Origin of the sequence: Microcoleus sp. N9_A2 (assembly GCF_036701775.1) — a bacterium.
GTDB lineage: Bacteria > Cyanobacteriota > Cyanobacteriia > Cyanobacteriales > Microcoleaceae > Microcoleus.
In genome coordinates this window covers 136,100-218,680 of the sequence record NZ_JAUBRH010000003.1, presented here as the reverse complement: position 1 = coordinate 218,680, position 82,581 = coordinate 136,100, and the positions used below count along the sequence as shown (strand labels likewise).

General features: G+C 45.4%; 45 protein-coding genes (1 of these 45 running past the window's edge). 26 read left to right on the top strand and 19 right to left on the bottom strand.

Annotated elements, in window-relative coordinates; all coding sequences use genetic code 11:
- Positions 1 to 211 precede the first annotated feature (211 nt).
- The 3 genes from QUA44_RS03175 to QUA44_RS03165 all read right to left on the bottom strand — a co-directional run bounded on the left by QUA44_RS03175 (position 212) and on the right by QUA44_RS03165 (position 8,448).
- A complete protein-coding gene (locus QUA44_RS03175) occupies positions 212 to 1,345 on the bottom strand; it encodes a heparan-alpha-glucosaminide N-acetyltransferase domain-containing protein (RefSeq protein WP_333248218.1) in 1,134 nt (377 codons plus the stop codon).
- Positions 1,346 to 1,458: 113 nt separating this feature from the next.
- Positions 1,459 to 2,871: an adenylate/guanylate cyclase domain-containing protein gene (locus QUA44_RS03170; protein ID WP_333248216.1), complete on the bottom strand. Its 1,413-nt coding sequence runs from the start codon at positions 2,869 to 2,871 to the stop codon at positions 1,459 to 1,461.
- 48 nt (positions 2,872 to 2,919) lie between these two features.
- Complete coding sequence (locus tag QUA44_RS03165) at positions 2,920 to 8,448, bottom strand: ATP-binding sensor histidine kinase (RefSeq protein WP_333248214.1); 5,529 nt, start codon at positions 8,446 to 8,448, stop codon at positions 2,920 to 2,922.
- A 357-nt stretch (positions 8,449 to 8,805) separates the two neighbouring features.
- Between QUA44_RS03165 and QUA44_RS03160 the strand changes: the two genes are divergently transcribed.
- Positions 8,806 to 9,687, top strand: a complete 882-nt coding sequence (locus QUA44_RS03160; protein WP_333248212.1) for a Cof-type HAD-IIB family hydrolase — start codon at positions 8,806 to 8,808, stop codon at positions 9,685 to 9,687.
- 606 nt (positions 9,688 to 10,293) lie between these two features.
- Here QUA44_RS03160 and QUA44_RS03155 read toward each other — a convergent pair.
- The 4 genes from QUA44_RS03155 to QUA44_RS03140 all read right to left on the bottom strand — a co-directional run bounded on the left by QUA44_RS03155 (position 10,294) and on the right by QUA44_RS03140 (position 19,504).
- Positions 10,294 to 11,184 (bottom strand): alpha/beta fold hydrolase, encoded by an 891-nt coding sequence (locus QUA44_RS03155; protein ID WP_333248210.1) that lies wholly within the window; start codon positions 11,182 to 11,184, stop codon positions 10,294 to 10,296.
- A gap of 344 nt (positions 11,185 to 11,528) precedes the next feature.
- Entirely contained in the window at positions 11,529 to 13,556 is a 2,028-nt protein-coding gene (locus QUA44_RS03150; protein ID WP_333248208.1) for an adenylate/guanylate cyclase domain-containing protein, read from the bottom strand.
- On the bottom strand, positions 13,522 to 18,237 hold the full coding sequence (locus QUA44_RS03145; protein ID WP_333248206.1) for a PAS domain S-box protein: 4,716 nt from the start codon (positions 18,235 to 18,237) through the stop codon (positions 13,522 to 13,524). Before QUA44_RS03145 ends, QUA44_RS03150 begins: the two co-directional genes overlap by 35 nt.
- Before the next feature lie 757 nt (positions 18,238 to 18,994).
- Positions 18,995 to 19,504, bottom strand: coding sequence for a hypothetical protein (locus tag QUA44_RS03140; RefSeq protein WP_333248205.1), 510 nt, complete (start codon positions 19,502 to 19,504; stop codon positions 18,995 to 18,997).
- A 77-nt stretch (positions 19,505 to 19,581) separates the two neighbouring features.
- Here QUA44_RS03140 and QUA44_RS03135 point away from each other — a divergent pair, with 77 nt between their 5' ends.
- The 9 genes from QUA44_RS03135 (at position 19,582) to epsE (ending at position 28,646) form a co-directional block, all read left to right on the top strand.
- Positions 19,582 to 20,499: a histone deacetylase gene (locus QUA44_RS03135; RefSeq protein ID WP_333248203.1), complete on the top strand. Its 918-nt coding sequence runs from the start codon at positions 19,582 to 19,584 to the stop codon at positions 20,497 to 20,499.
- Positions 20,500 to 20,641: 142 nt separating this feature from the next.
- Entirely contained in the window at positions 20,642 to 21,652 is a 1,011-nt protein-coding gene (locus QUA44_RS03130) for a glycosyltransferase family 2 protein (protein WP_333248201.1), read from the top strand.
- 245 nt (positions 21,653 to 21,897) lie between these two features.
- On the top strand, positions 21,898 to 22,884 hold the full coding sequence (locus QUA44_RS03125; RefSeq protein WP_333248199.1) for a glycosyltransferase family 61 protein: 987 nt from the start codon (positions 21,898 to 21,900) through the stop codon (positions 22,882 to 22,884).
- A gap of 35 nt (positions 22,885 to 22,919) precedes the next feature.
- Positions 22,920 to 23,501, top strand: coding sequence for a serine acetyltransferase (locus QUA44_RS03120; protein ID WP_333248198.1), 582 nt, complete (start codon positions 22,920 to 22,922; stop codon positions 23,499 to 23,501).
- On the top strand, positions 23,494 to 24,141 hold the full coding sequence (locus QUA44_RS03115) for an acyltransferase (RefSeq protein WP_333248196.1): 648 nt from the start codon (positions 23,494 to 23,496) through the stop codon (positions 24,139 to 24,141). Before QUA44_RS03120 ends, QUA44_RS03115 begins: the two co-directional genes overlap by 8 nt.
- A 222-nt stretch (positions 24,142 to 24,363) precedes the next feature.
- The gene (locus QUA44_RS03110) at positions 24,364 to 24,879 is read left to right on the top strand and encodes a serine acetyltransferase (protein ID WP_333248194.1); all 516 of its coding nucleotides are present in this window, start codon (positions 24,364 to 24,366) and stop codon (positions 24,877 to 24,879) included.
- Positions 24,880 to 24,978: 99 nt separating this feature from the next.
- On the top strand, positions 24,979 to 25,992 hold the full coding sequence (locus tag QUA44_RS03105) for a glycosyltransferase (protein WP_333248192.1): 1,014 nt from the start codon (positions 24,979 to 24,981) through the stop codon (positions 25,990 to 25,992).
- Positions 25,993 to 26,038: 46 nt separating this feature from the next.
- The gene (locus tag QUA44_RS03100) at positions 26,039 to 27,334 is read left to right on the top strand and encodes a glycosyltransferase family 4 protein (RefSeq protein WP_333248190.1); all 1,296 of its coding nucleotides are present in this window, start codon (positions 26,039 to 26,041) and stop codon (positions 27,332 to 27,334) included.
- Positions 27,335 to 27,377: 43 nt separating this feature from the next.
- The gene (gene epsE / locus QUA44_RS03095) at positions 27,378 to 28,646 is read left to right on the top strand and encodes an exopolysaccharide biosynthesis GT4 family glycosyltransferase EpsE (RefSeq protein ID WP_333248189.1); all 1,269 of its coding nucleotides are present in this window, start codon (positions 27,378 to 27,380) and stop codon (positions 28,644 to 28,646) included.
- A 228-nt stretch (positions 28,647 to 28,874) separates the two neighbouring features.
- Here the strand turns inward: epsE and QUA44_RS03090 are convergent, their stop codons facing one another.
- The 3 genes from QUA44_RS03090 to QUA44_RS03080 all read right to left on the bottom strand — a co-directional run bounded on the left by QUA44_RS03090 (position 28,875) and on the right by QUA44_RS03080 (position 31,346).
- Positions 28,875 to 29,228: a DUF1257 domain-containing protein gene (locus QUA44_RS03090; protein WP_096832348.1), complete on the bottom strand. Its 354-nt coding sequence runs from the start codon at positions 29,226 to 29,228 to the stop codon at positions 28,875 to 28,877.
- 130 nt (positions 29,229 to 29,358) lie between these two features.
- Complete coding sequence (gene ycf46 / locus QUA44_RS03085; protein ID WP_333248186.1) at positions 29,359 to 30,888, bottom strand: stress-responsive protein Ycf46; 1,530 nt, start codon at positions 30,886 to 30,888, stop codon at positions 29,359 to 29,361.
- Positions 30,889 to 30,995: 107 nt separating this feature from the next.
- Positions 30,996 to 31,346, bottom strand: a complete 351-nt coding sequence (locus QUA44_RS03080) for a hypothetical protein (protein WP_333248184.1) — start codon at positions 31,344 to 31,346, stop codon at positions 30,996 to 30,998.
- A 688-nt stretch (positions 31,347 to 32,034) separates the two neighbouring features.
- On the opposite strand from QUA44_RS03080, the gene QUA44_RS03075 reads away from it, so the two are divergent.
- Positions 32,035 to 32,499, top strand: a complete 465-nt coding sequence (locus QUA44_RS03075) for a hypothetical protein (protein WP_333248183.1) — start codon at positions 32,035 to 32,037, stop codon at positions 32,497 to 32,499.
- A gap of 116 nt (positions 32,500 to 32,615) precedes the next feature.
- On the opposite strand, the gene sds is transcribed toward QUA44_RS03075, so the two are convergent.
- Positions 32,616 to 33,587, bottom strand: a complete 972-nt coding sequence (gene sds, locus QUA44_RS03070; protein ID WP_333056988.1) for a solanesyl diphosphate synthase — start codon at positions 33,585 to 33,587, stop codon at positions 32,616 to 32,618.
- Between the two features lie 1,632 nt (positions 33,588 to 35,219).
- Here sds and QUA44_RS03065 point away from each other — a divergent pair.
- The 9 genes from QUA44_RS03065 (at position 35,220) to QUA44_RS03025 (ending at position 48,590) form a co-directional block, all read left to right on the top strand.
- Positions 35,220 to 35,387: an ATP-binding protein gene (locus QUA44_RS03065; protein ID WP_333248181.1), complete on the top strand. Its 168-nt coding sequence runs from the start codon at positions 35,220 to 35,222 to the stop codon at positions 35,385 to 35,387.
- 159 nt (positions 35,388 to 35,546) lie between these two features.
- Positions 35,547 to 38,111 (top strand): CBS domain-containing protein, encoded by a 2,565-nt coding sequence (locus QUA44_RS03060; protein WP_333248179.1) that lies wholly within the window; start codon positions 35,547 to 35,549, stop codon positions 38,109 to 38,111.
- Between the two features lie 59 nt (positions 38,112 to 38,170).
- Positions 38,171 to 38,569, top strand: coding sequence for a response regulator (locus tag QUA44_RS03055; protein ID WP_333248177.1), 399 nt, complete (start codon positions 38,171 to 38,173; stop codon positions 38,567 to 38,569).
- A complete protein-coding gene (locus QUA44_RS03050) occupies positions 38,566 to 41,724 on the top strand; it encodes a PAS domain S-box protein (RefSeq protein WP_333248176.1) in 3,159 nt (1,052 codons plus the stop codon). Before QUA44_RS03055 ends, QUA44_RS03050 begins: the two co-directional genes overlap by 4 nt.
- A 288-nt stretch (positions 41,725 to 42,012) precedes the next feature.
- A complete protein-coding gene (locus tag QUA44_RS03045) occupies positions 42,013 to 43,953 on the top strand; it encodes a response regulator (RefSeq protein ID WP_333248174.1) in 1,941 nt (646 codons plus the stop codon).
- Positions 43,954 to 45,861: a PAS domain S-box protein gene (locus QUA44_RS03040; RefSeq protein WP_333248172.1), complete on the top strand. Its 1,908-nt coding sequence runs from the start codon at positions 43,954 to 43,956 to the stop codon at positions 45,859 to 45,861.
- Between the two features lie 319 nt (positions 45,862 to 46,180).
- A complete protein-coding gene (locus tag QUA44_RS03035; RefSeq protein WP_333248170.1) occupies positions 46,181 to 46,351 on the top strand; it encodes a hypothetical protein in 171 nt (56 codons plus the stop codon).
- Positions 46,348 to 46,800, top strand: a complete 453-nt coding sequence (locus tag QUA44_RS03030) for a response regulator (protein WP_333248168.1) — start codon at positions 46,348 to 46,350, stop codon at positions 46,798 to 46,800. Before QUA44_RS03035 ends, QUA44_RS03030 begins: the two co-directional genes overlap by 4 nt.
- 38 nt (positions 46,801 to 46,838) lie before the next feature.
- Complete coding sequence (locus QUA44_RS03025) at positions 46,839 to 48,590, top strand: diguanylate cyclase domain-containing protein (RefSeq protein ID WP_333309483.1); 1,752 nt, start codon at positions 46,839 to 46,841, stop codon at positions 48,588 to 48,590.
- A 370-nt stretch (positions 48,591 to 48,960) separates the two neighbouring features.
- Here the strand turns inward: QUA44_RS03025 and QUA44_RS03020 are convergent, their stop codons facing one another.
- From QUA44_RS03020 to QUA44_RS03010, 3 genes are all read right to left on the bottom strand, one after another.
- Entirely contained in the window at positions 48,961 to 53,985 is a 5,025-nt protein-coding gene (locus QUA44_RS03020; RefSeq protein WP_333248164.1) for a PAS domain S-box protein, read from the bottom strand.
- A gap of 684 nt (positions 53,986 to 54,669) precedes the next feature.
- Positions 54,670 to 55,875, bottom strand: coding sequence for a hybrid sensor histidine kinase/response regulator (locus QUA44_RS03015; RefSeq protein ID WP_333248163.1), 1,206 nt, complete (start codon positions 55,873 to 55,875; stop codon positions 54,670 to 54,672).
- Between the two features lie 264 nt (positions 55,876 to 56,139).
- The gene (locus QUA44_RS03010) at positions 56,140 to 62,634 is read right to left on the bottom strand and encodes a PAS domain S-box protein (RefSeq protein WP_333248161.1); all 6,495 of its coding nucleotides are present in this window, start codon (positions 62,632 to 62,634) and stop codon (positions 56,140 to 56,142) included.
- Between the two features lie 642 nt (positions 62,635 to 63,276).
- Here QUA44_RS03010 and ppsA point away from each other — a divergent pair.
- The 3 genes from ppsA to QUA44_RS02995 all read left to right on the top strand — a co-directional run bounded on the left by ppsA (position 63,277) and on the right by QUA44_RS02995 (position 74,848).
- Positions 63,277 to 65,754 (top strand): phosphoenolpyruvate synthase, encoded by a 2,478-nt coding sequence (ppsA, locus tag QUA44_RS03005; RefSeq protein ID WP_333248157.1) that lies wholly within the window; start codon positions 63,277 to 63,279, stop codon positions 65,752 to 65,754.
- Positions 65,755 to 66,338: 584 nt separating this feature from the next.
- Complete coding sequence (locus QUA44_RS03000; protein ID WP_333248155.1) at positions 66,339 to 66,659, top strand: DUF6464 family protein; 321 nt, start codon at positions 66,339 to 66,341, stop codon at positions 66,657 to 66,659.
- A 1,295-nt stretch (positions 66,660 to 67,954) separates the two neighbouring features.
- Positions 67,955 to 74,848, top strand: a complete 6,894-nt coding sequence (locus QUA44_RS02995; RefSeq protein WP_333248153.1) for a DUF4347 domain-containing protein — start codon at positions 67,955 to 67,957, stop codon at positions 74,846 to 74,848.
- A 47-nt stretch (positions 74,849 to 74,895) separates the two neighbouring features.
- Here the strand turns inward: QUA44_RS02995 and QUA44_RS02990 are convergent, their stop codons facing one another.
- Entirely contained in the window at positions 74,896 to 75,453 is a 558-nt protein-coding gene (locus QUA44_RS02990) for an NUDIX hydrolase (protein ID WP_333248151.1), read from the bottom strand.
- A 90-nt stretch (positions 75,454 to 75,543) separates the two neighbouring features.
- On the opposite strand from QUA44_RS02990, the gene QUA44_RS02985 reads away from it, so the two are divergent.
- Positions 75,544 to 76,866 carry an AMIN domain-containing protein gene (locus QUA44_RS02985; RefSeq protein ID WP_333248149.1) on the top strand — a complete coding sequence of 441 codons (1,323 nt, stop codon included), beginning with the start codon at positions 75,544 to 75,546 and terminating at the stop codon, positions 76,864 to 76,866.
- A gap of 217 nt (positions 76,867 to 77,083) precedes the next feature.
- On the opposite strand, the gene QUA44_RS02980 is transcribed toward QUA44_RS02985, so the two are convergent.
- Positions 77,084 to 77,680: a DUF3172 domain-containing protein gene (locus tag QUA44_RS02980; protein WP_190736215.1), complete on the bottom strand. Its 597-nt coding sequence runs from the start codon at positions 77,678 to 77,680 to the stop codon at positions 77,084 to 77,086.
- Positions 77,681 to 77,967: 287 nt separating this feature from the next.
- Between QUA44_RS02980 and clpS the strand changes: the two genes are divergently transcribed.
- Positions 77,968 to 78,249, top strand: a complete 282-nt coding sequence (clpS, locus tag QUA44_RS02975; protein WP_015178019.1) for an ATP-dependent Clp protease adapter ClpS — start codon at positions 77,968 to 77,970, stop codon at positions 78,247 to 78,249.
- A gap of 227 nt (positions 78,250 to 78,476) precedes the next feature.
- Here the strand turns inward: clpS and QUA44_RS02970 are convergent, their stop codons facing one another.
- Together QUA44_RS02970 and QUA44_RS02965 are read right to left on the bottom strand one after the other, a co-directional pair.
- Positions 78,477 to 78,812, bottom strand: a complete 336-nt coding sequence (locus QUA44_RS02970; protein ID WP_333248148.1) for an RNA-binding protein — start codon at positions 78,810 to 78,812, stop codon at positions 78,477 to 78,479.
- Positions 78,813 to 79,094: 282 nt separating this feature from the next.
- Positions 79,095 to 80,375 (bottom strand): hypothetical protein, encoded by a 1,281-nt coding sequence (locus QUA44_RS02965; RefSeq protein ID WP_333248146.1) that lies wholly within the window; start codon positions 80,373 to 80,375, stop codon positions 79,095 to 79,097.
- A gap of 409 nt (positions 80,376 to 80,784) precedes the next feature.
- On the opposite strand from QUA44_RS02965, the gene QUA44_RS02960 reads away from it, so the two are divergent.
- Positions 80,785 to 82,167 (top strand): UDP-N-acetylmuramoyl-tripeptide--D-alanyl-D-alanine ligase, encoded by a 1,383-nt coding sequence (locus QUA44_RS02960; RefSeq protein ID WP_333248144.1) that lies wholly within the window; start codon positions 80,785 to 80,787, stop codon positions 82,165 to 82,167.
- 123 nt (positions 82,168 to 82,290) lie between these two features.
- On the opposite strand, the gene QUA44_RS02955 is transcribed toward QUA44_RS02960, so the two are convergent.
- Positions 82,291 to 82,581, bottom strand: the 3' portion of a protein-coding gene (locus QUA44_RS02955; protein ID WP_333100235.1) for a hypothetical protein. It continues 144 nt past the right edge of the window; only the last 291 of its 435 coding nucleotides appear in the window; its start codon lies off the right edge, out of view; it ends in the stop codon at positions 82,291 to 82,293.

Genomic DNA, 82,581 nt, shown 5'->3' with positions numbered 1-82,581 from the left:
AGTTTTTGAGCAACAGCTTGCCTGAGATTCAAAGGTGGCTACTTCTAGCTGTGCTCATTTTTTAGTCTAAACTACAGTTATATCGTTTCCGGTTGCATCGGAATAATAAAATCGAGTCAACACTCAACACTCAACACTCAACACTCAACACTCAACACTCAACACTCATGTATGAGTGCAACCGGAATTGATATTACTTATTTTTGACTACTCAGATTTTGATCGCCCAACCTCGGCGGTACATTCCATACAAAATCAACCACCAACACAATACCGCTGTCACGGCAAATGCTAAAGAACCGTTCAGCAGCCCAGCCCACGGCACAAACCAGTTTTCGTAAATCCAAGTGTAGGTAGTTGGAGCATTTTCGCCGCTACCAATATGAGTTTTCAACAATATTCTGGCGACAATTCCAGAGGCGACAAATAGGAAAATAGCATTCACTCCCATGATTTCAAAAAGCCGCCCCCATTTCCAATTCCGCACTTCTATTGTTTCGTAGCAAGCTGCTAGCAATAGCAACGCCCAACCTGCGGTAAAAACTACATAGGAACTCGTCCACAGTTGTTTGTTGATCGGAAATAAAAATCCCCACAAATGGCCGATTATCACGCAACTGAGGCCGCAGATTGCTAAGTTGATACTGGTGCGGGTTTTAATTGGCTGCACGCGCAACCATTCCCCTGTAAAGTAGCCGATCAGGACGGTTACAACTGCGGGTAATGTGCTCAACAATCCTTCAGGATCGAAGGGGCCTCCTTTGTACAGGTGTTGGCTGCCGAGAATTAGCCGATCGACATATCCACCTAAATATCCTTCCGGCGTGAGTTCGTAGGCGCTGTACCCCCCTACAGCAAATACGAGTAATGCGCCCCAATAGCCCAAAAGCACGGCAATCGCGAGCAGTTTTTGATTGCGGGGGGAAAGGTTGAGAATCGCGATCGCACTAATTGCATACGCTAAGCCGATGCGCTGCAATACTCCCATAATGCGGATTTTACCGAAGTTTTCAATCGGGGCGCTGTTGAGAAGTACGTCAAGGGCGATCGAAGATGTATTTAGCAGCAATCCTAATATAAATAAAATCGTGGCGCGGCGCGCAATTCGCCAGTAAATATTTGTTTCTATTTTTGTAGTAGTTTGAGTATATTTTGACAGCGAGAAAGACATCGCGCAGCCCACGATGAACAGGAAAAACGGAAATACCAAGTCTGTGGGCGTACAGCCGTGCCATTCTGCGTGATCTAGCGGCGGATACACCTGTTTCCAACTGCCGGGGTTGTTGACTAGAATCATCGAGGCGATCGCAATTCCGCGAAAAACATCAAGGGATTTGAAGCGCATAAATTAAGTTATTTGTTCACTGTTCACTGTTCACTGTTCACTATCTTAGCTGATGCCCAATGCCCAATACCCAATGCCCAATACCCAATGCCCAATGCCCAATGCCCCATTACCTATATCTCTATTCCTTCCAGAGTCATAATGACTGCATTTTTCATCAACATATCGCAGCGTTCTGCATAAAAAGATGCTGCCTTATCATACTTATTGACTTGCAAAACGCGCAAAAACATTTGCCTTGCTTGCGCGAATTGTTGCTGGTAGTGAAAAAAAATTCCCTGTTCAAAATAAGTTTGAGTTTGTGCTTTTAGTTCGATCATTGTCGGCGAGTCGCCATCATAAATTTCAAATACAGCAACAGGTGTTTGTTTTCCTTTTACTTGAACGCGATCGAGAAACCGGCACTTGTAATGTTGAGGATCGTCTATCCGGCAAAGGGTTTGGACGCTAGCTACAATAGAAACTCCATAAAGCTTTGTCAATCCTTCCACGCGGGAAGCTAAATTAACTGCATCAGAAATCACCGTACTTTCCATTCGTTCCGCTTCGCCAATCGTACCTAACATTAAAGTTCCCGTATGCAAGCCAATCCCTATCGAAATAGGTTGATAGCCACTGTTTTGCCTGTGTCTGTTATAAATTTTTACTTGCTGCTGCATCTCAATTGCTGCTTGCACAGCATCTTCAGCCCTGTTAGGAAACAAAGCCATAATCCCGTCACCAATATATTTATCTATAAAACCGTTGTACTCGCGGATAACTGGGCCAACTCGGCTTAAGTAAGAGTTAAGAAATTCAAAGTTTTCTCGGGGAGACATACTTTCTGACAGACTTGTAAATGAGCGAATATCGGCAAACATAATCGTCATTTCTGCTTGTACAGAGTCTCCTAGTCTGGCATCAACGATGCTTTCTCTTTTGAGAAATTTCAAAAATTCACGGGGTACAAAACGGGCTGATGCGGCGGCTATTTTTTCGAGCTCGCTTTTGCTGGACTCGATTTGATTGAGTGATCTAAATGCTCTCAGTGCGGTGACTACTGTAGTAAATAATTTTTTATTAGTAAGTTCTGTTTTGGTTTTGTAATCATTGATATCGTAGCTGACAATTACTACATCTTCTGGTACTTGTCCGGGCTGTCCAGTGCGTAAAATAATTCGCACAATTTGATTATTTAAAATATCGCGGATGTATTTAACTACTTCCAAGCCGGCTTCTTCTGTTTCCATAACTACATCAAGCAAAATTAATGCTATGTCGTAATTATCTTGGATTATTTCTTTAGCTTCTTTTCCTGAATAAGCGCTAATAAATGTTATGCTTTTCCCTTCAAACTTAAAATCATTCAACGCTAGTTTAGTAATATTGTGAATTTCTATTTCATCATCTACAATTAATATTTTCCAACTTTCTTCTAGTGGTTTTTGTTCCGCCTCGTCTTCCTCGGCAAATATTAATTCATCGTCGCCCGTCGCGATTAATTCGTCATCGCCCGCAGCCAACAGGTTTTTACTAGCTTCTGACATATATCGTTCTCCTATATAAAACTTATATCCATGTTGGCGGTCTAATAACTAATTGCTCATTTTAGCGGGAAATTCAATCATAAATCTTGTGCCTTTATTTACTTGACTTGTGCAGCTAATTGTGCCTTTTAGTTTTTGAGTAACAAGGTTATAAATAATGTGCAGTCCCAATCCCGTGCCTCCCTGACCTCTTTTGGTGGTAAAAAACGGTTCAAAAATTTTACTGAGATTTTCTGGGTCAATTCCTTTACCATTATCGGCATATTCAAATATTAGCCGATCGCCCTCTAGTTTGAAATAAAAAGCCAGAACTCCTTCGTCCTCTCCATCGTAGGCGTGAATTAGGGAATTCAACACCAGATTTGTCACAATTTGACACACTACGCCGGGGTAACTGTCCACTACAATATTTTCATCACACTTAATCTCTATTTTGTGCTTAGTTCTTTTTAGTTTGGCTGTTAAGGATGTCAAAATTTCCTCTAGATAGTTTTTAACATTAAACGTGCGTTTTAACTCGCTCGACTGATCCACAGCTACTTCTTTAAAACTGTGAATTAAGTCGGCTGCCCGCGTGAGGTTAGATAAGATCATATTACTGCTTTGCATGGCGGTATCCAGAAACTTTTCTAACTCGGAACGTTTTATTTGACCGTTGGTGTAAAGCTCAAAAAATTTTGTGGCTTTTTCAGCGAGCAGGGAGGCGGCGGTGATGCCGATACCGATGGGAGTATTGATTTCGTGGGCCACACCTGCAACCAACCCTCCGAGGGCAGCCATTTTTTCCGATTCTACCAGTTTATTTTGAGCTGATTTTAAGTCTTCTAAAGTTTGGGAGAGTTCGGAGGTACGCTGCTGTACTAAATTTTCGAGATTCTGATTGAATTGGTGCAAGTTTGCGTAAAGTTGGGCATTTTCGATGGAGATAGAAATTTGAGAAGACAGCAGTTTTAATATTTCTAACCTGTCTTGTGTAAAAGCGCCTGTAGTCAGATTGTTTTCTAAATATAGAATGCCAGTGAGTTGGCCTTGATTAATTAACGGAGTGCAAAGAATTGATTTAGGTTGAACGGTCGTTATATAGGGTGTGCGAGTAAATTGCCCTTCGCGGCTGGCATCGTTTAAAACTATACTTTCCTGGGTGCGGGCGACGTAATTCACAACTGCAACTGCCAGCAAAGTTACTTCTCGATCGTCGCCTACAAAATCTATCGGAATTGATTGCATGACAGCAACGCGATCGACATCTACAGAGCCTGATGCTTCAATCACCCATTGACCCTCTTTTTCTAGTATTAAAAAGCCTGTTTGCGCCCCCGCATTTTCAATAACAATTTTCATCATTTTTGCCAGCAGTTTGTCTAGAACTATTTCGCCGGCTAAGGTTTGCGATGCTTTAACTGCTGTGGTCAAGTCTAGCACGCCTGCACTGTCGTTGGTGGTGGAAGCGCTGCTGGTAGATTTGTGAGTTTCAATATTAGTTGAAATTGAGCCTGAAGTTAGCAAGTGCGAGTATTTTGATTCTAAATGCGCTGCTTTGGCTGTTGCTCCCCAGCGCTGATAGCAATAACGCGCTTCTGTCAAGTAAGTTGTAGCATTTTTTTCTCGTCCTATGGATAGATAAAATGCTCCTGCCAATTCTGCGGCTAGTGCTTGTATTTGTATGTATCCGTTTTTTTCGGCTCCTTCAATTGCGCGATCGTAATATTCCATTGCTCTCACAACATTGCCCAAAACGCGCGCTTTTTCTGCCGTAAGTAAGTCGCATTTGTGCTGAAAATTCATGGGCGCAGAAAGCGCTTTTTGTTGCAGTTTTTTCCGGTTACTGACAGCGTAAAAAATATGATCTTCTTGTTCCTCATTTGTGGCAGATGGATAGGCTGCTAGGCGGGCTAGAGAATCGTAAAACTGGTATTCAGAAACATTAATAAAGCCTGCAACTCCGTCTAAATATTCTTCGGCTTGCGCCGCATTTTCTAGCGCTGTAGCGGTATCTCCAAATAAATACGCTACTATTAATTTTTGCAAATAAAAGTGCTGTAGTCCCACCCGATCGTTAGCTTTCAACAGCAGCGACAACAATTTTTCTTCGCTGTATGCTTCACCTAGCACAAGGTGTGGACTTGCCAATTTTCCCATCAATTGTAAAATAGTGTGCCGATATATTTGATTCCAATTCAAGACAGTTTCTTGCTTGAGTTGAAACAGCAAATGGTTGTAAATTACCATTCTCCGTTCCAGTTGTGGCAATTCTTGACCGATGAAATACAAAGACTGACAAATATTTACCGCTGCATATCCAACACATTCTAAATCCCCATTTTCTAGCGCGCTTTGATAGGCGTCCTCTAATAGCGGCAAAGAGTCTTTAACGTGATGCTTGCCGTTCATCAAAATGAATGCTACTAAATTAAGCGTTTTGCTTTTGAATTCTAACGCATTTAATCTATCGCTCAAATTTAAAGCTAATTGACCAAAGCGATCGCCAGATTCAATATCTCTAACTATTCCTTTTAAAACTGCTCCGTAATTAGCATAGCCGAAGGCAGAAAAAGTAGAGTTTCCGTAATTAATAGATAAATTCACTTGCTCGCACACAATCAGCGGCAGCAGCACAGGTTCAACTATAAATGTAGCTGAAAACATACTGGAAAGCACGCGCATAGTTGCTAGCTTGTGCGGGTTTGTCATAATCGGCAAGTTAATTAAATCTTCTATTTGTTTGTCTGTTAAATAAGCTGCTGTTTTAGCCAGTGCTTGCTGAATGTGGAGGGGAATCGGCGATTCTGGAAAGTTGATTCCTAACATTTTTAGTGCTTCGCGACCAATTTTTACCGATTCTTGGAGTTTGGCTTGCATCGCACAAGCTATGATTCTGATTTCAAACACTTTAATTTTGTCTAGTTCATTTTTTGCGTGTTGCAGGACAATTCTCGCCCATTTTTCCATTGGTTCAAAGTCAGTATTGAGGTAAGCAGCTTCTGCTGCTGACTCGTAGAGTGCAAGAGTCAACTCGTAGTCAGTTTCCCAACTTTCCGGGGGCAGCAGTTCAATACCTGCGGTTAAATATTTGAGGGCAAGTTCGTAAGCTGCACTTGCTTTTGCTTTGCGGCCTGCCATTAAATTTAATTGGCATAATTGAAATTGTTCTAATTGGCTGCTGATGATTTCTTTGGCTGAATTTAGTTGGTTTACAGTATCAAAAATATGCTCTTCTAATTGCTCTGGCGGTGCATTCCGTAGTAAAAACTTGCCTATTTTGAGATGAATTTCTTGTTTTTGATAATCGGAGATTAAAGCATAAGCTGCTTGCTGCACTCGCTCGTGCAAAAATTGGTAAGTAGCGCTAGGAACCTCAGCCACTGGTATGGACAATTCATCGGTAAAGTCTCTAGATATTGTGTCTGTTACTTCTGTGCTTGCTGCTAGTGTAAGCGGAATTTTGTAGACGTTATTCACGAGCAAAATCAGACCGGACTGAAGTGCCTCGCCGAGGTCTGTTGCTGCGGACGCCAGAGGTTTTTCGGCGATTGTCGAGAGAATTTCTAAATCAAATTTGTTCCCGATACAAGCGGCTAATTTAAGCAGTTCTTGAGTATTTTCTGAAAGTTTCTGAATATTATCTATCATTAATTCTACAACATTGTCAGTTATTCCCATTTCTTGTATTTGTTCGATATCCCACTGCCACTCGCCTGTGATATGGCATTTTTTCACCATTGGCTCTGAGATTGGTTGCGCTAAGCCCGACAGGTTAGGTTCAGCTAGCTCGATCACATTATTAGAGGGTGAAAGTTTAAATTGAATCAAAGTTTTCGAGTAAATAAATTTTATTAATTGAGTTAAAAAGAATGGATTTCCAGCGGTTTTTCGCAAAAGCAATTCTGCTAAACTTAGGGATTTTTCGAGGGCGCAGTTCAAAGTATCGGCAACGAATTGGTTGACGCTGCTTATATCTAAAGGCGAAAGGGCGATCGCCCTTACAGTGCCGCCTGCTTTTTTCATTGCTTCGGCGGTCAGCATTAGAGGATGATTTGCATCTACTTCTTGCTCTCTATAAGCTCCAATTATTAATAAATATTGAGTTCCCATGTCCGTTGCTAGCAGTTCTATTAACTTGAGAGATGCTGAATCGACCCACTGCAAGTCGTCCAGGAAAATTACTAAGGGGTGTTCTTTTTGAGCAAAGACGCGAATGAAGTTTTGAAATACTAAATTAAAGCGATTTTGAGATTCATTTGCTCCTAAATCGGGCACGGGGGGCTGCGGCCCAACAATCAGTTCTAATTCGGGAATAGCTTCAATAATTACTTGGCAGTTGCCGCCGATTGCTTGTAAAATTTTTTGTTTCCAAACATGGATTTCGGCGGCATTTTCGGTGAAGATTTGCCGCAACAAATCTTGAAAAGCTTGGAGCAAAAAAGCGTAGGGAATATCGCGCTTAAATTGCTCAAATTTGCTGTCAATAAAATACCCATTTTCCCGCCGAATCGGCTTGTAAACTTCATATACTAACGAAGATTTTCCCACGCCTGCACAACCAGAAATTAGCACGATTTCTGTATTGCCTCGCCTCATCCGCTGGAAGATACTGAGAAGCATATTAACTTCTGCTTCTCGCCCGTAAAATTTTTGGGAAATTTGCAGGTGACTTGACTGATCTTGCTCGCCGAGGGTTATGTGGGAAATTTCGCCTGTAGTTTGCAGTTGATCGAGACAATTTTCCAAGTCGTACAAAAGTCCGAAAGCACTTTGATACCTGTCTTCGGCTGTTTTTGCTAAGAGTTTTATGACGATATCGGAAACGACTTGAGGAATCTCCTTGGTTCCTACTTGATTGATTCTGCCTTCGATGGTTTTGCTTTCTACTTTTTGCTTTCTGTTTTCACAAGGAGAAACTGGCGTTTTGGCAATATGGCAGTGTACTAATTCCATGGGATCGATCGCCTTAAAAGGCAATTCGCCACAAAGCATCTCATAAAAGGTGACGCCTAAAGAATAAAAATCGGTGCGGTAGTCGATCGCCCGATTCATGCGGCCAGTTTGTTCTGGCGACATATAGGCGAGGGTGCCTTCGAGTAAATGGGGATGGCTGGGGGCGGGGTTTTCGCCCGGTAGCAGGGAGGCGATCGCAAAATCAGCAATCTTGACATCTCCTGTCTCGATATTGACAATAATATTGCTGGGTTTAATATCCTTATGGATGATGTGGTGTTCGTGGAGTTGCCCAAGAGTTTCTGCTAGTTTGATGCCAATATGCAGAAATTGTGGTAACTCTAGCTGGTTGTTGCTGAGAAAGTCTTTTAGGGAAATACCACCAAAATCTTCTAAAACTAAAACCGGAAAGTGATTGTATGTTTCTATTTTGTAAAGCTTGACTATTCCGGGGAAATTTAAATTTTTAAGAATTTCGGATTCGTGCAGCAGTTGGGATATTTGCGCTGGGGTAGGGTATGGTGGCGTGAGAGTTTTGAGAATAACGGGTTTTTGTTCCTCAAGCTGCTGGCCTCGATAAATAACTGTGTGAGAGTTTGTATAAAGTTCTCCGTCAATGCGGTATCCCGGAATAGAAATCATGATAGTTGGGGGTAATTTGAAAGAGCCGGTTAGACAATTTTAAAGGTTAGATTGGGAAGGATTGATGACATAAGGCTTTGGCTCTGACCTACAGTTACATTCTTTTTTGCCACAAGTATTATTAAGTAAGTGAAAATACACATCACCTGTCGAGTGCGGTTTTTACGGCAGTAAACTGGCTATTATTATATAGCTTAGCTAAATCCATCCCTAAAGAGTCCTCCTGGATACTTTTTTTGTCGCTTATTTAGTTATCTATATTTTAGTCTTCAAAAAATCAGAAGTGGCACTTTGTTATCCCGCCAGTGCCAAAATAAACGGGTGCGTGCAAATCAACAGCTAAAATCTAAAAAAATCATGCAGAATATAACTGCCTCAAATCCAGCTAATGCGACCGATCGCCCTTTTGACACCGCAGACATTCAATTGCTGGTAGTGGATATAGACGGCACGATCGCAGGTTTGTCAAATACCATCCGAGAACCAGTCAAGCAGGCAATTTTGGCTGCCGAGTCGCGGGGAGTGAAAGTGGCCGTCGCTACGGGCAGGATGTACCGCTCAGCTTTGCGTTTTCATCGTGACATCGGCTCAACATTGCCACTGATTTGCTACCAGGGGGCATGGATTCAAGATCACGCTACTCAAAAACGGCTGCGGCACTTGCCGCTGTCGAAACAAACTGCTCTGCAACTGTTAGACCATTTTGAAGAACCGCATTTGCGATCGCTGCTTTCGATCAATTTCTACATTGACGACCAACTTTACGTGCCGGAAATTACCGCAGCTACCCGAATTTATGCCGAACGATCAGGCATTGAACCAATTGTGATTAAAGATTTGCGGCGAGATCTTCCGGGGGAACCGACGAAAGTTTTGGCTTTGTGCGAGAATCCGGGGGTACTCGACGGCTTGCTCAGCAGTATGCGGCAGCGCTACACGCCTGCGGAGCTTTATTTGACTCGATCCGTTGCTACTTTTTTTGAAGCTACGCATCCTTTGGCGAATAAGGGAGATGCGGTGCAGTATTTAGCGGAGGAACTTTTGGGTTTGCAGGCGGCGAACGTGATGGCGATCGGCGACAATTTTAATGATGTAGAAATGATTGCCTACGCGGGTGTGGGCGTGGCAATGGGCAATGCTCCTGATGGGGTGAAGGCTGGTGCTGATTGGGTGGCGCCGGATGTTGAGGAAGATGGGGTGGCGGCTGCGATCGAACAATTTGTTTTGGGCGATCGTTGATATTTGTAGCACCAATACCGCAGGGGCGGGTTTAGGGACATTTGGAAAAAATGTATATCAACCCGCCCCGACCCAGCGACAATTTATTATATAACTCTCTAGTTTTGAGTTTTCTGCAATCAAATTTTGATGATTAAAAAAAATCCACACTTTCGGATTTTTCGAGATCAAGTGCAGTCAATTACTTTTTTTGCAACATCAGAATATTTATTTAACGAACCGCGAAGACGCTAAGAACGCGTTCGGCGAAGCCGTTCCCGTTCCCCGCAGGGGTTCCCGAAGGGTAGGGTAGGAAGAATTGAAGAAAGCGGGGCGGGCTTACAGATCTTCTGGATGTGAATTTATAGATAATTTCAAACTCTTAAAAATGGGTTTCAACAGAAAAAGCACCGACGACTGGCCGTGTTTCGTCTCGGTGCTTCTTCTGGTTCGCTCCTCACACGTCCATCAATATAGCTGACTCAGTAAATTGTGTCAATACTTTTTACAAAAATTGTTTTTTGAGTCGGCTGTTGCCGGGGTGTCGGTGCGGTGGAGCGAGGCAAAACTTTTGCACTCCATGGGTTTGACTCGATCGCCCAAGGGTTGCCTTGAGCAGAAAAAATTTTACTTCAATTCCAGCATCCAGTCCAAAATCAGAGCGTTGACTTCACTCGGCCGCTCGTCGTGGGGACAGTGGCCTGTGTTGGGAATTGACACAAATTTCACTGGTTTATCATTGGCGGCCAATTGTTGATAAATCTGGCTGCCGGCGATCGGCGTCCAGGGGTCGTCTGCGCCCCAAAGTACCAATAACGGACGATCGACTTTGGGCAGCAATTCTGACGGTTGAGGGCCTGGAGGGGCCGTGAGAATCGAGGCAAACACTTGTTGAGCTCCGGGCTCGCAGGAGGGGGCGTGGAGGAGTTCTACGAGTTCGTCGGTGATGGCTTCGCGGTTCCCGTAGACTTGGCGCAGGGTGTTGCGGATGCGGTGTTTTTGGCGGATGTTGTTGAAGACAAACGGGCCGATCAGGGGCGATCGCACTAATTTAGTAAAAGTCCCCATCACTACTCGCAGCGGGAAATTTAGTTCGTCCGGCCGGTGGTTGAGTCCGCCGGCACAGTTGATTAAGACACCGCCGGCTGATATTTCTGGATGGTTGGCGACTACCATCAAACTCAGCAAAGCGCCGATCGAATTTCCGACAAATACCGCCGGTTCCTGTACCAATTCTGTCCAGAAATCTGTCAGCAATTCTTCCCACAATTCCAGCGTATAATCAAGCGCCGGTTTGGCGGAAGCACCGAATCCCAGCAAGTCCAGCGCAAATACCCGGTAGCCCCCCGCCGCGAGTGCGGGGATATTTTGTCGCCAATGTCCGATCGAAGCCCCAAATCCGTGAATCAAGATCAGAGGGCGGCCGGTTCCTTGGACGGTATATTGGATTTTGTGACCTTTCCAAGTCCAAATTAGCTTTTCAAAACTCGTTGCAGATACTAATTGTTGTGCAGTCACGGCTATTATGTAAAGTTTCGTTAACTACTTTCATCATAGCAGCACAATCCGTTTATGGCCGGGCTAGGAGCAACGCCACACAAGAACCTTGAACAAATAGTGGAACAGGCTAGAAGCCCGTTCTTGATAATAATGCAAGATATCAGATTAAACTGAGATGTTGCACGATTCTCAATTACCTATTTAGGAACGGGCTTCTAGCCCGTTCCACAAAATTCAATTTTATTGTGGAACGGGCTTCTAGCCCGTTCTTGATCATGGTGCAAGATATCAGGTTAAATAAACCTACTTTCTTCTTTATTCCCCCTTCTTCCTTCCCAATTTCCAATTTCAAATTCCCATTTTTACCTTTTTCCTAGCAACCAATAAGTCCTCATGTTCCCCTTACCTTTCACCGGAATTACGCCTCGCATCTCCAACAAATACTTATCTTTTAAAAGCTCATAAGTAACATCAGTAACTTGAATTCTGCCTGCAAAACCCGTACCCTCCATCCTCGACGCCACATTCACCGTATCTCCCCACAAATCATAGGTAAACTTGCTAACACCAATCACTCCCGCCACCACCGGCCCGGAATTGATGCCGATGCGAATTGCCAGTTTTTCTCCGGTCTCGGCCGACAACTTGGCTATTTTTGCCTGCATTCCCAGGGCCATTTGGGCGATCGCCTCGGCGTGATCCTGTCTCGGCGTAGGCAATCCCCCAACTACCATGTAAGCATCGCCAATAGTCTTAATTTTCTCCACACCGTACTTTTCAGCTAACTGGTCGAAGTGCGAAAAAATTACGTTCAAGCGCTTGACCAACTCGGTGGGAGACATTCTAGCAGACAACTCAGTAAAGCCAACAATATCAGCAAATAAAACACTTACTTGGGCAAAACTGTCGGCGATCGTGCTTTGCTCTGCTTTCAAGCGTTCTGCGATTGGTTTGGGTAAAATATTTAACAGCAACTTCTCGCTTTGTTCTTGTTGAACTTTTAGTGCTTCTTGTGCTAATTTGCGCTCGGTAATGTCAGAAACAGTACCCTCATAGTAGAGCAGCTCACCTTTTGAATCTCGAACAGCCCGAACATTTTCTGACACCCAAATCCGGCGCCCGTCTTTGCGACATACCATAGATTCAAATCCCGAAACGGCATTTTCAGCATCCATAGCAGCTACAAATTCGAGGCGGCGTTCCGGGTCAACGTACAGTTGCTGAGCAATATTTTTAATCTCGGACATCAGTTCTTCTTGCGAGTCGTAACCGTACAATTTTGCCAAAGCTGGATTAGCGCTGAGATAGCCTCCGGAAGGCGTGCTTTGAAAAATGCCTTCCATCGCATTTTCTACAATGCTGTGATATTTTTCTTGAGCGATACGCAGCAATTCTTCTGCTTGTTTGCGCTGAATCAAAGAACCTAATTGAGTGCCTACCGCATTAAAAACGTCTATAAATCGTGCATCTTTCCGACCAGACGAAATTTTAAAGAACACTAGGACTGCCAATACTTCATCGCCTACCAAAATCGGCACGCCAAAACCCGCTTTGAATCCCAGTTCTAGTGCTATTTGACTTCGCAAAAAATGCGGGTAGCCCCTGGAAATATCTTCTAGCCATTCCGGTTGCTTGGATGCCCAAACTCGTCCCGGCAGCCCTATATTCATGGGAAATGTCAGTTGTTCGCTTTGGCTGCGAAACGATTCCAGGCTCGCGTTGCTCGCATACCAGCCACGGGCAGATTGCAGGACAGTTCCTTCTGAATCGGGAATCCAAGCTTCTCCGACATCCCATCCGATTGTTTCGCCAACTTGGTGCAGAACTACTTCTAAAGCTGAGTGAAAGTCTATAGCTTCGCCGATCGCCCGCGTAGTTTCCAGCAAAAATCGGATTGATTCTTCAGCCCGCTGCCGTTCTGCGATTTCTTCCTGCAATCTAGAATTGCGATCGTGCAGTTCCCTAGCTTGCAGTTGCAGTTTGGATTGCAGCGAACGAAGGGAAAGTTGGTTTTGGACGCGGGCTAAGACTTCTTCTACTTGAAACGGTTTAGTAATATAATCCACTCCTCCTACTTGAAAAGCTTTAACTTTTTCCAGCACGTCATCTAGGGCACTAATAAAAATTACCGGAATATCTTTAGTTTTTCCGCTTAACTTTAACTGCTCACAAACTTCATACCCGTTCATTTGCGGCATATTAATATCTAGTAAAATTAGATCGGGAGGAGATATTTGTGCCCCTTGCAGAGCCAAGTGTCCGTTAATAGCCTTTCTGACATGATACCCGTAAGATGTCAGCATAGTGGATAAAAGTCGCAAATTATCCGGCATATCGTCAACGATCAGAATGTCTTTAGGAGTCGCTGGTAATGGATTGTCGTTCATCATAATATAATTGAGTTAAATCGATAATGATATCTATCCGAAAATTATCCACTAAATCTGTTAAAGCGTTAGCGAGATTTGCCTCAGTTTCGGGAATTTGCTCGATGAGTTCGAGGATGCGGTTGTCATCAACACAAAGTGCTGCTCGGTGCAACTCGACCACCCAGTCTGTGGGCATTACACTCAAATCCTCGGTGGTCAAACTTTTAAGCAGCGTCGGTGTTGAAAAAGAAGTAGATAAGTTTTCTTTTTCATAAATATAACGCAGGTTGAGGTGATGCGCTATCTTTTCAAAGAGTACCTCTTCCCGAAACGGTTTACATATCAAATCGTTACAACCTGCAGACAAAATTATTTGTCGCTGCTCGTCAAAAGCACTGGCAGTCAAGGCAATAATTATTGTTTCTTTACCTTCTAGAGTTTTCTTGATCAGTCTTGTCGCGTCATACCCATCCATCACGGGCATCAGCATATCCATTAATATCAAGTGCGGCTTCCAAGTTGAATGCAAAGCAATTGCTTCTTGACCGTTAACTGCTTCCCGGACTTCAAATCCCAGGGGTACCAGCAGCTTAAGCAGCAGTTGGCGATTTTCCGTTACATCTTCAACTATTAATATCCGATAAGTGTCTTGTCCGGCTTCTAAAGCAATAACTTGTTTAACCGCAGGTTTTTCTTGCTCGTCACTTTCTGTTACTAAGTTAACCTGGATATTAAAGCTGAAAGTTGTACCTCGATCGAGTTGACTTTCAACAGCAATATCACCTCCCATAATTCGGACGAACTGTTGGCTGATCGGCAAGCCCAGCCCGGTTCCCTGCATGGATTTTCGACCTGTTTCGGTTTGTACGAAGGGCTTGAATAATGTGGAGATTTCCGTGGGAGAAATGCCGGGGCCCGTGTCGGTAATTTCAAAACACAATTGGGATTTTTTTTCTTCTGTGGCGTTCTTTTCAGCTTGGCTGCTGACGCGCAAAGTAACGGTTCCGTGTTGAGTAAATTTAATCGCGTTGCCGAGCAGGTTAATTAAAACTTGCCGCAATTTAGCTTCGTCTGTTTGAATGTACTGCGGCAAATCCTCGGCATTTTCAAAGATTAGGTGCAAACCTTTTGAGTTGGCTTTTAGTTGCAGCATTTCTTTGAGACTGTTGAGAAGGTTGTAGAGATTGAAGCGGCTGGGATTGATAGTAATTTGACCTGCTTCTATTTTGGACATTGACAAAACATCATTAATGAGTTCTAGCAAATGTTCGCCGCTGCGGTTAATAATTTCTATGTATTCTTTTTGTTCTTCCGTGATAGAACTGTTGCGGGCCATGACTTGGGAAAAACCGAGAATGGCGTTGAGAGGTGTGCGGAGTTCGTGGCTCATGGAAGCTAGAAATTGGCTTTTGGCACGGTTGGCAACTTCGGCGTTTTCTTTCGATTTAATCAGTTCCATTGACTGCCTTTGAGTGCGGGCGAGCAATTCTGCTTGCTGTAATGCTACTCCTAGCTGAGTACCTACATCAACTGCAACGTTGATTTCAGCTTCACTCCACTGGCGGGGAGCTGAATTTTGATAGGATGCTAGTAATCCCCAGAGCTTTTTGCCCGAAAATATTGGTACAATAATGTAGGATTTAGCTTGAAATTTTTCTAGCAAGTGGATGTAACAATTATCGAAACCTTGCTTGTAAATATCTGGGACACAAAGGTAAGTTTTACCTCGGCTGTAGGCTCCGCCTTTGGTTTGTTGCAAATAGGTATCGTGGACTTCTGGTGAGATACTATCTAATTTTTGTACAAGGCAAAGTTCGCTGTCTAAAGCCCCTTCAGTAAGGTTAGAATCGAGTTCCTGTGCTTGGATGAAAGAAACCCACTTGCGGTCAAGGGATTCGGCTACAAATTCGCCGCTCCAGTCGGGATTGAAACGGTAAATGGCGACTCGATCGCACTTCATGGTTTGGCGCAATTCTCGGGTTGTGGCGTGAAAAATTTCTCGGATATCTAAAGTTTGCCGCATTCTTTCAATGATGCGGGCGATCGCTCTTTGTCGTAAAGCACTTTCTTGCAGTTCGGTTTCTGCCTGCTTGCGTTCGGTAATATCTACAGCCATTAAAGCAATGCCGATCGCTGTACCGTTATCGTCAATTAGCGGAGTATTGTACCACTCGCAGATGATAATTCTGCCGTCTTTGGTAAGATTTTCGGAAGTGCCGCTGGATTTGGCATTCAAGTCGTGATTGAAAATCTCAGATACTTGCTGGTGATAGCTTTCAGGTACGATCAAATCGGAGGCGAGTCTCCCTTTCGCTTCTTGCTCACTGTAGCCAAAAATAGCAACGGCTGCGGGATTCCAAGTGATAATTTCTAAATTCAGGTTTAACTCGATAACTGCGATCGGCGTTTGCTGCAATAAAAATGAGATTCTTCGCTGCGAGGCTAGCAGTTTTTCTTCGGCCGCTTTGCGGTCTGTTATGTCATTAGCCGTGCCGAGAATTTGTTTGGGTTTACCATCAGTTGTTCTGAGAAATACTGTATCCCAACTGTGCATCCACCGCCATTCACCGTTTTTGTGCCTCATCCGGTATTGACATTCAATGACATCACCATCTTTCGCTCGCTCCACTTTTTGGACGCTTTCTAAAAGGTTTGACAAATCCTCTGGGTTGAGCAGCGTTGACATCATTGCTGTACCCATATCTTGTATTTCTCGGGCGGTGTATCCGAGCATCGTCGAAATTTGTCGGTTGCTGTAGACATTCCGCTGTTCAATTACATCGTAAACGTACAATAGGTTGGGATTGGAATCGGCGATCGCTTGAATGAAGTGCTGGCTTTCTCTGAGTGCGGATTCTGTTTGTTTGCGAACGCTAATATCTCTGGCTACGATAATCACTGAATCTGGAGTAAGCGGAGAAACTTTAGCATCGAGGCAAACTTCGCGCTTTCCGACTTTAAAGCTATATTCAACATTGATACTTTGCTTCGTTTTTAGAGCTTGTTGGATGGCATTTAATACTAAATCTGCTACAGGTTTCGGTAAGACTTCATGGGCGGTTTTATTAATCATTTCGCTGGGATGTTTCACCAAATTTGTTGATGCTGTCGGGGCGATTTTGATACAGCGCCCTTCTGCATTTCTCACTAAAACTGTGTCAGTCATGGCGGCAAAAATCGCCCGCAATTCTGTTTCAGATTCTTGTAGAGCTTGCTCGGCGCGGACACGGGTGCGAATTTCTGCTTGCAGCACTTTATTTTGCCGATCGAGCTGCTGAATTCGGTTTTTTTCTCGATCGATCAATTTAGCTTGAGCGATAGCGAGCCCTACTTGAGCCGCTACAGATTCTAATAAGTCGATTTCCTCGGAAGTCCATTCCCGGTAACGATCGCACTGGTGCAAACAGATAGCACCGTTTGCCCTGCCTTGGTAGGAAGTGCGAATTGCCAGCATCGATTTTAACCCAACCTTCTGGCAAATCGGTTGAACAGCTTGCAACAGAGGGTCTGCATAAACATTGTTCGAGGCGATCGCCTGATCTTGTATCATCATTTGTATGACGTGAGGATTGCCCCAAATTGGAACAGGTACGTTCCGAATAGATTCACACTCCGGTTCGACATACTCGGCCGCCAGAGGAATATCGACTTGGGGGGTAGTAACGTAAGTATGAATCAAACAGCGATTGGCGCAGAATGCCAGACCGATTTGAGTTGCAGCTATTTGAAATATTTGTTCTGGCTGCAAGCTTGAGCGAATTTCCTGAGTTATTTTTGCGATCAGCAATTCTCGCTGAACTTGCCGTTCTAAAGCAGCTTTAGCTCCAGCCATTTCTATTTCTGCGTGCTTGCGCTCGCTGATATCAAAAAGTACGCCATACCAAACAATATCGCCATTATCGCGCATTTCTGGCCGAGAATTAGATTGCAGCCATTTGAGTTTACCAGACGGTGTAACAATCCGCCATTCAAAGGCAAAAGGTTCTAAAGTTTGGGCGCTAGTAGCAATTTGTTTTACCAGATATTCCTGGTCATCTGGATGATTTTGAGCGAAGCACAAATCTGGATCTTTTAATATTTTTTCACTCTCTAATTCGTAAATTTCCCTACAAGCATAACTAATATATTCAAATTTGAAACTTCCATCGGGCTTGTTGATAAATTGATAAAGAACTCCCGGTATATTGACCGCCAATTTCTGCAACCGCGCTTTGCTTTCCCGGAGTGATTCTTCTGTTAGCTTGCGAAATTCTACCTCTTGTTGCAGTTGGGCATTCTGTTGTTTTAATTGTTTTGATAGCTGTTGTATAGTCAATTGACTTTCGATACGCACTAAAACTTCTTCCACTTGAAAAGGCTTAGTAATGTAGTCAACACCGCCGACTTCAAAAGCTTTGACTTTGTGAAAAGTCTCATCAAAAACACTCAAGAAAATAACCGGGATTTCCCTCGTTTTCTCGTTGGATTTCAGTCTAGCACATACTTCATATCCGTTCATTTTGGGCATGGCAATATCTAGCAAAATTAAGTCGGGGAGAACGGTTAAATTAGCATTGACCGCCATTTCTCCCGAAATCGCCCGCTGAACTTTATACCCTTCTTTCGTCAATATGTTTGATATAAACCGCAGGTTGTGGGGCTGATCATCAATAATTAAAATGTGAATACTTTCTTTTTCAAATATCATTTCTTGTCGGGTCATTGTGATTTTTTTAGTGCTAGCAGCAGATTGATGATTGAATAAATTTAGCGATTACTTCCGATCATAATTATTTATTAAACCTTTTCAAACTCAGCAAATAGAGGATTAATTTTAGATATTAGCCCATCAACTAACGCACCTTCTATTTTTTAAACTTATTGGTTGCTTGACTTAAGGTTTACCCTCAAATTAACCGTATTTAACCATATCTTATTGCCGAAACAAATCCCCTTATTTGATGTCCAAATTAAGTTTGCATAAAAACAATCCTCGCTTAGGCACTCCAGACCAAAGCAACCGGGTTCTTTGACTTTGTTCAAGGGCTGCGACAAAGTATTTTCGTACAACCCGGTTGATGCGCCCAAAATAGTTTTTTGCTTGACTTTAGCATTAAAATTCCCAGGAGGATAACGCAAGTTTGTGGATATTGTGCTGCCACATTCAAAGGGTTTTAGCAGAGATACACACCTGGACATACCGCGAGGCGAAGAAACCGTTTTTTTTTACTCTTGTGGCTGCAACAAAGTCTGGCTGTGAAAAACCTCGGTTTTGATGCACCCGCCCATCAGTCTTAAGATAGTTATAGGTAACTAAGAGTATATAGAAATCCTAAATCATTTGTGAATTTCTTACTCCCTCAGAGCGGGTTCGGGGAGGGTTGGGGTAGGGTAAAAAATTTATGACTTCTGCAAGGATTGCTATAGATCCATCCACCCGCCCCCAAAGCCTACGATATAAACTATTTTCTCGGTCTTTTCTATGCCAGCAATTCCTTAAGTTTAGCAATATTTTCATGGCTGAAGTAAATTTTAATTTCTAGTTCTTGGTCAGCCTCCCACAACAGCAGCATATTATCTTCGCCCAAGGCGATTTCGGGATTGTTTAATTCCAGTGTTTGATATTTAACTTCTGGAATTCCTACGCGAATTACCAGTTCCGATTCCAACTGAGGATAGATGTACAATTGCTGTTGCAAGTTATCAAGTTCTAATTTGTCAACAGTGTTGTTACGTTGGACTGGAGAATCGGGTATATACCAATACAGAGTTTCCTCCCGAATTTCGGGATTGACTATCACAAATGTTTCGTCAAAACGCTGGGGGTGCCAGTGAATTTCGCTCAGACCGCCGATTTGCGGAATCAGTCGCTCTACCCAGCTAATTTCTTTACCGTTGAGGTTTCCCCACCACTCACTGATATTATGGAGATTGTCAGCATTTTCGGGGTGGCTGCTGCCGGACTGCCAGACTGTTTTTAGTTGTTGCATATACAGGTTCTCCAGCGAATTTAAATTTGAGATTGCAGGCTTTCAATTGGAGATTCATTCGTTATACAATAATTTTAATGGACTTACCAATTATTTACCACGAAGATTACGTTGCACCTCTGCCACCGGATCATCGCTTCCCGATGGCAAAGTTTCGGATGCTTTACCAGATGCTGCTCGCGGACGGGGTAGCAGATGAATCGCAATTTCACGCTCCTGAACTTCCCCCTCAAGAATGGATTGAATTAGTCCACGACCACTCCTATGTTCAAGCTTACTGCAACGGGACGCTCGATAACAAAGCGACTCGGCGAATTGGTCTGCCTTGGAGTCGCGCCCTTGCTAATCGCACTTGCACTGCGGTTGCAGGCACTGTACTAACTGCCAAGCTCGCTTTAGACTATGGTTTGGCTTGCAATACAGCAGGCGGAACTCATCACGCCTTTCCTGCTTTTGGGTCGGGTTTTTGTATTTTTAATGATTTGGCGATCGCCTCTCGCGTCTTACAAAAAAATGGTTTAGTTCGCAAAGTTTTAATTGTCGATTTAGATGTCCACCAAGGAGACGGAACCGCCGTAATATTCCAAGATGACAGTAGCGTTTTTACTTTTTCAATGCACTGCGAAGTCAATTTTCCCGGCACTAAACAAAAGGGCGATTTAGATGTACCTTTGCCGGTGGGTATGGAGGACGACGAATATTTACAAACATTGGATAAATTCTTACCAGATTTGCTGTCAAATGTCAAGCCTGATTTAGTTTTGTACGATGCTGGAGTAGACCCTCATCACGGTGACAAACTGGGAAAATTAGCTTTAACTGATACGGGCTTATTTCGCCGGGAAATGCAAGTTTTGATGGCGTGTTTGGCTGGCGGCTATCCCGTTGCCTGCGTGATTGGCGGGGGCTATTGCGATGACGCTCAGGGCTTAGTTTATCGACATTCACTGCTGCACCGAGCCGCCAGTCAAGCCTACAGGCAGTATCGACTTTGATCCAGAGCGACGATACTTCCGAAATATGGCCGAAAAAACAGTCTCCCTCACCCAAACAAATAAAAATACTATTAGCGATCGCTCCAGCTTGCCAGATGGGTACAACTTGAGCTAAAAAGTTGTTAAACAAACAACGGTACTTATGTCGAAGGCCAGCGAGTCCAATCACCCCTATCCACTGCTGGTTGTCATTGTTAACTACCGAACCTCTAGTTTGACAATTGACTGCTTGCGCTCTCTAGTTAGCGAAGTTCAATCGCTGCCCGGTACGCGGGTTGTAGTTGGCGACAATGCTTCAGGCGACAATTCTACCGAAGAAATACCAGCCGCTATAGCCGCATTCGGCTGGAGCGAATGGGCCTCCTTCGTTCCCCTAGAGCGCAACGGCGGATTTGCCTACGGCAACAACGCCCTGATCCGTCCCGCCCTAGAATCCATCAATCCCCCCCCTTACATCCTGCTGCTCAACCCAGACACCGTAGTTCGCCCCGGAGCTCTCAAAGCACTGGTTGACTTCATGGACGCCCACCCCGAAGCCGGCATCGCCGGCAGCCGCTTGGAAGACCCCGACGGTACTCCCCAGGAGTCAGCTTTTCGGTTTCACAGCATCTTGACCGAACTCGATTTTGGTTGGCGGACGGGCTTTATATCCAAGTTATTAGCCAACTGGGCCGCAGCGCCTCCCATTTCCCAAGAAACCTGTCAAACTGATTGGGTAGCTGGAGCCAGCATGATCGTCCGTCGCGAAGTATTTGAAAAGATTGGCTTGATGGATGAAGCTTATTTCATGTACTGCGAAGAAATGGACTTTTGTCTGCAAGCGAACAAAGCTGGCTGGAGTTGCTGGTACGTACCCGAAAGTCGCGTTGTCCACTTAGTCGGCCAAAGCTCAGGCGTCACTGACACCAAAAAGCCCGCCAAGCGGCTGCCTATCTATTGGTTTGATTCCCGCCGTAGGTACTTTATCAAAAACTACGGCTTGGTTTACACAGCATTAACTGATGTATGCTGGGCTTCGGGTTTTGCTGCGTGGAGGGTGCGCCGCGCAGTGCAAGGCAAGCCAGATGGGGACCCGCCAAACTACCTCAAGGATTTCCTGCTCAATAGTGTATTTTTAAAAGGAGGTGAGATTGAAAAATCCAAAAATTATTAAGGGATTTTTGTAAACAAGTCTAAGCTCGCTCTATCGTCGTGTTAATTATAACCAGTAAAGCATTAGCTGAGGTAGCAAAACAATGGATATTTTTAATAAAATAAACAAGGAGGTTGAAGAGAGATGAACTAACACAAAAAACAGAAACTGAAAAACAGGAACTATGATTATCGGAGACAGTTCCCGAGTTGAGTGAAATATACACAGAGACAGATCACCTAATTCAGATTAACAATTAACAGCAGATGAACAGCAAACCCGAAAAAAGCACTGTATTGCACAACAAACGCACAATCGTAGCAGCATCAAAAATGTTTACCTACCCAACGCGGTTGGCCAGCGCGTGGAAACCCGACATCATGGAAATTAACTTGCCGGAATATCAATTAAAAAGACCAGACCTAGAAATCAGCATCCGGCAAGAATCTACGCGGACGGTTCCCAACAGCAGCAATATTTATCGGAAAATCTACAGAAAATTGGCAGCTCCGATGCAAATTGACGGAGAATACATTTTAGATTCCCGGTATGAAACAGACGGCAATATAGCCCACATCATGACTGGCCCAGTCCTCAGACTGTTAGGAGCGCAAAAAATTTGCGATCAAGTAACGGTGGTTTTGCGATCGAACGCCAACAACATGGCGAAAAACGTCTACAAACTGCTGGGAGCATCCATACTTTGCACGGACAAAGACATTAACGGCAAGCTGGTACTTGCAGATGAGCGCTATCCGGGCGCTTACGAAGGGTGTTACAATGCTTTATTCGGGGAGTTAGCTTTTGAGGGATTTAATCCGCAGACTCCTGAAAAAGTGTTTATCTCTCGAAAAGGCACCAGAAGTTTAATCAACGAAAGTGAAGTAGAACAGACTTTGCAAGCATACGGATTTAAGAAATATTACTTTGAAGACATACCGATTAGCGAACAGTGGTCGGTAGCCAGAAATGCTAAAGTTATAGTGGCAATGCACGGTGCAGCGCTGGCTAGCCTTGTATTCAACAGCAACAAAGTTAAGCTGATAGAATTATTTCACCCCGGTTACGTAGTTGATATGTACCGCCACATCGCAAACGCTGTGGGCGGAACTTGGTGCGGTGTTAGCGGTCAAATTACACAAGATGTAATTGCCAAACTTGATTTCAAGCAACAAGCAAGATATTTTGCTCTGACTCGCACCAAAATCGATATAAATTCTCTGCGAAGGGCGCTAGAATATTTGGGTGAATAGAAAATTAAATAAGTAAAAAAATAGGGGAATAAATTATGGTAGCGCAGCCACAAGTAACAGAAAGTGCCAATCAAATAAAAACCTCAGAATTGGGACTGTGGCAGCAAATTAAAGAAGACTGGATTGCTCATGGTCGAGATTGGACAAAACCGGGATTTCGGGCCGTAGCAGTTCAAAGGTTCGGCGTCTGGAGAATGCAGGTAGAACCGAAATTACTGCGAGCTCCTTTGAGCATTATTTATCGATCGCTCTACCGAAAAGTCCGCAATAGTTACGGGATAGACTTGCCTTACACTGTGAAGCTGGGTCGTCGCGTGGTGATTGAACATCAAAACGCTATTATTATTCATGGATATTGTACGATCGGCGACGACTGCATTATCCGCCAAGGTGTAACGTTGGGAAACCGCTATTTGGACAAACCGCTAGAATCCCCTCAATTGGGCGATCGGGTTAACGTCGGCGCTGGTGCAAAAATCCTCGGAAAAGTAAACTTGGGAGACGACGTAAATATCGGTGCCAATGCTGTAGTTTTATCAGATATTCCCGCAGGCAAAACAGCAGTAGGTATCCCCGCCAAGATTCTTCAATCTACCAAAAACCAGGAAAATGCTTAGATCGACATTGCGAAAAATCCTCCGCCATCTTGCCATGCGTTACGGCAAGTTCCGTGGCCTTTACATCCAATTCTGTAACCCTGATTCCAAAGAATACACAGAATTTCTCCGCCGCCACGGCAACTTCTACGCGATCGGCGAAAATTGCAGCATCTGGCCCAATACCGTCTTTGGAGATCCCGCCTACGTCCGCATCGGCAACAATGTTCACTTCTCATCTTGTACCGTGCTCGGCCACGACGGCTCGATCGCCATGCTTGACCGGGCTTACAACGTTAAACTAGAGGCCGTAGGCAAGATAGATATCCGCGACAACGTATTTATTGGCTTAAATGCGATCGTCCTTCGCAACGTCACCATCGGCCCAAATGCGATCGTCGCCGCCGGTGCCGTCGTCACCAAAGATGTCGCCGAGGGCGATATAGTGGCCGGCGTCCCCGCCAGACCGATCGGCCGCGTCGAAGACTTAGTGAAAAAATTGCAAGCCGAAACTCAAAGCCTGCCCTGGGCCGATTTGATTAACAGCCGCGAGGGCAGCTTCGACCCCGAAATTGAACCAGAGCTCGTAAAGTTACGAGTGTCGCACTTCTACGGCAACACATCCACTCCAACTGTGGCCCAATTCCAGCAATCTTCCTAGTCAAGTTATACCAATTTAATGTGAAGTTGCACATATCCCGATCCCCCTAAATCCCCCTTAAGAAGGGGGACTTTGAGTAACTCTTGTCCCCCCCTTATTAAGGGGGGTTAAGGGGGATCAGATTCTATGCAGCCTCATAAAAAATTGGTATTAGAGATTCTTCTTAAGATAAATTACACAAATAGGCACAACTGTCTACATCATTAAAACACTGCACAAACAATGGTTGAGTCAATCACTAAGTCAATCATTTCTGCTACAGAAGCAGACTGGAGCCGCGAAAAATTTAGCAAGTGGTGGGAACCCAGTCGCCAACTGCTCAAATCTATCCGCAACTATCAAAAGTGGCAGAAGCAGGGTGGAATTGCAGGATATATTCTATGCCGTTGGAACGTTATCCAGCATCGATTTTGGAGCGTTGTAACTGCAACAGACATCCCTTTAAACTGCCAAATACAAGGAGGACTGCTGCTGACTCATCCTAATGGCATTGTCATTCATCCCAGTGCTTCCATTGGCCCTAACTGTCTGATTCTTCAACAGGTGACAATTGTTGCTGATGTCAAAATCGGCGGTCACGTCGATATCGGTGCAGGAGCAAAAATTATTCGCTCCGTAACGATCGGCGATCATGCTTTGATTGGTGCTAATGCTGTGGTGATTTGTGACGTGCCACCAGGTGCAACCGCAGTGGGAATTCCCGCAAAAATCATCGAAAAAAAAAACCAGGAAGTCTGAAAAATAATTTCTAGAAGTCACAGAAAAATTAGGAAATTAGCTGGACTTTTATTAAAATATAAAAGGAACTACTCAGTAGTCGCATTCAAGAGGTAAAACTTGAAACAAATTGGATTAGTAGCGATCGGACGAAACGAAGGGCAGCGCCTCCGCCAGTGCCTAGTCTCGGCCACAGACAAAGTTACCCGCGTCGTCTATGTCGATTCCGGCTCAACAGACGGTAGCCTAGAGTTAGCCCGATCGATCGGAGCCGATACAGTAGAACTAGACTTATCTATACCGTTTACCGCAGCACGCGCCAGAAACGAAGGCTTTGCCCGCTTGCTGGAACTAGCACCAGACATTGAATTTGTCCAATTTGTGGACGGTGACTGCGAATTGATTGACGGATGGATCGATCGAGCCTACAGCGAACTCGTAGCCAAACCAGACGTAGCAGCAGTCTGCGGGCGCAGGCGCGAACGATACCCCGAAGCAAGCATCTACAACCAATTGTGCGACATCGAGTGGGATACCCCCATCGGCGAAACCAAAGCCTGCGGTGGCGACTCCATGATGCGCGTAGCAGCATTTCAGCAAGTCGAAGGTTTCAATCCCGCACTAATAGCCGGCGAAGAACCCGAACTGTGCTTGCGGCTGCGCCAAAAAGATTGGAAAATCCTTCGCTTAGACGCAGAAATGACCCTGCACGACGCGCAAATGACCAGTTTCGCTCAGTGGTGGAAGCGGGCTCAAAGAGCCGGTCACGCCTATGCCGAGGGTTCCTGGATGCACGGAAGCGAACCAGAGCGCCATTGGGTCAAAGAAACCCGCAGCACCTGGTTTTGGGGCTTAGTCTTGCCAGCCCTAGCCTTGGCAATGACATGGCCGACAAAAGGCTGGAGCTTGTTACTATTGAGTGGCTACCCCTTAGCAACCTATCGCACCTATAACTATTATATAAAGCATCGGGATCTCACAACTAAAGAGGCAGCTATCTACGCTTTGTCATGTGTATTAGCCAAATTTCCCCAGCTACAAGGTCAAATCCAGTTTCACCAGCGCCGATTGCTGGGGCAGCAGAGCAAGCTAATCGAATACAAAACCACCAAGTCTATTAATTCAGCCAGCTAGAATTACAGCTAACGTCCCAGAAAGTTCACCCCTGAGTAGCAAACAAATGAGTAATAAAAAATTAAAAGTTTTACTAATTGTAGAACAGTGCAATCCTGACTGGGCATCAGTACCTTTAGTTGGATACAATTTTTTTCAAAAAATAAACAATTTAGTTGATGCAACACTCGTTACCCATATTAGAAATAAACCAGCCCTTGAAAAACACCCAGAATACGAAAAAACTATCTACCTTGAGGAAGGAAAGTTAGCCCATCAATATTATAAAATAGTAGAAAAGCTTACCGCCACCGGGCGAGTAAATTGGCCAATTTATCATGCCTTGAATTACCCCATTTATGAGCAATTCAATCAACAAGTATATCAAAAATTCAAAGGAAAAATCCTCAACGGAGATTATGACATAGTTCATGCAATCACTCCCATGATGCCGCGCTATCCGTTTAAGGTAGTCAGTGTATGCCAGCAGACTCCTTTTATTTTAGGGCCGGTGAATGGGGGCATTCCTTTTCCACCAGGTTTTCAAAAAACGGCAAGACAAGAATTTGCTCAATTTAACTTTTTGAGAGCAGTTGGTAGAGCATTAATTCCCGGTTATGTAGAAACTTACCAAAAAGCCGACAAAATCTTAGCAGGTTCAAAATATACTTTAAATATGTTAAAAGATTTGTTTGCAATCCCTGACCAAAGAATTGATTTATTCTACGAAAATGGGATTTCCGAGGAATTTTTAAATCAGACAAATATCCTTAATAAAGATGTTAGCAAGATTAATCTGCTTTTTGTGGGTCGGTTAGTTCCGTACAAATGCGCCGATATTGTCATTGAGTCTATTGGCAAATTAGACCAGGAAATTCAAAGTAAAATCCGCTTAAGCATAGTAGGAGACGGCTCAGAAAGAAACAACTTGGAAAACCGAGTCAAGGAGCTTAATTTAGGCGAAATAGTCAGCTTTGCCGGATGGGTCAATCAACAAGAAACTCTAGATTATTACAGAAAAGCAGATATTTTTTGTTTCCCTTCAATCCGAGAGTTTGGCGGCGCAGTGGTAATGGAAGCTATGGCTTGCGGACTCCCCTGTATAGTTGCTAATAACGGCGGTATTGGTGAATACGTGAATGAAGAAACTGGTTTTAAGATCGAGCCTATTTCTAGAGAGTATCTCACCCAGGAGTTGACAAGTAAAATTAAGATGTTGGTGGAAGATGATAAGTTGCGGGAAAGTATGTCAGCTAAGGCGATCGAAAAAGCAAGAGAATTTGCGTGGGAAAACAAAGCCATAAAAATCGTCGAGATTTACGAAAAAATGCTCGGTGAGAAAAGTGTTAGTGCATCGACATAGTAGAGCGATATTGTTTAGTTAAAAATTAGAAAGCAGGTACGAAATGAAGGCAAAAATTGGATACTTTATTCCACAATTTCCAGGACAAACACACATTTTTTTGTGGCGGGAGCGACAATTTCTTGCAGAGCTTGGAATTGAAACAGATTTAGTATCAACTCAACCGCCCCCCAGAGCGATCGCTTCTCACGTATGGGCAGAAGAAGCTCAAAAAAATACTGTTTATCTATTTCCTTTTGCTGCGAAAGATTTTATTAACTCATTCCTAGAGGTTCTCAAAGCTGGTCCCGCTGCATGGTGGCAGTGCCTCGCAGTTATTGCCAAAGCGAGTGACACATCGTTATCTGAAAAGGTGCGACTTTTAGCATGGATTTTTGTGGCTGGCAAACTAGCAGGGTTAACAAAAACAAAAGGTTGGTCTCACATCCACGTTCATTCCTGTGCCAATGCCGCCAATATAGCCTTATTTAACTCAATTCTTACAGGCTGTACTTATAGTATGACTCTTCACGGGCCTACTCTAGAAGTGTACGGGTCAAATCAGGAACAAAAGTGGAAAAATGCTGCTTTTGCGATCGTCATATCTCAACTGCTTCTCAATGATGTCAAACATAAATTAGCGAACTTTCTTCCCAAACAATTAGCTGTGGCTCCAATGGGAGTTAATTTTGCAGAAATTAAACGCAGCAGCCCTTACACGCCTTGGCAAGAAGGAAGTCCGTGCAAGATTTTTGCTTGCGGCCGCCTCAACCCGGTGAAAGGTCATAAATACTTGATTGAGACTGTAGAATTGCTGCGAAATCGGGGATTTGACGTGAGGCTGCAAATTGCAGGCGAGGATGAACAAGGGGGCAGCGGATATCACCAAGAGCTACAAAAAATGATTGAATATAAATCGATGTCCGAATGCGTGGAGCTACTTGGGGCTGTTTCGGAACAGGCAATTCGCCAAGGTCTAGAAGCAGCTCATGTTTTCGCTTTGGCAAGTTTGAATGAAGGAGTTCCGGTTGCTGTGATGGAAGCAATGGCGATGGAGGTGCCGGCGGTAGTTACTAATGTAGGTGGAACTTCTGAGCTAGTAGATGACGGCGCGGATGCTGTATTGGTCCAATCAGAAAAACCCGAAGAAATGGCAGAGGCGATCGCCAATCTCCTCCAAAATCCAGAACTTGCTTTGAGCATCAGTCAGGAATCCCGGAAAAAAATCATCGCCAAATTTAGCCATAGTCGCAGTGCAGAAACTTTAGCTCAGTGCTTGGAAAAACTTGCAAAAACTAATCCGCCTGACTTAAAAGCGAGCGAAAACATTTAATCTAAAGTCGCTTGGCTCATGTAACCCAGGACTTACTTACGCAAATTAGCTGTTTAGACGCTGCCTCTAGGAAGCAGTAAGGTGCGGTGTGCGTCGCCCTACCAAGTGCGTGCGTAAGTCCTATAACTGTAACTTTGCTGACGGGCTGACAACCCCACTCTACATCCCAGCAAAAAACGGGTTAACCCGTATTTGGTTAACCCGCGAGCTTGGAAACCTGCAGATCAATTAGTTTTGCACTACCAGCTTAACGTTGGCATTTTGCAAACCACGCTGCTTGACTGCTGCCAAGGTCTTGTTGACTGCGTACTTCTGGTTGATGGAGTTAATTAACTCAGTTTGATTGTGCTTTTTGGCCACGCCCCAGAGGTCGGCAATCAGGTCAAAGGAACCATCGCTATTGCGAGACCAACCCAGGTCATATTCGCCTTCCAGAGTCGCTACGATGTCGGAGCGAACGCGCTGACCGTTATAACCGCGAACATCAGCTTCTGACTTGACTGAAATGCCCAAGTCGCGCAGGGAAGCTTTCAGGATTTCGGCATCGGTGATTTTGGTACGCAGAGTGCTAAAGTGAGACATTGGATTTCCTCCTAATAAAACTGAGAGAGAAACAACAACGGTCTGGATTTAACGGTGCCGCTAGGCGGCTTTTCAATCGAACTGCTAGCTGTTGCTAGCCTTTGCTCCTGTTTGGACCAGGAGAAAGCTTTTAGAATTCCATTCGCTGATATTCAGCGACGGAAGACGCAGCGGGCCGTGCGCGCTGTCTAGCCCAATCTCGGAGGGCGCTGACCTGTTCGGTCATGGTTTTAGACAGTGGCATTGTAGATTTAATGGCCGCGATGATGTCTAGCTGCGTAAACTCTCTATCTTGAGCGAAGGCTTCGTACATTGCTGCTACTAACCCTTGCTCAATTTCTGCTCCTGAAAAGCCCTCGGAAACGTTGGACAGTTGCTCTAAATCGAAGCGAGAGATGTCCTGACGGCGCTTTGACAGGTGAATCTTGAATATATCTTGGCGTTCTTCTTTTGTCGGCAGGTCAACAAAGAAGAGTTCGTCGAACCGACCTTTCCTCAAGAATTCCCCCGGCAACCGCTCGATGCGGTTGGCTGTTGCCATTACGAAGACTGGGGAAGTCTTTTCTTGCATCCAAGTGAGGAAGGAACCGAAAATCCGGCTGGATGTGCCTCCGTCTGAGTCGGCAGAACCTGTGCCTCCTGCAAAGGCTTTGTCTAGTTCGTCGATGAAGAGGATGGCTGGTGAGATGGATTCTGCTGTTTTTAGGGCGTTGCGGAGGTTGGCTTCCGATCGACCTACCATCGAGCCGTCGTAGACTCTACCCATATCTAGCCTCAGCAGGGGCAGTCCCCAGAGGCGGGAGGTAGTCTTAGCAATCAGCGATTTTCCGCATCCGGGTACGCCGAGAATTAACATCCCTTTTGGTTGGGGCAGGCCGTATTCTCTCGCCCTTTCTGTAAAGGCGTTGGAACGCTGCTTGAGCCACCGTTTCAGCTCTTCTAAACCGCCTACTGCATCCAGGGTTTCGTCTTCTTCGATGAACTCTAGAATGCCGTTGCGCCGAATTAATTGCTTTTTCTCCGACAGAACTATGTCTACTTCTTCTTCAGTTAACCGCCCTGTGGAAACGTGGGCTTTGCGATAAACTTTTTCAGCTTCGTCCTTAGTCAATCCCAAGGCTGCTTTTAAAAGTTTTTCTCGCGCTTCTGTGGTAATGCGTTTCGATTTTGTTTGCTCCAACTGGCTAGACAATACTTGGTTTAGTTCCTTCATGTCTGGGAGCGCGAAGTCTAATACCACTACTTCCTTTTCTAGCTCGATCGGAATTTGCTGCAAAGGAGACATCAGTATAATTGTCTTTTGCGTTCCTTTGAAGTTGGCGATCGCATCCCGCAATAACCTTGTTACAGTTGCATCATCTTTAAAAGGATGAAGGTCTTTGAATATATAGATTCCACTGGGGTTGTTGCTTGGTTCCCGCTGCCTGATCGCCCATTCAAGGGCTGCCTGTGGCGAGAGGGTGCTTTGCTGAGTGGTACGAGGTTGACCGTTATCCGTGCGCTCAATCATGCCTTGGGTTACAGTCCAGACGAATACTCGTCGCTGTGGTTTGGCTTGAGCTATTGTCGAAATTGCTTGCTCACACCGCTCTTCCTCGGATGTCACGAGGTAGATCAGAGGATATTGAGCTTGGATTAGAATACTGATCTCTTCTTGCATAGTCCTCGACCCACTAGAGACGGTGCTATCTTTGCTGAATCTCAATGCTGCCCTTCGCCCTCTTACTGAAAATTTCAGTTTTAGCTGTTTGGGGAAGCAAGGCATTCTTAGCAGGGAACCAATTCTTCCTCTCCCGGTTTGGCCGTGATCGCGCCGACGCCCGACACCTGCTTTACTGGAAGATCCTGTTCAGCCAATACGCTCGGCTGACTTGTTACGGATGCCAGTTCTCCATCTCGCATTACTACTGAACCCGTGCATTCTGGACAGTTGTATACCCGATGGGTTTGTCCGTAAGAGGCTTCTACTTCGTCAACCAGTTCGGGATTTCCTAGGTAGAAGACAATTGCCCTTTCTGCAATTGATGACATCGGTTCAGTTTCGACTGCGGCTCGGATTTTGAGCTGGCGATGCAGTTCTGGTGGAAGATACAATGTAACTTTTTGCTTTTCTTGCATATGACAGTGAATTGACTTACCCGGGTATGTATATCAGATTAGCCGCTTACTTCTTTGCTGTCAAGCCTCTATGCTGCTTTAGCGTCATCTTGTAATATTTTGTTACATTTGAGGTAACTCTGGGGCTGTTAACAACGAAAAAGTTGGGGGTGTAGCTGATGAGGCCGAGGTGCAGCGGCAGGTAGGGGTAGCGTCAAGGACGATCGACCAACTATAAATATGAACAATAGATATATAGGACTAAGGCCAACAAATCCTTTGAGTGGCCATCTGGGGTAAGGTGCGCCATCAGCACCCAGCCCGCTCATGAGTCAGTAAGCAACGAGGTTACTAACTTTGGGCGTTTTTATTTTGAAACCAAACTCCCCCAAACAGTTTTTATAGCTTTAAGTTTGAAAAATCCGAACGTGAAATAACCGTTTTCGGCTTTTCATCTGGCTCAGATTTAACACACCTTGACAGCGCTAGCGCTCAGCACCCTACGGTGAGACTTTTGGGATGACATTGTGTAAGCTGTTACGCACTTAATTTTTTTGCCCAAATGCTCGCGACAAGGACTCTAGGCTGCAAAATATTAAATTTAGATCGGTGTCAGCTTATCTTTAATAGGGCAGTGCTGGGTAATATATACTTGGATGCGGACCTGCTAACCTGAAATTTTTAATTTTAGATATCAAAGAACTGACTGATGGATTTAGACCAACAGATTCAAGCATTGATCGAAAAAGCTCCGCCCGACGGTTCGACGCCACAAATCTTAAAGGCGATCGCCCCGGCACTGGTGTTAATTGCCCAACAGCTACAGCACCTCGAATACTCGATCCTGCAAGCGGTAGACCAAAGTTGGGCGCTCGTGGTTTTGAGCAATCTCAAGCAACCGGGACGGGAGAAGAAAGTGATTTATGCTTGGAGCAGTCTTAAAGATGCGTCGCAGGCGTCGGCTGCTGGGGGCGATCGCCTCAGACCGGTCCTTTTGCCTGTCACTCACATTTTATTTCAGATGATAGCTCTTGAAGGTCTTGACAGCATTGTTTTTTTTGAAAGTCCCGGCAATCAGGAAGTCGGGACGGAAATCCCTCGCGAACAAGTACAGAGTTTAATTAACGTTTACTTGCAACAGTATCGATCTGTTCCACCGCCGGATATTGCCTAGCCTAAACAAGTCAATTTTCTATTAATTGGTAACAGGGAATTAGGTATTGGGAATTACCCATTACCAATTCCCCGTTAACAATTAAGTGTAACTTTTTAACCTCTAATTTTTCACCTCTAATAAAGTCTACTCAAAACGTATTCAGCCAAATCAATCAAAGCTTGACGAGACTCTGAATGGGGCAGCGCCGCTAAGTATTCGACGGCTTTTTGTGCGTGATTTGTGGCTAGTTCTCGCGATCTTTCTATGCCTCTAGAATCTTCTACCAGTGCCAGGGCCTGCTCTAGATCTCCTTCTTGGGCAAATTCGCGTTCTATGAGAACTTCCAAGTAAGGTTTTTCTTCTAGGGCGAATAGTGCGGGTGCTGTCAGATTACCGCTTCTGAGATCCGAGCCTGCAGGTTTCCCCAAAGTTTCCGTTGAAGCGGTGAAATCTAATATATCATCTACTATTTGGAATGCCAAACCAATGTTCCGACCGTAGTTGTACAAATCGTCTGCTATTTCCGCTGAAACCTCGCTCAAACAGCCCGCTGCTTTGGAACTGTTGGCAATTAAAGACGCTGTTTTGTAATAACTTTTTTCGAGGTACGCTTCGATCGACAAGCTGGTGTCAAATCCATTTAGTCCCTGTTGAATTTCCCCCTCAGCTAAATCCATAATCACTTCTGAAAGCAGTTTGACTACTGGCAGGTTGTCGAGATTTGCCAAATGCCAGGAAGATTGAGCAAACAGAAAGTCTCCCGCCAATACTGCCACTCGGTTGTTAAACCGACTGTGAACCGTCGGCACTCCCCGCCGCAGATCCGACTCGTCCACCACGTCGTCGTGCACGAGACTAGCTGTGTGGATCATTTCCGTGATTTCAGCGAGGCGGCGGTGTTTTTCCGTGATTTCCCGATCGGGCATAGTCGCCTTGGCCATCAACAGAACGATTGCGGGTCTCACTCGTTTTCCCTTTGTGCCGAATAAGTATTCTGCAGCCGCGTACAAGATGGGATGACGGGCACCCACTAACTGTTTTAAGTTTTCTGTCAACAGTCGCAGGTCTTCTTCAACCGAGGAAAATAGGAGAGTGCTAGAGATCATGGATACGCCGACTCAAGCCGTAAAGTAACAAAATTTTACATATCATATCTTTATTTTAAGGTAATTCTCTGCAATAGAAAAGAAAAATCTAGGCGATCGGCAGTTATTTGTCATCTGCCACCCGATGGGAGTCACCCGCCTGCCAGAGGTGAGTAGCCGGCTGCCAGAGGGGTTGCCCCTATTGTATCGAATTGTTAAGGACACTGCCCAAAAATCTCTAAATCCCAGAAACCCTGTGTTATTATGGGTATTAAGGATTTAAACAATTCTATACATTAAGTACAGTCAGACTGGCAGGTAGCTCTTAGGTGCCTGTAAAAGTTTCGTAGAGCCAGCCTTGTTAGTCGATCGCAGCCAAAATTTCTGGGACAGATTTTTAGTTCCTCGCGGCTAAAAGTTTTCAGAAGTTAAGAGTAGCGCATCTTATGTGCACGGTAGCTCAAAGCAGCTAAAGTGGATGGTTTTAGGCTGTTTAAGCATCTGTAAAGCAGTAAATCATTATTGATGACCGGGAACGCCTAAATGTTCCCGCAGGCTTGATATGGAAAAACAGCCTTCAGAACACCAAGGCATGGTCTTGCGTGCTGACTTAATGTAGTAGGTCTTGAACTTGTCCTGCTCCTCCTCGTCCTTGACTTTTGGTTCTAATTATGATTTATCGCGATATTCCTCTAATTATTCCCATTCTCGCCGCCGGCTATGTAATGACTATTTATGTACTGCTGATGTTGGCCGAACGCAGCGCTAAAATCACTCGATTGGGCGAGTAGTGCACTGCTGGGCAGCCGAAGTCGGCAGCAGCGCCCTCGCTTCACCGTTGAGAATTGGGAATACTCAATAATAACCCTGCCTGGAATGCTTGCGCGCAAAGGCAGGGTTATTATTTACAATTGCGGGCACCGTGATTTTCTGGGCTGCTAGTTAATGCAACACATAGCTACAGTTATCGATGTTCAATGCCAACAGCCTCTGAGGCAGGATATTATATTTAGTAGCAGCTTGTATCGATCACAGCAAGTTTCATGTCAGGGAAACCCTGCCAATGTTCCGAGAAAGCTATTAAAGTGTTCTCAAAAACGCTGAGTTTGAAGTTGTAGGTTATTGTGCAAAAAATCTCAATATTCCTATTTTGTAGGGCAAGAACTTACAGGAATAAAACGCGAAATTTATGAATCTAGCAACCAGCTTGCTCAACTGAAGGAATCCATAAACGTGCACGGCAATCAAAGATTTCATCAAAGGCTGCTTAGCGGATTCACTCAGATATTTTCTGCCATTTATTCACATATTCCCAAGAAGAAAATTGGCGAGAGAGAGCCACAAATAAAATTTTTAATTTAAAAAATATTCTCGATATAACTGTATGGTATAAAAGTAATTTCCAATATTACTGACCCATTAAAACTCTATTGACTTTTGATTAAAACAACTAAAACACAGAGTAGAAGTTGTCAGGAATTGTCAAGCTCCACTGCCTAAATTTTTGTGTAATCCAGACGATCTCAAACAAGTTTCCATAAATATGATGCACAATGGTTTACAAGCGATAGAGAATTGCCGAGTTTTAAAAGTAGAGGTGAGAGCATAAAATCAGAGCCTGCTCGTCAGTGGCAACTGAATTACCCGGGAATTTTGCCACGAATATTTGATCCGTTCTTTACCACCAAACCCGCCGACGAAGGCAGCGTGTGGGGACGGGAGATTGTTAAAAAAAGTGTGGAAAAACATTCGGGTAAAATAGAAGTAACATCAGTTATCGGTCAAAGGACGTGTATGGTGTTAATTCCGATCGCCGTTTAGCGCGATCGCACTAAAAATCATACCAATGCGCGACTAAAAATGCAACTCTAGACCGATGTCAAACCTGGATTGCGGTGAGCGTACCGCGACTGTAAAATCGGAAATCTAAAATGGTATTAAGTGCCGGTTCCGCCTGCATCTATCCCCCTTGATTTGCCCATGTCAACAACAGTTTCTGATACCCAAAGCTTGCTAGAACAGGCGATCGACCCCAAACCGCCGGTGCTGCCTCCAGACACACCCTTGAAAGTAGCAATTGCTGCCATGACTCAGGCGAGTGCCAGTTGCATTTTAATCGCGTTTGAGCAGCAATTGCTCGGAATTTTTACAGAACGCGATGTTGTGAAAATAACTGCTAGCGAAATACCGCTAGCAGGGGTGGCAATTTCTGAGGTAATGACTGAAAATCCGATCGCCATTTCCCTCTATCAAGCGGGAAATATCTTCAAGGTATTGAGCATATTGCGATCCTCTTCGAGGGCTGCGCTAACGAAAAGAATCCGTCATTTACCCCTCCTAGACGAAAGTGGCAACTTGCTAGGCGCTATCACCTGCGAAAGCATCCGTCAAATCTTCCAACCGGCAGACTTGCTGAAAATGTGGCGCGCCGAAGAAATTATGACTACACAATTAATAGTTACCTCAAGCAGCGCCTCAGTTTTAGAAGTCGCAAAACAGATGAGAACCCAGCGGAAAAGCTCCATAGTCATTTGCACTGACAGCGACAACAAAAATCAGAAACCTGTGGGCATAATTACAGAACGCAACATTGTTAAATTCCAAGCTTCTGGACTAGATTTCGCACGTACTCCCGTCACCGCCGCCATGAGTTTTCCGCTGATACCGTTGCAGGTAAAAGCCATCTTGTGGCAGGCTCACCAATTAATGCAGCAGCACGGCATCCGGCGCTTGGTGGTGGTGGACGAGGAAGGATATTTAGCCGGAATTGTGACTAAAATTAGCCTGCTGCAGGCCTTAGATCCGGTAGAAATGCACGCAAATGTCGAGCTTTTGCAGGAAACAGTTGCCGACAAAATTCAGGAGTTGAACAAAATGAACGAAGAATTGCAAAAAGAAGCGTTGCGGAGAACAGAAGTAGAGGAAAAGTTGCGAATTTTAAATGATAATTTGGAAGAAAAAATCAAACAGCGAACTTTAGAATTAATTAATGCCAACAGTCAGTTAAAAAAGGAAATACAAGACCGCACTACCGCTGAAGCTGAAGTTCGCCGCCTCAACACCGAACTCGAACAGCGAGTTCTAGACCGCACGGTTCAACTAGCAGCCAGTAACGAAGAATTGCAGCAACAAATTAGTGACACAAAATTGCTCGAAGAAAAATTGCACTTTTCTGAAAGGAAAGTCCGCGCCGTTTTTGAAGCGATGACCGACATCGTTCTCGTGCTAGACAGTCAGAGGAACATAGAAGTTTTGCCAACGAATTTGGCAGCGGCTTCTGAGCCTGATTGTGATATAGTCAGCTTGACCATAGAACATTTTTTTGACGACGACAACCCGGATGATTGGTGGGTGTTAGTTCAGCAAGTGTTAGAAACACAACAAACTATCAATTTTGACTACAGCTTAACAGTTTCTGGTCGCGAAATTTGGTTTTCTGCCTGTATTTCTCTGTTCTCAAAAGATGCAGTCATTTGGGTTGCCCGCAACATCAACGCCCACAAAATAGCCGAGTCAGCGCTGTCCCAAAAAAATGCAGAATTATCTCATACCTTAGAAGAACTGAAGCGGACTCAAAAAGAACTCATTCAATCAGAAAAAATGGCAGCCCTCGGACAGTTAATTGCCGGAGTTGCTCATGAAATCAATTCTCCTTTAGGGGCGATTCGCTCTTCTGTGCAGAACATCGCCGACTTCTGGACGGAACAATTGCAGCAGTTGCCGATATTTTTTCAACAGCTATCCCCGGAACAGCGACAGGATTTCTTTGCTTTGCTGGACAATTCCAGCCAAGAAATAGACACATTATCTAGTAAAGAAAAACGACAGTTGAAAAAACTTTTGCAGGGGCAATTAGAATCAGAAAATATTGACGACGCCGACAGTCTTGCCTGTACCTTATTAGATATCGGCATCGGCAATAATGTAGAACCTTTTTTACCTTTGTTGAAAGACAGCCAAAGTCGAAATATTGTACAAACTGCCTACCAATTTGCTACGGTACAAAAAAGCACTAAAAATATTGCTACTGCCACAGATAGGGCAGCTAAAATAGTTTTTGCTTTGAAAAGCTACTCTCGTTACGACCAGTCGGGTTCCAAAGTGATCGCTAATATTACCGACGGTATCGATACTGTTTTAACGCTTTACCACTACCAAATCAAACACGGTGTGGAAGTGGTCAGAAACTATGGTACTAATTTGCCCTCTGTGCTATGCTATCCTGATGAACTCAATCAAGTTTGGACAAATTTGGTTCACAATGCTTTACAAGCGATGGGCAACAAAGGAGTGTTAAAAATTGATGTCAAACACCAACCGAACGCAATATCAGTCAGTATTACCGACAGTGGTTCAGGGATTCCCCCAGAGATTATGCCGAGAATTTTTGAGCCGTTTTTCACAACTAAACCTCCAGGGGAAGGCAGTGGTTTGGGATTAGATATAGTTCAAAAAATTCTGGAAAAACACCAAGGTGAACTGCAAGTAGAAAGCGTGCCTGGTCAAACAAAATTTACTATATCCTTGCCCGTCGGAATCCCTTGAGAGCAATTTAAAAAAGAGGGGAAAGCCCAAGTTTTAAAATTCAATACAAGTAAAGTTTTATGCCTAAACCAGTAATTTTGTGCGTTGACGATGAAGTTGTGGTCTTAAATAGTTTAAAAATTCAACTTAAAAAAGAATTTGGGGATGCTTACCTCTATGAAGTAGCAGAAAATGCAGATGAAGCTCTGGAAATTATGGAGGAAATTCAAAAAGAAGATGAAAGTGATATTTTGGTCATAGTATCTGACTGGTTAATGCCAGGGATTAAAGGAGATGATTTTTTGATTATGGTTCACCAAAAATATCCTAAAATTGTGAAAGTCATGCTCACCGGGCAAGCCGACGAAGTAGCAATAACACGGGTTAAAGAGCAAGCAAACTTGCACCGTTGTTTGTACAAGCCGTGGGATCGCAAAGAATTAGTAGAAACTATAAAATCTGGTTTGACAAAAATATGAATAATAAACCTGTGATTATTTGTGTGGATGACGAACCGATAATTCTTGAAAGTTTGAAAATTGAGTTAAAAAAAACCCTGGGGGAAGAACACTTATTAGAAACCGCTGAAGGCGGCGAAGATGCTTTAGAGTTAATCGAGGAATTACTGGCAGAGGACTGCGAAATCGTAGCAGTGATTTCCGACTATCTGATGCCGAATATCAAAGGGGACGAATTGCTGAAGCAGATTCACAGAATTTCGCCAAAAACTATCAAAATTATGCTGACGGGGCAAGCAGACCTAGAAGCAGTGGCGAATACTATTAAATATGCTAAATTGTACCGATACATATCGAAACCTTGGCAGTCAGAAGATTTGAAGTTGACGGTAAAAGAAGCGATTAACAGCTATTTTAGGGAGAAGCAATTAGCGGAACAAAATGCTCAACTCCAAAAGCTGAATCAAGAATTGGAAACTTTAGTCGAGGATAGAACTGCACAACTGCGGTTGTCTGAGGAAAAGTTTGCTAAAGCTTTTCGTTCTTCTCCCAACCCGATTACTATTACCAGATTTAATGACGGTCGTTATTTAGAAATTAATGAGGCTTTTTGCCAGATAATCGGTTACTCGGCTGCAGAAATTCTCGGTCGCACGGCGATTGATTTGAATCTTTGGGAAAATATACAAGCCCGCGCCGAGTTGTTTAAAATGTTAGATGAAAAACAAATTATTCTTAACTACGAATTTGATTTTCGCACTAAAACCGGGGAACTCAGAACCGGGCTGCTGTCAGCAGAAATCATTGACATTCATGGCGAAACCTGCATGATTTCTGTGATTCAAGATATTAGCGATCGCAAATTAGCCGAAGAAAAACTCCGAGCTGTAGCGGCTTCTTTAGCAGCAGCGCAAAGAATCGCCCGTGTCGGTAATTGGGAATGCGATTTTTCTGCCAACACAACTACTTGGTCAGAAGAGTTATCTCGGATTTTTGGTCTCGATCCAACCCAACCTGCGCCAACACTAACTGAGTTTTCGCAATACGTGCATCCGGACGATCAACAAAAGTGGCAAACAACGATCGACACTGCTATTGCTAGCGGGCAATCTTACACTTTGGAATATCGAATTCTGCGGCCGGAACCGAAAATTGCTGCGGATAATTGCCCGTCACAAATAAGTGAAGCCGGCTTCATCCGCTACATCGAAGCCAGAGGAGAAGTAGTTGTCAACCAACAAGGGCAAGTGACAAAACTATTCACAACTTTGATGGACATTACCCCACGCAAGCTAGCAGAAATAGCCCTTGCAGAGAGCGAAGAAAAATACCGTCATTTAGTTGAAACTTCCCAAGATATTATCTGGTCTTGCAATGCTGAAGGGCATATTAGTTTTGTGAACCAAGCAGTTAAACAAATCTATGGTTATGAGCCTGAAGAAATGCTAGGCTGTACTTTTAGCGATTTCTTAGCCCCAGGAGAAATAGACTGGAAATGGGAACTTCAGCAGCGCTTGCTGACTGGAAAAACTGTGTTTCAGTACGAAAATATAGTATTAGGAAAAGACGGCAGAAAGATTGATATAAATACCAAGGCGATCGCGCGCATGGACCCTGGAGGAAACATCATCGGCACAACAGGCACTGCTAGCGATATTACCGAACGCAAACAAGCTGAAATAGCCCTGCAAAAAGCCAAAGAAGAAGCCGACAGAGCCAACAGGGCGAAAAGCGAATTCCTCTCGAATATGAGCCACGAATTGCGAACTCCCCTCAACGCAATTCTCGGTTTCAGCCAACTGCTAGCCCGCGACCCAGACCTCGGTGCCGACCAACAGCAATACTTAGGAATTATTACCCAGAGCGGGGAACATTTGCTGGTTCTGATCAACAATATTCTGCAAATGTCAAAAATTGAAGTCGGGCTGGTGACACTTAATAACAGCACCTTCAACTTGCACAAAATGCTAAAAAATACTGAAAATATGCTGAAGCTGCAAGCCAAAAAAAAAGGGTTGCAGTTAATTTTTGATTGCCCATCCGATCTGCCTCACTATATAGAAACTGATGAAAGTAAGTTGCGACAAGTATTGATAAATGTCGTCGGAAATGCTATTAAATTTACTGCGGAAGGTGGTGTTAATTTGAGAATTAAACATGAGCTGCTAAAAAATAAAAATAACCCAGAAATTTCGCCAAGTGAGACTTGCTCTTTGCTATTTGAAGTGGAAGACACTGGTTCAGGAATTTCTGCGGAAGAAATGGACAATTTGTTTAAACCTTTCGCGCAAACAGAAAGCGGGAAAAAAGCTCAAGAAGGAACCGGTTTGGGCTTGCCAATCAGCAAGCAGTTCGTTCAGTTAATGGGAGGGAAGATGACGGTAACAAGCACCTTCGGTCGCGGCAGCATTTTTAGATTTGATGTTAAAGTTTCGCTCCCTAATGCAGTGGAAATTCAGGTGGCTCAAACAGCTCGCCGAGTGGTGGGTATTGAACCCGGACAGCCCGAATATCGGATTTTAGCTGTTGACGATCGCCTGGAAAGCCGCTTGCTGTTGGTCAGAATGCTGACATCCCTTGGCTTTGCTGTGCAGGAAGCTGAGAATGGCGTTGAAGCTGTGGAAATGTGGTCGAGTTGGGAACCTCATTTGATTTGGATGGATATGCGGATGCCGGTGATGGACGGTTACGAAGCTACTAAACAGATTAAAGCGCATTTGAAAGGTCAAGCAACGGTGATTATTGCTCTGACTGCAAGTGCTTTTGATGAGGAGCGATCGCTGATTTTGTCTGCTGGTTGCGATGATTTTGTAGCGAAGCCTTTTCGGGAGCAAGTGATTCTGGAAAAGATGGCTAAGTATCTGGGAGTCCGCTATGTTTATGATCGAGAAGCTTCGCTAAGTTCTGATGCTGCGGTGTCCGCCGAGGTTTCCACGGCAACTGAAACGGCTGATTTGGCTTTTACGCTCAATACTTCATTTTTGCAAGCTATGCCTGCTGAATGGATTGATGAATTGTATTCTGCGGCGGATGCGGTTGATAACGAGGAGATTTTTCGGCTGTTGTTGTCGATTCCTCCTATTAATGCTAGTTTCCGCAGGGCGATCGCCGATTTGGCGAATAACTTCCGATGTGATCGGATTATCGATTTGATTGAGGAGTTTAGAAATTGTTGAAGGATGAAAGAAGAAGGGATAGGGGCAGGTTCAGGATTATGGATGATGTAGGTCGATCGCCTATTTGTAAACTCGCCTGCGGGCGATCGGCTAATTTACTTGTAGGCCCGTGCTCCACACCCTAGTAATCATCAGTCATTCCCAATTCTTTAATCTCAAATCTCAAATCTTCACTACGATAAGTTCTGTAAATATCAAAGCAGTTGAGTGAAGAGGGAGTGCTATAATGAGTATTTAAGCAGTTTTCATAATTTCAACAATTCTTAAATTAACAAAAAATAGCGATCGATGACCAAAAATCAAATAGAAGAAAATAAAGGCAACATATTAATTGTTGACGATACTCCAGAAAATTTGCAAGTTTTATCAGCAACGCTGTCCGATCGGGGCTACAAAGTCCGCGGCGTAATTAACGGCAAAATGGCAATCAGAGCTGCGCGCTCTGGTTCTCCCGATTTGATTTTGCTCGACATCAAAATGCCGGAAGTGGACGGCTACGAAGTCTGCACCCAGCTCAAAGCCGATCCGAAGACAGCAGAAATTCCCGTTATTTTTATCAGCGCTTTAGATGAAGTATTGGACAAAGTAAGCGCATTTCAAGTTGGAGGGGTAGATTATATCACAAAACCGTTTCATGTCGCAGAAGTTTTAGCGCGAATTGAACACCAACTGACTATCCAAAGACTGAAAAAACAATTAATCGATCGCAATACCGAACTGCAACAAGAAATAATAGAACGCAAAAAAGCCGAAGAAGCCGCTGCCGCTGCATCCCTAGCAAAAAGTCAATTCGTTGCCAACATGAGCCACGAATTGCGGACTCCTCTGAACGCCATCCTGGGTTTCACCCAAGTCATGAGTCGCGACTCTTTACTCAGCCACGAAAATATCGAAAATCTCCGAATTATTAACCGCAGCGGTCAACATTTGCTGGAACTAATTAACGATGTTTTAGACTTGTCGAAAATAGAAGCAGGGATAATTGGCTTAGATGAACGCAGCTTTGACCTTTATCAACTCCTCGACACTCTCGAAGAGATGTTTCAAATCAAAGCTGAAACCAAAAATTTGCAACTGAGATTTTCCGTGCAGGCGAATGTTCCCCAATATATAAAAACTGACGAAAAAAAGCTGCGCGTCTGCTTAATTAACCTGCTGGGAAATGCCATGAAATTTACTCGCGAGGGCGGCAGTATTTGGCTGCGCGTGAGCGCAGAAAGCAAGCAGCAGCTCGCAGAATCGGAAATTTATCCTAACTCTACCTCGGTCGTCGAGCCATTTTTAATTTTGTTTGAAGTTGAAGACACGGGAATTGGCATAGCAGCCGCAGAAATAGACACTTTATTTGATGCTTTTATGCAAACAGAAGCAGGCAGAAAAGCGGCTGACGGTACGGGATTGGGTTTGACAATTACTAAAAAATACGTGCAGATTATGGGTGGGGATATTTGGGTAAAAAGTGTTTTAGGTGAGGGAACAAGTTTTAAATTTAATATCCAAGTATTTGCCGCTATTTCGTCTGAAATAACAGTGGCGACATTGCAGCGGGCGATCGGACTAGAAGCAGATCAACCGGTTTATCGGATTTTAGCAGTTGACGACAATCAAGAAAATCGGCTGCTGCTGGTTAAAATGTTGCAACCAATTGGTTTTGAAGTCCGAGAAGCGGAAAATGGCTACCAAGCGGTTCAACTTTGGGAAAGTTGGCAGCCTCATTTAATTTGGCTGGATACGCGAATGCCAGTAATGGACGGTTTTGAAGCTGTCCGACAAATTAGAGCGAAAGAGAAACAAACTCAGTGGCGAACTGTAATTATTGCTCTGACTGCTAGCACTTTTGAGGAAAAAAAAGGCGAAATTATCGCCGCAGGTTGCGACGATTTTGTGCGAAAACCTTTTCAAGAACAAATCCTCTTTGACAAGATGGCTTGCTACTTGGGAGTGCGCTATCTTTATCAAGAGTTGCCCCGCCCCCCAGTCGGGGCTTTACGACGTTATTGTGTGAACGAAAAACCCGATTCATTTTTCGGAGGGCTGCTGGCTCAGATGCCTCAAAGCTGGGTGCATGAACTCTACGACGCAGCTAATGATGTTAATGAAGAGCTGGCGATTCAACTTGTCGATCGCATTTCTGAAAGTAATCCAACCTTAGCTGATGCTTTAAAAGATTTGCTGGTCGATTACCGACTCGACAGGATAATGGATTTAACTCAATCGAGTTTAAAATAAATGGATAATAGCGAAATTAAAGTATTGGTGGTTGATGACCAACCGAGCAATCTGCGGTTCTTATCCAAACTGCTAACATCCCAAGGGTATCAAGTTTACCGAGCTATTTGCGGTCAACTGGCATTAAATGTTGCGATCACCCATGGCCCGGATTTAATTTTACTCGACATTAGAATGCCGGAAATGAACGGTTATGAAGTTTGTCGGAAACTGAAAGCGACACCGGAAACCGAACAAATTCCGGTGATATTTTTAAGTGTATTAGATGAAATGAACGATAAATTACAAGCTTTTCGAGTAGGAGGCGCTGACTATATTACTAAACCATTTCAAGTAGAAGAAGTTTTAGCACGCATCGACAAGCAAGTCCACTTGCAAAAACTGCAACAGCAATTAAAAGAACAAAATTATCAACTGCAACAGTCACAGTCGCTGCTTGCTAGCATATTAAATAGTTCCTTAGACTGTGTGGTGGCTTATTCTGCCGTCCGCAACAGTGAGGGAAATATTGTAGATTTCCAGTGGCTCTTAATCAACCCTGCTGCCGAAAAATTTTATGGTCTGCTATTAAATGAGATTGTTGGCAAGAATTTGTTAGCCAAAATTTCCCAAGTTAGCAATAATGGGTTATTTGATTTGTATGTTTCTGTAGTAGAAACAGGAGAAACTGTAGACCAAGAATTTTATTACGAACAGGAGCAAGATACAATTGTTTGGCTGCACATTGTGGCGGTCAAATTAAACGATGGTCTGGCAGTAACCTTTCGCAACATTACCGATCGCAAACGAGCAGAAATTGCCCTGCGAGACAGCGAAGAACGCTTCCGCGCGATCTTCGAGCAAGCGGCAGTCGGCATAGCGAAAACCGCGCTCTGCGGTCAATTTATACGGGTGAATCCCGGCTTTTGTCAAATTGTCCGCTATGCAGAATCGGAATTGTTACAGCAAAATTGGCAGGAAATTACTCACCCGGATGACAGACAAGCGGACAGAGAATATGTGCGCTCGCTGTTGTCCGGGGAGATGCAAACTTTTTCTCTGGAAAAGCGTTTGATCTGCAAAGATCAGGCAGTGCGCTGGGGGAATGTTACTGTTTCGGCAATGCGCGACGCCGAGGGGACGGCGCAGTATTTGATTTGTGCGATCGAAGATATTTCCGAACGCAAGCTGGTACAAGAATTGCTGCAAGAGAGTTTAGACACTCAAACCCGCTACGCTCAAGAATTAACTCGTTCTAATGCCGAACTAGAACAGTTTGCTTACGTGGCTTCTCACGATTTGCAAGCGCCTTTGAGCACGATTGCTGGCTACGCTCAACTATTAGAAAAACGCTTTCCCAACCAACTTGATGCCCAAGGGAATAAATTTATCCGCAATATTGTTAATTCTTGCGAGCGGATGCAGGCGCTGATTGATGACTTGCTGGAGTATTCGCGGGTTGGTCGCAGTCAGAAACCTTTTGACGTGATAGATTGCGATCGGGTTTTTGAGGATGCTTGTGCTAATTTGCATTTGGCAATCCGCGAGAATCAAGCTTCAGTTACTAGGGGGAATTTGCCAAGGGTAAAAGGTGACTGTTTTCAACTGCTGCAACTGTTTCAAAATTTAATTGGTAACGCGATTAAGTACCGCAGCAGTGAGGCGCCGGTGGTGCAGGTGGACGCTTCGCGTCAGGGGGATAGCTGGGTGTTTTCAGTGCAGGATAACGGTATTGGGATTGCCTCACAGTACCATCCGCGAATTTTTCAGATTTTTCAGCGCTTGCACACCCAAAAACAGTATTCGGGAACTGGTATCGGTTTAGCGATTTGTCAAAGAATTGTCGATCGGCACGGCGGCAGCCTGTGGGTAGAATCAGAACCCAATCGAGGCTCGACTTTTTATTTTTCTATTCCTATACCAAAGTGAAGTCATAAGTGGGCTTGAAGCAGTCACCCGTCATTTACTTAAGCTTTAAACATCTTTATCTGTTCTTTACAAAAATGCTTATAAAGTGTAGCATATTCACTGATGACATTGAGGTAAAAATCTATCAATATAAATCTATTAGCTCTATCCTTATACAACTTATAAATCAGCGGTGCGTGCAAGACTTGTTAATTTTTTTCAACTGTATCCAGAGCATCTTGCTTTGGGATGCAATAGTTTCCCTAGTAGTTCGCGGAGAAGAATTTGTGATGTGTTTGCAGTTTGTCGGTTCTGGGACAGACGGCCAAGTGAAACAAGCATGATTCGCAAACCTTTGCAAATCGAGAAAAACGGTAAATTGCTGCAACACACTTTCAGTGTTCTCAGCCAGATTTACCGGATGATGGCAAGAGATGCTGTGCAGGTACTCAGACACGGTTTAAAGTCCCGCAACCTCACAAAAGACGCTCGCACTGAGGCAAAGCGGTGAATTATCAAAAGAAAAAATTTACTCTTTTAATAGCAAACGATGACGAGGATACGCGCTTTTTGATGGGGGAAGCACTGCGAGAAGTTCGATTAGCAATTACGAGCGAATTTGTGGAAAATGGAGAACAAGTGCTAGACTACTTGTACCGTCGTGGTCAATATCTTGGTAGCAGCAATTGGCACCAGCCAGACTTGATACTTTTGGATCTGAATATGCCGAGGCTGGACGGGCGAGAAACACTAACTTTGATCAGATCAGACCCTCATTTGCAACAAATTCCGGTTGTAATGCTCACAACTTCCCACCGCAGAGGAGATATCTTGCTTTGCTACCGCTTGGGAGCCAATTCTTTCATATCCAAACCAGTGACTTTTGAAGGATTGCTTGAAGTAATGAAGACTTTATGTGAGTATTGGTTTGAAATCGTTTCACTCCCGCCGGATATGTAAACTTTAATGGAGGGCTAAATTGATAGTTTGAGTGTATAGTGAATTTGATAAGCAGCAATATTGGCCGATCGCAAGTATCGCTCTCAAAACAAAAAAGTTGCCTTAGACCCGCTCCGAACGCTATAGTTGTGTTAACACGTAACCAATGTCTGAAAATTTTGTTGGTTGAGGATGACCTCGGAGATCCGACAATGATCGAAGACCTTCTAGGGTCATTCAGCGAGTCTCTATTTCTTCTCCAAACTGTTAAGTCTCTGGAGATAGGAGCCGGGTGTCTGGAATTAGAAAAGTTTGACGCCGTACTATTAGATTTGTCACTGTCAGACAGCTTGAGGGGAAGCGAGGCGATCGCAGTTTTGAAAGGGCGATGGCCCACATTGCCAATTGTGGTGCTGACAGATATCAACGATGAAAACATGGCGCGGTCTGTATTGCGCTGCGGCGCTCAAGATTGTTTGGTAAAGGGAAGATTTCACAGAACTCTGCTGGTGCGGGCAATCCATTACGCGATCGAACGCCAGCAAATCGAAGAACAATTGCGGCAGCAGGCTCTCCGACAGCGACTGTTGGGCAAAATGATCGAACATATTCGATCGTCAATAGATCCGGCAAGCATTCTCCAAAGTACCGTTGCAGAAGTGCGCCAATTTCTCCAAACAGACCGGGTTTTAATTTATCGGTGTCAGGATTGGGTGTCTCAATTGGACGGGGAAGAGCAAAAAGGTGCGATCGTCGCAGGTGATGGTTTGCCATTGGGTTATATTGAAAACCAAAATATTAGTGCTGCTTTGGCGGTGTCATGCTTTGTTTTAGTCGAATCCCAGTCGGTTCAAGCAATAGCAGATGTCAGCACTGCCCCATTGGCGGGCAGTTGTAAAGAATTGTTAGCAGATTGTGAAATTGCAGCAGTTATCAGCGTGCCAATTTGGCAATCTGGCGACTGGGAAACGGCAAAAGAAACACAAGAAGCTTTTGTTTGGGAAGCCGAAAAAAATCAAGATGCAGACGAAAATTATATCTGGCAGCAGGCGAGTGGCAAACCGCAGGCGCAGGGGAAAAGTTTGCCGAATTCGATCGCAGAAAATGGCAATAGTTTGTGGGGAATGCTGACAGCATACAATTGCAGCGGTGTCAGAGAATGGCAGCAGTGGGAAATAGATTTTTTACAGCACTTGGCAAATCAAGTGGCGATCGCGATCGAACAATCTCAACTTTACCGCAAGCTAGCAATAGCGAATCAAAAATTGCAGCAACTGGCAACTACTGACGGACTGACTGGCATTGCCAATCGCCGCCAGTTCGATCGGGTTTTGAGCTTAGAGTGGCGCAGATTGGCAAGAGAGAAACTGCCACTGTCTTTAATTATGTTGGACATCGACTTTTTTAAACTTTACAACGAGTTTTATGGGCACCTGGGCGGGGACGATTGTTTGCGGCAAGTTGCGGGGGCGATCGCCAGCGCCACCAAGCGGGCTGGGGATTTGACTGCCCGCTACGGTGGCGAAGAATTTGCCCTCGTGCTGCCCAACACTAGCGCCGAAGGGGCAAACGCTGTCGCCCGGAAAATTTGCGACGGCATCGCCAGCTTGAAACTGCCCCACGCGCGATCGTCGATCGGGCCCTACCTTACCCTCAGTTGCGGCATTGCGACAGGGATTCCTTCTGCCCAGGAATCTCCCAACACCCTAATTCGCAGCGCTGACAGCGCCCTTTATCAAGCCAAAACCGAAGGCAAAAATCGCATTTGTCACGCCAGCAGTAACTCGGAATCTTCCCCGATTTTTATGTAAAAGTTGAAGGTAATTAGTAATTAGTAAGATCGTGTTTAATTTTTCACTCACCACTCACAACTCATAACTCATATTGTTGACCTGAGTATCAGAATAATAATTTTCTGAGTGCACTGCCAGCGGGATGCGATCGAGTGACCAGGAGCAAGGATAATGCTCGCTGGCAGGGTATAATTCCGATGTTACGGTATTTGATATTACTGAGATGTTGCACCATTCTCAATTACTTGTTTAGGAACAGGCATCCTGCCTGTTCCATAAGAAAATTCACTCTTTGTGGAACAGGTATCTTGCCTGTTCTTGAGAATGGTGCAAGATGTGAGATATTAACCCATTTCCGCTTCCCAATTTCCAATTACAAATTGCTAATTTATTGCCCCATATTTGAGATCGTACCAGCTAAATTCGGTCGCACTGGAATTTCAATCAAAAACTCCGCTCCCTCTCCCGGTGTTGAAATACAGCTCAATCTGCCGCCGTGGCGATCGACGATAATCGAGTGAGAAATCGACAATCCCAAACCCGTGCCCTTGCCCACAGGTTTAGTCGTGAAAAACGGGTCAAACAGCCTCGATCGCACCGACTCCGGTATCCCTCCCCCGTTGTCCGCAATCGATACTGCTACGAAGCCTGCAGCAGCCTGATAACTGCGAATAGCGATCGTGCTGGGATGTCGATCGCACTCCTCGATCGAACGCTGCTTGTCCCGTTCTTCCAAAGTATCGATCGCATTAATTAAAATATTCATAAATACCTGATTCAACTCGCCTGGAAAACATTCAATTTGTGGCAATAGTTGGTAATCTTTCACTATCTGAATTTCTCCATGACTGCTGTGAGATTTTAACCGATTTTGCAAAATCATCAAAGTGCTATCAATTCCCTCGTGAATGTTAACCGACTTCCCAGCAGACTCGTCCAATCGGGAAAAATTACGCAACGATTTCACAATCTCGACAATTCGCTCGGTTCCTACTTGCATCGAATTAAACAATCTCGGGAAATCCTCAGCAATATAATCCAAGTCTATTTCATTAATTTTATCCAAGACTTGGGCTGGAGGATTAGGACAGTAATGCTGGTAAAATTTAATCAATTCCAGCAAATCTAAAGTGTAATTGCGAGCCGGATTGAGATTGCAGTGAATAAAGCTAACAGGGTTATTAATTTCGTGAGCAACACCAGCAACTAACTGACCCAAACTCACCATTTTTTCATTTTGAACGAGCTGAGCTTGAGTCGTTCGGAGTTTGTTAATAGCTGCTTCTAACTCTAGCGCTTTTGAACGTTCTCGCGCTTCCGATTCCTGCAAAGCTGACTCGGCTTGTTTGCGATCGGCAATTTCAGTTTGTGCTTGCTCAAACAGTGTCGATTGCTGGATCGCGATCGCCAACTGCACGCTAATTTGTTTGAGACACTCGACCTCAATTTCCAGCCAGTGGCGGGAACCCGCGCACTCGTGAGCAATCAATAGCCCCCACAACTTCTCGCCTTGCAAAACTGGCACTACCAAATTAGCTCGCACCTGAAATTGACTTAATAAATTAATGTAGCACTCGGAAAGATCAGCTTGGTAAATATCATCGACAGCTACAGCACGACCATGTTCGTAAGCAGAAGCATAGCTGTCTTTAAAGCAGGAATCGTTAATAGTTATTCCCTGAATAGCCAGCCAATTTTTGCCCACCGACTCGACATTTACAAAACCGCTCCAATCAGGATTAAACTGATAAATAACTGTCCTGTCTGTTTGTAAAAATTGCCGTACTTCAGCAACAGTTTTTGTCAAAATTTCTTCTAAATTGAGAGAAGAGCGAATGCGTTCCAGCATTCCTACCACCAGGCGTTCTCGCTTTAATTGCTGGCGCAAGATAGCCTCGGCAAGTTTGCGAGCGCTAATATCTTCAATCACACCAATTACATAGCTAGGCTCCCCAAACCCATCCCGCACTAAAGATATAGTCATATTAGTCCAAACAAATGAACCATCTTTGCGAATAAAGCGTTTTTCAAGGGAATAATTAAAAATTTCCCCAGCTAACAGTCTGTCGCGCGACTCGACATCGGCTGCTACATCTTCGGGGTGAGAAATATCCCCAACATTTCGTGATTTCAGCTCCAATTCTGAGTATCCGACAATATTGCAAAACCCTTGATTGGCATTCAAAAATTGACCGTCTGGCCACACTTTCACAATGCCGATCGCCGCTTGTTCAAATACAGCTCGAAATCGCTGTTCACTTTCTTGCAAAGCAATTTCTGCTTTTTTGCGATGGGTAATGTCCATTGCCGTGCCAAACAGCCGCACCACCTGACCCAACTCATTTTTAACAGCTTGTCCTTTACCGTTAACGTGCTTGATTTCTCGTGATGGAAAATAGATGCGGTGGTCGATGTCGTAAGCTGTCCCTTCAGTCACTGCCTTTTGCACAACTTGTGCAAACCTTTCTTTGTCATCGGGATGAATTTGCTCTAAAAGTTCTTCCATTGTCGGTGGCCGATTCAATTCTCTACCGTAAACTCGAAACAGTTCTTCCGACCAACTAATAATTCCTGCCTGCAGATCAAATTCCCAATTGCCGATGCGGGCAATTTTTTGCGCTTCTTGCAACTGGTCAGTAAGTTGTTGCAGAGATGCGATCAACTGCGTTTTTTCTGCTTCTGCTGCAACGCGGGCACTGATATTTTTGTGAGTGCCTGTCATCCGCAACGGCCCGCCCCATTCGTCGTACTCGACTACCTTACCCATCGCCATAATCCACTGCCAATTTCCCGCTTTGTTGAGCATCCGAAATTCAACTTCATAGATATCAGTGCCACCTTCCAAATAGGAGTTTAAAGCTTCCATTACCTTCCCTCGGTCTTCGGGATGCAGCAAACTTTCCCAACTTGGGAAGTTATTTTCAATTTCTGTTTCTGCATAACCGAGCATTGATTTCCAATGAAAATCGAAATAAGTTTCGCCAGTAGCTATATTCCAATCCCACAGCCCCAAAGAGCTGCCTGAAACCGCCAACTGCAAGCGCTCTTGACTGAGTTTTAATGCCGATTCGGTGCGTTTTATTTCTGTGAGATCGGCAATTATGGCTATCATTCCTATCGGTTGACTAGCGCTATCTTTAATGCAGTTAGCTCGCAAGAAAGTTTCTATAATATCGCCATTTTTAGTCTTGATTTCAATTTCAGTCTCCCAGGAAAAACCTTTCCGCAGCACCCTAAATAACTTTTTCAATTCTTGAGATTTGGGGTACATTACTGCTGGGCCACCGGCATTATTTAGCTCCTCAACTGTATAGCCGTAGCGCTGAATAAATGCTTGATTGTGATAAACTGAATAACCATCCAAATCTGCGATCGCGATCGCATCACTAGCGCTGTCTACAGCTTGAGTTACCAGGCACAGAGTCAGTTCGGCTTGTTTGCGATCGGTAATGTCAAAAATCGCTCTGTCGAGCCACAAAACCAGCCCTTCTAGATTGTAAGTTGGCCTACCTCTTTCCGACATCCACCGCACCGCCCCGTCATCGCGAACAATCCGGTATTCTAGATTGTACGGCTGTTTCGACTCTACTGCTGCGCTGATTTGTCGATCGACCATTTCCTTGTCTGCCTCGTGGACAATGCTCGCAAAACTTAAGCCGTTGTTGCGAATAAAATCCCCAGCAGGATACCCACTAATTACCTCAATTTCATCGCTAATAAATACCATCGTCCACTCAGCATCATATAAGCTGCGGCAGATAGCACCGGGAATATTCTCAACGAGCGATCGAAATCTGGCTTCACTCTCCCGCAAAGCTGCTTCGGCCTGTTTTAAATCAGTAATATCCAGCACCATCCCTTCCCAAACTATATCCCCTTCCTGCCCTATTTCTGTGGGACAATCAACTCGTTCCGGTCTCGACGAACCCCCTTGCATCCACTTTAGTTTTCCCGACGGTACTATAGTGCGCCATTCCTGCTGCCATGGCTGCATATTTGCCGCCGAAACAGCAATAGATTCTTCAAATTTTTGACAGTCATCTGGATGAATCAAGCTAAAAATGAGTTGGGGATTCTGCTGAATATTTTCTGGTTCCAATTCATATAAATCACGGCTGCCAGAAGAAATATAAGGAAAACTTTTTTCCCCGTCAGTTGAGAGACGAAATTGATAAATTATTCCCGGTAAATTGGCAGCAAGTTGCCGCAGTCTAGCTTCGCTTTCTTGCTGCGCTAATTGTTTCCGCCTATCCTCAGTGATATCTCGAATTATCCCGACGAGAATTTTACTGCCATCGGTATTTTCAAAGACAGTTTTTTTAGTAGACAGAATGTGCTTTGTACCGTGGGCGTCCGTAAATATTTCCTCACTCTCGTTTTCTTTCCCCGTCCTAAACACTTGTTGGTCAGTATGCCAAAAAATCTCAGCTTCTTGTTTTGGGAAAAAGTCGTAATCCGATTTGCCCAGCAATTCCTCGCGCTGCTTCCCAATCAGCTTGCAAAAAGCATCATTTAACAGTATCCAACGGTGCTGTTTATCCTTGACAAAAAGTGGGTCTGCAACTGCATCGATTGTATAATTCAAAAATCTTTTACTAGCTTCTAGTTCGGAAAGGGCTAAAATTTTATCTGTAATATCATTGATAGTTCCTGTCGTCCCCTGTGCCTCGCCGTTCCCGCCCAGAATCAAAAATTCTTGCACTTCCACCCACCGAATTTCTCCATTTTTGGTAACATATCGACTTTGGTAACAACAGGATATTTCTTGATTTGGTCTCCGACCTCTAAACGAATTTAAATATTGGTATTGATCCTCAGAATGAATGTAACTAAAACAGGAAGTTCCTAAGCTTTCATCAACGGTAAATCCGGTAATTTCCGTCCAAGCCGGATTGAGAAAAGTCCAATTGCCAGCAGTATTTGTTTCAAAAACGACTTCTTTGATATTGCCAACAACCTGCTGGTATTTTTCTTGACTTTTTTGCCATTCTGCTTGCCGTTTCTGGCGGGCGATCGCGCACCTGAGCGTCCGTACCAGCAGCCTGCTGTCTACCTGTCTTTTCACCAGATAATCTTGGGCCCCGGCGGCAATTAACTCGACAGCCAGTTCTTCGTCATCTGCGGCTGTCAGAATGACGATAGGAATATTTATAGCGCAATTTTGAAGTCTGAAAAAAGTATTAAATTTTTGGCTATCAGGAAGTGAAAGATCTAATAAAATTACATCAAAAATTTGGTCGCTTAAAATTTCTATCGCTTCCCGGAGGCGAACTACATTGGTCAGATCAATTGATTGTCCTACTTGGGGCTCCGAGAGCAGTTCTTGAAGGAGTTCTGCATCTTCTGCACAATCTTCTACTAAAAGAATTTTCAAACAAGCAGGCGTTAAAGTTGACTCAAAAACAGATGTCATACCATTTTATATTTTATATTTTTGATTTGAGATTTGGAATGACTGATGACTATCGCAGTTTGGTTCTTGCGTACAGTGGCTTTTTTTTAACTGCTATCCTTTTGCTATTTTTTAGTAATTATAAAATCTCAGCAGCGGATGCCGCTACCTAGCTCATGATTGGGGAACTTGAACCGCACGCTTGAGAGTGCGCTGTGTGCTTGCAGACCCCGCAGATTTATTTGTAGAATTGAGTTGTTCGCTGCAAGTTTGCCGCCTCGCCCCAAACCTAGTGGCCCCAAACTATTATACTCTTACCAATATTGCAACTTAACTCTGTTTTAATTTACAACCTTTGGCAGGGGAATAGCAAGAGGCAAGTCAAAAGAGCGCGGATTAATCAAGATTTGCATTGCTGATAGCCTTTGAAACTTTAGATTTTAAATAGCCATTTAAAGCTTGCCTAAAGTTAAATTATTTTTTTTTAAAATGGTATTACTACTAAGCTACGAGAATTACCGTTGATTTACAAAATACGCTCTGAGATTGTGTTCGGTTAATGACCCGAAATTAGCGCCTATTTGTAGCAAGGAATGCAATTCCTCTCTTGATCGAGGAACCAAGACTTGCATTGCTTGCTACAAACCTAATTACCAACTTAATTAAGGTTGTCTAATCGGACACAATTTAACTCATTTGAGTCGCTCAATTTTTCTGCGATTTGGGCAGCACAACTGTAAACACGCTGCCTTGACCGACATTGCTGCTAATAGCAATCTCACCGTTAAAAGGTTTTAAAAGTTCAATACAAGTATAAAGTCCTAGACCAGTTCCTGTCGGTTCCCCTTCGGTTTTTTCCTCGCCTTTAGGTGGCTTGGAGGTGTAAAAAGGGTCAAAAAGTTTTGGCAAATCTTCAGAGGATATGCCGCATCCCGTATCTGCAATATCCATGTATATGTTCGAGTCGTCTTGCCGAGTCACGATAGTTATTTCTCTGCTTTTCTTTTCCCACATAGCATCCATTGCATTATTGATTAAATTATAAAATACTTGAGATATATAGGAATAAATTAATGGAATGCTGGCAATTTCTTCGTCATAAAAGTATTTTTTTCTAATCTTATTTTTAAAATACAGGTTGCCTTCCAATAGCTGAATTTCTCGCTGCACTAAATCGTTGATATTCACCGGGTGCAAATCTTGCTTTTGCTCGTTTCGGCTTTTCATCATCAGAGTATCCATGATCTGATTGATTTTTGTGACAGCTTGAAAAATATACTTAGTATAATTAAACAGAGAGTCTTCTTGAATTTGTGTGGCTTTTGTTTCAATCAAATCGACGCTAGTCTGGATCACTTGCAGCGGACTTTTGAGGTTGTGAACCATTCCTTGAGTCAAACGTCCGATGATGGCTGTTTTTTCCTGGTTTATTAATTGCTTGGTTTTTTGTTCAACAAGTCTTTCCAGGTTTTGGTTGAGGTGGGCAAGTTCGAGGTTTTTTTCTTCGAGTTTTTTTTGCAAGCTGCAGATTGTCAAGTGGGTTTGAATGCGGCTCAAAACTTCTTCGTGCTGGAAAGGCTTAGTGATGTAGTCAACGGCTCCTGTCTGAAAGCCTTTTACTTTATCAGGCGTATCGGAAAGGGCGCTCATGAATATGATGGGAATATCTTGCGTTGACGGGTCTGCTTTCAAACGTCGGCAAGTTTCAAAACCGTCAATTCCTGGCATCATGATATCCAAAAGAATCAAGTCTGGATGGATGTAGTCAATTTGCTCGATCGCACTTTCGCCGTCTAGAGCCACTAATACTTTAAATCCGTAATTCCTTAACAACTCGAAAAGTACGTCAAGATTTGTTTGGTTGTCATCGACAATTAGTATGATGCTTCTTTCGGAATTCTGATCGTTCATATTCAAGGGAAAAATTTAAATTTTTGATTTTTGAGTCGGTTGTGAGTTTAAATCGGATTCAAGGGATTTTATGCGACTCTAGAAACCCGGTTGCTTCGTAGATGCTTCTATTTGCAATAACCATTTTAGGAGCGGGCTGCGAGTGCCGGCCCCACAAGCAAATTAAGTTGTCCCTTCGCCCGAGCAAGGGAGCCCCTGATTGAGAATGGTACTCTGGGCGCGAGATTTAACTGATGTTGAGTGGTCTGTTAGCTACCGTCAATTTTAGGACAAATGTTGCTTCAAAAAATCTCGAATTTGCTTGAGCTGAAATCCTTTAGCAAGTTGGCGTAGGTGATGAACGAAAGGCACTAATGTCTGGTCAGAATGTTCTAGTTTAGCAGTTTCTTCCAGAATAGCTTCAATATCGCCCATTGCAGCCAATCTTAACAAGGCTAAGACTGACTCTGAGGCAGGAGACACCATCGTTGAGTCAGCAGCAGCAATCTCAGGTGATGCTGTGGGAGTTTGAGCTTTCCGCTTTTTGGTTTGGGCTCCTTCTTCGTAAACCCATTCTAGTCTCAAATGCAGGCGCAATAATTCTAAAAGCTCGTTAGTTTGAATTGGTTTGGTGAGAAAATTATCGCAACCTGCAAGTATGCTCTCTTGCCTGGTAGTCTCGTAAACGTTAGCGGACAAAGCAAGGATAACCACATCTTTTAATTCCGGCAACTGTCGCAGCCGCCTGGTAGCTTCCCAACCGTCCATTACGGGCATCACCAAATCCATTAAAATTATATCCGGTAGAAATTCCTGTGCTTGGTGTAAGCAGTCTTCGCCGTCTGTGGCTTGTGCAATTTCAAAGCCCAAATGAGAAAGCAGCCTGTGCAGCATGGCGCGATTTACTTCGTGATCATCGACGATGAGCACTTTCCGCTGGCGGCCGCTAAAACCGACAAGCCGGCATTTTTCTTGCGTGGAGGGGAGTTCTGAACACTGGGCGACTGCGGGCAAGTCCAAATCGAACCAAAATATGCTGCCTTTGCCGGAGGTACTTTGGACGCGAATTTGGCTGCCCATCATTTTGACTAATTTTTGGCTGATTGAAAGTCCCAGTCCGGTACCTTCGACGAAATTGTTATGATCGCCCACTTGATGAAAAGGCAAAAATATTTCTTCTAATTTATTCTGCCCGATGCCAATGCCAGTATCTTCGATGTGAAAGCGAATTTTAGGGGTAGGAGAACGATCGCCATTATTTTCTGCTGTTGTCACCTCGCGCGCTTCTGTTGTTCCTAGCGGCTGGCTCGACATTTGCTGCGCGTCTAAATTCGCGGTCATATTGATCGTTTGAGTGGCAATTTCCGCTGTTAAATTAGAATTTTCGCAGTTGGTTTGAGGATAGTTATCTGGGAAATTTTCTGCATAACCGACTTTGAATGTAACGCTGCCGCTGTTCGTAAACTTAACGGCATTGCTGAGCAAATTAATCAAAACTTGACGCAACCTTTTTTCGTCGGCCAAAATGCCGTCTGGAAGCGCGGAAACCTGATCGTAATTAAAGGCAATTTCTTTTTGAGCCGATCGCATCTGGAACAAATCAATAATACTTTTAACAAAACTGGAAAAATGCACGTTTGTCAGCGACAGATCCATTTTACTAGCTTCGATTTTTGAGAGGTCTAAAACATCATTAATCAGCATCAGCAGGTGGTTGCCGCACTGGTTAATGTTGTTAAGACTTTTCTGCTGATCTGCGGTAAAGTTTTTATCGACTTTGAGCAGTTGAATGTATCCCAAAATCCCGTTCAAAGGCGTCCGCAATTCGTGGCTCATGTTGGCGAGAAAGTCGCTTTTAGCGCGGTTGGCGGATTCGGCGGCTTCTTTAGCTAATTGCAGGGCGGCTTCTGCAAGTTTGCGATCGGCAATTTCGGTTTGTGCTTGTTCAAATAGCGTCGATTGCTGAATGGCGATCGCCAACTGCACGCCCAATTGTTTTAGGCACTCTGCCTCCAATTGCTGCCAGGGACGAGGGCCCGTGCAGTGGTGGGCAATTAACAGCCCCCACAAGTTTTCGCCTTGCAAAATCGGCACTACCAGATTCGCTCTTACCTGGAGCTGAGTCAACAAAGCCAAGTGGCACTCGGCTAGGCCGGCATTGTAAACATCTTCTGTGGCTCTAATTCTGCCCTCTTGGTAAAGAGTAACGTAGGCTTCCCCAAAACAGGGGTCATAAATTTCCATTCCTACAATTGATAGGAAATTTTCGGCAACCGACTCGACAGCGATAAACCCGCTCCAATCCGGATTGAATTGGTAAATAACAGTGCGGTCTACTTGCAAAAAATGCCGCACTTCTTCGACGGTTTTGGTAAGAATTTCTTCTAAATTGAGAGAAGATATAATGCGTTTCAGCATGGCTAATGCCAACTGTTCGCGCTTTAAGTTCTGGCGCACAATTAATTCTGATTCTTTGCGTTTTGTAATGTCGGTAATTACTCCAATTAAGCCGATGTAATTCCCATTAATATCTTGAATACTGTCGGCTCGCACCAGAGCAGTAACTGCTTCACAGCTCTTAGTTTGCAGCGCAACTTCACCACACCAAGAGCGACCTTGGCGAAGGCTTTTATAGATTTGTTTGTAATTTTTATGCCGGACGTAAAGCGCGGCCATATCGCCGATATCGTTGAGTTCTTCCACCCTGTAGCCGTAGCGCTGAATGAAGGATTGATTGTGGTAAATAGACCGCCCTTTCAAGTCAGCGATCACGATCGCGTCGCTGGTACTTTCGACGGCTTGAGTGACCTGGAGTAAAGCTAATTCTGCTGCTTTGCGATGGCTAATATCGGTCATAGAACCCACCATCCGCAGAGGGTTTCCGGCTTCGTCCCACACTGCTTGAGCGCGGGCGAGCACCCATTTATAGCTACCGTCTTTGCACTGCAAGCGGTATTCGGCGGCGTAATTGGGGGTTTGGCGATCGAGATAATCTTGGATTGCTGCTTGCACCCGTGAGCGATCGTCTGGATGGATGCGATCGATCCATGCGCGGTTGTTGCTGGCTATTTCGCCATCTGCGTAACCGATAATTTCGTGCCAGCGGGCAGATCGAAAAGCTTCATTTGTTTGAAGATTCAGATCCCAAATTCCGTCTTGATTGCCTTTGAGAACTAACTGCCAGCGTTCTTCGCTTTTACGCAATTCTTCTTCGGCTTGTTTGCGCTGAATATGATCGCCCAACTGAGTCGCTACAGCCTTAACCAACTCTACAATACGCGGTTCCATAATCGAGCGCTCGCGCTTGCAGAATACTAAAACTGCCAGCACCTTTGAGCTAGCGTGAATTGGCACTCCGAAACAAGCTTTTAATCCGACTGATGCCGCCATTTGCGATCGGGCAAAAAGATGATTTTGGGCTAGAGAAATATCCTCAATCCATTCTACCTTTCTGGTGGACCAAATCCGTCCAGGTACTGCCACTCCGGCGGCGAATCTAATTTTTTTACTTTCGCGGCCGAACGTATCTAAATCGCGATCGCTAGCGTACCAAGTTTCGCTGTGTCCCAAAAAAGTACCGTTAGCACTCGGTATCCAAGCTTCCGCAAAATTCCAGCCGATCGCATTGCACAGCAACCGCAGGATATCTGGGAGGGCGCTATGAAAATCCGCTGACTGACTAATTGCTTGAGTTGCGGCCAGCAACAGCTTTATTTCATCTTCTGCTTGCTTGCTTTCTGTAATATCCGTTGCCGTGCCGAGAATTTGTTTTAACTTACCGTCTGCTGTTTTGGCAAATACAGTATCTCGGCTGACCATCCAGCGCCAAGAATCATCCTTGTGCCTAATTCTGTATTCAATTTCAAAGATATCCCCTTCGCTGCCTGTTTCGACTTGCTGTAAATAATCAGGCATTTTGATTGAATCTTCGGGGTGGATTAAAGTTGACATCATCCACGGCCCCATTGCCTGAATCTCCTCTACTGTATAGCCCAGAATGTTGTAGATAGAAGCGTTACCATAGATATTGTTTTTGTCAATTAAATCGCAAACATACAAAATATTAGGACTTGCCCCAGCAATTTGTTGAATGAATCGCTGGCTATCTCGCAGTGCTGCTTCGGTTTGTTTTCTTTGGGAAATATCGCGAACAATGCAAATGATTTCCCCGTCGGGCAGCATAGTCAGGGAGACATCTATAGGGACTGTCGAGCGGTCGCGACGGCATCCTACTGCTTCGGTGCTGTAAGAACCTTTCTGCACTAAACTCGGCAGGACTTCTTGCTCGAACCTTTGCAGTTCTGCACCTTGATAGAATATTTTCCAACTTTTACCTAAAATTTCTTCGAGAGAGTCGTAACCGTAGATTTTTAGTCTAGCTGCGTTGCAATAAATCACCTCTCCGCCGGCACTGAATATGGCAATACCTTCGGAAGCCGCTGCCATTGCTGCTGCTTGCCTCTGGAGTACGGACTCGGAGCGTTTGCGTTGAGTGATGTCGCGGACGATCGCGATAATTTCGTCATCGGTGCAAAAAACTATTCTCGCTTCAAAATCGTACAGTTCATCATTAACTGGCATTTGATATTCTACAACTTGAATCTCGCCAGTGGCGATCGCTTGTTGATTGCCAGACAATATTTTTTCAGCAAAAGCAGGCGGTAATATGTCTTGTGCTTTTTTGCCAATTAGTGCTTTTTGTGGTAGGATATTCTCGAAATCTTTGGCAGGTTTGAAGTCTACAAAAGTGCCGTCTGCCCGACAGCGAAATATCATGTCTGGTATCGCATTTAAAAGAGCGCGGTTGGTGGCTTCGCTCTTACGCAATTCAGCTTCAGCTTGCTTGCTAAATGTAACGTCGCGAGCCACTGCATAAATCAAACCTTCTTCTGCAAACGGCGATGCTGTCCACGACAGCCATTTATAAGTACCATCTTGGCAAAGATAGCGGTTTTCTAAGCTAATAACTGGGTGGCTTTTTTCAAGTTTTTCTAATTCCGCTACAGTAATTTCTAGGTCTTCTGGATGGACGAATTCTATCAAAGGTTTGGCTAAGATTTCATCAGTGCTATAACCTAATACATTTGACCAAGCCGGGTTTAAGCGTTTGAAATACCCATCAAAACCTGCAATGCAAAGTAAATCCAGCGAGAGATTAAAAAATCGATCGCGATCTTGCTGAGTGTGTTTTAATTCGGTAACATCCATCACCAAACCGTCCCAAATTATATCGCCGTTGGCTTGTTTTTCCGGTTTCGACGCGCCTTGCAGCCATTTCACTCGTTCTCCCACAACTTGCCGCCACTGGTGTTGCCAAGCTTGCTGGGTTGCCGCTGAATTTGCGATCGATCGCTGCAAGTCTGGGATGTCGTCTGGGTGAACTGTTGCAAAAGCCAAATCGGCATTTTCTTCGATTTCTTCCGGCTTTAAATTGTAGAGCTGGATACTGCCGGAAGAAACATAGGGGAAAAATGTTTTTCCATCCACAGATAGCCGAAATTGATAAATCATTCCCGGCACGTTGGCGGCCATTTTTTGAAATCTAGCTTCGCTTTCCTGCAGCGCTATTTGCTGGCGCTTGTACTCTGTCACATCTCGCATTGTTCCGACCAACATATTAGTACCGTCGGCTTTATTAAAAACTGTTTTTTTTGTAGAGATAATCCGCTTTTTCCCTGCGGAATCAGTAAAGGTTTCTTCTGTTTCTTGAGGCAGGCTTCTTTGAAACACTTCCCGGTCTTGCTGCTCAAAAAAATCGGCTTGTGCTGCGGGTAAAAACTCGTATCCAGACTTCCCAATCAGTTCCGATCGCCCTTTGCCCATCAACTCGCAAAAAGCGTCGTTTAATACAACCCATCTGTGCTGCTCGTCTTTGACAAAAATTGGATCTGGAGTAGCATCGATCGTGTGATTCAAAAACTCTTTTGATGCTTTTAGTTCATCTTCGTAGCGGTAGCGATCGCTCACGTCCAAAATTATTTTAATCATCCGGTCGATCGATCCGTCTCGGCCGCGAATACAGCGCAGCGAAACTCTCGTATAAACAATTTTTCCGTTTTTTTTGCGCCACCTTTGGTCTAAAACATAGCCTTCACTCTCCCCTGCTAAAATTTTATTTAACTGCTCTAAACTAGCCTGCAAGTCTTCAGGAAAACCCCACCGTTCCCAATTTTTGTGCAAAAAATCTTGGCGATCGTATCCCAGCAAATCACACAAAGCATCGTTCACTTCCAACCACTGGCATTTTTCTGGTGCTGAGAGGGAAATCGGAGGAGCAAGAATGGCAATTCCGACGAGAGAATTCTCGACTACCGAGCGATATTTTTCTTCGCTTTTTCGCAAAGCTTCTTGGTTGTGCTGCCGCTCGACTGCGTAGCGGAGCGATCGAATTAACACTTCGCTGTCGATTTTTCGCTTGACTAGATAATCCTGAGCTCCTGCTTGGATTGACTGCACGGCGAGTTCTTCATCGTTGCGGCCCGTTAGTACGACGATCGGAGTATTTAGGCTGTATTCTTGTATTTTGACAATTGTACTTAAGTCTTGACTGTCGGGCAGCGAAAGGTCTAGTAAAATCACATCAAAATGTTGGCAACTCAAAAGTTGCTGCGCTTTGCTGAGACGGTCTGTACAGCTTACTGATAGCTTTTGGGTATCGGCTCGGTTGACATTTGTTTCTAATAATAATTCTTCAATCAAATCGGCTTCGGGTTGATTGTCTTCTACCAGGAGAACTTTAAAGCCGTTTCGCTTTGCGGTTGAGCTCAAAAGTGATATCATATACCTTCTTATTTGTCATAAGGCAGTCGAGCTAACTATTATAGCATATAAATAATTTAATCCCAAAAAATACTCCTGAAAACATTTTAAAAATCTCTGGTTGAACAATTACCGTGCACTCTCTGCGACTGTGTTTTTGTTCTAAGTAGGTTAACCCAATCAGAAATAAAAGTTTTACGGTTTTTAGAAGCTCGGTTTCTTGAGGAAATAAAGCTGCTTGGTGTTGTGTTTTTTCGGCGATCGCCCTTGGCAGTCGATCGCGCGAGCGAAACCCACTCTTTGTTGCCCTTCGATTCCACTACCAACACAATTCGAGCGGTATCCCCGCACCAATGAGCGCTCAGCGCAAAAAAAGCGGTGGAACCATCTTCAATATTCACATTTTTACCAGTTATTTTATGATAGCTTACAAAAACTCCTTACTGCAATTTCTTTACTTTTTGCAATCAAATAAAATTTCTCCACAGCTCTTGCTATTTACCCAAAAAGTGATACTCTTTAAATAGAGGGGATCAAAAGTCTGTTGGAGACAGCCTCGAAAAAAATTAGATATTTTTCGCAACAAAACTAGGTAAAAAAACTGACAGTGATTTATTTACTGTCAAGGTATCTAACTGATTTGAAGTTGAGAGGAAAAAAGTAATGCTAGAAAATTTAGCCATTCAACAAAAACAAGTTTTAATTCCCCAAGAAAAATCCTTAGTATTGTGGTTTGATGAAGTCGGCATCGCCGACATCCCATTAGTAGGCGGAAAAAATGCTTCTTTAGGCGAAATGATTCAACAGTTAACCGCCCAAGGAGTCAGAGTTCCCAACGGATTTGCAACTACAGCACACGCTTACCGCTACTTCATCGAGTCGGCGGGTTTAGAAGCTAAATTGCGCGAAATTTTTGCCGATTTAGACGTAGAAGATCTGCAAAACCTGCGACAAAAAGGCAAGCAAGCGCGGGCATTGATTCTGGATACACCGTTTCCGCAAGAACTACAAGCGGCGATCGCGGATGCTTACGAAAAATTGTGCGATCGCTACGGCGACAGTACAGACGTAGCAGTGCGTTCCTCCGCCACCGCCGAAGACTTACCCGACGCCAGTTTCGCGGGACAGCAAGAAACCTACCTCAACGTCCAAGCTTGTGCTGGCGTCCTCGAATGCTGTCACAAATGCTTTGCTTCCATATTCACCGATCGCGCGATTTCCTACCGCCAACAGCGAGGATTCGATCACTTTGAAGTCGCCTTATCTGTCGGCGTGCAAAAAATGGTGCGATCGGACTTAGCATCCTCCGGCGTCATGTTCAGCATCGACACCGAAACCGGATTCAAAAACGCCGTATTAGTCACCGCCGCCTACGGATTAGGCGAAAACGTCGTCCAAGGCGCCGTCAACCCCGACGAATACTTCGTCTTTAAACCCACATTAAAACAAGGTTTTCGCCCGATTTTAGACAAACGCCTCGGCAGCAAAACACTCAAAATGGTGTACGATATCGGCGGTTCTAAATACACCAAAAACGTCTCCGTGATCGCAGCAGAAAAAAATCAATTTGCCATACAAGATGAGGAAATTCTGCAACTAGCAAAATGGGCCGTAGTCATCGAAGAACACTACTCTAAAGTGCGCGGGACTTATACCCCGATGGACATTGAGTGGGCAAAAGACGGCAATACGGGCGAATTGTTTATTGTCCAAGCACGACCCGAAACAGTACAATCTCAAAAGTCGGCTAAAGTTTTGCGAAACTACAAATTGCAAGGTTCTAGTGCAGTTTTAGCAAAAGGACGCGCCGTTGGCGAATCAATCGGACAAGGAAAAGCCCGCGTGATTTTAGATGTACACAAAATCGCTGAATTTCAATCAGGAGAAGTTTTAGTTACCAACAAAACAGACCCGGATTGGGAACCGATTATGAAAAAAGCAAGTGCGATCGTCACCAATTCCGGCGGCCGCACTTGTCACGCCGCCATCATCGCCAGAGAAATGGGAATTCCCGCCATTGTCGGCACCGGCAACGCCACCCAAATCTTGAAAAACCATCAAGAAATCACTGTTTCTTGTTCCGAAGGAGACGAAGGCAAAGTTTATGCCGGTTTGCTTCCTTTTGAAATTCAAGAAACTGCGATCGAGAATTTACCCCGCACGCGCACTCAAATTTTAATGAATGTCGGGAATCCAGAAGAAGCCTTTGGTTTATCAGCAATTCCTTGCGACGGCGTAGGCTTGGCGCGGCTGGAATTCATCATTGCCAATCACATTAAAGCACACCCGCTGGCACTGATTCACTTTGACGAATTGGCAGATCAATCAGTCAAGGAAGAAATTGCAGAACTGACGGCACTATACCAACACAAACCCGATTTCTTCACCGACAAACTAGCCCACGGAATTGCCACAATTGCCGCCGCATTTTATCCAAATCCAGTCATCGTGCGGATGAGCGATTTCAAGAGCAACGAATATGCTAACCTTTTGGGAGGGCGGCAGTTTGAACCCAAGGAAGAAAACCCGATGATCGGGTGGCGCGGCGCGTCTCGCTATTACGACCCAAATTACCGCGAAGCTTACGCTTTGGAATGCAAAGCATTAAAACGAGTTCGCGACGAAATGGGCTTGACAAATGTGATTCCGATGATTCCGTTTTGTCGCACCCCGGAGGAAGGGCGCAAAGTGTTGGCCGAGATGGCAAAACACGGTTTAGTCAAGGGCGAAAACGGCTTGCAAGTGTATGTGATGTGCGAATTGCCGAGCAATGTCATATTTGCTGACGAATTCGCGCAAGTTTTTGACGGATTCTCGATCGGCTCTAACGATTTAACTCAGCTAACATTAGGATTAGACCGGGATTCTGCTTTAGTCGCACACATTTTTGACGAACGGAATGAAGCTGTCAAGCGCATGATAGCAATTGCCATTAAAGCCGCCAAGAAGTACGATCGCAAGATTGGAATTTGTGGTCAAGCGCCCAGCGATTATCCTGAGTTTGCTCGCTTCTTGGTTGAGTTGGGAATTGATTCGATTAGTTTGAATCCCGATTCGGTTTTGAAGACTTTGTTGGATGTTGCTAAGGTGGAAGGTGCGGGTTCGTTGATGGATTTAGCGGGGGATATTGCTAAGGTTTAACGGTTTTGGTAGTTGATAGTAACCGGGTTTTTCCTAGTCCTGTCAAATAACCTATCTCGCGTTTGTAGTGAGGATTTTATATCAATTCCGGCTGCGTCGGAATGATATAGAGGACACGGCAGTGCCGTGTCCCTACCGCGCTCAATTGTAGGGACACGGCAGTGCCGTGTCCTGATTTCGGGTAATATTAATTCCGATACAACTTACATCTTGCACCATTCTCAGGAACAGGCAAGATGCCTGTTCCACAAAGAGTGAATTTTTTTGTGGAACAGGCATCTTGCCTGTTCATAAAAAGCTTATTGAGAATGGTGCAAGATGTGAGATACAACCGGAATTGATATTAGTCCCGATCGAAATCTGAGGACTTGCATTCCTCACTACAAACTTATCCAGAACACCCCTCATCGGCGCCAACAGCGATCAACCTCCTCATGGATCGCCAGCAAACGGTTAACGCACGGGCGGCATAGTTTGAGACTTGCTCGGGAACTTTTCTGATTTAAAACCGTCTTTATCTGGATAATTTTCTGTTGCCGATCGTCTAAATCAAAAAACATATTCTCCACATAAGCTCTGAAAATGTGTTAACCACTCTCCTGATTATCGTCATAGGTTTAGCTCCCTCGCTGCTGTCTTTGTGGGTGATGCGCTCTGCCCAGAGCCAAGCCCGCGACAGAATTGCAGCGGCCAGACTTGCGGTAGCGAATAGACCCCTGCGAACTCAACTACCAACTGCTGATCGCACTTACATACAAAGCCTCGGTTATTCGATCGGCGATATCACTTGCGAGTACAACGCCCGCTCAAATTACATTCGCTGTGCTGTCAATCCTTCTGGGCCCTGTCAAGATTGTCGGTACTACCAAGCCAGAACTCTTGACGTTCACGGTGAAAAGATATAGCTTATATTGGTGCTTATATCTACCCCTATTTGCGGATGTAATAATCAATGAGTTAAGATGTAATTATGTATAAGGATTATTGTTGAAGCTTGTTTTGGACGACCCACGCCCCAACTCAGCAATTAAAACCTAATCGAGCATTATTGCTTGGTTACAGTTGCCATGACAGGGGAATTGCGTTGGGTGTTTTTCTAGTTGAGGACTTACGATCAGAAACGAAGTTTAGATAATAAATTTTGGTTGGGCGGCGAGAAATCTAGGCCTAAATTCGGTTTCTAATCTCCTGAGCGTAACCTCTGCAGTTAAGAAAATTAGCCAACAAAAATCGTAATTAGCCCAGGAGCCAATCTCCAAATCAGTTTCTCCAAAACATCATGAAAAATTCTGCACGAAACATTGTCCCGAGCATTTATCTTAAACAGAAACCAGCTCAAAGACTCTAAGTTGACAACTTGAGAAGTTGCTTGTGGACCGCACTAATCTGTTTTTGCGATCGCAGCGAAACAGTCTCAAACCTAGATTGCTATCTCCAGACTCCAAGTCATGAATTTTTAAGACGCTTCGTCGATACAGGGTATGCCGATTTCAATTGAATCTCATATGTTGCACCATTCTCAAGAATAGGCTTTCCGCCCTGTTCCACAACAAGTGAAATTTCTTATGGGCGGGGCAGGAGAACCCCCCCATAGAAGGGTTATTGAGAATGGTACAAGATCTCAGTTGAATAACACTTCGGGCACGGCCGCCATAATTATGTCACGGCTATAACTCCCTAATTAATGTCTGGTTGCTATTGTGAACAGGGCTGGCACACCAAAACAAAAGAAACCGAGTTTTTTACTGGCAGCGAGGGCTGCAAACAAGTCTTTTCGTCCCTCAAACCAGGTTTATACGTCTAGAAATAGTGAATTTTCTCTGCAAATAAAGTGCATTAGACGATCTACAGAAAACCTCATCAAGTAAATTTTTGATAACTGCTGTTATTATCTACTGCACGATGTAAGAGATTTGCGTGTAACAGATACACTCGCTAACACAAAAGAAAGTCGAAGGCAAAATATCACCAGATAGATTATTGGGATTTAAACTCCAAATCCTCAGTGTTTCTGTCGGCGCTATTTGCCATGCTATCAAATATCAAGGTAGTACAGCTTTGTGCTGAGTAAAATTCACTTGTTGTTCTTTCTCGAAGTCAAGCAGCAGATCCTTTTAGTCTATAATTCAACCTTTTCAATACGTGATAATTATCATCTTGAACTAGGTACATCATCTACAATCCGTGAGCCAATTTGACCATGCAAAGCATCTGGAACAAACCAATTTTTATCACCCCACAAATATGTGACTCCACCGCAAGGATTGCGGGCGCAAACTCCCGAACAACAGCAACTTATCATCAGAAAAAACCAATAAAACAAGTAAAAACAGAGGAGTATTTCCTGTCCCAGAAACTCCGTGGCGGCACCAGAATTGGGCATCCCCACAGAGAATTTTTGCGAGCAACCGAGTCTGTGGGCGCCCCGACTCTAAAAAATGTACTGTTCCTCGATGCCAGAGTAGAGAACTGCGACAGCTTGACAAGAGGAGCAACAGCCGATACAGAGGTATTTGTATTGGACTCGACGCGGGATGGAGTCGAGCAAATTACTAGAATTTTGGCTAATTGCAGCGATTTAGACAGCCTTCAGATAGTTTCTCACGGTCGAGAAGCGGGGGTGCAAATTGGATCGATCGAACTCTGCAACGACAACTTAGAAACCTACAGCCATTTGTTACAGCAGTGGGGAAAAGCCCTCAGCGAGAGAGGAGATATCTTGTTATTCGGGTGTAGCGTCGCAGCGGGGGAAAGCGGCGAGGCCTTCGTGCGGCGGCTGAGCTTTATTGTCGGTGCAGATATTGCAGCTTCCGACAACTTGACGGGGAGTGCGGCACTCGGTGGCGATTGGGAATTAAAATTTGCGACCGGGGAAATAAAGGCGAGTATCGCCATTGAAAAAGAAGTGCTCGAAGCCTACCCTTACGCGCTCGGCACATTGGTTAACGAGACTTTCAAAAACTCCACAGTTAGGGGGCCTTGGATTTACGGGGGAAACAACGGGGCACTGTTCGATCCCAGCAGCGGGGTGACAGCAGCCAATCAACTTATCCCCGGCATTACCGGAGGCACAGTATCCGGCGTACTTCCGGCTTTGGGCGGTTCGAGTCCCGGCAATGGCGCTCTGCTATTAACTCCAGCAGTAAACCTTCGGGAAGCCTTCGTCATCTACAACAATCCCATTCCTTCAACCGACGGTCTCAGAGTCCAGTTTGATTTTTATTCTTACGGTTCAAGCCAGCAATTTCAGCCTCCGCAACCCTTTATTAGCCCTCAGCCAGGGGACGGGCTGGGTTTCTTCTTGATTGACGGCACTGTTAGCCCAACCAGGACTGGGGGTTATGGCGGTTCTCTGGCTTATTCTCCACGAACGGGTATACCCGGTATTGAGGGAGGTTATTTAGGCATTGGGCTTGACGAGTTTGGCAATTTTTCAACATCCACAGAAGGGCGCTCTGGCCCGGAGCCACCTCCGATTCCCGGCTCCTCTATTGGTTCTTTCAGACCTGATTCAGTAACTGTTAGAGGAAATCAAGCAGAGGGTTATGAGTTTTTAACAAATGCGATCGTTCCCTTCGGCATCGATAACATTCCTACGAGCATTGACTTTAGTGGCCCTGTTGCCGGCAGCAGTTTTAATTTCAGCAATACGTTCACGAGCGATCGCAATTTAGCCAAAAGATCCGTTCAAATTACGCTGAATCCATCTAACGATGAGGTGGAGCCCAATCGCCTCACCGTTGCCTTCGATGAAAATTTCGACGACATCTACGAAACTACATTGATCGACATCCGCAACTTGGCCACCGAAAACGGCCCAGTACCGCCAATTTTCAAATTTGGTTTTGGCAGCTCCACAGGAAGCGCCAACAACATTCACCAAATTCAAAATTTGGTAGTTGAAACTATCAATCCTCCCAGTATCGCCGCTGAGGTTGCCACTATCAAGACCGGCCCGCAGTTCGTCAAGTCAGAAGGCAGCATTACCTACACGATTACTACAGTAAACAAGGGGCCAGCGCCTGCTACAAATGTTCTGATTCAAGACGAAATACCTTTAGAACTGCTGCTTCCGGGCGGATTGCCGCCGGTTCTCAGTGCCTCCAACAACGGCACTTACGTGAACCAAACCAAGGCTGTCACCTGGCCGTTAATTCCCGTTCTCAATGCCGGCGAGACTGTGACTTACACCCTGACAATTGATTTGCCGCCCGGTTTAACCAGCGGTAGCAGTTTTGCCAACGTTGCATTCAGCACTAGCTCGACTTTCGACCCCGACCTCAGCAACAACAGCGGTGTACTCGCGCCAGGGCAAATCGAGGGGCCTGGTGTAGTGTCTACCACAGTTGTCGATACAGTCGCGGATTTAGTTACTACCAAAAGTGGCCCTGTGACTGCTTCGGCGGGGTCTAGCGTCGCCTACACGCTGACCACGACTAACTCTGGGCCAGACCCCGCTGCCAACGTGACCATCACTGACAGCATTGTTCCGGGTTTAACAGAAGTCAGCGTATCGGACGGCGGCACTTACGACCGAGTTTCGGGCATTGTCACCTTCCCAGCACTGACGGCGCTGGCAAATGCGGCTACTGAGACCCGCACTATACAGTTCACCGCCCCAGCCACCCTTACTGCCATCAGCAACACAGCGCGGAGCACCTCGGCGACTTTCGATCCGATCGCCACTAACAACAACGGCTCGACAAGCAACAAAGACGGCACTCCCACTAACTCTACGGTTACGACAAGTATTGCGCCCAACGCGGATCTTGTTACCACCAAAACCGGCTCTACGAGTGCTACTGCCGATAGCTCGGTCAGCTATACGATCGCCACAGTCAACTTAGGCCCGAGTCCTGCAGAAGCTGTAACCATCACTGACAGCATAGTTCCCGGGTTAACCGGAGTCACGGCATCTAACGGCGGCGTTTACGATCCAGCGACGGGCATTGTCACCTTCGCACCAGTGGCAATAGCCAACGCGGAGACAGTCACCCGGACGATCGACTTCACAGTACCGCCCACCCTAACTTCCATCAGCAACACTGCCAGAAGTACCTCCATCACTCCCGACTCCACTCCGGCCAACAACAACGGTACAAACCCCAACGCCACCGTCACCACCTTGATCGATGCTGTGGCCGATGTTGTCACCCAAAAAACGGCTCCGGCCAGCATCAACGCGGGCGACACGCTACTTTATACAATTACTACTACCAACAACGGGCCGAGTCCTGCGACCAACGTAGTCATCACCGACAGCCTGATTCCCGGCTTAACGGGAGTCAGCGTGTTTGATGGCGGAACCTATAATTCAGCCACAGGGACGATCGATTTTCCAGCGATCGCGACTTTAGCCAGCGGCAGCAGTGTCACCCACCGCCTGATTTTGGTACCGCCGCCTACCCTGACGAGCATCACCAACATTGTATTAAGTCGATCGTCCACTTTTGACCCGGACTTAACCAACAACGACGGCTCGACAGTCGCAGTGCCCGGTCAGGCGGGGGGGCGAGTCATTACCTCGATCGATGCTGTAGCCGACCTGGTTACGTCCAAAAGCGGTCTCACATCTGCTCCTGCTGGTAGTTCCGTAACTTATACTATAACTACCGCCAACAATGGGCCGAATGCTGCTGAAAACGTAGTGATTACAGACAGCATCATTCCCGGTTTAACGGGAGTCAGCGCATCCGATAACGGCACTTACGACCCCGTGACAGGGGTTGTCACCTTCCCAACAATTCCCAGTTTGACTAGCGGCAGCAACATCAACCGCGAGGTAACATTAGTCGTTCCAGCGACGGGCGCCATTAGCAATACTTCCCAGAGCCGATCGACCACTTTTGACCCCGAACCCAGCAATAACAACGGTTCCGAGTCCAGAGCCACTGTCACCACCGCCATTTTACTCGCGCAGCCAACACCCAACAAACTTCCATCAGCCGACAGCAGCAACGCTGCGCTAGCGCCCAACAGCGTTGTCCAAATTAGCGGGCTCGGAGGCAGAGACTCTGACGGCACAGTGGTTACATTCACCATCAGCACCCTGCCGCCGACAAATCAAGGCGTCTTGTTTTTGGGCGACCCCGCAACGGGGGGAGTGGCCGTCACGGCAGGTCAAGCCCTGACAGCCGAGCAAATGACGCAGTTATTCTTCCAGTCGGCCGGCAATTTCACAGGAGCTAATTTTACCTACAGCAGCAAGGACAATCTCGGTGGCAGCAGTCCTGCCGCCACAGTTTCTCTGCTGTCGCTAGCGTTCAACTACCCGCCGGTACCCACAAACTTCAGCAAGACCCTGGCGCCAAACAGCACCGTCAACCTCACAGGGCTGACGGCCAAAGACCCCGACGACTCGATCGAATTCTTCACTATCAACACCCTGCCAGCGGCAAATCAAGGAGTCCTGTTCTTGGGCGACCCCAGCCAGGGAATCCGGGTCACGGCAGGCCAAAGACTGAGCACAACTCAAATCAGCCAGTTATTCTTCCAAGCAACCAGCGGATTCGCAGCCACCAACTTTACCTACAGCGCCACAGACCGCCGCGGCGCCCTTAGTCCAGCCCCGGCTACAGCCTCCCTGCTAGCACTCTTACCTCCCACCGACCAGCCACCCGTCGCGAACAACTCCAGCGTCGCTTTGTTGCTGGAAACAACCGTGAACATCCCCGGACTCGGAGGAACCGACCCAGACGGGACGGTGGTTTCCTTTACCGTAAACACATTGCCACCAGCCACTGAAGGCACGCTGTTCTTGGGCGACCCTAGCCAGGGAGTGCGGGTCACAGCAGGTCAAACCCTTACAGCCGAGCAAATTACCCAGTTGTTCTTCCAGGCCTCCGGCAATTTCACAGGGGCAAACTTCACCTACAGCGCTACAGACAACCTCGGCGCCACCAGTGCGGCAGTCGCCACTGTCTCTCTCATTCCCCTTAAGGAATCGATACCGACGCCAACACCCGCGCCGATACCGATACCGACACCGACACCCGCGCTGACGCCGACGCCCGCCCCGATACCGAAACCTGTCCCAGAACCGGAACCAACACCCGAACCAACACCAACACCAACACCCGAACCAACACCAACACCAACACCCGAACCAACACCAACACCAACACCCGAACCAACACCAACACCCGAACCAACACCAACACCCGAACCAACACCAACACCACCAACACCAACACCCGAACCAACACCAACACCCGAAACAACACCAACACCACCAACACCAACACCCGAACCAACACCAACACCCGAAACAACACCAGAACCAACACCAGCGCCAGAACCAACCCCCATATTCAACCAAGTACCCGAACCCGATACCAGTTGCGGTTGCGACCCCCTGCAAGGGCCCCCTCTGATCACATTTACCCCCCCCCAGCCTTCGGCAATACTCAACTTCGACTCCAGGGCCGCACAACTCATCGACATCCAAAACACCAGCATCGGCACTGAGGGAAACGATTCCTTAACAGGAAACGAAACCAACCAACTGTTTCTCTCCAAGGGCGGCGACGACACAGTTTTAGGTGAAGCAGGTAGCGATATCATCTTCGGCGAACAACAGCGAGACTTCATCGCCGCCGGTAGAGGCAACGACATCGTTTACGGCGGCAAAGAAACCGACGCCGTATTTGGTGGCAAAGCGGGCGATCGCATTTTTGGTGATCGCAACTCCGACACATTGTACGGCGATCGCGGTGCCGACACCATAGTCGGCGACAACGGCAACAACATCGACTTAACCGACAACGACAGCGACCTGATTTTCGGCGGGTCTTCAGGCGACGCCATTGCCGGCACTCAAGGCAATGACACGATTTACTCCGGCAAAGGCCCTGACAGCGCCTATGGTGGCATCGACAATGACCTGATTTGGGGTGACAAAGGCCCCGACACCCTTGACGGCGACAACGGAGACGACTCTTTATTCGGGGGCGTCCTTAACTCCCTAGACAGTGACCCCGACGGCTTCGATTTGCTGACAGGAGGCGATGGCAACGACTTACTTAACGGCCAAGAACAAGACGACACTTTACTCGGTGGCAATGGCCGGGATTTAGTGTTTGGAGGCAAAGGGGGCGATCAGCTTTTCGGCGAAACTGACTCGGATACTCTCTACGGCAATCAAGGTTCCGACACTATAATCGGCGACTACGGCACTCAACCAGGCAGCACAATTGCCACCGATGAAGGTGATTTAATTTTCGGCAACGACATCGGCGATATCATCGGTGGCGGCAGCGGTAACGACAGCATTTTTGCCGGCAAAGGTAATGACTTAGTTTATGGTGGCAAAGATCATGACCGGATTTGGGGTGAACTCGGTTCCGACACGATTGTCGGGGATGAGGGGGACGATTCGCTTTACGGTAGTTTGCAAAACGAGTTAGTGTTGGATGCCAACGGCCGCGACTTGCTGTTTGGGGGAGATGGAAATGATTTTCTCAATGGGGGTGAGAGTTCCGATTCTGTCAATGGGGGTTTTGGTAACGATACCCTTCGTGGTGGCAAGGATGATGATGTGGTACAGGGAGATGCGGGCGATGATTTGATGTACGGCGATGATGGTAGCGATATTTTGTGTGGCGATGAAGGTAATGATACTATTTTTGGCGATCACAGGCAAAATCTGCTAGGCGCTGTGGGTGAGGACGGTCAGCAAGACTGTATTAATGGTGGTAGTGGCGATGACCTGGTATACGCCAATGAGGGTCAAGATACTCTCAATGGTGATCAGGGTAATGACACTATTTACGGTGGGAAAGATCACGATATTCTCAATGGGGGTGCAGGAGATGACTGGCTGTTTGGTGATGGGGGAGATGATACTTTGATTGGGGGTATTGGGAATGATCGCTTTGTGTTAAGCGCTAATAGCGGTATGGATACTGTGCTCAATTTTTCCGTAGGAAGTGATAAGTTTGTTCTGGCTGGTGGCTTGAGTTTTGAGGCTTTGCAAATTAATCCGATGGTGAATGGCACGCTGCTACAAGTTGCGGAGACTGGGGAGGTTTTGGCTCAGGTTTTTGGGGCTGATAATTCTCTGACTTCTCTCGATTTTCTCACTCTGGCTCCTTAAGACAAGCATCACAAAAAACAGCGTGTAGGGTTCATTCACACAGCACCTTACCGCTGTTTATTCAAAAAATCTAATCCTAAAAAAATAGCTGCGATGCTTCCTGCTACACAAATTTCTCGGTTTTTTATTTTCAACAAGACTTCAGCAATAGGAACTAAAACTACTTCAATATCTTCTGTAATATCTAATTGTACTTTGCTGATAAGCTTGACATTTTTAGCAAAGTATAGGTAGATAGAATTGGTGTCTTTGACGGGGTTATCATATAAGGTTGCTAGTTCCAACAATTCTTCAGCAACATATCCCGTTTCTTCGGCAAGTTCTCTGGCGGCTGCCGATTTCCCGCTCTCTTCAGCAGGGTTGAAAGATCCAGCAGGCAGTTCCAGCAAAATTTCTCCTACTCCGTGCCTGTATTGGCGCACTAATACAAGTTCTTGCTGCTCTGTCGTCGCAAATACGAGGACGATATTGGGTCGGACATTAACAAAAAAGTCGTCTATAATTTGTCCGCTTGGCAATTCTATTTCATCTTGTCTAACCTGACACCACTTGTTGTTAAGAACGAAGCGCGATCGCAATAATTTCCATTTAGTTAAATTTTTCATATCGCAATAATGTTAAACTTTCAGCGTCATCCGAAGGCAAAATTTTCCCATCCATAATTTATTTCAGATCAAAAATTTCAGCCAGCCACCATGCCATACAAAAAATTACTCCCAAGATTTTGGGAAGACTTACAAAAATTGACTGTTAATTCTCTACCAGCGGGATTGTTTGCGGAGTCACTGAGTCTGAGTCTAGCAGTCGTCGCAGTTGCGACAGTGCCGGCAACACTGGAACCAGCAAATGCTTCTACAGTCACAAGTTGGAAATTCGATCCGGCGACAAATCAGCTAGAAATTACTCTTCCAGAGGGAACAACCCCCACATATTCTCTACTCAACCCGTCTCAGATTGCTGTGGATTTACCCAATACTGAGATCGGAGTAGATGCAACTCAGCTATATCCGCAAGGCAGAGTGCGTTCTGTGGGGGTGAGTCAACTTCAACCGGGAACGGCGAGAATTCTGGTCAATTTGGCTCCTGGAGTCGGTTTCAGCCCAGGGCAAGTTCTATTCCAAAAAAGTGGGGTAGAAAATCGCTGGGTGTTGCGTCCTTCGATGGCACCGACTCCAATTATGGAAACTTCCGAAACTCAACCCCAGCCTGCCATACAAGTACCGCAAAACCAGCCACCGACTGATTCCAACTCAACTGGTGTCCCAAAGGTCGATCGGCCTGAACCTCCTACTTCCCCGAATCCCGCTACAAGTTTTTCGCCGCGGTCAACTTCAAATGACCAAATCCGGCCTCTAAGAGTGCCTTTAGTCAATGTTCGCCTTAACGAACGCCGTCGTGTACAAGCTGCTGCTGTACCCCGCCTAGCCCCTCAAATAACGGCTGCTGCTGCACCCCAACAGCGGACGCTTACTTTTGGTGAACCACTTCCTCGCGGCCGCTCAAATGCTCCTTTGCAGGCTGCAGCTGGGGCGAATGTCTTGTTGCCGGCGGGCACGGAGCTCAGTTTGCTATACCCCGGCGATCGGGCTTTGCGGCTGCAAGCGAAGCCCAGCCGAGAGGAAGTGTTGCTGCTGCAAGGGGAAATTCTCGACAGTCGCGGTAATACGATCGTACCTGCTAATACGCCTGTCATCGGTCGGTTTGAAACGACCAACCTCGGTAGTCGATTTGTGGTCGAAGCTATTAGTCTGAACGGCCGCAATATCCCTCTCTTGGCTCGCTCCCAAGCCGTGGGAGGCCGACGGCCTCAGCCTTCCGATCGCAGTTTGTTGCGAAATACTGGTATTGGTGGCTTAGCTTTGTTCTTGCTGAGCGGCTTTTCTGGTCTCGGTTTGTTGGCGGGAGCAGCCGGTGGTGTTGCTACAACTTACGTCGCGGCTCCTCAACCTGCTACGATTCAACCCGGCCAAATTTTGCAAGTTCAGTTAACCGAAGATTTCCCGCAGTTCGGTTTGTGAATTAAATAATTTGCCTAAGCCTGTGGGATGGGCGTCTCGCCCGTCTATAAGGGACGGGCGAGACGCCCATCCCACAAGAAAATCGCATTGCAGGTTATTTAATTCTCATTCCTTAGAGCAATTTTCCATTCTATGAAATAAAGTAAGGACTTAGGCTTTGCCAAAGTCCTACCCCATATCTGTAATTGACTCAACTGAAAACCGCTATATCGGGGATTTAGAAATTTTGACCTTCCGTGGTTGGAGCTATCGAACCCGGTTGGTTGAGGAACAGGTTTTTAGCGCCGTCGTTTTGGTAGATACAGTTAATTTCGGGTTGAGCTTCCAGGGGGCCGGTGAACCCAAAAGTGTTCATGCGATTTTTGCAATCGCGCACTTGGTCTTGGCTGATGAGTTTTCTTTGTTCCAGAATTGCCCAGTTATTGGTTCGCAAAACGCATCCGGGGCGCATACTTGGCTGCGAGATGTAGACGTTGAAGGGGTTGAGGGTGACGTAGAGGCGCATATCTGTCACCATCGCGCTTGCTCCAAACTGCACGCAAAGTTCTGGGTTCGGGGCGCTGCGATCGATAAATTCACGCGAGGCTACGTTCTCAGGGCTAATTGTAGCTGTGGAGCTAAAGGCAATGCCAATCCCAATTCCCAGAATAAAGACGGCTGTTAAAATCCCTAGGGTGGCGGAATTGAGGAAAGAGGGTTTACCGGACTGAGGTTGACGCCGCGACTGTCCGCCAAATGAGCCGGAGTCTTCATCTCCCCGGGATGGGTCGCCGCTGAATCTGTCGTCGTTGTAGGATTTAGGTTTGCGTTTCATATAAGGTTCCCTCAGTTCTGGAGACTCAACAGGTAGTAGTTTGTTATTTTTAACCGATCTCGCCTTTCTAATATTATGGCGCTAGGAAGGTGGTTGCGGAGGACCCAGGACACCCCCTGTGGGTTTGGTGTTGGGTTCACAGCGAGCGATCAACCAAGGGGCTGCCTTGTCTGAATTTTCAGATTTCAATAAAATAGCTGAAAGTGACATACTCTTGCACAGCGGAGGAATCCGGCTCAAGATTGTTGACAAATTTTAACATTTTACAAGTCAGGAGGTATAGATTAGTGTCTGTCGAAATTATTCAAAAGCCTTCCACAGTCCGCAAGCTTGCACCGCGCTACCGCGTCCTGCTGCACAATGATGATTTCAATCCTATGGAGTACGTGGTGCAGACTTTGATGGCGACGGTACCAAGTCTGACTCAGCCACAGGCGGTAAATGTGATGATGGAAGCCCATACTAACGGGATGGGATTGGTGATTGTTTGCGCTCTCGAACACGCTGAGTTTTACGCTGAAACACTCAATAATCACGGATTGAGCAGCAGCATAGAACCTGACGATTAGAACCTGACGGTACTGCAACGGATTCGCCCAGCCGGTTTCAGACTCATACCGTCAACTCTCATACCAAAAAGCCAAGGGTTAGGCCCTTGGCTTTTTGGTATATTTAATCGGGTAGATATGGAAATTTGAAGAGCATAGGTTGTTCGGAACGGCCGGAAGTGGTTCGGAGCTAGGTGAGCTCTCGCGCCAATTTCAACTCTCCAATCTCAAATCTTTATCCTAGGAAATTAATAACGTCCTCCTCCGCCGCCTCCTCCGCTGCGACCAAATTTGCCTGGGCCGCCACCGCCCCGGTTACCGCCGCCCCGGCCGCCTTCATCTTCACGGGGCTTAGCTTTGTTAACTTTGAGGTCGCGACCCATCCACTCTGCTCCGTCGAGAGCAGCAATCGCTGCATCTTCTTCTGCATCTGTGGACATTTCTACAAAACCAAAGCCGCGGGGGCGACTGGTTTCTCTGTCGGTAGGTAGATGTACTCGCTTAACGGTTCCGTATTCGGCGAAGACGGTGGTGATGTCTTCTTGGGTAACTTGGTAGGATAAGTTACCGACGTATATCGACATGAGGAATAACTCCAAAATTTAGACAGTGCAAAGATTTCAGTTTCGGAGAGTTCCCTGCCGATACAGAAGGGCAAGTTTTTAGACAATTCTGTAGCAATGAACAAAGCCTGCAACCGAATCTGATACACATGGGATTTTAACACAGAATAGTGTCTTTTGAATAGGTTTCAGCAGTTAACTAAGTCTTCTAATTAAACCTAAAACTTTTAGGGTATTCAGAAACCAGGTTTCTCGGTGTGATGTTTTGCCTGCAGTGGAAGCACAGAAAGTTGTGGCGCCCTCTCACCGCAAGAAAGATACGTCTACCTTGCCAAAGTTGGTACTCAAAGCTAGGTTTACGTTTTCCAGGGCTTTGACTAACCACACCACGCCTTCTCGGGTACTGAGTTCGTAGTGACCGAACAAAATTGCCAGCCGCTTTTCTAGGTAGGGCTTGACTTTGCCGCAAATTAGTACGATTTTCAGCAGCAAACCTGTGGTTTGGGTGGGCCCGAGGTTTGAGATTAGGTCGATGAAGACAAAGTGGTTGGGCCGCACAGGACTCTCTACTACTAAAAAATTCAATAACTGGCTGCAAGTTCTGATCATTAAAAATTCATTGAATTTCTGATCATCGCTGTGGGACAGGGTATTTTGTAGTTGCTTATACAATTTTTCGTTAAAGAGACGTTTGCCGTAGCGCTCATCGGTGACAGAAGAAATCAGGTATTCGTACAAGTCGTCTTTAAAAGAGCGGTAGGACTGATGTGTGCTGGCGTTCGCCGTGAAGCGGCCCGCTAGCTGTCTGTAGGTATCGGCTCCCTCTACTTTTCCGACAAATTGCTTGAGGGCAAAAAACAGTTCGGGGTCGCTCAACAGCGTTGGGTTTTTTATAGGTTGTATAAATCTTCCAAAGGAAATTGAGGTTTCTCGACGCGCTGTTTGGGCTTTTCTCACTTGGTGAGCGACGTATTGTGAGAGATTGATCTCAAATTGCTGCTGCTTTTGAGCTTGGATTTTTTTAATGATTTTTTGCTGTTCGTAGGTGCTATCGTCGCTGAGGAGGCAGTGTTTGTAGAGGTAAGGGTAGCGAGGAATTAAGGTTCCGAGGGCAAGGGTAGCAGGGGCTTTGCTGTTGCTGCTATCTTCATTGCTGTGAGTTATGACTTTGGCTAAGCGTTTGAGGGTGAGGTACTGTTCGCTTTCGGTAAAGTGATTTACTAATTGGGGAATGGAGCCTCGCCCCCCCAATCGATTGTATCCAAATAATATTTTGGGCGCTTCTTCAAACAGAGCGATCAATTCAGGGATGGCTGCTTGCTTGCTGGGGTAAGTTTGCCAGCGGTTGATCAGGATGTGGCAGCAGCGGTTGAGGATGTATTTGAATTCTTGTTCAGCGTGTTCTGATCGTGCTATTTTTTCGAGTGCGTCGGCGACGGAGCGATCGGGATATCCGGTACCCTGGACAAACAAAGTGCGAAAGCGGCTGATGAGTTCGGCCGGCTGCTCTCGTTGTACCAACTCTAGCCAATGCTTGTAAAGTAGCTGTTCTTCTTCGTGGCTTTGTCTGTTGTAGTCGTTCACTGTGGATTAACCCTCCGAGGCTGGGGCAGGAGCTTTCAGCGCTATTATCTTGATGAATTGGCCAATGAATCGCAACAATTGAGTCAACCGAGCTTCTCGTCGGATGAGGCTTATGGGTAGAAGCTGTCAGCAGCTTAAGCCGATCGATATTTTTTGCTTAGTTAAACTATTTACCAACACCAGCATGGCATGAATTGTTGGTAATTAGCAAGGCCTTAAATCACCATCTACTTTGTAAAGTATTGGTAAAGATTGTGGGTGGGTACGGGATAATTTCTTAGTGAGGGGACGATTTAGTATTACGATGATCAAGGTCAATCCTGATCCGCAGCCGGCTGTCAGTTGAATTTGAGGTTGGGCGAGGTAGAATTAGCTGTGAAAATAATTATTTGAAATGTGAGTGCTGGTTATGGTTTGTCGCGTAAGTATCGCCCAACTTGCTGAAATTTTAACTGTACCTTGGCCTGCTCTGTCTGAGGGCGTTTTGACAACTTTAGGGACAGGTATTGCCACAGATACGCGCACTCTTGAGGGGGGTGAAGTATTTTTGGCGCTGCGGGGAGACAATTTTGACGGCCATCAATTTGTGGCAAAAGCTCTGGATTTGGGGGCGATAGCAGCGATTGTCGATCGAGATTGGCAAGAGGAATTGCCTAATTTTCCGGTGTTGCGCGTGGACGATACTTTAAAAGCTTATCAGTCGATCGCCCGTTGGTGGCGTGACCAATTCAGTATACCTATAGTTGCTGTTACTGGTTCTGTAGGTAAAACTACTGTTAAAGAGTTAATTGCGGCGGTTTTGTCAACGAAGGGAAATGTTCTTAAAACTCAATATAACTACAACAATGAAATTGGCGTACCAAAAACTCTGTTGGAGCTTTCGCCGACCCACAATTATGCTGTAATTGAAATGGGAATGCGCGGGAGTGGCGAAATTGCGCTGCTGTCGCAAATTGCGCGTCCTACTGTGGCGGTAATTACTAATGTAGGAACGGCGCATATCGGGCGATTGGGTTCGGAAGAGGCGATCGCCCAAGCTAAGTGCGAGTTGTTAGCCGAAATGCCTAAAGATAGCATTGCTATTCTCAATCACGATGGTGACAGATTAATCGCAACTGCGGCCAAAGTTTGGCAGGGAAAAACTTTAACTTATGGTTTAGAAGGCGGGGATTTGTGCGGAGAATTGCTCAATCATGATACAATACTTATAGAAGGTATAGAATTGCCGCTGCCGCTGCCGGGACGACACAATGCTCTAAATTATTTAGCAGCTTTGGCGGTAGGAAAAGTGTTAGGTATTGATTGGGAAGTTTTAAAGCAAGGTTTGTCTGTGCAGTTACCGGATGGACGGGCGCGCCGCTACGATTTGCCGCAGGATATTGTGATTTTGGATGAGACTTACAATGCTGGTTTGGAGTCGATGTTGGCAGCCCTGAGACTGTTAGCAGATACTCCAGGAAAGCGCCGGATTGCGGTGTTGGGAACGATGAAGGAATTGGGCGATAGGGCGATCGAATTTCACCGACAAGTGGGAAGGGCGGCGCGAGATTTGCAGCTTGATGCTTTGTTTATTTTTGCTGATTTTGAGGAAGCAGCGGCGATGGCGGCGGGTGCGGCTGGTTTGCCTTTTGTGCAGGTAGGAGATATTACAGCCAAGGATGGGCGGGAAGATTTAGCAAAGCGGTTGTTGGGATTTGTCGAAAAGGGCGATCGGATTTTATTTAAAGCTTCTCATTCAGTTGAGTTGAATCGAGTTGTGGAGAAGTTTAGGGCAGATTTTGCGGGGGAGTAATAGAAAAGAAATTTTGGGGATTTGAAATTATGCGAGCGCTTCTAGTCGATCGCCGCCTCAAACTCACGTTTCGATCGTTGATGCGTAGGGTAAGATGCCCATCTGCACCTAAGTTCCGAGGGCTCAATATTTTGATAGCCCTCTGGCCTCGATTTCGATATCGGGATCGATCTCAATTATTGAAATTTTGGCATTTTCAACTACTGTATTTCCCATCATTGTATTGTGCATTGCCTCAAACTTAGATTCATCTTTAGCAATTCGTTCGTAGTGCAAAATTACGTGATAACGCTTTTCAATCGGCACTCCCGAATCCGAAATTTCCACCGCATCCCAATCTATATTTTGAGAGTCTTCGGCTTGCTGGCGGTAGCGAGATGCTAAATTTTCCAGGGCGATCGCGATCGCGTGTTC

Bases quoted from the DNA above. Each gene is read 5' to 3' on its own strand.
- ycf46 (WP_333248186.1), bottom strand. From the start codon at position 30,888: ATGCAAGAAGAGATCAGTATTCTAATCCAAGCTCAATATCCTCTGATC.
- QUA44_RS03135 (WP_333248203.1), top strand. From the start codon at position 19,582: ATGGACTTACCAATTATTTACCACGAAGATTACGTTGCACCTCTGCCA.
- QUA44_RS03100 (WP_333248190.1), top strand. From the start codon at position 26,039: ATGAGTAATAAAAAATTAAAAGTTTTACTAATTGTAGAACAGTGCAAT.
- QUA44_RS03010 (WP_333248161.1), bottom strand. From the start codon at position 62,634: ATGATATCACTTTTGAGCTCAACCGCAAAGCGAAACGGCTTTAAAGTT.
- QUA44_RS02990 (WP_333248151.1), bottom strand. From the start codon at position 75,453: ATGAAAAATTTAACTAAATGGAAATTATTGCGATCGCGCTTCGTTCTT.
- epsE (WP_333248189.1), top strand. From the start codon at position 27,378: ATGAAGGCAAAAATTGGATACTTTATTCCACAATTTCCAGGACAAACA.
- QUA44_RS03175 (WP_333248218.1), bottom strand. From the start codon at position 1,345: ATGCGCTTCAAATCCCTTGATGTTTTTCGCGGAATTGCGATCGCCTCG.
- QUA44_RS03115 (WP_333248196.1), top strand. From the start codon at position 23,494: ATGCTTAGATCGACATTGCGAAAAATCCTCCGCCATCTTGCCATGCGT.
- QUA44_RS03125 (WP_333248199.1), top strand. From the start codon at position 21,898: ATGAACAGCAAACCCGAAAAAAGCACTGTATTGCACAACAAACGCACA.
- sds (WP_333056988.1), bottom strand. From the start codon at position 33,587: ATGATCTCTAGCACTCTCCTATTTTCCTCGGTTGAAGAAGACCTGCGA.
- QUA44_RS03075 (WP_333248183.1), top strand. From the start codon at position 32,035: ATGGATTTAGACCAACAGATTCAAGCATTGATCGAAAAAGCTCCGCCC.
- QUA44_RS03045 (WP_333248174.1), top strand. From the start codon at position 42,013: ATGACCAAAAATCAAATAGAAGAAAATAAAGGCAACATATTAATTGTT.
- ppsA (WP_333248157.1), top strand. From the start codon at position 63,277: ATGCTAGAAAATTTAGCCATTCAACAAAAACAAGTTTTAATTCCCCAA.
- QUA44_RS03160 (WP_333248212.1), top strand. From the start codon at position 8,806: ATGCAGAATATAACTGCCTCAAATCCAGCTAATGCGACCGATCGCCCT.
- QUA44_RS03055 (WP_333248177.1), top strand. From the start codon at position 38,171: ATGCCTAAACCAGTAATTTTGTGCGTTGACGATGAAGTTGTGGTCTTA.
- QUA44_RS03120 (WP_333248198.1), top strand. From the start codon at position 22,920: ATGGTAGCGCAGCCACAAGTAACAGAAAGTGCCAATCAAATAAAAACC.
- QUA44_RS03015 (WP_333248163.1), bottom strand. From the start codon at position 55,875: ATGAACGATCAGAATTCCGAAAGAAGCATCATACTAATTGTCGATGAC.
- QUA44_RS03165 (WP_333248214.1), bottom strand. From the start codon at position 8,448: ATGATTTCTATTCCGGGATACCGCATTGACGGAGAACTTTATACAAAC.
- QUA44_RS03035 (WP_333248170.1), top strand. From the start codon at position 46,181: ATGATTCGCAAACCTTTGCAAATCGAGAAAAACGGTAAATTGCTGCAA.
- QUA44_RS02995 (WP_333248153.1), top strand. From the start codon at position 67,955: ATGCAAAGCATCTGGAACAAACCAATTTTTATCACCCCACAAATATGT.
- QUA44_RS03110 (WP_333248194.1), top strand. From the start codon at position 24,364: ATGGTTGAGTCAATCACTAAGTCAATCATTTCTGCTACAGAAGCAGAC.
- QUA44_RS03170 (WP_333248216.1), bottom strand. From the start codon at position 2,871: ATGTCAGAAGCTAGTAAAAACCTGTTGGCTGCGGGCGATGACGAATTA.
- QUA44_RS03050 (WP_333248176.1), top strand. From the start codon at position 38,566: ATGAATAATAAACCTGTGATTATTTGTGTGGATGACGAACCGATAATT.
- QUA44_RS02970 (WP_333248148.1), bottom strand. From the start codon at position 78,812: ATGTCGATATACGTCGGTAACTTATCCTACCAAGTTACCCAAGAAGAC.
- QUA44_RS02980 (WP_190736215.1), bottom strand. From the start codon at position 77,680: ATGAAACGCAAACCTAAATCCTACAACGACGACAGATTCAGCGGCGAC.
- QUA44_RS03080 (WP_333248184.1), bottom strand. From the start codon at position 31,346: ATGCAAGAAAAGCAAAAAGTTACATTGTATCTTCCACCAGAACTGCAT.
- QUA44_RS03140 (WP_333248205.1), bottom strand. From the start codon at position 19,504: ATGCAACAACTAAAAACAGTCTGGCAGTCCGGCAGCAGCCACCCCGAA.
- QUA44_RS03060 (WP_333248179.1), top strand. From the start codon at position 35,547: ATGTCAACAACAGTTTCTGATACCCAAAGCTTGCTAGAACAGGCGATC.
- QUA44_RS03130 (WP_333248201.1), top strand. From the start codon at position 20,642: ATGTCGAAGGCCAGCGAGTCCAATCACCCCTATCCACTGCTGGTTGTC.
- QUA44_RS02985 (WP_333248149.1), top strand. From the start codon at position 75,544: ATGCCATACAAAAAATTACTCCCAAGATTTTGGGAAGACTTACAAAAA.
- QUA44_RS03145 (WP_333248206.1), bottom strand. From the start codon at position 18,237: ATGACCCGACAAGAAATGATATTTGAAAAAGAAAGTATTCACATTTTA.
- QUA44_RS02960 (WP_333248144.1), top strand. From the start codon at position 80,785: ATGGTTTGTCGCGTAAGTATCGCCCAACTTGCTGAAATTTTAACTGTA.
- QUA44_RS03150 (WP_333248208.1), bottom strand. From the start codon at position 13,556: ATGATGAACGACAATCCATTACCAGCGACTCCTAAAGACATTCTGATC.
- QUA44_RS03040 (WP_333248172.1), top strand. From the start codon at position 43,954: ATGGATAATAGCGAAATTAAAGTATTGGTGGTTGATGACCAACCGAGC.
- QUA44_RS03090 (WP_096832348.1), bottom strand. From the start codon at position 29,228: ATGTCTCACTTTAGCACTCTGCGTACCAAAATCACCGATGCCGAAATC.
- QUA44_RS03020 (WP_333248164.1), bottom strand. From the start codon at position 53,985: ATGACATCTGTTTTTGAGTCAACTTTAACGCCTGCTTGTTTGAAAATT.